This is a genomic window from Streptomyces sp. NPDC002669, from assembly GCF_042889165.1.
Classification (GTDB): domain Bacteria; phylum Actinomycetota; class Actinomycetes; order Streptomycetales; family Streptomycetaceae; genus Streptomyces.
Window position 1 is genome coordinate 1 of sequence record NZ_JBIAQQ010000027.1, and the last position, 113966, is coordinate 113966.

Here is a 113966-nt window from a genome sequence, read left to right on the forward strand (position 1 = left end):
AACGTCCTCCAGCAAGGCGCCCAGACCGGCCAAGGCAACGGCAACGTCCTCCAACAGGGCGCCCAGACCGGCCAAGGCAACGGCAACGTCCTCCAACAGGGCGCCCAGACCGGCGGCAACGGCAACGTCCTCCAGCAAGGCGCCCAGACCGGCCAAGGCAACGGCAACGTCCTCCAGCAAGGCGCCCAGACCGGCCAAGGCAACGGCAACGTCCTCCAGCAAGGCGCCCAGACCGGCCAAGGCAACGGCAACGTCCTCCAACAGGGCGCACAGACCGGACTCGGCAGCGGTGATGTCCTCCAGCAGGGCGCACAGACGTGACTTCTGTCGTGTGCTGACCGCGCCAGACTCACCGACCGACCCCGTGGGTCCGAACCCGCCACTGTCCAGTGGCGGGTTCACCGACTCCGGCGACTACCGGGTCCGATCCTTGCCCGGGCACTTGTCGGGGCGCGACCGCTGGAGTTCGGACACCAGTCGGCACAGCCGCGGTGTGGGGCGGAGTCCCAGCTCGTCGCGGAGGTGCTGCTCGTAGCGTTCGAAGTCGCACAGCGCCTCGGACCGGTTGTCCTCCGCCAGGTGGGCGCGGATCAGCGAAGCCTGGCTGCTCTCCCGCAGCGGGTCCGCCTGCACGGCCGCGTGGGCGGCCGTCACGGCCCAGGCGAACTCCTTCAGACCGATGAAGGCCCCCGTGAGCGCTTCGAGCGCATGGAGCCGGAGCTGCCGCCACTGCTCCGCCTCCGGCAGCACCCACTCGTCGTACCAGCCGGGCAGCAGATCGGCGGACAACTGGTCGACGGCCGCCACGTCGAGGTCCAGATCCTTGACCGGGACGTGGGGATCGAGCACGCGCCGGGCCAATGACCGGGCCCCGAACAGGTCGACCGTGACCTCCCGCGCGAGGCGCAACTCGGCGGGGCAGATGTTCAGCGCCTGCTTCCCGAGGCCCTGGAGGCGGGCCAGCGCCGACCGCAGGTTCGTGTTCGCGCCCTGATCGGACGCCTCGGGCCAGAGGCTCCCCGCGACCAGGGCCCGGGGAACGGCAGCGCGGTATTGTAGCACGATAAATGCCAACAATCGCTTTGAACCGACCGGAACGGATACCGGTTCATCGCCGACCACGATGTCGAAACCGCCGAGAAGAGAAATGCTCACGGCCGGTCCGGACCTGGGGGGCGACGGAGAGAAAGCGAGATCATATGAGCTCATGGCTTTGTGATCGCGTAGGGGTCGGTCCACCCGGCGCCCGTCGACCGGCTGCGCCGCCATTGCTGGGAGCCAGCGATCTGTACACCTCCCGCAAAGCCATGCTGCTCTACCCGCCGAGAGATGTCGAATTGTTCTGATCCGGGCCGATGAGCGGCGTTTTCCGGCCCGGCGTCCGCGAATACGGTGCACCGTCCGGGCCGGCGGGCGGCGGTCGCGGCCGCCCTGCCGGGGCGGCGACGGCCCGGGGCGCGGGGCCGTGCGGGCGCGGCGGCCGGCCGGGGCGGTCCGCGCGGCACGGCCGGGGCCGACGGGCGGCAACTGCGGTGGAACGGCGGCCTGTTGGGGCATCCACGAGCGGTCCGGGGTGACCATCGCACGATTCGCTCGTTCTGTTGAACGTGCGTCCACTGCCAGAAGTACCTTCCGTAGCCGCCCCGGCCGACGGGGAGCAGGCCGGAGCGGCGCTCGTCGAGCACTATCCGCGGCTGGTCCGGCTCGGCTATCTCGTCCTGCCGCCGTCGCCGGGCAGTCACCGCCGGGTGCTGAGGGCGCACGCCCTGGCCCAGCGGTGCCTGCTGGCCGGGCACGCGGCGGGGCCCGGGGCCCCGGGTGGCGTCCCGGCGCCGCGCAGGTCCGGTGGCGCGGCGGCGGTGGACCCGGCCTACGCGGAGGCCCGCAGGCGGGTGCTGCGCGCGGCGCTGGAGGCGGGCCGGTCACGGCGCCGGTCCGTCGGCCTCCGGCTGCCCCCGCTCCTGCCGGCCGTGTGGGGGCTGCGGCTGTTCCCGCACTCGGGCGGGGCCGACGGGCTCGCCCTGGAGAGCGCCCTGACCTCGCTCTCCGGCCCCGGCCGCGCCGCCCTCGCCCTGCGCGGCCTGGAGCGGCTGGCCGATGCGGAGGTGCGGCGGGTGCTCGCCGGTGCCGGGGTGACCGACCCGCACGCGGCGCTCGCGGAGGCGGACGGCGTGCCCGGGCCGGGCGCGCTCCTCGACTCCCCCGAGTTCGACCCCTGTTCGCTCCAGGCCAGGCCGCCGGACCTGCTGCGCCGTCGGCGGCGTGTGCGGGCCGTACTGACGGCCCTCGCGGCGCTGCTGGTGTGCGGGGCGCTGCTGGGGCCGGCGGACGGGGGCTGGGGCCGTGCCGCCACGGCCGGACCGGAGCACTTCCCCGGCGACGCCGGGCAGTTGCTGGACCCCGCCGGACTGCGGCGGGTGTCCGGGACGTTCTGGCGGCGCTCGTCCCGTACCGACTTCACCTCCTGGCCCACCCGCGGCGACCGTGCCGGGGACACCGCCCTGCTGCGCCGCGCGCTCGCCGCGTGGGCCCGGCCCGGCGCCGGGGTGCACACGTCGGCGACCCCCGGCACCTCCGTCGGGCCTCCGGCGGGGCCGCCGCAACTGCTGTACGCGGGCGGGACGGACCGGGCGGTGGTGGTGCTGTTCCACGACGGGCTGCGTGTCGTGCGGTACGCGGAGTCCCGCCGCGGCGGTCCGGGCGGGGGCGTCATGCTCGACTTCGCCCGGGTGGACGGCGCGGACGCCGCCGCGGCCGATGCCGTGGTCGTGGAGCGCGCGGGCGACCGAGTCCGTTACCTCGTCGCGCCCTGGGCGTCCGGGGTCCGGGGGCGGGACCTGCTGGCGCCGGGCGGCGTGCCGCGCCCGCTGCCCCGTGCCGCGGACGGCACGGTCATCGCACCGGCCGGTCCGGCGAGCACCCGCGCCTGCCGTGCCTGGAGCGCCGTCGAGATCCGGGACGGTTCCGCGGTCCGGCTGCTGACGGACCTCGGTGAACTGGTACCCGCCCGGCTGACCTCGGGCCCGCCGGCCGCGCCGCACGACGTCTCCGGGCGGGCCGAGCGGGATGCCTGGGCGCGGACCGCCTGTCTGCTGCCCGCGCTGCGCTCGCACGGGGTGCGGTCGGTGAACTCCTGGCAGTACGCCGAGCAGCCGCTGCCCGAGGGCGGCGGTTCCGCGCGCTGGCTCTGCACCAGGGCGGAGACCTGGCGGGGCACCGGCAGCCGGGTGCTCGCCCAGTTCCAGGCCCCGTCGGCGCCGTCCGTCGCGACGGGCGGGCCGCCGGGGGCGGTCGCGGCCAGGGCCGAGGACTCGCCGGCCTGCGGGGCGCGCGATCCCCGGGTGCTGGCCGGGGTGTTGTGGAAGTCGCAGGCCGGTCACTGGTACGTACTGGCCGCGGGCAGCGGGCAGTTCACCTCGCTGGCCACGTCGGGCGGGGTGACGGGGCGGTCCCGGGGCCGGCTGCTCGCCGTGCCCGCCGGGGCCGGTGACCGGGCCCGGCTGACCGGGACGCTGGCCGACGGCAGCCGGGTGGGAGCCCTGTGACCGCGCCCCGGTCCGGCGGGACCCCGGGAGCCGGCCGGTCCGCACGCCGGGCACCGGCCGGGGTGGTGCCAGGAAAACGCCGCACACCCCTGTTCTCCCGGCTTACCCCTCAGTACATTGACGCCATGTCTAACACGCAGCCGGCGCCGGTCGCTTCGGAGCGGACGCCGCTCAAGGCCCGCAAGGTCTCCTTCGCCTGGGAGAAGACACCGCTGCACTGGGTGCCGGGCGATCCCTTCACCACGCACACCATCAACGTGCTCCACCTCCTGCTCCCCGCCGGGGAACGTTGGTTCATCCACGTGTACCGGCAGGTGCTGCCGTACATCCACGACGAGCGGCTGCGTCAGGACGTGATCGGGTTCATCGGCCAGGAGGCCGTGCACTCCCAGGCGCACGACGACGTCCTGCCCCGGCTGAAGGAGCTCGGGCTCGACCCGACGCCGTACACCGCGCAGGTCGACTGGTTCTTCGAGAAGCTGCTCGGCGACCGGACGCTGCCGCCGGGGAAGCCCCGCACGTGGTGGCTGATGGAGCGGGTGGCGCTGATCGCGGCGATCGAGCACTACACCGCCTTCCTCGGCGACTGGGTGCTGAACGCCGACGAGCTGGACCGGCGCGGCGCCGACCCGATGATGCTGGACCTGCTGCGCTGGCACGGCGCGGAGGAGGTAGAACACCGCTCGGTCGCGTTCGAGGTGTTCATGCACGTCGACGGCGGCTACCGGCGGCGGGCCCGCACCTGGGCGGCGGCGTTCAGCGCGCTGGTCTTCCTCTGGCAGCGCGGCATCCGCTTCTTCATGGAGAACGACCCGACGCTGCTGGACGGCAAGGGGTCGTTCAAGGAGTTCTACCTCAGTGGCAGGCGCGGCACCCTGCCCGCCACCGGTGATCTGCTGCGTTCCGTTCCCCGTTATCTGAGCCGCGGTTACCACCCCTCTCAGGAGGGCAGCACGGCCCAGGCCATCGCCTACCTCGCCCAGTCGCCCGCGGCCACGGCCGCCGAGGCCCGTACGACGGGAACCAGCTGACCATGCCGCTCCCCCTGCCTCGCCTGCGCACCGTCGTCCTGGTCACCGGCGCCGCGCTGCTGGCGAAGCGGGCCCTGCGCCGCCGCATCCAGGACTCCCCGCTGTGGCCCCTGCCCGCTCTGGAGGAGCCGATCTCGGGCCGCTCCGAACGGCGTTCCACGGCCGGGCGCCGGGTGCTGGTCACCGAGCGGAGCTCGCCCGCCGAGGGCGTCGTCCAACTGCGCCTGGAGGGTTCCTCGCTGCCCGCCTGGCAGCCCGGCGCACACCTCGACCTCGTGCTGCCCTCCGGCCTGGTCCGCCAGTACTCGCTGTGCGGGGACCCGGCCGAGCCCGACACGTACACCGTCGCGACGCGGCTGGTCGAGGACGGCCGGGGCGGCTCCCGCGAGGTCCACGAGCTGTTGCACGAGGGCGTGGAGGTGGAGATCCACGCCCCGCGCAACCGCTTCCCCCTCGTCGAAGCCCCCGCGTACCTCTTCGTCGTGGGCGGCATCGGCATCACCCCGGTCCTGCCGATGCTGCGGGCCCTGGCCGCCGCGGGCGCCGACTGGCGGCTGCTGTACGGCGGCCGGTCGCGCGCCTCGATGCCGTTCCTGGACGAGGTCGAGAAGCTGGGCGCGGAGGGCGGCCGGGTGACGGTCGTGCCCGAGGACGAGGCGGGCCGCCCGGACACCGCCGCGGCCCTGGCGGACACGGCACGGGGCACGGCGGTCTACTGCTGCGGCCCCGAGCCGCTGATGGACGCGGTCGCCGCCGCCCTCCCGCCCGGCCGGACCCTGCACCTGGAGCGGTTCACGGCGGCGACCCCCTCGTCGGCCGGCTCCGGCCCCTTCGAGGTCGAACTGCGTCGATCCGGCCGCACGGTGCGGGTGGCGGCGGACCAGTCGGTACTGGCGGCGGTGCGCGAGGAGGTGCCGTACGTCTCGTACTCCTGCGAACAGGGCTTCTGCGGGACGTGCCAACAGCGCGTTCTGGAGGGCGAGATCGACCACCGCGACGAGCTCCTGACGGACTCGGAACGGGACGACACGATGCTGATCTGCGTATCGCGGTGCCGGGGCGAGCGGATCGTGCTGGACCTGTAGGAGGGGCCGTGGCCATGGCCCGCCGCCCCTCCCCCGCCGGCCCACTCGGTACCCTGTCCACCATGACGACCGGGGTGCGGCGCAGGATGGGCGTCGAGGAGCGCAGACAGCAGCTGATCGGTGTCGCGCTGGAGTTGTTCAGTCACCGCGCCCCCGACGAGGTCTCGATCGACGAGATCGCGGCCGCCGCGGGCATCTCGCGGCCGCTGGTCTACCACTACTTCCCGGGGAAGCAGAGCCTGTACGAGGCGGCGCTGCGGCGGGCGGCCGACGAGTTGGCGGCGCGGTTCGTGGAGCCGCGCGAAGGCCCGCTCGGGGAGCGGCTGTTGCGGGTGATGGGGCGGTTCTTCGACTTCGTCGACGAGCACGGCCCGGGATTCTCGGCGCTGATGCGGGGCGGGCCCGCGGTGGGTTCCTCGACGGCGAACGCGATGATCGACGGGGTGCGGCAGGCCGCGTGCGAGCAGATCCTGGCCCACCTCGGGGTCGAGGAGCCTCCGGCGCGGCTGGAGCTGGTCGTGCGCTCGTGGGTGTCGCTGGCCGAGTCGACGGCCCTGATCTGGCTGGACGGGCGGCGGATTCCGCGCCGGGAGCTGGAGGTCCAGCTGGTGCACGACTTCGTGGCGCTGGCCGCGGTGAGCGCCGCGTACGACACGGAGACGGCGGGGGTCGTGCTGCGGGTGCTCGGGCAGGAGCCGGCGGACGGGCCGTTCGGGGAGCTGCTGGAGCGGCTCTCCGCCCTGGCCCCCGCCGTGCCGGCCGTTCCCCCGCAGCGCCGCCCGTGACGACCGGCTCCTGAACCAGGAGGTTCCCCGGGCCCGGCGGCCCGCGAACCGGGCCCGAGGCTCAGCCGAGCAGTTCGGCCTGGAGCGCCGCCGCCAGCCCCACCTCCGCGTTGTCCGACCGGCCCCGTTCGAAGGCGCGCTGGTAGGCGGCGTCGCCGACGGCCGCGCGGGCCTGGCGCTCGCACGCCTCGCGCACCGGCGCCAGTTCCGGGGTGCCGCGCTGCGGGTAGCCGACCATGTGCCAGTAGACCTGTCCCGTGCCGTAGACCCGGGCGGCGCGGGCGCCCGCGCCCTGGGCGGCGATCGCCGCGGCCAGGATGTCCAGGCCGAGCGCGATGCCGAAGCGGTCGCGGAGGCGGTGCTTGCCCGCGAGCATGGAGCGGGCGTGGACGGCGGACGTCTCGGCGTCGCCGCGCAGCAGGGCGATCAGGGCGAGCTGGTAGTCGACGTAGCTGCGGGTCCAGCACTCGTCCTGGGCGACGCAGACCGCCCGCAGGTTGGTGGCCGCCCGGGCCGCCTCGTCCAGCCGGCCCAGGCTGGTCAGGGCGAAGACCGTGATGAGGTGGCAGCGCAGCCGGTAGGCGGCTTCGAGCCGGGTGGCGAAGCCGGTGGCGCGCAGCACCCGGTCGATCTGGCGGAGGCTCGCCTCGGGCCGGCCGGTCATCAGGTCGATGAAGCCGCACAGGTAGGCGGCGGCGAGCACGCCCTCGTCGGTGCCGTCGCGGGTGGCCTCCCTGGTGCACTCCTGGCCCAGGCGGCGGGCGGTCGGGTAGTCGCCCTGGAGCATGACGGTCATGCCCAGCACCCACAGGACGCGGGTGCGGTGGGGGCCCTCGGACGGTCCGGTGTCCAGGGCCCGTTGCGCGTATTCGCGGGTCTGCGGCAGGTGGCCGCAGCAGCACCAGAAGAAGCCGATGCGGCCCGCCATCTCCTGGGCGGCCGGGGCGTCGTGGGCGAGCAGGTGGTCCAGGGCGGCGCACAGGTCGGCGTGCGCGTCGGCGATGCGGTGGTACCAGGTGATCTGGTCGTCGCCGGTCCAGCCCGCGTGGGCCTCGCGGGCCAGGCCCAGGAAGCAGGCGGCGTGCCGGTCGGCGGCGGCCCGTTCCTCGCCGAGTTCGGCGAGCCACATCCGGCCGTACTCGCGGATGGAGTCGAGCATCCGGTGGCGGGGGCCGTCCCGTCCGACGACGGACTTGGCGACCAGGCCGGCCAGCGCCTCGCCCACCCCGTCCGGGGTGAGCGGACCGTCGGCGCAGACCCGGCGGGCCGCGGCCTCGTCGAAGTCGCCGCGCAGCACGGTCAGCCGGGCCCAGAGCAGCCGTTCCAGCGGGGTGCACAGTTCGTGGCTCCAGCCGATGGCGGTGCGCAGGGTGCGGTGGCGCGGCGGCTTCAGCGAGGGGTCGGCGGGTACGTCGAAGCGGGTGCCGATCCGGGCGGCGACCTGCTCGACGGTGTCCTTGCCGAGGGCGCCCGCCGCGAGTTCGATGGCGAGCGGGATGCCTTCGAGGCGGCGGCAGATCTCGGTGGCCGCTGCGGCGTTGTTCGGGGTGTCGAGGGCGAGGTGGGGGGCCGCGGCGTTCGCCCGGTCCCGGAACAGGGCCAGGGCGTCGCCGGTGACGGGCAGCGGCTGCACCTCGACGGTCCGTTCGCCCCGCAGGCCCAGCGGCTGCCGGCTGGTGGCCAGCACGGTGAGGCCGGGCGAGGTGGTGAGGATCTCGCCGAGCAGGTGCGCGCAGGCGGGGCGCAGGTGCTCGCACGAGTCGAGGACCAGCAGCATCTCCTTGTCAACCAGCCATTCGCACAGCGCGTCGATGGGCATGCGCAGGGTGTGGTCGGAGAGTCCGACCGCGTCGGAGACGGTCGCGATGAGCAGTCCGTCGTCGTGGAGCGGGGAGAGGTCGGCCCACCACACGCCGTCGCGGTGTCCGGGGCCGGCCGCCGCCTGCCGGGCCGCACGGACCGCGAGCCGGGTCTTGCCGACGCCGCCGCTGCCGGTGAGCGTGGTCAGCCGGTGCGTGGCGAGGGTGTGTTCGAGCCTGGCAAGTTCCGCTTTCCGTCCGACAAAGCTCGTCGTCTCCTCGGGGATGTTGCTCGCCATGGTCACCGTCGCCAAAACAGGTGGACCGGCCGGTTCCGGCCCCTGGTTCCGGTGTGGCACGGGCGTGCGGGGACGCCCGTGCCGTACCGGAGAGGGGCCGGGACCGGCCGGGGGGTGGGAGGGCGCGCCGGGGACGCGGTGCTGCGGCATTCCCCGACGGCTGCTGCCTCCCAACTTAGCCCCGTCGGGGCTCAACTCAGGACGAACACCGCCACAGTGCGTCCCGGTACGGTGAAGGTTCCCGAATTCCCCTCATACGTGGACTTCTTGACAGTAGAATCCGCGCCCTTGGCCTGGACGGGGTGCAGGGCGTACGACTTCCCCGCCAGTTCGGCGACCTGCTGCTCCGTGGTGCCGGGAGCCGCGTTGAGGACGACCACCAGCTTCCCGAGCCGCATGGTGATCACCCCCGGGGTCTCGTCCTTCCCGGAGAGCGGGAAGGACAGGGCGGACTGCACCTGTCCGGTGGTGGCGAGGGAGAAGTCCGGCTCCGTGGTGCGGATGGTGAGCAGGTCCCGGTACGCGGCGGACGCGCCGTCGATCTGCGCGCAGCCGGGCCGCAGCGCCGGGTCGGCCAGCAGCGGCTTCCCGTAGGACCACTTGGACCGGTTGTCGGCGGCCGGGGGCAGGCCGCGGCCGAAGCCGTTGCCGTCGCGGCAGTCCCAGTGCAGGGCGTTGAACCAGTCGCCGCTGTCGTAGGAGTTGCGGTCCAGGGACTTGGAGCGCAGCAGGTCGCTGCCCGCCTGGGAGAGCGCCGGTCCCTGGGAGAGGGTGGCCGTGGCCATCGCCAGGACCTGCATGCGGGCCCGGTCGGCCGCCGAGGTGCCCGCCGGGAGCTTGAAGGCGAGCGCGTCGTACAGCGATTCGTTGTCGTGGGCGTCCGCGTAGGCGAGGGCGTCGCCGGGGGCCGCGGCGTATCCGGCGGGGGCGCCGTTGTAGTCGACCCCGGAGCCCTTGACCGTGCGGCCCGAGGAGTCGGTGAAGGTGTAGTCGGCGAGGTTGCCGGTGAGTCCGACCTTGATCAGGTCCTGGTAGTGCAGCAGCCGGGCCTTCTGTTCGGCCTTCGTGCCGTTGGCGGGCGAGGTGTTGGGGTCGGTGTAGAGGCCGCTGGCGAAGCCCTGCACGCCGGGGTCCTCGTCGAACGGGCCGCCGCCGCGCACCGCGTCGCGGGCCCGGTCGGAGAAGGTGGCGACGCCGGTGCCGGCCATGTTCTTCTGGGTGGCCTGGACGAAGCGGGCGTCGTCGGCGATCTCACCGAAGTTCCAGCCCTCCCCGTACAGGACGATCTTCTTGCCGTCGACGCCGTCCTTCGCCACGGTCAGGGCGTCGAGCGCCTTGCGCACGGCGAGGATGTTGTCCTTGGGGTGGTGGCCCATCAGGTCGAAGCGGAAGCCGTCGACCTTGTACTGCCTGGCCCAGGTGACGACCGAGTCCACGACGAGCTTGCCCATCATGGTGTTCTCGGGCGCGGTGTTGGCGCAGCAGGTGGAGGTGGCGACGGTGCCGTCCTCCAGGAGCCGCTGGTAGTAGCCGGGCACGATCCGGTCGAGGACGGACTTGTCGTCCTGGCCGGCGGCGACGGTGTGGTTGTAGACGACGTCCATGACGGTCCGCAGTCCCGCGCCGTTCAGGCCCTGCACCATCTGCCGGAACTCGACGGTGCGCCGGGTGCCGTTCGGGTCGGAGGCGTAGGAGCCCTCCGGGACGGTGTAGTGCAGCGGGTCGTAGCCCCAGTTGAACCCGTCCTTCGCGGCGCCCTTCGCCACGCACGCCTGCTGCTCCTCGGAGTCGGGGGCGTACACGGACAGGTCGCAGGCGGGCTCGTGCTGTGCGGACTTCTTCTCGGGGATGGTGCCGATGTCGAAGGCGGGCAGCAGGTGGACGTAGCTCGTGCCGGAGTCGGCGAGCTTCTTGAGGTGCTTCATCCCGTCGGAGCGGGTGTCGGTGAAGGCGAGGTACTCGCCGGGGTGCTTCGAGGTGCGGTCCGCGATCGAGAAGTCGCGGATGTGCAGTTCCTGGATCTGGGCGTCGCGCAGCGGGGTGGCGGCGGGCTTCCGCAGCCCGGTCCAGCCCTTCGGGGCGAGCTTCGGGTCGTCGAGGTCGACGACGAGGCTGCGCGCGGAGTCGGTGGTCAGCGCGGTGGAGTAGGGGTCGGTGACCTTGTTGGTGACGAACTTCTGGACGGTGGGCGCCCAGACGTCCACCAGGTAGCGGTAGGACTTGCCGGTCCAGCCCTTCGTGCCGGTGACCGACCAGACGCCGGTGCGGTCGTCGCGGCGCATCGGCAGGGTGCGGCCGTCGAGTTCGAGGGCGACGGTGCGGGCGGTGGGGGCCCACACGGACAGGGTGGGGCGGCCCTTGCGGTCGAAGACCGGGCCGAGTGCGGCGTCGGCCGCGTTCTTCCCGTACAGGTCGTCGAGGATCCCGGCGGTCTGCACCCCGGTGGCGGCGAGCAGGGCGCCGTTGGCGGCGCGCTGGGTGGCGATCAGCTGGCCGCGCAGCGCCTCGCGGACGCGCCGCCGGTCCCGGGCGTCGACGGTGAACGCCGGGTAGTCCTTGAGGTGCGGGTACTTCGCCTTCTGCGCGTCGGTGAGCGCGGACGGGGTGAGCCGCAGCCACTGCCCCTCGTCGGTCAGCGCCCCGTCGGCGACGGAGACGGCGCCGTCCTCGGCGTGCACGAGCTGCTGGCTGGTGGCGCCGGTGGCCTTGACCTTCCACACGACGGTGTCGGCGTCGATCCACTGCGCCTCGGCCTTGGAGAGGTCGGGCGTGGGGACGCCGCCGGCCTGCGGCAGCAGGTAGCCGGGGGTGGCGCCGAGCAGCCAGACCTCGTGGCCGTGGGTGGCGAGGTCGAGGGACTGGTCGCCGGGGAGGTCCTTCTCGTCGCCCTTGTGCAGGATGTAGCTGAGCGAGGTGGCGCCCTCGGCGAGCGGGACCTCGAAGGTGGCGCCGGAGGCGTCCTGCTTCACCGGCAGGAGCGGCTTGGCCCAGTCGGTGGGGTTCTTCGCGCCGGTCCAGGTGTGCAGTCCCCAGCCGTCGTAGTCGCCGTCGGCCCGGTAGTAGTGCAGGACGGCCTTGGTGGTGTCCTGCGGCGGGTAGGCGCCGTCGGGGGCCTTGTCGGCCTGGCCCTCCCCGCCCTGTTCGATCCAGACCTCTCCGGTCCTGGAGAGTTCGACGGTGCGCTGCGGCCCGTCGGCGGTGCCGTCCTTCTCGACGGTGTACGGGAGGGTGGACGCGCCCTCTTCGAGCTTGATCCAGGCGAACGCGCCGTAGGCGTCGCGCCCGGTGAACTCGGCCGCGGTGTCGCCGGAGCGGAGCTTCCAGCCGGCGTAGTCGCCGTCGGCGCGCTTGTAGTGGACGACGGCGTGGTCGCGTTCGACGGCCACGGGCTTCGGCTCGGGGGGCGCCTCTCCGGCGGTGCTGGAGGCCAGGGCGCTCGCGGTGCGTCCGGTGCGGTCGACGACGACCGCCTTGTAGCGCAGCGGCGTGCCGGCCCTCACCTTGTCGTCGAGGTGCTGGGTGACCTTGTAGGGGGCGTGGTCGGCGGAGCCGAGCGTGACCCACTTGCCGTTGCCGGTCTGCGCGGCGAACACGACGCGGTTGAGCTGTCCGCCGTCCACGTCGGCGGAGAGTTCGACGGTGCCGGTGGCTCCGGCGGCCGGGGCCTTCAGGGTGATCGAGGGCGCGGTGGCCGGGTCGCCCATCGCCTTCCGCGCGCGCAGCACGACGCTGGACAGGGCGGGCACGGTGACGGTGATCTTCTTGTCGGCGCCGCTGCGGACGGTGCCCGAACCGCCGTACAGGGTGCGGAAGTCCGTGTTCGCCATGCCGGTGGGCAGTTCGACGGTGCGCGGGGCGGTGCCGTTGTTGGCGGCGACGAGGTACTCGTACGGCTTGTGGGGGTCCGTTCGGGAGAAGGCGTACACGGAGCCCTCGGCGTACCGCTCGGTCTGGACGCCGTCGCGCAGGGCCGGGTGCTCGCGGGTGAGTCCGGAGAGCGCGGCGATGTTCCGGTACAGCGGGTGCTTCGGGTCGTACGCGTCGGTGGCGTGGGTGCGGTCGGTGCCCAGTTCGTCGTCGTCGAGGTAGTCGGCGGTCTTCGAGGCGAACATGGTCTGCCGGGCGTCCTTGTCGCCGCCCGCGCCGGTGAAGCCCTGTTCGTCGCCGTAGTAGACGACGGGGTTGCCCCGACCGAGGAACATCAGTTCGTTGGCGAGGCGGGCCCGGTCGAGGAGTTCGGCGTCGTCGGCCTTCGGGTTGTCCTGCTTCAGGAACGTCCCGATGCGGCCCATGTCGTGGTTGCCGAGGAAGGTCACCTGCTCGTAGGCGTTGGCCTTGTCGGTGGTGTACCGGTAGTCGTCGCCGAGGACGGCGGCGAGCTTCGAGGCCGGGGCGCCCTGCGAGGCGTACTGGCGTGCCGCTTCCTGGAACGGGAAGTCGAGCGTGGCGTCGAGCCGGCCCCGGGTGACGTAGGGCGAGGTGACGGCGGTGTCGGAGGAGTAGACCTCGCCGAACATGAAGAAGTCGTCCCGGCCCCGCTTTGCCGCGTAGGTGTCCAGGGCGGTGGCCCACTGGGTCCAGAAGTCCAGGTCGACGTGTTTGACGGTGTCGATGCGGAAGCCGTCGATGTCGAAGTCGCGGACCCACTTCTCGTAGATCTTCTCCATGCCGGAGACGACCTCGGGGCGTTCGGTCCACAGGTCGTCGAGGCCGGAGAAGTCGCCGTACGTGGTGGACTCGCCGGCGTAGGTGGAGTCGCCCCGGTTGTGGTACATCGTCGGGTCGTTGAGCCAGGCGGGAACCTTCCGCCCGGTGTTCTTCGGGGTGTACGGGAACGAGTCCGCGTCCACCTTCGCCATGCCCTCGGCGTCGTCGAAGGGGCGGCCGTCCCGGTCCAGGTACGGGTAGGCGCCCTTGGGGCGGTAGCCGTATGCCTTCTCGGCGTAGTCGACGGTGTCGGCGGTGTGGTTGGTGATGACGTCGAAGAAGACCTTCATGCCCTTGGCGTGGGCCTTGTCTATCAGCTTCGACAGGTCGGCGTTGGTGCCGAAGTGCGGGTCGACCTGGGTGAAGTCGGTGATCCAGTAGCCGTGGTAGCCGGCCGAGGCGTCCTTGCCGGTGCCCTGGACGGGGCGGTTCTTGAAGATCGGGGCGAGCCAGATGGCGGTGGTGCCCAGGCCCTTGATGTAGTCGAGCCGGTCGGTCAGGCCCTTGAGGTCGCCGCCCTGGTAGAAGCCCTTGTCCGTGGGGTCGTAGCCGGTGTCCAGGCGCGAGCCGGTGAGCCCGCCGCGGTTGTTGGACGCGTCGCCGTCGGCGAACCGGTCGGGCAGGACGAAGTAGAACTGCTCGCGCGTCAGGTCGTGGCGGGCCGGTTCCCCGGCGAGTCTCGCGTCCGAGGGCGGGGAGGGGGGTCCGGGCGCGGCGGACGCGGAGGCCGCCGGCACGACGGGCAGCAGTGCCGCGCACAGCGCGGCGACGGCTCCCCGTCTCAGAGCCTGTCGGGTGGTTCGGGACACGGGAGGGTTCTCCTCGGGCTTTCAGGGGTGGGTGGTTCGGCGGTACGGGCCGGGGCCGTGTGTCTCGTGGCCCCGGCCCGTACCGGTCGGTGGGATGAGGGGGTGTCAGCCGCGCCAGACGTCGGCGGTCAGGGCGACGCTGCCGGAGGCGGGCACGGTGGCCGTGCGGTTGGCGCCGCTCTCCCAGGTGACGTTGCCGTTCGCGTCCTTGCGGACGTACTTGTACTCGAACGCCGTTCCGGCGGGCAGGGCGACGTCGAGCTTCCAGACGGGGTACGTCGCCGGGTCGAGCTTGGGCGCGGAGGCGGGGTTCCAGTTGCCGAGGGCGGGCTGGTTGCCGGTCACGTAGATGTTCTGGCCGGGCTGGGTGGTGGCGGTGACGCCGAAGGACGCCCCGGTCCGTCCGGTGCCGCCACCGTTGTCACCGCCCCCGTTGTCGCCGCCGCCGGTGCAGGTGCGGGCGCCGGCGTGCAGGGCGAGGGCGGTGTTCGCGCCGAGGGTGGCGGTGAACTGTCCGGAGCCGTTCACCGTGACGCCCTTGCCGGACTGGACGTCGCAGTAGTCGCCGGCGGGCAGCGAGGTCTGGAAGGTGCGGGTCAGCGCGGAGCCCTCGTGGTTGATCGCCACGTACGCCTTGGTGCCGCGGCCGAAGGCGATCCGGTCGCCGCCGTCGTCCCACCAGTCCGTGACGGCCTGGCCGCGCGCGGCGTTGCGGAAGCCGACCATGGAGGAGATCTCGCGCCAGGCGTGCTGGCACTTCCAGCCGTCGCTGTAACAGGCGTTCACGGTGCCGCCGTTGGGCGGGCCCGCGTCCTTGTCGGACCACTCGTAGCCGGAGTGGACGTCGGGCGAGCCGTACGGCCAGGCCAGCATGAAGACGTTGGCGAGGGTGTAGTTGGCGCCGTCCTTGTAGTTCAGGGTGTCGCCGCCGCGCTCGGTGTCGTGGTTGTCGACGAAGACCGCCGACTTGCCCGACTCCATGAAGCCCCAGCCCTCGCCGAAGTTCTTCAGGTGGGCGAGGTTCTCGTTGTTGAAGACCTGCTTGAGGCTGCGGGCGTAGCGGAACTCCTGGACGTCCCCGGTGCCGAGGTACTCGGAGGGCGAGACGGCCTCGCCCGCGCCGTATATCGCCTCCTGCTTCCAGTAGACGTTCGGGTCGGCCAGCCGCGACTTGATGTTCGCCAGGTCGGCGGCGGGCATGTGCTTGGCGGCGTCGATGCGGAAGCCGTCCACGCCCAGGGAGCGCAGGTCGTCGAGGTAGGCGGCGATCCGGCCGCGGACGTGGTCCTCGCCGGTGTCCAGGTCGGCCAGGCCGACGAGTTCGCAGTTCTGGACGTTGGCCCGGTCGCCGTAGTTGCCGATCTGCGACTGGCAGTCGTTCATGTCGCTGACCGAGTACAGGCCCGGGTAGTCGTACTTGGTGTACGAGGAGCCGCCGGTGCCGGTGCCGGAGCCGGCCGACATGTGGTTGATGACCGAGTCGGCGATGACCTTGACGCCCGCGCCGTGGCAGGTGTTCACCATGTTCGCGAAGGACGCGCGGTCGCCGAGCCGCCCGGCGATCCGGTAGCTGACCGGCTGGTACGAGGTCCACCACTGACTGCCCTGGATGTGTTCCTGGGGCGGCGAGACCTGGACGTAGCCGTAGCCGGCCGGGCCGAGGGTGTCGGTGCACGCCTTGGTGACGGAGTCGAACTTCCACTCGAAGAGAACGGCGGTGACGTCCTTGTCGCCCGGGGTGGCCGCCTGGGCGTTCGTGGTGGGGATCACGAGAGCGGCGGCGCCTGCGGACAGGGCGAGCGCTGCGAACAGTGCTCTGCGTGCCATCTTTCCTCCTGCTGTGGGGGGAAATGCGGGTGACGGTGCAGCCTCACGTGGCAACGCGCCCTGCCCTCAAGGCTCTGAATGTTCTTGCTGCAAGAATGCAAACCTTGCCGCGACGCAGACCGTACGAGCCCACTCGCCCCCGGTCAACCCTTTGGACACCGTCCGATCACATCCAGGAAATACAGCAGTTTTCTTCCTGCAAGGACTTACGCAAGACATTGCAGCGCTGTTACATTTCCCCCAGCTCCGGTCCGGCCGGTCGGGGGCTCCGGCGATCCCGGGGCCCCACGCGCCCGGCCGGCCGGATCGGTCAGGGCCAAGAGAGGCACCCGGAGTCGCACTCCCCGCCGGCCCAATCCTGGGCCGACTCCTGGTGCCTCTTCTCGGCCCGCGGGCCGCTCCGCCGTCCGCGGGCCGCCGACGGCCCCGCGCCTCGCGGCCCGTGCCCCGAGGGCCTCGGGTCCCGCCGTCCGGTCCGCCCGCGACGGCGGTCCCGTCCCGTGTACCGGAGCCGGGCGCTCAGGCGTCCCGGACCGCCGCGGTCGACCCGCGCACCACCAGCTCCGGCTGGAACACGTACTCCGTGCGCTGCACCGGGCTGCCCCCTATCTCCTCCAGCAGGGCCCCCACCGCCGCCGCGGCCATCGCCTGCACGGGCTGGCGCACCGTCGTCAGCGGCGGGTCGGTGAACGCGATCAGCTGCGAGTCGTCGAAGCCCACCACCGACACGTCGCGCGGCACGTGGAGCCCGCGCGCCCGGGCCGCGCGCACCACGCCCAGCGCCATCAGGTCGCTGCCGCAGACGATGCCCGTGCATCCCCGGTCGAGCAGCGCCCCGGCCGCGACCTGGCCGCCCTCGACGCTGAACAGCGTCGGGCAGACCAGGAGTTCGGCCTCCGCGCAGTCCATGCCCAGCAGCTTCACGGCGGCCTCGACGAAGCCCTCGCGCTTGCGGCGGGAGGGCACGTAGCGCTGCGGGCCGATCGCCAGCCCGACCCTGCTGTGGCCGAGGTCGGCGAGGTGCCCGACGGCCATCCGCACGGCGGCGGCGTCGTCGGGCGAGACGAACGGCGCGCTGATCCGCTCGTTGTAGCCGTTGATCAGGACGAACGGTACGCCGCGCTCGGTGAGCGCGGCGTACCTGGCCGGGTCGGCCGACAGATCGGCGTGCAGCCCGGAGAGGAAGACGATCCCGCCGACCCCGCGCTCGACGAGCTGCTCGACGAGTTCGTCCTCGGTGGCTCCGCCGGGCAGCTGGGTGCAGAGCACCGGGGTGTAGCCGTGCCCGGCCAGTACCTGCTCGACGGACTGCGCGAACGCCGGGAAGATCGGGTTGATCAGCTCGGGCGTCACCAGTCCGATCAGCCCGGCGCTGCGCTGCCGCAGCCGTACCGGACGTTCGTAGCCCAGGATGTCCAGCGCCGCGAGCACCCGCTGCCGGGTGGTCTCCGAGACGCCCGGTTTCCCGTTCAGCACCCGGCTGACGGTCGCCTCGCTGACCGCTGCCTGGCCGGCGATGTCCGAGAGCCTCGGCGCACCGCCGGCCGCGGGGCCGCTTCTGGGCAGGGGGACCGTCACACCGTCCACCACACCGTGGTGTCCGCGGGCAGCTCGGCCTCGTCGCCGTCGATGACGACCGGGGCGCTGGACAGCAGGACGGTGCCGCGCACCGGGACGCGCACCGGGCGGTCCGTCGTGTTGACGGTGCAGACGAAACCGGGGCGGGCGAGGACCAGCACACCCTCGGGGGCCGCCTCCCACTCCACCGAGGTTCCGGCGCCGAGCCCGGGGTGCTCCCGGCGGGCGGCGATCGCGGCCCGGTACAGCTCCAGCGTGGAGCCGGGCACGCCGGTCTGCGCCTCGACGCTCAGCTCGCCCCAGCCGTCGGGCTGGGGCAGCCAGCTGCCGCCGTCGCCGAAGCCGTACGAACTGCCGCCGCGGGTCCACGGGATCGGCACCCGGCAGCCGTCGCGGAAGCCGTCCTGGCCCTCGGCCCGGAAGAACGACGGGTCCTGGCGGACCTCGTCGGGCAGGTCGGTGACGTCGGGCAGGCCGAGTTCCTCGCCCTGGTAGATGTAGGCGGAGCCGGGCAGGGCCAGCATCAGCAGGGTGGCGGCGCGGGCCCGGCGCAGGCCCAGCTCGCGGTCGCCGGGGGTGCGGATCTGGGTGCCGAGGCCGGGCGGGTTGGCGAACCGGGTGGCGTGCCGGGTCACGTCGTGGTTGGAGAGCACCCAGGTGGTGGGGGCGCCGACCGGGCGCATCGCGTCGAGCGAGGAGTCGATGACCTTGCGGAGCTCGGCGGCGTCCCAGGCGGTGGAGAGGTACTGGAAGTTGAACGCCTGGTGCATCTCGTCGGGGCGCACGTAGTTGGCGGTGCGCTCGACGGTGGGGGTCCACGCCTCGGCGACCAGGATCCTGGCGCCGGGGTACTCGTCGAGGATGGTGCGCCAGGAGCGGTAGATCTCGTGCACCCCGTCCTGGTCGAAGAACGGCATGACGTCGTTGCCGAGCAGCCTGAGCTGATCGCGGCTGCCGAGGTCGGGCAGGCCCTCGGCCTTGACCAGGCCGTGGGCGACGTCGACCCGGAAGCCGTCGACGCCCATGTCGAGCCAGAAGCGCAGGATGGAGCGGAACTCGTCGGCGACGGCCGGGTGCTCCCAGTTGAAGTCGGGCTGCTCGGGCGCGAAGAGGTGGAGGTACCAGTCGCCGGGAGTGCCGTCCGGGTCGGTGGTCCGGGTCCAGGCGGGTCCGCCGAAGACGGACTCCCAGTCGTTGGGCGGCAGTTCGCCGTTCTCGCCCTTGCCGGGACGGAAGTGGTAGCGCTCGCGCAGGGCGGAGCCGGGGCCCTCGGCGAGGGCGCGCCGGAACCACTCGTGCCGGTCCGAGGAGTGGTTGGGCACCAGGTCCACGATGATCCGCAGGCCCAGTTCGTGGGCGTCCCGGATCAGCCCGTCGGCGTCCATCAGGGTGCCGAACATCGGGTCGATGTCACGGTAGTCGGCGACGTCGTAGCCCGCGTCGGCCTGCGGGGACGCGTAGAACGGGCTGAGCCAGACCGCGTCCACACCGAGGTCCTCGAGGTACGGGAGTCTGGCCCGGACGCCGGCGAGATCGCCCATGCCGTCGCCGTTGCCGTCGGCGAAGCTCCGTGGGTAGACCTGGTAGATCACCGCGTCCTGCCACCAGCCGGTCTGGTGGGCCGGAGCGTCGGCGGACGTGCCGGTGGAGGGGGCAGCGAGGTGCTGGGTCATGTCGTCCCTGGGGTGTCTGGGTGGGGAGCGGCGCCGGGGTCCGGGGTCGGACCCCGGCGGCCGCCGTGACTTGGTGCGTGCGGGGCGTACGGGCTTGCCGGGTGGGGTCAGCCCTTGACGGCTCCGGCGGACATGCCGGTGACCAGGTGGCGCTGGGCGAAGAGGAAGACGAGGGCCGCGGGTATCGCGATCAGCACGGACGCCGCGGTCATGGGGCCCCACTGGGCTCCGTACTGGTTGACGAACTTCTGCAGTCCGCCGGCGAGCGTCAGGTTCTCGTCGCCGACCATGAAGGCGGAGGCGTACGCCACCTCGCCCCAGGCGGTGATGAAGGAGTAGAAGGCGGTGACCGCGAGGCCGGGCTTGGCGAGCGGCAGGATCAGCCGCCAGAACGTGCCGAACGGGGTCAGGCCGTCGACCTGTCCGGACTCGTCGATCTCGCGCGGGATGGTGTCGAAGAAGCCCTTCATCATCCAGGCGCAGAACGGCACCGAGATGGTGAGGTAGGTGATGACGAGGCCGGCGGGCTGGTTGATCAGGCCCATGGTCGACATGATGTTGTAGATCGGCACGATGAGGACGGCGACCGGGAACATCTGGGTGACCAGCAGGGTCCACATCAGCCCGCGCTTGCCGGGGAAGCGGAAGCGGCTGACGGCGTAGCCGGTGGTCGCGGAGACGAAGACGCCGAGGACGGTGGTGAGTCCCGCGATGACCACGGAGTTGCCGAACCAGGTCAGGAACTCGGTGTCCCGGATCAGGTTCGTGTAGTTCTCGAACGTCGTCTCTTTGAAGAAGTCGGTCGTCGTGGCGTACTTCGCCGGCTTCAGCGAGGTCAGCAGGACCCAGAGCACGGGGAAGACCGCGATGACGGACGCGGCGATCAGCGTGAGGTGCAGGGCCACGGAGGCGGCGGGCGAACGCTCCCCGCGGCGCCGGGGCCTGCGGGCGGAGTGCCGGGCCGTGGTGGTCGGTGCGGCGGTGGTGGTCGGTGCGGCGGTGGTCACCAGTTGTCTCCCTGCGTGCGGAGCACTCGCCGGTAGACCACGGCGAAGAGCATCAGGAGGACGAGGATCAGCACGCCCCAGGTGGAGGACTGCGCGAAGTCGCGCGGGCTGATCTCGAAGGAGAACTTGTACGCCTGGGTCACCAGGATCTGGGTGGACTCGCCCGGCCCTCCCCTGGTCAGCAGGAAGATCACCGGGAACATGTTGAACGTCCAGATGGTGGAGAGCAGGGTCACCGTGGCGGAGACCGGGCGCAGACCGGGCAGGGTGACGTGGCGGAAGCGCTGCCACGCGGTCGCGCCGTCCATCTCGGCGGCCTCGTACTGCTCGGTGGGTATGGACTGCAGGCCGCCCAGCAGGGCCACCATGATGAAGGGGACGCCGAGCCAGACGTTGACGGCGATGACGGAGAACTTGGCCCAGGTGGGGTCGTTCAGCCACGGGATGCCGTCGATCCCGGCGCCGCCGAGGATCTTGTTGAGCAGGCCGCGCTCCTCGTTGTAGAGGAAGCGCCAGGCGAAGACGGAGACGAAGCCGGGGATCGCCCAGGGCAGGATCAGGGCCATCCGGTAGGCGGAGCGGCCGGCGATCTTGCGGTTGAGGATGTTGGCGAGGGCCATGCCCAGGCAGAAGGTGATGCCCACGCAGGAGACCGTCCACACCAGCGTCCAGCCGAGCGTGCCGAGGAACTGGTCACCGGTCAGGGCGTCGGCGTAGTTGTCCAGCCCCACGAACTCGTAGGTGGCGGGCAACTCGTTGACACCGATGGACCGGGCGACGTTGCGTTCGTTGGCGTCGGTCAGCGACAGCCAGATACCGCGACCCAGGGGGTAGCCGATGATCACGCCGATGACGACGACGACCGGGGCGACCATGGTCCAGGCGTACCAGTGGACCGACAGGGCCCGCCGGAGCCTGCTCGGCGGCGGCGGAGGGGTGCCAGTACCGCGGCCCCGGCCGCGGGCGACGTCGTCGCCCGCGGCCTTCGCCACCGACTGGCCGGTGTGGACAGCCATCAGTCGGCCTGCCTTCCTGGGTTACTTCCAGCCCTTGAGGAGCTTGCGGTAGGAGTCACCGGTCGCCTTGGCGGCCTTCTCCGGCGTGGTCTGGCCGGTGAGGACCTTGGTGTACTCGGTGTTCAGCGGGGCGAAGAGGCTGCCGGTCTCCGGGATCCAGGGACGCTCGACGGCGGTCTCCACGACCGGCTTGAAGAACTGGACGATGTCGCTGTCCACGGCCTGCTGCCTGCCGTACGCGGAGGTGCGGGTCGGGAGCAGGTTCAGCTCGCCGGCGACCTGCGCCTGGGCCTCGACCGAGGTCATGTACTCGACGAAGGCGTAGGAGGCGTCCAGGTTCTTGGAGCCCGCGTAGACGGCCAGGTTGTGACCGCCCTGGGGGGCACCCTGCGCGGCGGAGCCGGCCGGGACCGGGGCGATGCCCAGGTTCGCCTTGTCGGTGAACTGCTTGCCGGTCAGCGTGTCGGTCACGGCCCAGGGGCCGTTGATCATCATCGCGACGTCGCCGTTCTTGAACGACTGCATCATGTTCTCCCAGCCGTCCGTGGCGTCCGTCTTGGCCGTCCCGGAGTCGACGAGGTCCTTCACGACGCCGAACGCCTTGACGCCCGCCTCGTTGTCGACGGTGATCGCCTTGTCGGCCGGGGCGACCAGGTCGCCGCCCTCGCCGTACAGGAAGGACAGGAAGTAGTACGAGTCGTCGCCGCGCAGGTAGAGACCGGTCTTGCCGGTCTTGTCCTTGATCTTCTTGGCGACGGACTTCAGGTCGGCGATGTTCGCGGGCGGCTCGACGCCGGCGTCCTTGAACATCTTCTTGTTGTAGAAGATGCCCATGGAGTCGATGACCTGCGGCACCGCGTACGTCTTGCCCTTGTACTTGGTGGACGCGGCGGCCTGCTTCAGGAAGTCGTCCGGGTTCTTCAGCGCGACGGTGCCGTCGAGCGGGGCCAGGTAGCCGAGGTCGGCGAACTCGGGGGTCCAGGCGACCTCGGAACGGATGACGTCCGGGGCGCCGGAGCCGGCCTGCGCCGCGTTCTTGAACTTGTTCTGCGCGTCACCGAACGGAACGTTGACGTACTTCACGTCAACCTTCGGGTGCTTCTTCTCGAAGCCCTCGGCGAGCTTCTTGAAGACCTTGTCCTCACTGCCGACGTTCGAGGTGTCCCACCACGTCACAGTGCCGGAGAGCTCGCCCGAGCTCTTCGTGCCGCCGGACTCGTCGTCGCTGCCGCAGGCGGTCGCCGCGAGCGCCAGGGCCGCGACCAGGGCGGTGGCCGTTATGCCACGTCGCATCTGAACTCCTTCAACTGCCGTACCGCTCCGTCGCGGCGCCGGGTCGACGAGAACGTAACAAGGATGAAAGAACGCCGAAAGAGTTTGCGGAAGATTTCTGCAAGCCTCGACGATCGTTACATTCGCGTGTCCTCACGGTTGCCGTCAAGACCCTTGACTGCGGCAGTCCGATCCTGGCATCCCCTGGCCACGGGCCACTGGATCGCGGTGTGACGATCCGATCACCGGCTGCAAAACGGGGCTGCAAGGTCTTGCAACGCGTTGCCGGGGGTGCCGCCCGGCCCGTGGCACGGACGCGGCGCTCCGGCCGACCCGACGCACGGGCCCCGGGGCGCCGGAGGGGCGCGACCGCCCGTTCCATGGCCCTGGTGGGCAATCCGACACGCGCCCGGTACAGTCCACTTCCATGACCGCACGGCTTGCCGATATCGCAACTCAGGCGGGGGTCAGCGAAGCGACGGTCAGCCGTGTACTGAACGGCAAGCCCGGTGTTGCAGCGGCCACCCGTGAATCCGTCCTCGCCGCGCTCGACGTCCTCGGTTACGAGCGGCCCGTACGTCTGCGCAGGCGCAGCGCGGGGCTCGTCGGACTGATCACGCCCGAGCTGGAGAACCCGATCTTCCCGGCGCTGGCCCAGGTCATCGGCCAGGCCCTGACCCGGCAGGGCTACACCCCGGTGCTGGCGACCCAGACCCCCGGCGGCTCCACCGAGGACGAGCTGACCGAGATGCTGGTCGACCGCGGCGTGGCGGGCATCATCTTCGTCTCCGGGCTGCACGCCGACACCTCGGCCGACATGCAGCGCTACGAGCAACTGCGCGCCAAGGGCGTCCCGTTCGTGCTGGTCAACGGCTTCTCGCCGAAGGTGCAGGCCCCGTTCATCTCGCCGGACGACCGGGCCGCGATGCGGCTCGCGGTGACGCACCTGGTGTCGCTGGGCCACCAGCGGATCGGCCTGGCGGTCGGGCCCAAGCGCTTCGTGCCGGTGCTGCGCAAGATCGAGGGCTTCCGCTCCACCGTGCACGAGCAGTTGGGCATCGGGCCGGACGAGGCGGAGGAGCTGATCCAGCACTCGCTGTTCACCCTGGAGGGTGGCCAGGCCGCGGCGACGGCACTGATGGAGCGGGGCTGCACGGCGGTGGTGTGCGCGAGCGACATGATGGCGCTCGGCGCGATCCGGGCCGCCCGCCGGATGTCGCTGGAGGTGCCGCGCGACCTGTCGGTGGTCGGCTACGACGACTCGCCGCTCATAGCGTTCACCGATCCGCCGCTGACCACGATCCGGCAGCCGGTGACGGCGATGGGCCAGGCCGCCGTGCGCACCCTCCTGGAGGAGATCGGCGGCACTCCCGCCCCGCACAGCGAGTTCGTCTTCATGCCCGAACTCGTCGTCCGGGGTTCGACGGCGGCCGGTCCCGGGGCCGCCCCGGGTTCGTCCGCCGGACCCGTTCCAGGGTCGCACGCCCGCTCCTGAGCCGCAGCCCCACCGCCCGCCGCCCGGAAACGCCCCCGCCGCCGGGAACGGAGCCATGCCCTCCGCCCCGGCCCGGCAGATGTGACGTGCGGCCCGGACCCGGCCGGAGGATCAACGGGCGAAGAAGCGTTTTCTGGCAGACTCTGTGCCTATGGGTGAATCGAGAGTGACGTCACAGGAAGGCCGGACCGAGGCCACCCCGTCACCCATCGCGGACGAGGCGGCCCCCGCGGCGAACGCGGAACGAGTCACCGGACGGCGCAACAGCGGCCCGGTGCGACTGCGGTTCCTGCGCTCCCCCCGCCGGCCACGCATCTGGTTCGAAATCCTGCTGATCGCGGCCAGTTACTGGGTGTACTCACTGGTGCGCAACGCCGTCCCGGAGCAGAAGGCCGAGGCCCTGCGCAACGCCGACTGGATCTGGGCGGCCGAGCAGTACCTGGGCATCGCGGTGGAGGAGACGGTCAACCACGCGGTGAACTCCGTGACATGGCTGATCATCTCGATGAACTACTACTACGCGACACTGCACTTCGTCGTCACCGTCGGTGTGCTGGTGTGGCTGTTCCGCCGTCACCCCGGCCGGTACGCGGCGGCCCGGCTGGCCCTGTTCATGACCACGGGGGTGGCCCTGCTCGGCTACTACCTGTACCCGTTGGCCCCGCCGCGCCTGATGAACGGCGGCGGGTTCGTCGACACCGTCCTCGTGCACCACACCTGGGGTTCGATGGCCTCGGGCAACTTCAAGAACATGTCGAACCAGTACGCGGCGATGCCGTCGATGCACATCGGCTGGTCGCTCTGGTGCGGTCTGACGATCTTCGCGCTGGCCTCCGCGCCCTGGGGCCGCGTCCTGGGGCTGCTCTACCCGGCGGTCACCCTGGTCGTGATCGTGGCGACCGCCAACCACTTCTGGCTGGACGCGCTGGGCGGCATGGCGTGCCTGGCCGCCGGCTTCCTGATCTCGTACGCCTGGTACGACTCGCTGCCGCACCACCTCCCGAAACGGGTGCAGCCATCGGGCGCGGAGGTGCGGGCGGCCGGTCCGTCCCTCGGCACGCAGGCCGGGGCGCGGCGCCTCGCGGTGGACGCGGCGGCGCGCGACTCGGGCCCGCGGGGCGAGTGACCACGCCCCGCGAGGGACCCGTCACGCCCCGTAGAACCGCTCCTCCATCACCGCCCGGGCCCGTCGGGTGACCCGCCGGTAGTCGTCCAGCATGTCCCCGACGTGCCCCGGCTCGTATCCCAGGTACCGCCCCACCGCGGTGAGTTCACGGGGCACCGTCGGGAACGTGTCGCCCGGCCTGCCTCGTACCAGCATCACCGCGTTGCGGACCCGGGTCGCCAGCACCCATGCCTCGTCCAGCGTCTGTGCGTCCTCGCCGGAGATCAGCTCCGCCGCGCAGGCCGCGGCCAGGGCCTCGCGGGTACGGGTGGTCCGCAGCCCCGGCTCCGCCCAGCCGTGATGCATCTGCATCAGCTGGACCGTCCATTCGACGTCGCTCAGGCCGCCGCGCCCCAGCTTGGTGTGGAGCGTCGGGTCGGCGCCGCGCGGCAGCCGTTCGGACTCCATGCGGGCCTTCAGCCGGCGGATCTCGCGGACCGCGTCCTCCCCCAGGCCCTCCATCGGGTAGCGCAGCGGATCGATCAGGTCGACGAACTCGCGTCCGAGGTCCGCGTCGCCCGCGACCGGTTCGGCGCGCAGCAGGGCCTGGCTCTCCCAGACCAGCGACCAGCGCCGGTAGTACGCCCCGTAGGACCCCAGCGTGCGGACCATCGGCCCGTTCTTGCCCTCCGGCCGCAGGTCCGCGTCGATGATCAACGGCGGGTCGGCGGTGGGCAGCTGGAGCAGCCGGCGCATCTCGGACACCACCGCGTTCGCGGCGCGGGCCGCCTCCTGCTCGTCGACGCCCTCGCGCGGGGAGTGGACGAACAGCACGTCGGCGTCGGAGCCGTAGCCGAGTTCGTGGCCGCCGAAGCGGCCCATGCCGATGACCGCGAACCGGGTGGGCAGGGTGTCCCCCCACTGCTCGCGCACGGCGGCGCGCAGGGCGCCCGCGATCGTGACGGCGTTCAGGTCGGTGACCGCGCTGCCGACCCGGTCGACGAGGGGGCCCGGGTCCTCCTCGGCGGGATTGTCCTCGGTGCCGTACGAACCGATCAGGTCCGCGGCCGTGGTCCGGAACAGCTCGCGCCGCCGCACCCCGCGCACCACCGCGACCGCGGTCTCGGCGTCGTCCGCGCGCCCCACCGCGGCCAGCACCTCCTGCTCCAGGTGCTCCCGGGTACGTGGCTTCAGCCCCTGCGGGTCGCCGAGCAGCGCCACCGCCTCCGGGGCCCGCAGCAGCAGGTCGGGGGCGAGCCGGCCGGCCGACAGCACCCGGGCGAGGTTCTCCGCCGCCGCGCCCTCGTCCCGCAGCAGCCGCAGGTACCAGGGGGTCTTGCCCAGCGCGTCGGACACCTTGCGGAAGCCGAGCAGCCCGGCGTCCGGGTCGGCGGAGTCCGCGAACCAGCCGAGCAGCACCGGCAGCAGGGTGCGCTGGATGGCGGCCTTGCGGGACACCCCGGAGGACAGCGCCTCCAGGTGCCGCAGCGCGGCGGCCGGGTCGGCGTAGCCGAGGGCTTCGAGCCGGTGCCCGGCCGCCTTCGCGCTGAGCCGGGACTCGCCGGGGGCGAGCTGGGCGACGGCGTCGAGCAGCGGCCGGTAGAACAGCTTCTCGTGCAGCCGCCGCACCACGGAGGCATGCCGCTTCCACGCCTGGTTGAGCTCGGTGATCGGGTCGGTGCGCATCCCCAGGGAGCGGCCGAGCCGGCGCAGGTCCGGGGCGTCCTCGGGGACCAGGTGGGTGCGGCGCAGCCGGTAGAGCTGGATGCGGTGCTCCATGGCGCGCAGGAAGCGGTAGGCGTCGTCGAGCTGCGCGGCGTCCACCCGGCCCACGTAGCCGCCCGCGGCGAGCGCGCGCAGGGCCTCCAGCGTGGTGCCGCTGCGCAGCGTGGTGTCGCTGCGGCCGTGCACCAACTGGAGGAGCTGTACGGCGAATTCGACGTCCCGCAGGCCGCCGGGGCCGAGCTTGAGCTCGCGGTCGACGCGGTCGGCGGGGATGTTGTCGACGACGCGGCGGCGCATCTTCTGCACGTCGGGGACGAAGTTCTCGCGGTCCGCGGCCTGCCACACGAGCGGGGAGACGGCCTCGACGTACTCCGCGCCGAGCTCGGGGTCGCCGGCCACCGGGCGGGCCTTGAGCAGGGCCTGGAACTCCCAGGTCTTGGCCCAGCGCTGGTAGTACGCGAGGTGCGAGGAGAGCGTGCGGACGAGGGGGCCGTTGCGGCCCTCGGGGCGGAGGTTGGCGTCGACCGGCCAGATGGTGCCCTCGACGGTCGTGTCGGAGCAGATCCGCATCATGTGCGCGGCCAGCCGGGTGGCGGCCCGCACCGCCTCGCTCTCCTCGTGGCCGTCCACCGGTTCCGCGACGAAGATGACGTCGACGTCGGAGACGTAGTTCAGTTCGTGCCCGCCGCACTTGCCCATAGCGATGACGGCGAGCCGGCACTGCGCGGCGTCGGCGGGCGCCGCCGTCCGGGCGATGGCGAGGGCCGCCCGCAGGGTCGCGGTGGCCAGGTCGGCGAGTTCGGCGGCGGCCTCGGCGACGTCGGTGGTGCCGCACACGTCACGGGCCGCTATGGCCAGCAGGCACCGCCGGTAGGCGACGCGCAGCGAGTCCGGGTCGTCGGCCCCGGCGAGTCCCAGCTCGAACTCGGCCACGCCGGGGTGCAGGTCGGCGGCCTCGTAGGTGACGAGCGCCTGCCAGTCGCGGGGGTGGCGGGCGAGGTGGTCGCCGAGCGCCTCGGACGCGCCGAGCACCCCGAGCAGCCGGTCCCGCAGCGGTTTGGCGGTGACGAGCGTGTCCAGGAGGATCTGCCGCTCGTCCGGCTCCTCGGCCTCCACCAGCCGGACCAGGCCCCGCAGGGCCAGGTCGGGGTCGGCGGTCGCGCCGAGGGCTTCGAGCAGGACCGAGTCGGAGCGCACGGAGGACAGGTCCGGCAGGTCGAGGAGCCGCTCGGCGGCGGAGGGGTCGGTGAAGCCGTGTCGCAGCAGTCGGGTGAACGTGCTGCTCCTGCGCCCCGGCACCGTCGTCATCGCGTGCTCTCCTGCTCGCCGTCCACACCATTCAGCGTTCCGAGCCTAGCCCGACCCGGCGGATCCAGAGCGGGTGCGGGGTCCGCGCTTCGCGGGCACGATCACTATGTGGACCAGACCGGGAGGACCGCATGTCCGGATTCGAACCCTTCGCCGAGCTGGATGCCGAGTTCAGCGACGAGAACGCGACGGCCTGCCCGTGGTCCGTGGCGAAGGAGTTGCTGACCGGGGCGGAGCTGTACTGGCTGTCCACGGTCCGGCCCGACGGCCGCCCGCACGTCACTCCGCTGATCGGGGTGTGGTCGGACAACGCGCTGTACTTCGCCACGGGCGCGGCCGAGCGCAAGGCCCTGAACCTGGCCACCAACCCCGCCGTGGTGGTGACGACGGGCGTCAACACCCTGTCGGAGGGGGTCGACGTGGTGGTCGAGGGGCGGGCGGAGCGGGTGCGGGAGACGGACCGGCTGAGCGGGCTGGCCGGGCGGTGGGAGGCGAAGTACGGCCCCCGGTGGCACTTCGACGTCGAGAACGGCACGTTCGTGAACGCAGGGCACTACGCACTGGTGTTCGAGGTGCGGCCCGACAAGGCGTTCGGTTTCGGCAGGGGCGACCACTACAGCCAGACCCGGTGGCGGTTCAGCTGACCCGCGCCGGGCCCGGGCCCGCGGACGGGAGCCGCAGGCCCGGGCCCGAACGGAACCGCGGAGCCGGCGGCCCCGTGCCGGACCCGGTGACCGGATCGGGCCCGTCAGTGCCCGGTGGAGGACGGGAGGGCCGGGCGGGTCGCGACGACGACGGTCGCGTACCACTCCTCGGAGGTGACCACGCGCGGGATCAGGCCGCTGCGGGCCACGGTCTCCTCGGCCCGCGCCGCCTGCCGTTCACTCGTCTCGACCAGCAGGTGCCCGCCCGGGGCCAGCCAGCGCGGGGCCTCGGCGGCGACCCGGCGCAGGACGTCGAGGCCGTCCGCGCCGCCGTCGAGCGCCACCCGCGGTTCGTGGATGCGGGCCTCGGGGGGCAGCAGTTCGACGTCCTGGGTCGGTACGTAGGGCACGTTGGCCAGCAGGATCTCCACCCGGCCGCGCAGCGGGGCGGGCAGCGGGGCGAAGAGGTCGCCCTCGTGGACGCGGCCCGCGGCGCCGATGTTGCGGCGGGCGCAGCGCACGGCGGCGGGCTCGACGTCGCAGGCGTGCAGTTCGACCCGGCCCAGCTTCGCGGCGAGCGCGGCGCCGAGGGCTCCCGACCCGCAGCAGAGGTCGACGACGACCGCCCCGGGGGCGGCGAGCGCGGCGGCTTGTTCCACCAGGAACTCGGTGCGGCGGCGGGGTACGAAGACGCCGGGGTCCACGGCGATCCGCAGACCGCTGAACTCGGCCCAGCCGAGGACGTGTTCCAGGGGAAGCCCGGCGACCCGTCGTTCGACCATGGCCACGAGGCCCGCGGGGTCGGGGGCCGTGGAGATGATCAACTCCGCCTCGTCCTCGGCGAATACGCAGCCGGCGGCGCGGAGCGCGGTGACGACGGCGGGGAGGGAGAGCGGTGGAGCGGGTGTCGACATGGGAGCGGAGCCTTTCGGGGAAGCCGAGGGGCGCTCCGCGGTCGACTACCTGGGGTCGACGCGACCCTGTGGGGTGAGCACCCGATCTGATCCAGCGGTAATGGGTCCCACCTCCTCGGTCGCGGCCCCCCGTTGTGGGGACGCGTCACCCTACCCCATGCCCCGGTCCGTTCCCCGCCGTGCACGGCGGTGCCCCGCGCGGTCGCTTCGAGCGCCGGGCGGGGCACCGGGGGCATGCCGGTCACACGTGCGTCTACAGATCCACGCTGTCGCGCAGCTTCGTCGGCGTCAGGAACAGGGCGGCGACCACGCCGACCACCGCGATGGCGGCCGAGATCAGGAAGATGGCGCCGGTGGCGTCGCCGTACGCGGCGCGCACCACCTCCTGGATCTGCGGCGGCATCGCGGCGAGGTCGAGGGTGGAGCCGCCCGAGGACGAGGCCGCCGGGTCGATGCCGAGCTTCGCCAGACCGTCGGCGATCTTCGTGGCGACCTGGTTGGCGAGCACCGCGCCCAGCACCGAGACGCCGATGGTGCCGCCGAGCGAGCGGAAGAAGGTGATCGCGCCGCTGGCCGCGCCGAGTTCGCCGAGCGGGACGGTGTTCTGGAGGACCAGGACCAGGTTCTGCATCGACATGCCAACCCCGATGCCGACGGCGAGCATGCCGGCCGAGACGAGGACCAGCGAGGTCTCGTGGTCGATGGTGGACAGGCCCAGGAAGCCGAGGGTCAGGACGACGACGCCGACGATGATGTACGGCTTGACCTTGCCGGTCCTGGAGACCAGGCGGCCGGCGACGGTGGAGGAGACCAGCACGCCGAACATCAGCGGGATGGTGAGGAGTCCGGCCTCGGTCGGCGAGTAGCCGCGGCCGATCTGGAAGTACTGGCCGAGGAAGACCGCGCCGCCGAACATGGCCATGCCGACCGCGAGGCTGGCGACGATGGCGAGGGCGGGGTCGCGGCGGCGTACGACGTGCAGCGGGACGACCGGCTCCGCGACCCGGTTCTCGACCACGACGGCCGCGACCAGGATCAGGGCGCCGGCGCCGACCATGGCGAGGGTCTGCCAGGAGATCCAGTCGAAGTCGTTGCCGACGAAGGTGACCCAGAGCAGCAGCAGGCTGACCCCGGCGGCGATCAGCGAGGCGCCCAGGTAGTCGACCTTCGCCTCCGGCCGCCGGACCTCGTCCAGGTGCAGGGTACGGGTGAGCAGTACGAGGGCGATCAGGGTGAACGGCACGGCGATGAAGAAGCACCAGCGCCAGCCGAGCCACGAGGTGTCGGTGATGAAGCCGCCCAGCAGCGGCCCGCCGACGGTGGCGACGGCCATGACCCCGCCCAGGTAACCGTTGTACCGGCCGCGCTCCTTGGGGCTGATCATCGCGGCGATGATGACCTGGACGAGCACCTGGAGCGCGCCCATGCCGAGGCCCTGCACGGCCCGGAAGGCGATCAACTGCTCGGTCGATTGGGCGAATCCGCAGGCGATCGACGAGACGACGAAGATGCCGATGGATATCTGGAGCAGCAGCTTCTTGCTGAACAGGTCGGCGAGCTTGCCCCAGATGGGCGTGGAGGCCGTGGAGGCCAGCAGGGTCGCGGTGACGACCCAGGTGTACTGCGACTGCGTGCCGTTCAGCGAGCCGATGATCTTCGGCAGTGCCACCGAGACCACGGTGCTGCTGATCATCGCCACGAACAGCACGATCAGCAGGCCGCTCAGGGCCCTCAGCACATGGCGGTGGTCCATCGGCGCGGCGTCGGTCGGCGCGGCCGTTCGTGCGCTCACGCGCAACCTCCGGAGGGTTCGTACGGGGTGGGAAAGGGTTCACCATACATGCTCATTGGGAAATTTTGCGCACTGAGCAATTATGCCCGGCGGGGAGATAATGAGCCCATGGAGAGCGCTGCGGGACTGCGGGAACGCAAGAAGGAAGCCACCAGGCAGGCCGTGCACGAGGCGACGCTGCGGCTGACCGTCGAGCACGGCTTCGACCAGGTCACGGTCGAGGCCGTCGCGGACGCGGCCGGGATCTCCCGCAGGACGTTCTCCAACTACTTCGCGGGCAAGGAGGACGCCCTCCTGTACGGGGAGGAGCGGCAGACCAGGGACCTCGTCCGGGCCGTGCGCGACCGGCCCGCCGAGGAGAGCGCCTGGACGGCGCTGCGGGCGGCCATGGCCCAGTTCGCCGAGCGGGTCTCGCCGCCGGAGCGCGCGTGGGCGGTACGGACCAGGCTGGCGATGCGGCACCCCTCGCTGCTGGCCCGGCAGCTCGCCAACCACGCCGCCCTGGAACGGGATCTGGCCGAGGCGGTGGCGGGGCGCCGGGGCCCGTCGGGGCGGCCGGTCGAGCCGTTGGTGCTGGCCGCGGCGTTCCTGTCCTCGCTGCGGATCGCGATGCGGATGTGGATCGAGGAGGACCTGGCCCGGGAGCCCTCCGAACTGATCGACGAGATCCTCGACCAGATGTCCTGCCGGTTCGACTGAGCGGTACGACGGGGACTGCGGCGGGGCGGGACGACGGTGGGGCGGCACCGCCCGGTGCCGCCCCGCCGTCCGTGAGTCCGTGCCTCCGCGGGTCCGGAGCTCAGCGCGTCGTCGTCGCGGCTGCCACTGCCACCGGCGACGAGCCGTCCTTCACCGCCACGCGGGGCTTCCCCGTCCCGTCCGCCGGTACGGTCCAGACGTCGCTCTTGCGGCCCGATTCGCCCGGCAGCCCGTAGGCGAGCGTGTCGTCGTCCAGCCAGGCCGCCTGGTCGTCGACGCTGCGCTCCTCCGCGAGCGGCGTCTCGCGCATGGTCCGCAGGTCGAGCACGTACAGCCGCCAGGGCGCGGCCGCGTCGTCGGAGACCTTCTTCTTGAAGGCGAGCCGGGTGTTGTCGGGTGACAGCGAGGGGCACTCGACGTTCTGCCGCAGGGCCTTCGCCGACCAGTCCCGCATGTTCCCCTCGACGAGGTACGTGCGGCCCTTGGTGGAGACGGTCGCGTAGAAGCGGTTGTCGTCGCGGGCGAAGGTCACCCCCCAGTAGTTGACGTCGGGGGCGTGGTAGCGGGCGCCGTCGAGGGTGAGCGGGATGGTCTCGATGGACTTGATGAGATAGCCGGTGCGCAGGTCGAGGATGGCCGTGCGGGTCGAGAAGGACGTGGTGGCGTACGAGTCGCCGGTCGCGAACACCGTCCAGGACAGCATCCGCCCGGAGGCGGAGACCCGGGCCCGGGTGGGGATGCCGGGCACGGTGATCCGGCGCTTCTCGCGCAACTGCCGGTCGAGGACGATCGCCTGGGTCTTCGGCAGCACCCCGGGCCTGGCCCGCAGGCAGAGCGCGCCGTCGCCGGAGGCGTGGAACCGGTCGCAGGCGGGTCCGCCGGGGGTGCGGGCCGCGGTGGCGGGGGCCATCGGCCGGCGCGCGACCCGGCCGGTGCCGGTGTCGCGGAAGTACAGCGCGGGCCCGTCGAGCACGAACGAGGCGTCGGCCTCGGCCCGTTCGCCGCCCGTCCGGTGTTCCGCGTGCATCACGTACCCGACGGAGCCGCCCGTGAGGAGCAGCACCGCGGCCACCACGACGGCGATGCGGGCCCGGGGCCCCAGCGGGGCCGCGGGGCGCGGGAACCTGATTCTCATGCGGTCCGCCTCTCGGGGGTTGTGTCCCCCGGCTCCGCGGGAGCCGGGGGGTCGTACGGGGTGCGCGGGGTGCGCGGCAGCAGCGCCCAGCCGGCGGCGAGCGCGGCGAGCAGGACCGTCGTCGCCGTCCACAGCGCGGGCCCCTCCCCCCACAGCGTCCACGCGGCGCCGAAGCCCGCCGCGGCGAGCATCCGCGCCAGGGCCTGGCCGGTCTGGAGCAGCGCGAGTCCGCCCGCCCTGCCGTCGGCGGGCAGGACGGGCCCGGCGAGGGCCATCAGCACCCCGTCGGTGGTGGCGTAGAAGACGCCCAGCAGGATCAGGACGGGGGCCAGGAGCAGCAGGGCCGGTCCGCCGAAGGGGGCGAGGAGGGTGGCGTACACACCGAGCAGCGCGAGGTGCCCGTACAGGAACGGCAGCCGCCGTCCGACCCGGTCCGCGATCCGGCCCGCCGGGATCGCGAGCAGCAGGTAGCACGCCGCCGCGCCGAGCGGCAGCAGCGGGAACCAGCCGACGGGCAGGTCGAGGCGGCGCTGGAGCAGCAGGTAGACGAAGGAGTCCCCGATGGTCGCGGCGCCGAGCAGGGCGGCGGCCGCGAGGATGCGCCGGAAGGCGGGGTCGCGGAGCGCCTCGAACACCTTGCGGCTGCGCCGGGCCGGTCTCACCGGCGGCGCCGGGGGCCGGCCGGGCACGTACAGGACCAGGAGCAGCACCCCGAGCAGGCCGATGCAGAAGCTGACGACGAACACCGCGTCATAGGCGTCCGCGGTCACCCAGAGCAGGGCGAACGCGGCGAGCGGGCCGAGCAGCGCGCCGGTGGTGTCCATCGCCCGGTGCACGCCGAAGGACCGGCCGAGCGTCTCGGGCGGGCTGCTCAGGGTGATCAGCGCGTCGCGGGGTGCCGTGCGGATGCCCTTGCCGACCCGGTCGGTGGCCAGCGCCGCCGCGATGCCCGCGGTGGCGCCGCCGGCGAGCAGCAGGCCGAGCCGGGAGAGGGCGGAGAGGGCGTAGCCGAGGCCGGCGACCCGTTTGTGTCCGCGGCCGCGGTCGGCGGCGTGCCCGCCGAGCAGCCGCACGATGGCCGCCGCGCCGTTGAACAGGCCGTCCAGGAAGCCGAATTGGAGGGGGGAGAGACCCAGTCCGAGGACCAGGTAGAGCGGCAGCACCGCGGTGACCATCTCGGAGGAGATGTCGGTGACGAGGCTGACCGCGCCGAGTGCGAGGACGGTGCCGGGGACGCGTCGGCCCGCTCCGCCGGTGCGGGGCGGGGCCGGCGCGTCCCGGCGCCCTGTGGTCGCCAGGTACATCAGTGGCAGGAGTACTTCGGTCCGGCGTCCTTGACCTTGCCGTCGGTGCCGACGTAGCTCCAGGTGTAGTCGGTGTCGGTGAAGTCCAGTTTCAGGACGCCGTATTCACCGCTGATCCGCTTCTGGCTGTTGGACTGGACCTCCTCGATGGGGTACGGCTCGGCGCCGCCCATCCCGCCGACGATCTCGGTGATGCCGTCCGCGACGGCCTTGCCGTCGGGGTTCTGCGGGGCGAAGCGCTCGTAGTGGTGGTCGTGCCCGTTGAGCACGAGGTCGGCCTTGGCGCCGTACAGGAGCTTCCAGACCGGCCGGCTGACCGGGTCGTTGCCGTGTCCGCCCGAGGAGTACAGCGGGTGGTGCCAGATCGCGGCGACGCACGCCTTGCTGTTCTTGGCGAGGTCGGCCTTGAGCCAGTCGATCTGGGCGCTCTGGTCGAAGGAGTTGGAGTCGAGGGCGATGAAGTGCCAGTTGCCCTCGTCGAAGCTGTAGTAGCTCTTGCCCTGGGGGTAGGCGATCGATCCGTAGTACGCCTTGTAGCCGGCCAGCGACCCGGCCGGGTCGTACGTCTCGTGGTTGCCGGGCACCGGGTGCGTCTTGCTCTTGAAGACGCCCCAGGTCTTGTCGTAGTAGGCGCGGTAGTCGGAGATCCGGGCGTCGTCGTACTGGTTGTCGCCCATCGTCAGGTAGAACTTCGGGTTGAGCTTCTGGGCGAGCGCGGCGGTCTTGGGGTGGGCGCAGTCGCTGTCGGACGCGGTGCACTGGGCGGCGATGTCACCGGCGGCGACCACGGTGAAGGCACCGGTGGGCTGGGGCGTTTCGCCGAGGGTGCCGTACACCTCGACCTCGTACAGCGAGTAACCGTAGGAGGTGCCGCGCGCGGTGCCGTACACGCGCAGGTAGCGGCCCTTGCCGGAGAGCCCGGACCACTCGTCGGTGCCGCCGTCACCGGCCGTCTCGTCGGCGAGCCGGGTCCAGGTGGTGCCGTCGGCGGAGACCTCGATCCGGTACGCCTTGGCGTAGGCGTCCTCCCAGTTCAGCCGCACCCGCGTGATGTCGGCGGTGGCACCGAGGTCGACCCCCAGCCACTGCGGGTCCTTGCCCTCGGCGCTGGCCCAGCGGGTGGCGGGATCCCCGTCGAAGGCGTTCTGCGGGCCGTACTGGGAGTCCTCCTCGGAGGACGAGGTGGCGGTCTTGCCGCGCGAGATGAGCGGGTCCTCGGCGGCGCCGGCCCGGTCGGGGTGGGCGAATGTCAGGCTGCCGGCGAGCAGCAGCACGGCGGCGACGACCATGCCGACCGTACGGCGCTTCGCGGGTGGGGTGAGGGGAACTGAGCCGTTCGGGTGCATCCCTGGACTCCTGGCCTTGTGGGGGTGGCGAGAGCTGGGCATCAGTGCGTGACCCCGTCCCGGCCCGCGTACGGACAGGGGGCGGAATCGTGGTGGCCGGGCCAGAGCTCTCACTGAGCGCGTCATGCCCGGGTGCGGGGCACCGCGCCAGGCCACCGCCGGGAATGCTAGCGAACAGTAAACTTTCCTACCAGTCCCTCAACTCCCTTTGTCCCGCATCGGATTCAGCCCTCGCACACCCGTTTGCACCCGGCCGCACGAGGGCATGAAAAACGGCTCCGGCCCGACGGTCTCACCACCGCCGGCCCGAAGCCGTTCACGCCCGCCGGGTCGAACCGGCCCCGGTCACAGCACCGGCAGCAGGTTCTTCAGCTCGAAGGCGGTGACCTCGCTGCGGTACTCCTCCCACTCCTGCTTCTTGTTGCGCAGGAAGAAGTCGAAGACGTGTTCGCCCAGTGTCTCGGCGACCAGTTCGCTCTTCTCCATCAGCGAGATCGCCTCGCCCAGGTTCTGCGGCAGCGGCTCGATGCCCATCGCACGGCGTTCCGCGTCGGACAGCGCCCAGACGTCGTCGTCGGCGCCGGCCGGGAGTTCGTAGCTCTCCTCGATGCCCTTGAGGCCCGCGGCCAGGAGCACCGCGTACGTCAGGTAGGGGTTGGCGCCGGAGTCGATGGAGCGGACCTCGACGCGGGAGGAGCCGGTCTTGCCGGGCTTGTACATCGGGACGCGGATGAGGGCGGAGCGGTTGTTGTGACCCCAGCAGATGTACGAGGGGGCCTCGCCGCCGGCGCCCGCGGCGCGGGAGGAGCCGCCCCAGATGCGCTTGTAGGAGTTGACCCACTGGTTGGTGACGGCGGAGATCTCCGCGGCGTGGGTGAGCAGTCCGGCGATGAAGGAGCGGCCGACCTTGGACAGTTGGTACTCGGCGCCCGACTCGTAGAAGGCGTTGCGGTCGCCCTCGAAGAGGGAGAGGTGGGTGTGCATGCCCGAACCGGGGTACTCGGAGAACGGCTTCGGCATGAACGTCGCCTGCACGCCCTGCTCCAGCGCGACCTGCTTCATCACCAGGCGGAAGGTCATGATGTTGTCGGCGGTGGAGAGCGCGTCCGCGTAGCGCAGGTCGATCTCCTGCTGGCCGGGGGCGCCCTCGTGGTGGCTGAACTCGACCGAGATGCCCATGGATTCGAGCATGGTGATCGCCTGGCGGCGGAAGTCCATGCCGACGTTCTGCGGGGTGTGGTCGAAGTAGCCGGAGCTGTCGGCGGGGGTGGGGCGGCTGCCGTCGACCGGCTTGTCCTTGAGCAGGAAGAACTCGATCTCCGGGTGGGTGTAGAAGGTGAAGCCCAGGTCGGAGGTCTTGGCGAGGATGCGCTTGAGGACGTAGCGCGGGTCGGCGAAGGACGGCGAGCCGTCCGGCATGAGGATGTCGCAGAACATCCGGGCCGTGCCGGGGGCCTCCGCGCGCCAGGGCAGGATCTGGAACGTTCCCGGGTCCGGCTTGGCGATCATGTCGGACTCGTACACCCGGGCGAAGCCCTCGATGGCCGAGCCGTCGAAACCGATTCCCTCGTCGAACGCCTGCTCCAGCTCGGCGGGGGCGACGGCGACGGACTTGAGGTAGCCGAGGACATCGGTGAACCACAGCCGTACGAAGCGGATGTCGCGCTCCTCAAGCGTCCTGAGGACGAATTCCTGCTGCTTGTCCATAGCCACATCCTTGCAGTTCAGACGGTCCGTGCACCACCGCCCGGGGTAGGGGAGGAACTCCAGTATCACGACCCGGGATTTCACCCAGATTACGCACACGACGTGAGATGGAGCACCCGGCCACCCACTACGATCGGCGGCCGTGGCACGCGTGGGGCGAAGCGGCTTCACAACGGCCCCGCACGCGTCCGTTCCCATGATCGACGGCCGCCCCCGCCCCCTTCCCAGAAGGACCTGACGCCATGAGCTTCGTTCCCGGGCCCCACCCGCAGCAGCCGCACGACGCCCACCGCGCGCGGCAGCGCCGCGACCGCTCCCTGGCCATAGGACTGAGCGTGCTCGTCGTCGCGGGTCTGGTCGGTTTCGGCTCGTACCTGGTGCTGAACACGTCCGAGGCGTCGGAGCAGAAGCAGGAGCGGGCGCAGGACGCCGGGTCCGCGTCCGGGGCCGGCTCCGAGGACGGCAAGGCGCCCGCGGAGGACCAGCGGGGGAAGTCGGACGGCGGCCCGATCGAGGGGCTGCGGACGTGGGACGCGGAGAAGCTGACCCGCAACCACGTCACCACCCCCGTCACGTACCCGATGAAGCCCCCGGTCGGGGGTGACCACAACCCCGTTTGGATGAACTGCGACGGCGAGGTGTACGAGAAGGCGATCCCCGACGTGAACGCCGTGCACTCGCTGGAGCACGGCTCCGTCTGGGTGACGTACACCGGCGAGGCGCCGGCCGCCGACGTGGCGAAGCTCGCCGAACGGGTCGGCAGGACGCCGTACTCGCTGATGAGCCCGTACGAGGGCCAGAGCGGGACGATCATGCTGAGTGCCTGGGGCAACCAGGTGACGGTGGACGGTGCCGACGACCCGCGGGTCGGCCGGTTCTTCGAGAAGTTCGTGCAGGGGCCGCAGACGCCCGAGCCCGGTGCGACGTGCTCGGGCGGACTGGGGACGCCGTGACCGCCGCACCGCGCGTCCGGCGCGTCCGATGGGCGGTGGGCTCCGTCGCGGCGCTCGCCCTGTTGTGCGCGGGGGCGGCGACGGTCGCCGCCGCGCGGGACGACGGGGCGCGGCCCCCGGCGCACCACCCCGCCGGTGCTCCGGGCACGCCCGCGGCGGACTCGGCGGACGCCGGTTTCGCCCGCGACATGGCGGTCCACCACCAGCAGGCCGTGGAGATGTCCTTCGTCGTGCGCGACCGCACGCGGGACGAGGAGGTGCGCCGGCTCGCGTACGACATCGCCAACACGCAGGCCAACCAGCGCGGCATGCTGCTCGGCTGGCTGGATCTGTGGGAGCTGCCGAAGACGACGGCCGGACAGGAGCCGATGGACTGGATGGCGGACGGGCACGAGGGCCACGCGATGAACGGTGCGGACGGGGCCGGGGGCTCGGGGAGCGGTCACCGGACCCACGACGGACCGCTCATGCCCGGCATGGCCACCAGGGCCGAACTCGCCCGGCTCCGCACGGCGAGCGGCAGGTCGGCCGAGGTCCTGTACCTCCGGCTGATGACCGACCACCACAAGGGCGGCGTCGACATGGCCCGCGGCTGCGCCCGACTGTGCGCGGTGAAGGCGGAGAAGCGGCTCGCCCGCGGAATGGTCGCCGCCCAGCAGTCCGAGCTGGACGCGATGGCCGACATGCTGAAGGCGCGAGGGGCGAGGCCCCGGTCCTGAGGGACTCCCCGCCGCCGGACCCCGCCCGGCTCCGGCGGCGGTCGCGTGCCCGGCCCGGCGGTGCGGTCGCGTGCCCGGGCCCGGCGGTGCGGTCGCGTGCCCGGGCCCGGCTCCGGCCCCGTTCCCGGCTCCGTGTCCTTCGCGCACTCGAACAGGCGTGAGCGGTCGCGTACTCCGAACGGGCGTATGACGATGGAATCACTCGGGGTCGTACAGCATGCCCACGGCACTCAGGAGGCAGCCCTCATGACCACCGCCAAGGACATCATGCACACCGGGGCCACATGGATCCCCGCGCACGAGACGCTCGACCGGGCCGCGCAGCTGATGCGCGACCACAAGGTCGGTGCGCTGCCCATCTCGGCCAACGGCGAGCAGGACCGGATGATCGGCATCCTCACGGATCGCGACATCGTGGTCGGCTGTGTGGCGATGGGCCACGATCCGTCGAAGATGACCGCGGGCGACCTCGCCCACGGCACCCCCCGCTGGATCGACGCGGAGGCCCAGGTGGAAGAGGTCCTGGACGAGATGCAGACCCATCGGATCCGCCGGCTCCCGGTCGTCGAGAACAAGAAGCTGATCGGCATGATCAGCGAGGCGGACCTGGCGCAGCACCTCAGCGAGGAGCAGATCGCCGGCTGGGCGGAGAAGGTCTACGCGCGCGGCTGACCGCACCTGCGGACACCGGCCCGACGACGGCCCGTCGCCCCTCTCGTCCGAGGGAGTGACGGGCCGCTTCGCGCCCGCGCGAACACCGTTCCGGCACCCACCCCATCAGGCCCGGAACCATTGGGGCGATACGTTTCCGCGCCCCTCCGCGTTCCTCCGCGCGCGAGTGATACCCGGCGGGGGTAGGGTGCTCGACATGACCCTGAGTGGATGTGCGACGTACGGACAGTTGTCCCTGTTCGTCTCGCTGCTCATCGGGATCGCCCACCTCCTCGGGTGCGTCCCGGCGCGGTTCACTCCGGTGGCCGGTCCGGTGCCCCGTCCGGCCCCGGTCCGTCCCGCCCCGTTGTCGGTGCTGCGCATATAGAGGGGCGCCTCCCCCTCTGCCCCGTGGCAAGGGGATGCCGCCCCTCCCCCAGCAGACCGGAATACCGACAACACCCCGAGGTGCACTCTCGTCATGCGCACTCCCCCCACCCGACGCGCCGTGCTCGGCGCCGCTGTCGCCACCGTCGGCACAGCAGTGCTGACCTCCTGTTCCGGCGACGGCGACACCGCCGCCGGCAAGAAGACCGCCGGCGCGAACGCCGGTGGCACGAGCCACGGCAGCGTGAACCACGGGGCCTCCCCCGGCAGGAAGCCCAAGGGCGAGTACGTCTCCCCCGACGGGGAGGAGGTCGCGCGGGCCGAGGCCCGGCGGGGCTCCGGCCCCGTGCGGAAGGTCGATCTCGTCGCCACTCCGTCCCGGCTCGACCTGGGCGGCCTCACCGTCGGCTCCTGGGCGTACGAGGCCCGGCTGCCCGGCAAGGAACTCCGGGTCACGAAGGGCGACACCCTGGCCCTCACCCTCGCCAACCACCTCCCGCACGACACCTCGCTGCACTGGCACGGCCTCAACGTGCGCAACGACATGGACGGCGTGCCCGACCTGACCCAGCCGCCCATCAAGGCCGGTGCGGAGTTCCCCTACCGGTTCACCGTGCCGCACGCGGGCACGTACTGGTTCCACCCGCACACGGGCGTCCAGCAGGACCGCGGGCTGTACGCGCCGCTGATCGTCGAGGACCCGAAGGAGCCCCTCGAGTACGACAAGGAGTGGGTCGTCGTCCTCGACGACTGGGTCGACGGGGTTGACGGTTCGACCCCGGACTCGGTGCTCGACGAACTGAGCGGCGGCAGGGGCGGCATGGACCACGGCGGCGGCAGCCACGGAGCGCCCGCCGCCTCCTCCAAGTCCGCCGGGTCCGGCAAGGGCCCCGAGTCCGCCCGGCGCCGTTCCGGCCCCTCCCGGCTGAAGCGGGGCTCGTACAGCGAACTGCTGAACAGCCACGGGGGCGACGTCGCCTACCCGCACTACCTGATCAACGGCCGCATCCCGAAGTCCCCGACCTCCTTCACCGCCAAGCCCGGCGACCGGATCCGGCTGCGCATCATCAACGCGGGCGGCGACACCGCGTTCCGCGTCGCGCTCGGCGGCCACCGGATGACGATCACCCACACCGACGGCTACCCGGTCCGGCACACCACGACGGACGCCCTGCTGCTGGGCATGGGCGAGCGCTACGACGTGCTGGTCACCGCCAAGGCCGGGGTGTTCCCGCTGACCGCGCTCGCCGAGGGCAAGGGCGCTTCGGCACTGGCCCTGCTCCGCACCGGGAAGGGCACCGCGCCCACCGCGTCCGTACGGCCCGACGAGCTGTACGGGAAGCTGGTGCAGGCGTACGACCTGGACCCGGACGAGTCGGTCACCCTGTCCCGGCGCGAGCCCGACCGGATCATCCGGTTCAGGCTGACCGGCAGCATGGAGGAGTACGACTGGGCCTTCGACCACGAGCCGTACGACCCGAAGCAGCGCCACCCGGTGCGGGAGGGCGAACGGGTCAGGCTGGAGTTCTTCAACGTCACGGAGATGTGGCACCCCATCCATCTGCACGGGCACTCCTTCGGCCTCGTGGGACCGGCGGGGCCCGCGCACCGGGCCACCCGGCGCGGCCGGACCACCTGGGCGCGCAAGGACACCGCGATCATCCGGCCGAACAACTCGCTGGCCGTGGAGTTCGACGCGGACAACCCGGGGCTGTGGATGCTCCACTGCCACAACATCTACCACTCGGACGTGGGCATGATGACGGTCCTCGGCTACCGCCGCTGACCGGCCCGCCACCCCGTTCCCGGTGGGCCCGCGGCCCCTGTTCCGCGGCCCACCGGGACATCGCGTCAATCAGACGATTACACTGGTGCGCGTGCCTCAACTACGCCTCGCACTGAATCAGATCGACTCGACCGTCGGTGACCTCGCCACGAACGCCGAGGCGGTCGTCCGCTGGACCCGGCACTCCGCCGAACAGGGCGCCCACCTGGTGGCGTTCCCCGAGATGATGCTGACCGGGTACCCCGTCGAGGACCTGGCCCTGCGCCCGTCCTTCGTCGAGGCCTCGCGCCGGGCGCTGCGGGCGCTCGCCGTCCGGCTCGACGAGGAGGGGTTCGGGGAGCTGCCGGTCGTCGTCGGTTACCTGGACCGTTCCGAGACGGCCCAGCCCCGGTACGGCCAGCCCGCCGGCTCCCCGCAGAACGCGGCCGCGGTGCTGCACCGCGGGCAGGTCGCGCTGACCTTCGCCAAGCACCACCTCCCCAACTACGGCGTCTTCGACGAGTTCCGGTACTTCGTGCCGGGCGACTCGATGCCGGTCGTACGGGTCCACGGCGTCGACGTGGCGCTCGCGATCTGCGAGGACCTCTGGCAGGACGGCGGCCGGGTGCCGGCCGCGCGCGCCGCCGGCGCCGGACTGCTGCTGTCGATCAACGCCTCGCCGTACGAGCGGGACAAGGACGACACCCGGCTGGAGCTGGTCCGCAAGCGGGCCCAGGAGGCCGGCTGCACCACCGCGTACCTGGCGATGATCGGCGGTCAGGACGAGCTGGTCTTCGACGGCGACTCGATCGTCGTCGACCGGGACGGCGAGGTGATCGCCCGCGCCCCGCAGTTCGCCGAGGGCAGCGTGGTCCTCGACCTGGACCTGCCGGCCGCCTCCGCCGAGCCGCCGTCCGGCGTGGTGAACGACGGGCTGCGGATCGACCACGTGGTGCTCTCCGAGGAGCCCCTCCCGGCGTACCCGGCGGAGCTGACCGGAGGGTACGCCGAGCGGCTGGACGACGACGAGGAGCTGTACTCGGCGCTGGTCGTGGGCCTGCGCGCGTACGCCGCGAAGAACGGTTTCAGCAGCGTGCTGATCGGGCTCTCCGGCGGCATCGACTCGGCGCTGGTCGCCGCGATCGCCTGCGACGCGCTGGGGGCGCAGAACGTGTACGGCATCTCGATGCCGTCGAAGTACTCCTCGGACCACTCCAAGGGCGACGCGGCCGAACTGGCCCGCCGCACCGGGCTGAACTTCCGCACCGTGCCGATCGAGCCGATGTTCGACGCGTACATGGGTGCGCTGGGACTCACCGGCCTGGCCGAGGAGAACCTCCAGTCCCGGCTGCGCGGCACGATGCTGATGGCCGTCTCCAATCAGGAGGGGCAGATCGTCCTCGCGCCGGGCAACAAGTCCGAGCTGGCGGTCGGCTACTCGACGCTGTACGGCGACTCGGTCGGGGCGTACGGCCCGATCAAGGACGTCTACAAGACGGCGATCTTCCGCCTCGCGAAGTGGCGCAACCGGGCCGCGGAGGAGCGCGGGCAGGTCCCGCCGATCCCGGAGGCGTCCATCACCAAGCCGCCCAGCGCCGAACTGCGCCCGGACCAGGTGGACACGGACTCGCTGCCCGACTACGACGTGCTGGACCGGATCCTGGAGCTGTACGTCGACCGGGACCGGGGCCTGGACGAGATCGTCGCGGCCGGGTTCGACGAGGAGCTGGTGGCGAAGACCCTGCGGATGGTGGACACCGCGGAGTACAAGCGACGCCAGTACCCGCCGGGCACGAAGATCTCCCCGAAGGGCTTCGGCAAGGACCGCCGCCTCCCGATCACCAACCGGTGGCGCGAGACGCGCTGACCGGGGCGGAGACGGACGGCCGGGGCCGGGGCGCTTGCGAGCGCCCCGGCCCCGGCCGTGCGCGTCGGCCCGCGCCCCGGGTCACAGCCGGACTCGGGCCGCGATCGGCAGGTGGTCGCTGGCCGTCCTGTCGAGCGTCCACGACGACACCGGTTCGACGTCCTTCACCAGGATCTGGTCGATCCGCGCCATCGGGAACGAGGCCGGCCAGCTGAAGCCGAAGCCGTCGCCGGCGGCGCCCTGGGTGGAGCGCATCCGGGCGGTGACCGCGTTCAGCGCGCGGTCGTTCATCGTGCCGTTGAGGTCGCCGAGCAGGATCACCTTGTCGAGCGATTCGCGGGAGATGGCCTCGCCCAGGGCGTCCACGCTGTTGTCGCGCTGGTTGGCGGTGAATCCGGCGTGCAGTTTGACCCGTACGGACGGCAGGTGGGCCACGTAGACGGCGACCTCGCCCTTCGGGGTCGTGATGGTGGAGCGCATCGCCCGGGTCCAGCCCATCTTGATGTCGACGGGGCGGGTGGCGCTCATCGGGTACTTGCTCCACAGGCCGACGGTCCCCTGCACCGCGTGGTACGGGAAGCGTTCGGCGAGTGCCGCCTCGTACGCGGACACCTTGCCGCTCGGCAGTTCCTCCAGGGCGATGACGTCGGCTCCGGAGTCCGCGACGTGCCGGGCGGTGCCCGCGGGGTCGGGGTTGTCGGCGTTGACGTTGTGGGTGGCCACGGTGAGGTCGCCGCCGGTGCCCGACTTGTCGGTGAGCAGGCCGCCGAAGGCGTTGAGCCAGACCACGACCGGCAGCAGGAGGGCGATCAGCGCGGTCGCCGAGCGGCGCACCAGGGCCAGGACCAGCAGCAGCGGGATGAAGACGGCGCACCAGGGCAGGAACGTCTCGGAGAGGCTGCCCAGGTTGCCGATGGTGTTCGGGATCTCGGAGTGGAGGGCCATCACGAGGGTGAGCAGGACCGAGCACAGGGCGAGGACGATGCCGCGCCGCCAGATGCCCCGGTCGTCGGCCAGCCTGTCGCGCAGGGCCCGCAGCCGCGCTGCCGGGCCGCCGCGTTCCGGCTGGGGCCCCGGCGCGTGCTCCGGTCCCTGCTCCGGTTCCGGTTCCGCACGGTCGTTCCCGGTGTCCGCTCCGTACGCCTGCACCATCGCGCTGTCCTCACTGCCTTGCCGTGCATGTCGCCGCGCCCACGACCCTAGGCGATGGACGACGTGTTTCCTGCCGTTCGCGACGGCCGTACTGCCACGAGGACGAAAGGCGGGGTCCGGCGGGTTCCGGCCGGGCGGATTCCGTCCGGGCTTGTGACACAACGATCGCATTCGGGCAGGTCGGCCCGGGGCCGGGCGCTCTCAGTCGGCGGCGGGCGGGCGGGGGGCCAGTCCCTCCATCAGGAGCCGGACGATGCGATCGGTGAGGTCCTCGGGCAACGACGCCTCGGGCCGGTGGACGGTGCGTACGAGCATGGGCCCCAGGAACAGGTCGTTCATCAGCTCCACGTCCAGGTCCGCGCGGAGCTCACCGGCGTCGACCGCGCGCCGCACCGCGGCCAGCATGGCGGCGCGGCGCGGCGCGATGACGGTGCAGTGGTACTCCGCCCACAGCTTGGGGTGGCTCTTCATCTGTGCGAAGACGTTGTGCAGCAGGGCCGAGGAGCGCTGGGCCAGGCCGCGGCGGCGGATCGACTCCAGCAGCAGCCGCAGGTCGGCGAGACCGGCGGTGCCGGAGACGACGGGTTCCGGCGGCTCGATGTCGCGCAGGACGTCGACGAAGAGCTCCTCCTTGTCGCTCCACCGCCGGTAGATCGTCGCCTTGCCGACCCCCGCGGTCCGGGCTATCCGCTCGATGGACAGGCTGCCGAGCGGTTCGCCCGCCTCCAGCAGCCCGGCGACGGCGTCCAGGATCGCCCGTTCGACCGCCGCGCTGCGCGGCCGGCCCCGTCGGGGTTCCGGGTCCTTCCGGGACGGACGGTCCCGTTCCTCTTCCTGTGTCCGCACGTCGTTCCACCTCTCACCACACCGTCCGACCGCCGTTCCGATTCTCGCCGACGGTGGTGGCGGCGCTGTCGGCCGCCCTCGGGCCCCGGGGCCAGCCCGGGCCCCGAGGGCGGGTGTCTCAGCCTCTCGGGGTCGTCCCTGCCGCGCGCACCGGCCGGCCGCCCTTCCCTGAGCCGCCGGGCTCCTGCCCCGCGGCCGGCTTCCCCGGCAGGAACAGGGCCACCACGAGGGCGCCCACCAGTGCGATGGTGGCCGAGCCGATGGCGGTGACGTGCATGGCCTTCAGGAACGCGTCGTTCGCCGCGTCGATCAGCGGGGCGCCCGCCGCGCCCATCCGGTCCGCGATGCCGAGGGTCGCCTCGATCGACTCCCCCGCCGTCTCCCGGAGACCGGCCGGGAGCGCGCCGAGGTGCCCCTCGATGTCGCCCCGGTAGACGGTGGAGAGCACCGAGCCGAGCACGGCGACCCCGAGCGCCCCGCCGACCTGCCGGAACGTGTTGTTCACCGCCGAGCCGGAACCGGCCTTCTCGCGGGGCAGCGCCTGCATCACGGAGACCGTGACCGGCGTCATGACGTGCGCCATGCCCGTGCCCTGCACGAAGAGGAGCAGACACAGCACCCAGACCGGCGTGGTGCCGTCGAACAGCGCGAACGCCGCGAGGCCGATCGCCACCAGCAGCATGCCGACGGTGCACACGGCACGGGCGCCGAAGCGGTCGACGAGCAGCCGGGCCCGGGGTGCGAAGATCATCTGGGCGGCGGCCAGCGGCAGGAGCATCAGGCCCGACTCCAGCGCGCTCCAGCCGCGCACACTCTGCATGTAGAAGGCGGAGAAGAAGGTCACCCCCATCAGCGCGAAGAAGACCAGCGCTATGGCGGCCACGGCCGCGGAGAACGCCGGCTCCTTGAAGTACGAGATGTCGATGGCCGGGTGGGTGCTGCGCTTCTCGTGCCAGACGAACCCGATCAGGACCAGCAGACCGCCGGCGATCGACAGGAGCACGATGGCGTCGGTGAAGTCGGCGAGTTCGCCGCCGCGGATGATGCCGTACACCAGCAGCACCAGGCCGACGATGGAGAGCAGCACGCCGATCGGGTCGATCCGGCCGGGCCTGGGGTCCTTGGAGTCCGGCACCAGCAGCACCATCGCGATCAGCGCCACGATCACCACGGGCACGTTGACCAGGAAGATCGAGCCCCACCAGAAGTGTTCGAGCAGCAGTCCGCCGGTGATCGGGCCGATCGCGATGGCGAGCCCCACGCTGCCGGCCCATATTCCGATGGCCCGGGGCTGCTCGTCGCGCTCGAAGACGTTCATCAGCACCGCGAGCGTGGCGGGCATGACGAAGGCGGCGCCGAAGCCCATCAGGGCGCGCCAGGTGATCAGCTCGCCCGGCGAGCCCGACATGGCGGCCAGGGCGGAGCCGACGCCGAAGAGCAGGATGCCGAAGAGCAGCACCTTCTTGCGGCCGATGCGGTCGCCGAGCAGGCCGGCGGTGAAGAGGAGCCCGGCGAACACGAGCGTGTAGGAGTTGATCGCCCACTCCAACTCGCTCTGGGTGGCGCCCAGTCCGGTGGGTGCGGGGCTGGCGATGGTCTTGACCGCGACGTTCAGGATCGAGTTGTCCAGCACCACGATGAGCAGGCTGAACATCAGAACGACGAGGATCGCCCAACGGCGGCGGTGGATCGCCTCCGGGACCTGGGGCACGGCGGTGCGAGCGCCGGACGGTATTGACATGCCAGGAGCCTAGCCGGTTTCGATACGAGACCGTCTCGTATTGGAAAGACTTTTACGACAAGAGTTCTTTCGACCGGGCCTTGAGCCCTCGTCCGGTGCCCCACTTCCCGCGAAGGGGCACGGGATGCCACCATGGAACCGGTCCGGGGACGCCGTGAGGGCGCCTCGAGATGACGAAGGAGCCCACAGCAATGTCGCTTCAGGCTGCGCGGAACCAGTCCGCGAACACCTCCGCGGGAACCCCCGCGAACACCCCTGCGGGAGCTCCCGCCGACAGCAGCAAGGCGCTGTACGGAGGGAAGAGCACCCGCCGCGTCTCCGTCCACGACATCGCCGCCGCCACCGGGCGCGGCGAGAAGTGGCCGATGCTCACCGCCTACGACGCGATGACCGCGTCCGTCTTCGACGAGGCCGGCATCCCGGTCATGCTCGTCGGCGACTCCATGGGCAACTGCCACCTCGGCTACGAGACCACCGTGCCCGTCACGATGGACGAGATCGCGATCCTCTCCGCCGCCGTCGTCCGGGGCACCAGGCGCGCCCTGATCGTGGCGGACCTGCCCTTCGGCTCGTACCAGGAGGGCCCCGTCCAGGCGCTGCGCAACGCGACCCGGCTGATCAAGGACTCCGGGGTCGGCGCGGTCAAGCTGGAGGGCGGTGAGCGCAGCCACGAGCAGATCAAGCTGCTCGTCGACGCCGGGATCCCGGTCATGGCCCACATCGGCCTGACCCCGCAGTCCGTCAACGCGATGGGCTACCGGGTGCAGGGCCGCGGCGAGGAGGCCGCCCAGCAGCTGCTGCGCGACGCCAAGGCCGTGCAGGACGCGGGCGCCTTCGCCGTCGTCCTGGAGCTGGTGCCGGCCGAGCTGGCCGCCGAGGTCACCCGCATCCTGCACATCCCGACCATCGGCATCGGGGCCGGTCCCGACACGGACGCCCAGGTGCTGGTCTACACCGACATGGTCGGGCTGACCGGTGGCAAGGTGCCGCGCTTCACCAAGCAGTACGCGAACCTGCGCAAGGTGCTGGGCGACGCGGCGAAGGAGTTCGCCGAGGAGGTCGTGGGCGGCGCCTTCCCGGCCGCCGAGCACACCTTCCACTAGGGCCTTTCGTTTGGCTCCGGCCTGATCCACGAGAGGCCCCGGGGCGCACCGCCCACAGCGGGGCCGCTGCCCCACGAAAGCGCCCCCGACCTGCGAGAAGGGCCGGGAACCAGACCATTTCCCGCACCACCGACAGCCCGCCGACATCCCCCATCGGCGGGCTGTCGGCCTGCTGTCGGCGGCCTGTCGGTGAGGGCTGGTGCCATGGTCGGCATGACGCGAATCGACAAGAACCCCAGGAGCGGCCCGAACGCCGTCGAGGTCCGGGGACTGGTCAAGCACTACGGCTCGACCAGGGCGCTGGACGGTGTGGACCTCGACGTGCGCGAGGGCACCGTGCTCGGCGTGCTCGGCCCCAACGGCGCCGGCAAGACCACGCTCGTGCGCTGCCTGTCCACCCTGGTCCGGCCCGACGCCGGGCACGCCGTCGTGGCGGGCTTCGACGTGGTGCGCCAGCCCCGGCAGCTGCGCCGCACCATCGGCCTGACCGGTCAGTACGCCTCGGTCGACGAGAAGCTGTCCGGCCGGGAGAACCTCTACATGATCGGGCGGCTGCTCGACCTGTCGCGCAAGGACGCCCGGTCCCGGGCCGACGAACTGCTCGAACGGTTCTCGCTCACCGACGCGGCCGGGCGCGCCGCGATGGACTACTCCGGCGGCATGCGGCGCCGGCTCGACCTGGCCGCCTCGATGATCGGCCGCCCGGCCGTCCTGTATCTGGACGAGCCGACGACGGGGCTCGACCCCCGTACCCGCAACGAGGTCTGGGACGAGGTGCAGCGGATGGTCGCGGAGGGAACGACCGTGCTGCTCACCACCCAGTACATGGAGGAGGCCGAGCAGCTCGCCGGCGAGCTGACCGTCATCGACCGGGGCAGGGTCATCGCCCACGGCGGGGTGGAGGAGCTGAAGACCCGGGTCGGCGGGCGCACCCTGCAGATCCGGCCCTCGGACCCGGCACACCTGCCCGCCATGACCCGGGCGGTCCGGGAAGCGGGCCTGGACGGGCCCGGAGGCGTGCAGACCGTCCCGGACGAGGGGCTGCTGTGCGTACCGGTCCTCAGCGACGAGCAGCTGACCTCGGTCATCGGCCTGCTCGGTGCCCGGGGTTTCCCGCTGACGCGCGTCACCACCGTGCTGCCCAGCCTGGACGAGGTGTTCCTGGCCATCACCGGCGAGAGGACGAACCCTTCCGCCGTCGACACGATCCCCGAGGAGGTCGCGGCATGAGCACGACGACCCTGTCCCCCGTTCCCGTCGGCCCGGCCCCGGCGGCGCCGGTCCACGACGAGGGCCGGATCGGGCTGCGCGGCAGCCTGCGCCACATCGGCGCGCTGGCCCGGCGCAATCTGCTCCAGATCAAGAAGGATCCGGAGTCGATGTTCGACGCCCTCCTGATGCCCGTCGTCTTCGTCCTGCTGTTCGTATACGTGTTCGGCGGCTCGGTGGGCGGCAGCATGGGCGGCGGCCGGCAGGAGTACCTGAACTACCTCGTGCCCGGGCTGATGTCGATGATGGGCGTGAGCATCGCCTCGGCGGTCGGCACGGGGGTCAACGACGACTTCCGCAAGGGCGTCATGGACCGGTTCCGGACGATGCCGATCGCCCGCTCCTCGGTCCTCGTCGCGAAGATCGTGGTCGAGCTGGGCCGGGTGATGGTCGCCACCCTGATCCTGCTGGGCATGGGCTTCGCGCTCGGCATGGAGCTCCGGAACCCGGTGCTCGGGCTGATCGGGGCGGTCGCGCTGTCGGCGGTGTTCAGCGCCGCCATCATGTGGATCTTCATCCTGCTGGGGCTGGTCATGAAGACGGCCCAGGCGGTGCAGGGGACGGGGATGCTCGTGCTGATGCCGCTCCAGTTCGGTTCCTCGATCTTCGCCCCGACCGAGACGATGCCGGGCTGGCTGCGGACCTTCACCGAGTACAACCCGCTGTCCAACCTGGCGGACGCGATGCGCGGCCTGATGATGGGCGGGCCGGTCTCCCACTCGGTGTGGGTGACGCTCGGCTGGGCTGCGGCGATCACCGCGGTGGCGGCGCCGCTCGCGGTGGCCCGGTTCCGCGGGAAGGGCTGACGGACAGCCCCGGCCGGGCCTTTTCCGGCCGGGGCGGTCCCTTCGTGGCCGGGCGTACGGCTCACCGTTCCCGGTACGTGGACTCCCGGTACGTTTCCCCGAGGGCGGCGGCCTCCTCCATGGAGAGGCCGCTGCCCTCCGCGTGCGCGGCCTCGTAGGCGGTCCGGCCGAGTACGGCGACGGCGCCGCGTTCCGTCCGGTCCCGGTCGTCCCGCTCCGCCCAGGTCGGCACGTGGCCCGGGGGGAGCAGTGCCCGGCCGGCGCCGAGCAGCCGGGCCGCGTCCGCGGCCCGCCGCTCACCGCCGAGCCCGACCAGGGCCCGGGCCAGGACCACGAGGAGCATGACGGGCATCTGGGGCGCCATCATCCGCGTCACCGGGTCGTGGGACCGCTCCAGCGCCGTCAGGGCCCGGTGCAGGGCGTCGGCGTACCGCCCGTCCCCGTTGTCCAGCCGGGCCAGTCCGCCCAGGAAGAACCCGTCGAAGGCCGCCGCCGTCTCGGCGCGGAACTCCTCGCGCGCCGTGTTCATCTGCTCGCGCGCCTCGTCGGTCCGGCCGCTGCGGCCCAGCCACATGGCGAGGTTGAGGCGGGCGGCGGGCACCACCTCGTGGGCGGTGCCCCCTTCCTCGGCGAGCACCTCCCGCAGGATCGCCTCGCCCTCCGCGCCGCGGCCCAGTTCGACGAGCGCGGCCGCGTACCGGGTGCGCAGCACCGCCACCTGGGACCGGGCGCCGAGCCTGCGCGCGTGGCCGACGGCGGACCGGAAGTCCTCGGCCGCCTGCGCGTACTCGCCCAGCCGCTCACTGGCCTCGCCCCGGGAGGAGAGCGCCTCGGCCACGCCCCAGTCGTCGCCGATCCGGCGGAAGATCCCCAGGCTCTCGTCGGCGTCCGCCTGCGCCTCGGCCGCCCATTCGGGCCGGTTGGCCAGGACGTTGGCCCGCATGTGGAGCGCCGCGGCCAGCTCCCACTCGTAGCCGAGGTCGCGGCAGGCCCGGACCGCCTCGCCCAGCAGGCCCCGCAGGTCCTCCAGCTCGCCGGTGAGCATGACCGCGAAGAACCAGAGCGCCGCCGGGACGCGGCAGGTCTGCGGCTGGCCCGCCCGGTAGGTCTGCGCGATGACGCCCAGCCGGGCCCGGCCCTTCTCGTCGTGCCAGGTCTCCCTGGTGTGGTCCGCGCTGAGCAGGTGCACCAGGGCCGCCTGGCGCCGCGCCTCCTGGAGCAGTTCGGGGTTCATGGGCGGCGGCGCGTCGGTGCAGCGCTCGTACAGGGAGGGCGCGGGCTCGGCGGGCGGGGCGAAGGGGTCGGGCCCCAGCGCGGCGGCCTCGGCGGCCCAGTGCAGCGCGTCGGCGCGCAGGTCGCGTATCTGCCAGTACCAGGTCAGCGAGAGCAGCAGGCAGAGCACCTCCTGCTCGTCGCGGGCGGCGACGGCGTGGCGCAGGGCGGTGCGGAGGTTCTCCTGCTCGCGCTGGAGGAGGTCGATGGCGGCCTGCTGCCCGGGGCCGCGCAGCGCGGGATCGGTGGTACGGGCCAGCTCCCGGAAGTGCACCAGGTGGCGCCGCTCCACGGCGTCCCGTTCGCCCGCCTCGTCGAGCCGTTCGGTGGCGTACTCGCCCACGGTCTCCAGCAGCCGGTAGCGCATGGCGCCGTCCGCGGCGGGCGTGGCGACGACGAGGGACTTGTCGACCAGCGAGCCGAGCAGCCCGGCGACCTCGCGCGCGGCCCCGGGCCCGTCCGCGCAGACCTCCTCGGCCGCGGCCAGGGTGCAGCCGCCGGCGAAGACCGACAGCCGGCGCAGCACGGCGCGCTCGGGTGCGTCCAGGAGGTCCCAGGACCAGTCGACGACGGCGCGCAGGGTCTGCTGCCGGGGCAGCGCGGTGCGGGCCCCGTTGGTGAGCAGCCGGAACCGGTCGTCGAGCCGGTCGGCGATCTGGCGCGGGGTGAGCATCCGCAGCCGGGCCGCGGCGAGTTCGATGGCGAGCGGCAGCCCGTCGAGGCGCCGGCAGATCTCGGCCGCGGCGGCCGCGGTGTCCGGGTCCGCGTCGGTCCGGAAGCCGGGCCGGGCCGACGCGCCGCGGTCGGCGAGCAGGCGCAGCGCCACCGGGTCGGGCAACGGGTCGACGGGGCGGACCAGTTCGCCCGGGACTCCCAGGGGTTCCCGGCTGGTCGCGAGCACCGTCAGCCGGGGGCAGTGGGCGAGCAGGTGGTCGGCGAGGGCGGCGGCGGCCCCGACGAGGTGTTCGCAGTTGTCCAGGAGCAGCAGCATGCGGCGCCGGGAGCAGTGCTCGGTGAGGCGTACGAGGGGGTTTCCCGGGTTCCGTTCGGCGGCCCGCAGCCCCTCGGCGCCCGCGCCGCGCAGCACGGTCTCGCGGGCGCCGAGCGCGCTCAGCACGGCTTCCGGTACGGCCTCGGGGTCGTCGACGGGGGCGAGTTCGGCCAGCCAGATCCCGTCCGGCCAGGCGTCCGCGACGGTTTCGGCGGCCTCCTGGGAGAGCCGGGTCTTGCCCGCGCCGCCGGGGCCCAGGAGGGTGACCAGTCTGGCGTGCGAGAGGTCGTGGCGCAGGGCCCCGATGTCGTCCTCGCGCCCGACGAAACTGGTGAGCCTGGCCCGAAGGTTCCCCCGCGGTGCGGCGGGGGCCCCGGTGGGGGCGGGCGGTGCCAGGGGCTGCGGCGCGGACCGGGGCGCCGGTTCCTGGTGGAGCAACTCGGCGTGCAGCGACCGCAGTCCGGGGCCGGGGTCGGTGCCGAGCCGGTCGGCGAGCAGGGTGCGCACCTCGTCGTAGGCGGCCAGTGCCTGGGCCGTGCGCCCGGCGTCGCGCAGGGCCCGCAGCCGCAGCGTCTGGAGCGGTTCGTCCAGGGGGTGCTCGGCGCACAGGGCGACGAGTTCGGGCAGGGCCTCCTCGGCCCGGCCGAGCGCGAGGGCCGCGCCGAGGCCGCCGCGCCGGGCGTCCAGGCGGCGGGCCTCCCAGCGGGCCTCGGCGGCGCGCCGGTCGGGCAGGTCGGCCAGGACCGGGCCGCGCCACAGGGCGAGTGCCTCGTCCAGGGTGCTCAGGGCCTTCGCCGCGTCCCCCTCGGCCAGGGCCCGGGTGCCCTCCGTCGTGAGCCGTTCGAAGCGGTGCAGGTCGATCGCGTCCGGCTCGGCGGCCAGCCGGTAGCCGTTGTCCGCGGAGGTGACCGCCGCGTGGCCGATGGTCCGCCGGAGCCGTCCGACGAGTGCCTGGAGGGCACCCGTCGCGTCGGCGGGCGGGTCGCCGTCCCACACCTCGTCGACGAGCACGGCGGCCGGGACGGTGCGGCCGGGGCGCAGCGCGAGGGCGGCGAGCAGGGCGCGCAGCCGTGCCCCGCCGATGGCGACGGCCGTGCCGTCGTCGCGGAATGCCCGAGTGGTCCCGAGGATGCAGTAGCGCACCCGCCCATTCTCCGCGACCGGGGCGCGGAGCCCCCGGGGTGCGGCATCACCGGCCCGGCGCGGGGCGTTCACGAGACGTCCGTGCCGCCCCGCCGGTACGGTCGACCGGACCCGCCGCCCGCCTCCCCTCCCCCGCGCGTCCGTCAGGAGTCCGCCGATGAACACCGCAGCAGCCCGCAGCGACCGGCGGATCAGCCCGGTCTTCCTCGGCATCGCCGCCGTGGCGGCGGTCGCGGGCTGGGCGGTGTGGACGGGCGCCGGGTACCCCTACGGGCTCGCGGTCTTCGTCTTCGTCACGGCGGCGTGGGTGGTCTCGCTCTGCCTGCACGAGTACGCGCACGCCCGCACCGCGCTGCACGCCGGGGACACCTCCGTCGCCGCGAAGGGCTACCTCACGCTCGATCCGCTCCGCTACACCCATGCGCTGCTGAGCATCGTGCTGCCGGTGCTGTTCGTGATCATGGGCGGTTTCGGGCTGCCCGGCGGGGCGGTCTTCATCGAGCGGGGCCGGATCCGCGGCCGCTGGAGGCACAGCCTGGTCTCGGCGGCGGGCCCGCTGACCAATGTGCTGTTCGCGCTCGTGTGCACGGCGCCGTTCTGGCTGCACGCGCTGGACGGTGTCCCGAGGGAGTTCCGGTACGCGCTGGCGTTCCTGGCCCTGCTCCAGGTCACCGCGGCGATCCTGAACTTCCTGCCGGTCCCGGGCCTGGACGGGTACGGGGTGGTCGAGCCCTGGCTGCCGTACCGGATCCGTCGCCAGGTGGAGCCGTTCGCGCAGTTCGGGCTGCTCGCGGTGTTCGGCCTGCTGTGGATCCCGGAGGTCAACGGGGTCTTCTTCGGCGCGGTCCACGGCCTGCTGGAGGCGCTGGGCGTGGACCGGCTCGGCGCGGAGTGCGGCCGTGCCGCCTACCAGTTCTGGGAGAACTGGAACGAGGAGTACCCGGTCTGCGCGACGGCCCCCTGAGCGGGGCCGGGGCTCAGCCGGCGGACCGGGCGGCCTGCTCGGCCCGTACGCGCTGCCGGCGCAGGTAGAACCACGTCATGTTGGACGAGAGCCCGACCAGCAGCACCCAGACGATCCCGAGCAGGAGGCTGCCCCGGACGAACGAGATCACCGCCGCGGCGAGGGCCAGGAGACAGACGACGGCGGAGTAGAGGGCGAGTCGGGGCATGGGGAGCGGCTCCTGTCCGGAGTGGTGCACGGGTCCCGTCCAGTGTCCCCCATGCCCCGTTCCGCCCGTCGTCGGGCCGGGCCGGGGCGGCGCGGCTCAGACGTCGGTGATGCGGAGCCCGGCGTGCGCCTTGTAGCGGCGGTTGACCGAGATCAGGTTGGCGACCAGCGACTCGACCTGGTGGGCGTTGCGCAGCCGCCCGGCGTAGATGCCGCGCATGCCGGGGATGCGGCCCGCCAGTGCCTGGACGGTCTCGACGTCGGCGCGGACCTCGCCCAGCACCAGCACGTCGGTGTCGATCTCCTCGATGGCCTCGTCCTGGAGCAGCACCGCCGAGAGGTGGTGGAAGGCGGCGGTCACCCGGGACTCCGGCAGCAGGGCGGCGGCCTGCTCGGCGGCGCTGCCCTCCTCGGGCTTCAGGGCGTAGGCGCCCTTCTTGTCGAAGCCGAGCGGGTTGACGCAGTCGACGACGATCTTGCCCGCGAGTTCGTCGCGCAGCGACTCCAGGGTCTTGGCGTGGCCGTCCCACGGCACGGCGACGATCACGACGTCGCTGCGGCGGGCGCACTCCGCGTTGTCCGCGCCCTCGACGCCGTGGCCCAGTTCCCCGGCGGCGGCCCGGGCCCGGTCGGCGGCCCGGGATCCGATGATCACCTTTTGTCCGGCACGGGCGAACCGGTAGGCCAGTCCGCGGCCCTGCGGCCCGGTTCCGCCGAGCACGCCGACGGTCAGCCCGGAGACGTCGGGGAGGTCCCAGGGGTCCTTGGCGGGGGGCTTGGCCGCGCCACCGTTGTCATTCGTAGTCATGGCTCCGACATTAGCCGGACCGGCGACCGGTGACCCGTCGTCGCCCGGTGCCCCCGTTCGGCTGGTCCGGCGCCGTTCTCCGGTGCGGGGCACGGGTGGCGGGGCATGATGCCGGGCCATGGATGCCGTACGTGTCGCCCTGCTGCGCGAAGTGCTCGCCGGGACCGAGTGGCCCGCCGCGACCCGGAGGTTCGCCGGGGTACTGAGGTCGTCCGTCGTCCCGCACGGCGGCGGGCTGCTGCTGGTGGGGACGGCGGAGTACGAGCCGTGGCACCTGGCGGCCCATCTGGTCGACGAGTCCGCATGGTCCGGGCTGCCGGAACTGGTGCCCACCCTGGTGCGCCACCGGGTGGAGCCGGGCAGCCCGGCGCACCTCGCGGTGGGCCTGGGCCGGATCGAGGCGGCCGGGCGGGGCGAGACGCTGCTCGTGGTGGCCCCGCGGCGGCCCGGGGAGGGGCTGCTGGAGCGGGTGCACGACGCGCGGCGCGCCGGGGCCACGGTGCTCTCGCTGGACGGCGGTGACCCGGAGGTCCGGGGGCTGGCCCACGAGACGCTCGCGGTGACCGGTGCCGACGACATCGACCTGGACACCGTGCAGCATCTGGTGAGCGCGGCCGCCGGGGAGAACAGCGCGCCCGCGCCGCGCGGCCGTCGCGGCTTCCGGGACCGGCTGTCCCGTCTCGTCGACCAGCTGACGGCGCCTCCCCCGCCCCGCTGGTGAGCCACGGGCCGGGGCCCGCCCGCAGCGGCCACCGCGACAGCACCGCAGCCGCAGCCGCGAAAAGTTGTTGCACCGTGCGAGCGCCACGTCGGAGCATGGCCCCTCGTGACCTCCGCACCGCCGCCGGCCGCCGCGTCCCCGGGCGCCCGGCTCCTCGCCCTGCTGCCCGACCTCACTCCCCTGCGCTCCCACGCCGACTTCCGGCTGCTGTGGATCCAGGGCCTGGTGACGTACTTCGGCAGCTTCATGGCGCTGATCGCGCTGCCGCTCCAGATCAAGGAGCTGACGGGTTCCCCGCTGGCCGTCGGCGCGATGGGGGCGGTGGAGCTGGTGCCCCTGGTGGTCTTCGGCCTGTACGGCGGGGCGCTCGCGGATGCCGTGGACCGCCGCAAGGTGATCCTGGCGACGGAGGCGGGGCTGGGGGTGCTCGCCCTGGTGCTCCTGGTCAACGCGGCGCTGCCGAGCCCGCTGCTCTGGCCGCTGTACGTGGTCGCGGCCGGGGTCTCCGCGCTCTCCGGGCTCCAGCGGCCGGCGCTGGACTCCCTGATGGCCCGGATCGTGCCGCACGAGCAGCTGACCGCGGCCGCCGCGCTGAACTCGCTGCGCTGGCAGTTCGGCGCGATCACCGGCCCGGCGGTGGCGGGGCTGGTGGTCGCCTACGCCGGGCACGCCACGGCGTACACGGTCACGGTGGCCACCTTCGCCGTCTCCGTGCTCCTGTGCCTGCGCCTGGCGCCCGCGCCGCCCGCCCGGGACAACACGAAGCCGTCGCTGCGCGGGATCGTGGAGGGCGCGCGGTACGCCTGGAGCCGGCCGGTGCTGCTGGGGACGTACGCGGTGGACATGGCCGCGATGTTCTTCGCCTTCCCGAACGCGATCTTCCCGTTCCTGGCGGACGACCTGGACGCCGACTGGTCGCTGGGGCTGATGTACGCCGCGGACTCGGTCGGGTCACTGGTGCTGGGGCTGACCAGCGGCTGGACGTCGCGGGTGCGGCGGCACGGGCTGTTCGTGGTGTTCGGGGCCGCGGTCTGGGGGCTGGCGATCGCGGGGGCCGGGTGGTTCGGCAACGTGTGGCTGGTGCTGGTCTGCCTGGCGGTGGCGGGCGCGGGCGACATGCTCAGCGGGCTCGGCCGCTCCACGATCTGGAACCAGACCATTCCGGAGGAGCTGCGGGGCCGGCTGGCGGGCATCGAGGTGCTCTCGTACAGCGTCGGGCCGCAGCTGGGTCAGGTGCGGGCCGGTGCGATGGCGGGCTGGACGGGGACCAGGGCGGCGATCTGGAGCGGGGGCGTGGCCTGTGTCGCCTCGGTCGCGCTGCTCGCCGCGACCCTCCCCAAGCTGCTCACGTACGACTCCGAGACCGACGAGGACGCGGTGCGCAGGCGGGCGCAGCGCGAGGCGGAAGGGCCCGGACCGGCCACGGGCGGCGCGGGGGCCGGTGTCCTGGGCGCCTGAGCGGCCGGAAGCCCGGGACCGGCCCCGAAGGGCCCGGCCCCGGGCTTCTTGAGCGGCTCCGGACCGGGTCCCCTCACGCCTCCGGGTCCGTGGGGGTGTCCCGGTCGTGCCACTTGGGGTCGTTCTCCCACTCCAGATTCCGTTCCCGCGCGGTGTCCATCGCGTGCTGGGCCTCCTGGCGGGTGGCGTACGGCCCGAAACGGTCCTTGGCCGGGCACTCGGGGCCCTCCTCGACCTTCTGGTGCTGCAGGCAGTAGAACCACTCGCCGGGCTTGCCCACGGTGCGCTTCTTGAACAGGGCCATCACGGCTCCTTCCCTCGGGGCCATGCTGCCCCAAGCACGCTGGTTAGACTCGCTGGCATGTCTGGCCAGTCGCTGCTCGTACCCGGGGAGATCACTCCCATCCGCACCGTTCCCGGAAACATCCGGCGCCCCGAGTACGTGGGCAAGCCGGCCCCGACGCCGTACACCGGCCCGGAGGTCCAGGACGCCGACACCGTCGAGCGCATGCGCATCGCGGGCCGGATCGCCGCGCAGGCGATGGAGGAGGCCGCCAAGCACATCGCACCGGGCGTCACGACGGACGAACTCGACCGGGTCGCCCACGAGTTCATGTGCGACCACGGGGCCTACCCGTCGACGCTCGGCTACCGGGGCTTCCCCAAGTCGCTCTGCTCCTCGCTGAACGAGGTGATCTGCCACGGCATCCCGGACTCCACGGTGCTGCGCGACGGCGACATCGTGAACCTCGACGTGACGGCGTACATCAACGGCGTGCACGGCGACAACAACGCCACGTACCTCTGCGGCGACGTGGACGAGGAGTCGCGGCTGCTGGTGGAGCGCACCCGGGAGGCGCTGAACCGGGCCATCAAGGCGGTCCGGCCGGGGCGGCAGGTCAATGTGATCGGGCGGGTCATCGAGTCGTACGCCAAGCGCTTCGGCTACGGGGTGGTGCGGGACTTCACCGGGCACGGGATCAATTCCTCGTTCCACTCCGGCCTGATCATCCCGCACTACGACAGCCCGCACGCGACCACGGTGATGAAGCCGGGGATGACGTTCACCATCGAGCCGATGCTGACGCTGGGCACCCACGACTACGACATGTGGGACGACGGCTGGACCGTCGTGACGAAGGACCGCAAGCGCACCGCCCAGTTCGAGCACACGCTGGTGGTGACGGACACGGGTGCCGAGATCCTGACGCTCCCGTAGCCGTGCCGTAGCAGTCCCGCCGAAGCGGCCGCCCTCCCCGGGGGCGGCCGCTTCCGCGTGTCCGCCCCCGGGACCGCCCCCTCCCCCGGGCGCGGAATCAGGCGTATCGTTTTTACCGACAGACTGTCGGAAACTTTCCCGACAGGGCGTCGGGAAGCTGTTGACTCAGGTAAGCCTGAGCAGCAGGATCGGGGAGGTCGACGGCAGTCTCCGCACGGGGGCCGCCGTCGGTGCTCCCGTCCCTTCCCGGACCGCCCGTCCCTCTCGGCCCCGGAGGCCCGCCTTGGACGCAACCGCCGCCACACCCTTCTCGACGCTCATCCGCACCGCCTCGCACGAGCAGCACACCGAGGCGGAGACCTCGTCCTTCATGAGTGACCTGCTGGGCGGACGGCTCGGGGTGGACGCCTACACGCGCTACACCGAACAGCTGTGGTTCGTGTACCGGGCACTGGAGGAGGGCGCGCGGGAGCTGAGCAGCGATCCGGTGGCCGGGCCCTTCATACGGCCCGAGCTGATGCGCACCGCCGAGCTGGAGCGGGACCTGGCCCATCTGCGGGGCGCCGACTGGCGGGCGGGCCTGGAGCCGCTGCCCGCCACCGCCGCGTACGCCGCCCGGGTCGCCGAGTGCGCCCGTTCCTGGCCCGCGGGATACGTCGCGCACCACTACACCCGCTACCTCGGCGACCTCTCGGGCGGCCAGATCATCCGCGACCGGGCGGAGCGCGCCTGGGGCTTCGCGCGCAAGGGCGACGGCGTGCGGTTCTACGTCTTCGAGCAGATCCCCAACCCCGCCTCGTTCAAGCGGGACTACCGCGAACTGCTGGACGGGCTGGACGCGGACGACCTGGAGAAGCAGCGCGTCATCGACGAGTGCAAGCGCGCGTTCGCGCTGAACACGGCGGTGTTCCGGGAGCTGGGCGAGGTGTTCCCGCTCAGCGCGTAGGGTCCGGACGGCGCGGTGGGCGGGGGCGACCGCCGTACTCCGGTCGCCCCCGCCCGCCGCGCCGTCACACGTGCAGCAGGTGCTCGGCCGCGCCGGCCAGTGCGACGCGGCCCCCGATCTCCACCGTGCCGTCGGGGGCGGGCGCGGTGAGGAGCTGGGAGCCGCGCCCCTGGATGATGTTGAGGGCGCGCCCCAGTCGCGCGCTGAGCAGCAGGGCCGCCGCCCCCGTCGCCTCGTCCTCCACAATGCCCCCGGTGCAAGCCCCGGCTCCACCGGAGCGGCCGGCGCCGCGCTCATCGATGCGCCTCGGGAACGCCCGCGCCCTCACCCGGCCCGCCGCCTCGTCCTCCCAGGCCCACGCGTACAGCCAGCCCTCGCCCGGCGGGGGCCCGGTCAGCGCCTCGACCTCGGCGACGGACTCGTACCGCTCCAGCAGGCGCGGCGGCGCCCACTCGGGGCGGGCGGTGATCCAGGTGAACTCCCCGTCCTGGCGGGCGAACACGTCCCCGACCGGCAGCTCCAGGATCTCCAGGTCGAGCAGCCAGGCGGCGCCGACGAGCGGATGCCCGGCGAAGGGGAGGCGGAGTCCGGGGGTGTAGATGTCCACGTGCCCGCGCTCGGGGTCGTCGACGAACACGGTCTCGCTGAACCCGAGCCGGCGGGCCAGCTCCTGCCGGGACGTCTCGTCGGGGTACGCGCGGCCGTCGCGCACGACCCCGAGGGCGTTGCCGTGCCTGCCGTCGGGTCCGCAGAACACCCGCAGTACGTCGATGCCCGCGGGCATGTCGAAGTCGCTGTCGTTCACGTGCGCATTCAAGCATCCGACGGGACACCTGCCGCACGACCTGGGGCCGGCCGCGGCCCACGCGTACCGACCGGACGGAACCCACGGCGACTTGACCACCGCTTGACCATTCCGTGGCCCCCTCATGGGGCACTCGTGATCGCCCCGTTCCCGGGCCCCGGGGATGAGAGCTGAATCACTGCACGGCTGGGTACCGGTCAAGTAAGCCTCGGTTAAGTTAGGTCCGCCTCACTTACCTTTGTCCGCTCTTCTCCTCCCTCTCCCTCAGCCTTGTGGAGCCCGCATGCGAGCCGTTCGTTTCTCCGTCGTCACCGCCGCCGCGACCGTGGCCGCCCTGACCGCCGTCACGGGCTGCGCGGAGAAGAGCGACGGCAAGGGCGACGGCGCCGTCCAGGTCGTCGCGAAGGACGACGCCTGCGAGGTGTCGAAGAAGGAACTGCCGGCCGGTCACATCGAACTGGCCGTGGAGAACAAGGGTTCCAAGGTCACCGAGGTCTACATTCTCTTCCCGGACGACCGCATCGTCGCCGAGCGCGAGAACATCGGTCCCGGCACCAGGGCGAACATCACCGCCGAGATCAAGGCCGGTTCGTACGAGATCGCCTGCAAGCCCGGCATGAAGGGCCACGGCATCCGGCAGAAGCTGAAGGTCACCGGCGGCACCGCGGTCAAGCGCAGCCCCGAGATGGACAAGGCGGTCGCGGAGTACCGCACCTACGTCCAGGACCAGGCCGACGAGACGCTGCCGAAGGCCAAGAAGTTCACGGACGCCGTCGCCGCCGGGGACATCGAGACCGCCAAGAAGCTCTACGCCGATTCCCGGCTCGGCTGGGAACGCACCGAGCCGGTCGCCGAGTCCTTCGGCGACATCGACCCCAAGGTCGACATCCGCGAGGACGGCCTGGAGGACGGCCAGAAGTGGACCGGCTGGCACCGCCTGGAGAAGGCGCTGTGGCAGGACAAGAAGCTGGGCGCCGAGGAGAAGGCCCTCGCCCCGCTCCTGTACAAGGACCTGCTCGACTGGCAGAAGCGGGTCGGCACCGCGGAGATCACGCCGACCTCGATGGCCAACGGCGCCAAGGAGCTCCTCGACGAGGTCGCCACCGGCAAGGTCACCGGTGAGGAGGAGCGCTACAGCCACACCGACCTGGTCGACTTCAAGGGCAACGTCGAGGGCGCCCAGAAGTCCTACGAGCTGCTGAAGCCGATCGCCGCCAAGAACGACTCGGCCCTGACCGCCGACCTGGACAAGCGGTTCGCCGAGCTGAACACACTGCTGGACAAGTACCGCGCGGACAAGGGTTCCTACGACTTCACCTCGTACGACAAGGTCGGCAAGGCGGACCGCAAGGAGCTGTCGGACGCGGTCAACGCCCTGGCCGAGCCGCTGTCCCGGCTCGCCGCCGCGGTCACGAAGTAACGAGCGGGAGGGCTCTGGTCATGTCCGGACAGACACCGGCCGACGAAACCCCGGAGCGTGCCTCCGGACCCGCCCCGTCCCGCCGGGCGCTGCTGGGCTGGGGCGGTGCCGGGCTCGCGCTCGGCGCGGTCGCGGCCGGCGGCACGGTCGCCGCGGTGCGCTCCGGCGACACGGCGGTACCGGCCGCGGACAGCGGTGCGGCGGTGCCGTTCCACGGCGCGCACCAGGCCGGCATCGCCACCGCCGTGCAGGACCGGCTGCACTTCGCCGCGTTCGACGTGAAGACGAAGGACCGTGCCGAACTGGTCGCGCTGCTCAAGGAGTGGACGCGGGCGGCCGAGCGGATGACGGCCGGTCACGCGGTCGGCGACGGGGCGTACGGCGGCCTCGCCGAGGCGCCGCCGGACGACACCGGCGAGGCGCTGGGGCTCAAGCCGTCCCGGCTCACGCTCACTGTCGGCTTCGGCCCCTCGCTCTTCGCCAAGGGCCGGTTCGGCCTGAAGGACAGGCGGCCCGACGCGCTGGTGGACCTGCCGAAGTTCCCCGGCGACAACCTCGACGCGGCCCGCAGCGGCGGCGACATCTGCGTCCAGGCGTGCGCGGACGACCCGCAGGTCGCGGTGCACGCCATCCGCAACCTGGCCAGGATCGGCATGGGCCGCGCCGCGATCCGCTGGTCCCAGCTGGGCTTCGGCAAGACGTCCTCGACGACGCCGGACGCCCAGACCCCGCGCAACATGTTCGGCTTCAAGGACGGCACCCGGAACGTCTCCGGCACCGACACCGCCGCCCTGGACAAGCACGTCTGGGTCGGCGCGAAGGACCGGGCGGACTGGATGACCGGGGGTTCCTACCTGGTGGCCCGGCGCATCCGGATGCACATCGAGACCTGGGACCGCACCTCGCTCCAGGAGCAGGAGGACGTCTTCGGCCGCGACAAGGGAGAGGGCGCCCCGGTCGGCAAGCCCTCCGAGCACGACGAGCCGTTCCTGAAGGCGATGCTGCCGACCGCGCACGTGCGACTGGCCCACCCGGACAGCAACGACGGCGCGACGATCCTGCGCCGCGGCTACTCCTTCACCGACGGCACCGACGGCCTGGGCCGGCTCGACGCCGGGCTGTTCTTCATCGCCTACCAGCGCGACACCCGCAAGGCGTTCATCCCGCTCCAGCGGCGTCTCGCGGCGCACGACGCGCTCAACGAGTACATCCAGCACGTGGGTTCGGCGCACTTCGCCGTCCCGCCGGGCGTCCGCGACAAGGACGACTGGTGGGGCCGGGCGCTGTTCTCGTAACGGGTCGAAACGGAAAGGAGAACCAGGACGTGTTCAGCAACTTCCTGATCGGCCTGCGCGAGGGGCTGGAAGCCAGCCTCGTCGTCTGCATCCTCATCGCCTACCTGGTGAAGACCGGCAACCGGAACAAGCTGGTGCCGATCTGGACCGGGGTCGGCATCGCCGTCGTCATCAGCCTGGCGTTCGGCGCCGGGCTCGAATTCGGCTCGCAGGAGATGACGTTCAAGGCCCAGGAGGCGCTCGGCGGTTCGCTGTCGATCGTCTCCGTCGGCCTGGTCACCTGGATGGTCTTCTGGATGCGGCGCACCGCGCGGCACCTGAAGTCGGAGCTGCACGGCAAGCTCGACGCGGCGCTCGCCATGGGCACCGGCGCGCTGGTCGCCACGGCGCTGCTCGCGGTGGGCCGGGAGGGCCTGGAGACCTCGCTGTTCGTGTGGCGCGCGGTGCACGCGGCGGACGACGGCTGGCACCCGATGATCGGCGCGTTCCTCGGGATCGCGGCCGCCGTCGTGCTGGGCTGGCTGTTCTACCGGGGCGCGTTGCGGATCAACCTGTCGAAGTTCTTCACCTGGACCGGCGGCATGCTGGTGGTCGTGGCCGCGGGCGTGCTCGCGTACGGCGTCCACGACCTGCAGGAGGCCGAGTTCGTCGGCGGTCTGCACAACCGGGCGTTCGACATCAGCTCCACGATCCCGCCGGACAGCTGGTACGGCACGCTGCTGAAGGGCACGTTCAACTTCCAGCCCGACCCGACCGTCCTCCAGGTCACGGTGTGGGCGCTGTATCTGATACCCACGCTCGCGCTGTTCCTCGCCCCGGTAGGGTTCGGACGGTCAGGGGCCCCCTCCGGAGGGGCGACGGATCAGAAGGCGCGGAAAGCAACGGATGAGAAGCCTGAGGCCGATTCGGCTGGCGACGGGGCTCGCGACGGCGACGGTGCTGTCCTTGACGGCGAGCGGGTGCGTGACGGTGCACGGCGAGCTGGAAGTGGTGCCGACGGCAACCAGGTCTGAGGCCGCGCGGGCACTGAAGGACTTCACCGCCGCGTACAACGCGGCGGACAAGGCGTACGACCCGGCCCTGGACGCGGACCGGGTCACCGGCCCGCTCGGCGCGATCAACCAGGCCGGTCTGAAGGCGCGGCAGAAGAACAGCCCGGACGGCAACCCGAAGCACATGCCGCTGGAGCTGACCGACGCCACGTACGTCATCCCGAAGAAGGCGGGCTGGCCCCGGTGGTTCCTCGCGGACACCGACTCCAACCGTGACCGCGACAGCGGGAAGCTGGACACCCGCTGGCTGATCGTCTTCACCAAGGCCGGGCCCGACGCCGGGTGGAAGGCCGCCTATCTGGCGGTCGTCGCCCCCTCCCGGATGCCCGAGTTCGTGAAGGACGGCGAGGGCCGGGCCACCCCGGTGGCCGCGGACGACGCCGGGCTGGCGGTGGCCCCGAAGGATCTGGGCAAGCAGTACACGGACTACCTCCAGCAGGGCGCCCCGGACGTCTTCGCGCCCGGGGGCACCACCTCGGGCTGGCGGGAGACCCGCCGGAACACGCGACGGGCGGGCTTCTCGTACCAGTACATCGACCAGCCGCTGAACCGCGACACGTTCGCCCCGTTGGGGCTGCGGACGAAGGACGGCGGGGCACTGGTCTTCTTCAGCAGCAAGCACTTCGAGCGGCAGACCGCGGCGAAGGGGCTGCGTCCGGTGGTCAGCGACGACGTGTCCGCGCTGCTGACCGGTGAGGTGAAGTCCACCCTCACCAAGGAGCGGATCTCCAGCCAGCTGGTGTACGTCCCGAAGAAGGGCGCGACGGGGGACGACGGCAAGGTGGTCGTGCTGAACCGGCTGCCCGGCCTGACGGCGGCGAAGGGCTCGTGACGGTGCCGGGACGGCCGTGATCCGGCGGCTGCGGCCCGTACGGGACGGCCCGCCCGGCCGCCGGCCCGGCGCCTCGGTGCCTCAACGGCTCAACGGCTCAACGGCTCAACGGCTCAACGGCTCAACGGCTCAACGGCCAGCTCACCGCGTCGTGGTCGAGTTCGCTCTGGTCGGCGGTGTCGGCGTACTGCGCGCACGCGTCGGTGAGCGTCTCCAGCAGCGTCAACGGGTCGGGCAGCGGGTTCTCCGGCCCGCGCACCCATCGCACGTCCAGCTCGCCCGGCAGCCTGGCCGGCGGCAGGAGCACGTAGCTGCCCCGGCAGTGCCACCGCATGCCGGGGTGCTCGTCCATGGTCTCGGGGTGGCAGTCCAGCTCGCACGGCCACCATTCGTCCTCGTCCTCGGGCGTGCCCCGGGTGGCGGTGAAGAAGAGCATCCGGTCGTCGCCGGACCGGGCGACGGGGCCGACGTCGATGCCCGCGGCCAGGAGCCGCTCCAGCGCCTGCTCGCCCGCGGCCAGCGGCACGTCGAGGACGTCGTGGATCATGCCCGTCGCGGTGATGAAGTTGGCCTGCGGCTGGCTGCGGGCCCAGCGCTCGATCTGCGCCCGGTCGGTGGTGGACTGGGTCTGCCAGGCGAACGAGAGGGGATGGCGGGCGGGCGTGGGACAGCCGATGCGTTCGCACGAACATCGGTACCCGACCGGGTGAGCGGCCGGCGCGATCGGCATTCCGGCTTCGGCGACAGCCAGGAGCAGCGCCTCCCGGGCGGTGTCGTCGACCTCGCTCTGCTGCGGTTTGGGTCGGCGGCGAAGCCATTGGGAAAACTTGCTCTCTGAGCCGCGATTACGGCCGAAATCGGCGCCCATCTATCCCCTTACCTGAATGTTGCCCCTGCCCATGGTCCCACCATCCTGCGCCTCGGGTGGCCGGACTTCCGAAGCGGGGTACGGACGACGACACCGAGGGTCGGGAACAATGCACCCCCTTGTCATGAAATGACGGGTGCACCTCGGGGCGGCCTCAGGGGTTCAGCAGCCCCCGCAGGACGTGGTCGACGATCGCGTCCGCGTAGTCGTGGGTGAGCGGACCGGTGCGCAGCAGCCAACGGTGGGTGACCGGGCCGACGAGGAGTTCCAGGGCGACCCGCGGGTCGGCGTCGGCGCGCACCTGCCCGGCCCCCTGGGCGGCCCGCAGCCGGGCGGCGTACAGCTCGAACGAGGGGGTGAGCAGCTTCTCGACGAATTCGGCGCCGAGCCCCGGGTCGACGATCCCCTCGGCGGCCAGCGCCCTGGTGGGCGCCTCGAAGGCGGGGTCGTTCAGCTCGTCGACGGTGGCCCGCAGGACGGCCTTGAGGTCGGCGGCGAGGTCACCGGTGTCCGGGAGCGCGGGGGCGGGCTCCCCCTCGGCCCCTCCGGCGTTCCGTTCGCCGAGGGCGATGAAGGCGTCCAGGAGGACGGCCGCCTTGGACGGCCACCAGCGGTAGATCGTCTGCTTGCCGACACCGGCCCGGGCGGCGATGGCCTCGATGGTGGTCCTCGGGTAGCCCACCTCGCCGACCAGGCCGAGCGCCGCGTCGTGGATCGCGCGGCGCGAACGTTCGCTGCGGCGGCTGGAGTCGGGCGTCCGGTTCTCTGTCATGGCGGCCAATCTAGCAACGCCACGAGTCGATACGTATCGTCTCTCCTCGCCTCCCCTCTCCCTCCCGGTCCGCCTCCCCCGGGCCCTTCTCCCGCGTCGTTACGGAACCACCCGATCGGATCACTGTGCGCCGGGCCCCGGAGAGCGGACCATGGGCTCACCCACGCACACACCCGTGCGCTGTCCCCGGCAGGTGACCCCTGCCTTTCGTGAGGAGCATGCATGCCTCGTGAAGCCACACCCCGCCGTTACCTGATGTGTGCGCCCACGCACTTCAGGGTGACGTACTCCATCAATCCCTGGATGGATCCCAGCAAGCCCGTGGACCTCCCCCTGGCCCAGACCCAGTGGGAGGACCTGCGCGACCGGTACCGCGCCCTCGGGCACACCGTGGAGCTGCTCACGCCCCGCCCCGACCTGCCCGACATGGTGTTCGCCGCCAACGGCGCCACCGTCGTCGACGGCCGGGTGCTGGGCGCCCGGTTCGCCTACCGGGAGCGGTACGAGGAGGCGGGGGCCCACCGCGAGTGGTTCCGGGCCAACGGCTTCACCGAGATCCACGAGCCGGACCACGTCAACGAGGGCGAGGGCGACTTCGCGGTCACCTCGTCGTACGTCCTGGCCGGGCGGGGCTTCCGGTCCAGCCCGCTCTCGCACGGCGAGGCGCAGGAGTTCTTCGGGCGCCCGGTGATCGGGCTCGATCTGGTCGACCCGCGCTACTACCACCTGGACACGGCCCTGTCCGTGCTCGACGACGCGGGCGACGAGGTCATGTACTACCCGGAGGCGTTCTCGCCGGGCAGCCGCGCGGTGCTCGCCCGGCTCTTCCCCGACGCGTTGATCGCCCGGGAGGCGGACGCCGCGGCGTTCGGCCTGAACGCGGTGAGCGACGGGCTCCACGTGCTGCTGCCGCAGGGCGCGACGGGGCTCTTCGACCCGTTGCGGGCGCGGGGCTTCGAGCCGGTGCCGATGGATCTGGGCGAGCTGCTGAAGGGCGGCGGCAGCGTGAAGTGCTGCACGCAGGAGCTGCGGGCGTGAATGGTCGGGCCGCCCGCGGACGGGCGGCCCCCGGAGCCTGCCGGGCGGCCTGCCCGGCAGGCTCTCAGTCCTGCTCGCCCGGCGGCGGCCAGGCGTCGCCCCACGCGACGTCCCGGGCGGCCCGGTAGAGCCCGCCGTGCCGCTTGGTGACCGTGGAGCGCCGCAGGGCCTCGTCGCGGGTGCACAGGTCCAGCAGCACCTGCCCCTTGCGGATCTGCGGCTTGCGGACGACCCGTTCCCGGACCGGCCCCGCCTCGAAGCGGGTCGCCACGACGTAGCTGAACTTCTCGTCCTCGTACGGCAGCGAGCCGCCCTTGACCTGCCGGTGCAGCGAGGAGCGGCTGACCCGGGCCGAGAAATGGCACCAGTCCGTGCCCGGTTCGATGGGGCAGGCGGCGCTGTGCGGGCAGGGCGCGGCGATCGTCAGGCCGGCGGCGATCAGCCGGTCGCGGGCCTCGATGACGCGGGCGTAGCCGTCGGGGGTGCCCGGTTCGACGACCACGACCGCCTGCGCCGCCGCGGCGGCGGCGTCCACGAGGGCGGCGCGGGTGTCCGCCGTGAGTTCCTTGAGCACGTAGGAGACGGTGACCAGGTCCGCGGCGGCGAGGCCGGGGCCCTCGCCGATCCGGGCCCGGCGCCACTCGACGGCGCGCAGGGCGGGGGTGCCGGAGAGCTCCGCCAGTTCGCGGCCGAGGGCGAGCGCGGGCTCGGACCAGTCCAGCACCGTCGTCCGGGTCCCTTCCCAGACCCCCGCCACCGCCCAGCCGGCCGCTCCGGTGCCGCCGCCCACGTCGGTGTGGGTGGCGGGGGCCCAGTCGGGGGCCGCCTCCCGCAGGGCGTCGAGGGCGGACCGTACCGCCTCGAAGGTCGCGGGCATCCGGTACGCGGCGTACGCGGCGACGTCGGAGCGGTCGCGGAGCACCGGCGCGTCGGTGGGGGTGGTGCCGCGGTAGTTGGCGATGAGCCGGTCCACGGCCCGGGCCGCCTGCCGGGGCGGCAGGCCGTCGAGCAGTCCGGCCAGTGCCGCACGCAGTGTTTCCGCATTGGGGAGGGTGGCGTTCACCGACGAATTGTAGGCAAAGACGACGCACCCGGCGCCGCCGCGCTATCCGCGTAGAACTGCGCGGAATCCGAACTGCCGCGATGCCTGCCCAAGTTGCTACGCTGACCGCCGCGAGGTCGGGATTACCCATCGAGGGGAACCATGAGACAGAAGATCGTGCGCCTGGTTCTGGTCGGCGGAGCACTCGTGCTCGTCATGCTTCTTCTGTTGGCCACGTGCGGAAGTGGCGAGAAGAGCAACGACGAGCCGAAGAAGCAGACCAAGAAGGGCCCGGCCGAGGTGACCCAGCTCACCGTTCCCTCCGCGTACGCGCCGGAGAACGGCTGGGAACTCATCGGCACCTCCCCCGACTACGCGCTGTCCCGGACGACGGGCCGTCTCGCCTATCTGGTGCGGGAGTCGGACACCAAGTACCAGCTGCGGACCATCGATTCGAAGACCGGGCAGCCCGGCTGGCACGGGGAGAGCTGGCGGCCCCCGTCCCCGAAGCACTTCCCGCGGCTCCTCCAGGTCACCGTCGACGACCACGAGTACTTCGTGACGTGGGCGTACGGAAAGGTCGGCGAGAACGCGCTGACCCCCGCCGACACGATCGTCTCGCTGGACGTCTACGACGTGGAGGACGGCTCCCGGCGGCGCGTCGAGGTGCCGTGGAACTCCGTACCGACGGTCTCCACCACCGGCCCCGGCATCCTCATCAGCGACGGCCGGACCAACAGCACGGTGGTCGACCCGGTGACCGGCCGGGTGGCGGACGTGGCGCCCTCCGCGCTCAAGTACCCGAAGGGCTGCAAGACCTGCAAGCAGCTCACCGAGGTGCGCGGGCTGACGCAGAAGGGGCTGCTGGTCAGCGGGTCCAGGGAGTTCTGGGTGCAGGGCGGCTGGTTCAGCCGCAACGTCGCGCCCAAGGGGACGGACAAGGTCAGCGGGATCCCGACCTCGGTGCTCCCCGGTCTGATCCTGGCGAAGTGGCAGCTCGACAAGAAGGCCAAGCGCGCCGCCACCCACGACCTGTGGGCGGTGCACGACGCGGAGTCGGGCAAGACGCTGGCCTCGGTGCAGTGCAGCAAGCCGGCGATAAAGCCGGGCCAGTACCCGCAGCTGGTCGCCGCCCCGTCGGGCAGCTACCTGGTGGCCGGGCCGCTCGCCTTCGACCTGGCCACCAAGCGCGGGTTCTGCTTCGAGGGGGCGGACGGCACCAAGCCGCTGACGCTGGCGTCCGTGAACGACGAGGGCGTCGCGTACGGCGCGACGAGCGCGCGCAACGCGGCCGACGTCCTGGCCGGCGGCGGCTCCCCCGTCGCGGTCGCGGTCCGCAGCGGTTCGACGGGCGCCCTGCCGTCCAACGTGCGGCTGCCGGGCGGGGAGACGGCGGACGGGGTCGGGCTGTTCCGCTGGACGGACGAGAAGGACCGCCCGCATCTGATCGGCTACCCGAGGTCGGCCTCGTAGGGCCGCCCACCGGACCGTGACGGGCCGGACGGACCGGGTGCACCGCCCGGGTCCGTCCGGCCCGTCCGGTTTTCCGGAACTCCTCCGGCCGCCCGAAAACGCGGTCGCGCCGGGCCGTGCCCCGTTGCCACAAGGGGACACGGGGATCTGGACCGACGCCTTCGTCGCGCCCCCGGAACCGGCTCCGCTGCGGCCGGAGGCGTTCGGCCGGCTCGCGGTCGAGCCGGCGCGCGAGCGCGTGGTCCGGACCTCGTGGGCGCTCCTCGCGGGCAGGCTGTGCGTCAACGCGAGCCTCGACCGGGGCAGCGTCAGCGGGCAGGCCCGCCGGGACCGGCCTCCCGTCGGTACGGTGCTGCGGACCGAGGAGTACCCGGGTGAGGTGCCGGAGGACGATCCCCCGCCCTGGGGGCCCTCGTCAGGAGGCCGTCGACGTCCGCTGCCAGGGCCGGCACATCCCGAGGAAGCAGGCCAGCGCGCCCACCCCGCACACCAGCTGCACCAGGGCCATCGGAACGGCCGTGTCCTCGCCCGCGATCCCGACCAGCGGGGAGGCCACGGCACCGATCAGGAACGACGAGGTGCCGAGCAGCGCGGAGGCGGACCCGGCGGCGTGCTTCGTGCGCATCAGGGCCTGCGCGTTGGTGTTCGGCGCCGCGAGCCCCATCGCCGACATCAGCACGAACAGCCCGGTCGCGACCGGTACCAGGCCCACGTCCCCGAAGACCCCGGACGTCATCAGCAGCAGCGCGGTGGCGGCCAGCACGATGGCCGAGAGCCCGAAGGTCAGCACCTTGTCCAGGCTGACCCGGCCGACCAGCAGCTTGCCGTTGATCTGGCCCACGGCGACCAGCCCGATCGAGTTGACGCCGAAGAGCAGGCTGAACGTCTGCGGCGAGGCCCCGTAGATCTCCTGCATGACGAACGGCGAGGCGCTCACGTACGCGAAGAGGGCGGCGAAGGCGAGGCTGCCCGCGATCATGTAGCCGGTGAAGACCCGGTCGGCGAGCAGTCCGCGCATGGTGCGCAGGGTGTCCCCGATCCCGCCGGTGTGCCGGTCCTGCGGCGGCAGGGTCTCGTGCAGCCACTTCCAGACGACCAGGGTGAGGACCAGGCCGACGAGGGTGAGGACGGCGAAGACGCCCCGCCAGTCGGTGAACCGCAGCACCTGTCCGCCGATGAGCGGCGCGATGATCGGGGCGACGCCGGAGATCAGCATCAGGGTGGAGAAGAACCTGGCCATCTCCACGCCGTCGTACATGTCGCGCACCACGGCGCGGGCGATGACGATGCCCGCCGCACCGGCCAGGCCCTGGAGCAGGCGGAAGCCGATGAGGAGTTCGACGGTGGGGGCGAAGACGCAGAGCGCGGTGGCGACGACGTAGACGATCATGCCGAGGAGCAGCGGCCCGCGCCTGCCCCACCGGTCGCTCATCGGTCCGACGACGAGCTGTCCGAGCGCCATGCCGGTGAGGCAGGCGGTGAGGGTGAGCTGGATGGTCGCGGCGGGGGCCCGCAGGGACTCGGTGACCGCGGGCAGGGCCGGGAGGTACATGTCCATGGAGAGCGGCGGCAGTGCGGTGAGGCCGCCGAGGACGAGGGTGACCAGGAGTCCGGTGCGGCTGGCCGCCCGGGTGGCGACCGGCCCGCCCGGGGGCGTTTCGGCGGCGGTCCCGTCCGCCCTGCCGGGCCGGTCGGTCTTCCGGTCCGTGGTTCCGGTGCCGGGGGCGGTCACCGGCTCCGCCGTCCCGGTTCCGGTGGTCGATATGTGGGTGCGTTCCTGCTGGGCCCGGCTTGCGCCGCTCTCCGGCATTGTCATCTCCATGTCGTTGAATCCGCATCTATGCTCTCAGCTCAGCTGGACTGGTCGAGACCTTCCTGGGGAGCAGTCATGACGGGCATGGACAGGGTCGTGCGGTGGGGCGTGCTGGCCACCGGCGGCATCGCCGCGACATTCGCCGGGGACCTCCGGTCGTTGCCGGGTTCGGAGGTGGTGGCGGTCGCGTCCCGCACGGAGACCTCCGCGCGGGCGTTCGCCGAGCGGTTCGGAATACCCCGGGCGTACGGCGACTGGGCCTCGCTCGCCGCCGACGACGAGGTCGACGTGGTGTACGTGGCGACACCGCACTCGGCGCACCGGGAGGCGGCCGCGCTCTGTCTGGAGGCCGGGAAGCACGTGCTGTGCGAGAAGGCGTTCACGCTCAACGCCCGGGAGGCCGAGGAGTTGGTGAAGCTCGCCCGGGACCGGGGGCTCTTCCTGATGGAGGCCATGTGGACGTACTGCGATCCGGTCGTCCGGCGCATGACGGAGCTGGTGCGGGACGGCGCCATCGGCGACATCCGCACGGTGCAGGCCGACTTCGGGATCACGGGTCCTTTCGGGGCCGGGCACCGGCTGCGCGACCCGGCGCTGGGCGGTGGCGCGCTGCTGGACCTCGGGGTCTACCCGGTCTCGTTCGCGCAGTTGCTGCTGGGCGAGCCGGACCGGGTGCAGGCGGACGCGCTGCTCTCCCCCGAGGGCGTCGATCTGCACACCGCGATGCTGCTGGGCTGGTCGGAGGCGGGCGCCTCGGCGCTGCTGAACTGCTCGATCGTGGCGGACACCCCGCGGACCGCCTCGATCACCGGCACGAAGGGGCGGATCGACTTCCCGCCCGGCTTCTTCCACCCGGAGCGGTTCGTGCTGCACCGGCCGGGACACGATCCCGAGGAGTTCACCGCCGAGGGCTCCGGAGCCGCCGGCGAGGGGCTGCGCGGCCTTCAGTTCGAGCAGGCCGAGGTGGCGCGGGCACTGCGGGCGGGCGAGACGGAGTCGCCGCTGGTGCCGCTGGACGGTTCGCTCGCCGTGATGCGGACGCTCGACGCGGTACGGGACCGCATCGGCGTCCGCTACCCGGCCGACGGCTGAATCAGGCGGGCACGAGGCCCTGGTTGCCCACCTCCGTGACGAAGGAGGCGGCGGTCGAGAGCGGCGCGCCGGGGGTGGTGACGGCCGACACCGTGCGGTAGTCGGCGCGCGCCTGCTTCTGGTCCAGCGTGACGACGGCGTAGCCGCGCCGGCCGTTGAAGAACTTCAGGTGCGGGTTGGCCCGCATCTGGTTGTTCCAGCTGCCGGGCCGGTCCGAGCCGTCCTTGCCGCTGGTGATGGACGTGGCGACGATCTCCGTGCCGACGGTGCGCGAGGACGGGTCGCCGAAGTCCTTCTTCAGGTCGAAGCCGTAGCCGACGTGCACGTCGCCGGTCAGCACCATCAGGTTGTCGATGCCCGCCGCCTCGGCGCCCCGGATGATCCGCTCCCGGGACGCGGGGTAGCCGTCCCACGCGTCCATGGACACCTTGAACGCGTCGGTGGGGACGTCGTGCCGCTGGGCGAAGACGACCTGCTGGGGCACGACGTTCCAGATGGCCCGCGAGGCGTGCCAGCCGTCGAGCAGCCAGCGTTCCTGGGCGGCGCCGGTCATGGTGCGCGACGGGTCCTCGGACTCCGGTCCGGGCTTCTGCCAGCCGTCGCCGTACGCCTGGTCGCTGCGGTACTGGCGGGTGTCGAGGATGTCGAACTGGGCGAGCCGGCCGAACTGGAGGCGCCGGTAGAGCTTCATGTCGGGGCCGGCCGGCCGCTGCGGGGTGCGCAGCGGCTGGTTCTCCCAGTACGCGCGGTAGGCGGCGGCCCGGCGCAGCAGGAACTCCTCCGGCGGGACGTCGTTCTCGGGGGTGCCGCCCGCGTAGTTGTTCTCGGTCTCGTGGTCGTCCCAGGTGACGACGAAGGGGTGCGCGGCGTGGGCGGCGCGCAGGTCGGGGTCGGACTTGTAGAGGGCGTACCGCAGCCGGTAGTCCTCCAGCGTGACCGTCTCCCGGTTGAAGTGGGCGGGGAGCCTGCGGTCGGTGTGGTTGCGGGCCCCGCCGGTGGCGTTGACGGCGTACTCGTAGAGGTAGTCGCCGAGGTGGAACACGACGTCCACGTCCTCCTGGGCGAGGTGCTTGTACGCGGTGAAGTAACCGTCGTGGTACGCCTGGCAGGAGACGGCGGCCAGGCTCAGCTCGCTGTTGCGGGCGCCGCGGGCGGGGGCGGTGCGGGTCCGGCCGACGGGGCTGGTCCAGGTACCGGCGCGGAAGCGGTAGTAGAGGACGCGGTCGGCGTCGAGGCCCTTGACCTCGACGTGGACGCTGTGGTCGAACTCCGGGTGGGCGGTGACCGATCCGCGCCGGACGATGCGGGAGAAGCGCTCGTCGCGGGCGAGTTCCCAGCGCACCCGCACCCGGGCCCGGGGCAGTCCGCTGTCGGCCTCGTACGGGCGCGGCGCGAGTCTCGTCCACAGCAGGACCGAGTCGGGCAGCGGGTCGCCGGAGGCGACGCCGAGGGTGAACGGATCGTCGGTGATCTTCCGGGCGTCCAGCTCGGCGGCGCTCGCGGTGCCCGCGGTCGGCAGGTTGACCGAGAAGGCGAGCGCGGCGGCGGCACCGGTGACCGTGAGGAAACGGCGGCGGCCGATGCTCCTGGCGGCGTCGCGCATCTCCTGCTGGTGCGATGAGTGCGTCATCTGTCCCTCCCCTTACTGGTGGTGTACTCGGCCAGTCCACCGGTCCGGCACATCGAGCGGCTGTCGTGTTCGCGTCGATCGGGCGTCGGGGGGATGAGTAATGCGGCAGGAACGGGTTCACGGGACAAAGCGCCCACGCGTGGCCGGGAGCGGGGCCCGCCCCCGGCGACCGGCCGTGGGGCGAACCGCCTGCCCCGCGCGCCTTCTTGACCCCCTATGACCCCATGCGTCCCGGGTGCTTCGGGACGGGAAGGGCGTACGCTGCGGCCCCATGAGCGACAAAGCGTTGAACTCGGATGCGAAGACGGCGGTCGTGACGGGCGCGGGTTCCGGGATCGGCCGGGCGGTGGCGCTCGCCCTGACCGGCGCCGGCTGGTCGGTGGCGCTCGCGGGCCGGCGTCCCGGGCCCCTCGCCGAGACCGCGATGCTGGCCGGGGCGGACGCCCGGGTGATCACCGTTCCCGCCGACGTGTCCCGCCCCGAGGACGTGACGGCGCTCTTCTCCTCGGTCCGGGAGTGCTTCGGCCGTCTCGACCTGCTCTTCAACAACGCGGGGACGTTCGGCCCGGGCGCCGTGCCGGTCGAGGACCTCTCGGTGGAGGACTGGCGGGCGGTGGTGGACGTGAACGTGACGGGCGCGTTCCTGTGCGCGCAGGCCGCGTACCGGCTGATGAAGGAGCAGCACCCGCAGGGCGGCCGGATCATCAACAACGGCTCGATCTCCGCCCACGCGCCGCGCCCCCACTCGGTCGCCTACACCACGACCAAGCACGCCATGACCGGGCTGACGAAGTCGCTGTCGCTGGACGGCCGTCCGTACCGGATCGCCTGCGGTCAGATCGACATCGGCAACGCGGCCACGGACATGACCGAACGGATGCGGACCGGCACCCTCCAGGCCAACGGCGAACTCGCGGTCGAGCCGGTGATGGCGGCGGCGGACGTGGCCCGGACGGTGCTCCACATGGCGGAACTGCCGCTGGAGGCGAACATGCAGTTCGCCACGGTCCTGGCGACGACGATGCCGTACGTGGGACGCGGCTGAGGAAGCGCGCCGCACGCGGGACGTCCGTCACGTGCCGGACGCGGCCGGCGGCCCCCGCCCGAACCGGGCCCCGGGCGGGGGCCGTTGCCGTCCACCGGAAGGCGCACCCCCCGGCCGGGCCGCCCCCGCCGCCCTCTATGCTCACAGTTCTTCACGAAAGCTCCACGGAAGGACCACAGCATGCGCATACGCGTCGCGGCGCCCCTCGCCCTGGCCGCCGCCACCGCCCTGGCCGGCCCCCTGTTCGTCACGGCCCCGGCGTCGGCCGCCCCGCACCAGGCCGGACTGCACCTCGGGAAGATCCAGTACGACAGCCCCGGCAAGGACAACCGCAGCAACACGTCCCTCAACGCCGAGTGGGTGGACATCCACAACAACGGCAAGTCCAAGCTCCAGCTCAAGGGCTACAAGCTCAAGGACAACACCGGCTACACGTACACCTTCGGCAGCTACACCATCGGCGCCGGCAAGACCGTCAAGGTCCACACGGGCCGGGGCAAGAACGCGTCGGGCCACGTCTACTGGAACCGCGGTTCGTACGTCTGGAACAACACCGGCGACAAGGCCCGGCTGATCAAGCCGAACGGCAAGCTCCAGGACTCCTGCTCCTGGACGAGGTCGAGCAAGGGCACCAAGAACTGCCACTGACCCCGGTCCGGCCCCCGTCGCGGCCCGCACCGGCCCCGCACCGCCCTTCGGGGCGGCCCGGACGACCGGCCGGGGCCGGTCCGGGCGGCCGGGGAATGCCCCGGGCCGCGACGGGGTTGATCAGCGGTATGCCCCAGAATCCAGCCACCGAGGTCCTGCGCTACACCGCGTTCTCCGCCGACCCCCGGGGCGGCAATCCGGCAGGAGTCGTCCTGGACGCGTCCGGTCTCGACGCGCCCGCGATGCTCGCGGTCGCCGCGGAACTGGGCTACAGCGAGTCCGCGTTCCTGACGGGACGGTACGAGCCGGACGGCGCGGCCCCGGCGACCGGCCGGGGGTACGCCATCCGCTACTTCAGCCCGAAGGCCGAGGTCCCGTTCTGCGGCCACGCCACCGTGGCGACGGCCCTCGCGCTGGCCGAGCGCGACGGCCCCGGCGAGCTGGTGTTCAGCACCTCCGCGGGGCCGGTGCCGGTCACCGTCGTCCGGGAGGGCGGCGAGCTCCGCGCCACGCTCACCAGCGTCGAACCGCACGTCGCGCGGATCGCGCCCGACGACCTGGCCGAGGCGCTCGCCGCCCTGGACTGGCCGGCCGCCGACCTCGACCCGGCCCTGCCGCCCCGGATCGCCTACGCGGGCGCCCGCCACCTGGTGCTGGCCGCCGCGACCCGCGAACGCCTCGCCGACCTCTCCTACGACTTCGCACGCCTCGAAACCCTCATGCACCGGCTGGATCTGACGACGGTTCAGCTGGTGTGGCGGGCGGCGCCGGACGTCTTCCACGTCCGTGACCCGTTCCCGGTCGGCGGTGTGGTCGAGGACCCCGCCACCGGCGCGGCTGCCGCGGCCTTCGGCGCCTATCTGCGCGCGGAGGGCCTCGCCCCGGACAGCGCGGTCCTCACCCTCCACCAGGGCGAGGACATGGGCCGCCCCGGCACCCTCACCGTCGAGCTGCGCGCGGGCGACCCCCGGGTGCGGGTGAGCGGGACGGGAACCCGGATCGACGCCTGACGGCCCCGGCCGGGGCGGGCCGCCCGGGGACGGCTCCGGGCGGCGTTCCCGTCACGCGTCCCGGCCACCGATCAGCGACATCAGCAGCGCGTGGGTGCCGGCGTCCGCGGCGGCCACGAGTCCGCGACCGCCCCGTTCGACCGGGACGCCGTCCACGCCGGTGACCACACAGCCCGCGGCCCTGCACAGGGCGATGCCGGCCGCGAAGTGGACGCTCCCGGACAGGTCGCCGCCGTCGGTGACGTACGCGGCGCGCCGGCCGGCCGCGACCCAGGCCAGGGCCAGCGTCGTGGACCCCACCCGCGGCCGGAACCGTTCGACGAACCCGGGGCGGGCCAGCAGGTCCGTGGCCCGGAACGCGGGCGCGCCCGGGAACGGCGGGTCCAGGTTGACGTCCACCAGCCGGGTGTCGGAGGTGGGCACCAGGGGCGCGTCGGCCCCGTCCCGCCGCACCCGGGCGGTCCTCCCGTCGGTGAGGAAGACCTCGCCGCCGAAGGGGTCGGCCACGGCCGCCGCCCCGCCGCGCAGCGCCACGTTGACGGCCACCAGCATGGTGCCGGCCGCGTAGTTGAGCGTGCCGCACAGGGGGTCGACCAGCCACTGGCGCACGGAGTCGGCCGCGCCCCGCTGTCCGCCCTCCTCGCCGAGCACCGCGTCCTCGGGCCGGGCCGCGCGGATGACGTCGAGGATCGCCCGCTCGGCCGCCACGTCGGCGGCGGTGGCGAAGTCCCCGGCGCCCTTGTCGATGCGGTCGAGCCGTCGGCCGTACATGCCGCGCACCACGTCCGCACCGGCCCGTGCCGCGGCTGCCGCGACCTCGGAATCATCGGTGTCCACACAGGAGTTGACCATGCCGTGCAGGGTAACGGCGCCGCCCGCCGGGGGTCCGGACCGCCCTCGGAGCCGCTTCTCCAGCAGGGTGACCCCGTAGACGTGGCCGAGGCCGCCGTCCTTCAGGTGCTCGCGGACGGTCTCGTAGCCCGCCGCTTCGTAGTACTCCCGGAGCCGGGCGTTGTCGGCCAGGCAGTCGAGCCGGCAGAGCGCGCGGCCCGCTTCGGCGATCCGGGCCTCCGCCCGTGCCAGCATCCGGCGCCCGGCGCCCGGGGGCGCGACGCGGCGGTCCGTCATGAGCCGGTGGACGTAACCCGCGTCCGGGGCCTGCGGGCCCCAGGCCGCCGGGTCGTCCCACCACAGCTCCCAGGCCCCGGCGAGGGGCCCGTCCGCCCCGAGGGCGGCGAGCCAGACCTCGCCCTCGTCCAGCCGTTCCCGGAAGTGCTGGAGACCGAGTTCGCCCGGCTTCCACTGGTCGATGCCGTGCGCGATCTGCCACCGCGCCGCGTCGTCCCGCAGCCGGACCAGCTCCGGCAGATCGGGCTCGCCCGCGCGGCGGAAGCTCAGGGGCACGTGCTCCGCCGTGCCGGACCGGGAAAGAAACTGGCCATCGGATATCTCGTTGCTCACATGCGGGCACCCTATGCCTGCCGACGGATGGTACGAAGTCCGTCCCGAGTGCCGGGGCCCGGCCCCCCGGACCCCATGACCGGTCCTCACCACAGGAGTTGTCGATGTCCGTCCGCAGAGTCGTCCCCAACCTCCGCACCACCGGCGTCCCCACCACCGAGGGAATGCGGCGGAGCAAGGAGTTCTACGGCCGGCTGGGGCTCCAGGAGGTCATGAACCACGGCTGGATCGTGACGCTCGCCTCGCCGTCGGAACCCTCGGTGCAGCTGAGCCTCATGGGCTCCGACGCGACCGCCCCGGTCTCGCCGGACATGAGCGTGGAGGTGGAGGACGTGGACGCGGTCCACGCCGCCATGAAGGAGAGCGGAGCGGAGATCGTGTACCCCCTGAGCGACGAGGAGTGGGGCGTGCGCCGCTTCTTCGTGCGCGACCCGGACGGCCGGGTCGTCAACGTCCTGGAGCACCGCTGACGGCCTCCGGCACGGCGACGGAGTCGTCCTCGTACGGGAGGATCCGCCGCAGCAACCCCTTGGGATGACCTCGTTTGCGCCATTCCCTCGGGTAGCCGATGGAGACCTCCTCGAAGCGGACGCCGTCGTACCGGGTCGTGCGGGGGATGTGCAGATGGCCGTAGACCATCGCCGCCACGTTGAAGCGCCGGTGCCAGTCGGCGGTGAGTTCCGTCCCGCACCACTGGGCGAACTCGGGGTACCACAGCACGGCCATCGGGTCGCGCACGAGGGGCCAGTGCCCGGCGATGACCAGCGGGATCTGCGGGTCGTGCGCCGCGAGCCGCCGTTCCGTCTCCGCGACCCGGGCCCGGCACCAGGCGTCCCGGCTCGGGTACGGGTCGGGGTGCAGCAGGAACTCGTCGGTGCACACCACCCCCGTCCGGTGCGCGTACTCCAGGGACTCCTCCTTGGTCGTGGTGCCCGGCGCCCGGAAGCTGTAGTCGTACAGCAGGAACACGGGCGCGACTGCCACCGGTCCGCCCGGCCCCCGCCACAGCGGATACGGGTCCTCCGGCGTGGTCACCCCGAGGCTCCGGCACAGCTCGACCAGGTGCTCGTACCGTCGCCGGCCCCGCAGCTGGACGGGGTCGTTCTTGGGCGTCCACAGCTCGTGGTTCCCCGGCGTCCAGATGACCCGCGCGTACCGGTCCGCGAGCAGCCGCAGCGCCCACTCCACATCGGCCACCCGCTCCGCGACGTCACCGGCGACGATCAGCCAGTCCTCGTCCGATTCCGGCCGCAGGGACTCGACGAGGGGGCGGTTGTCCGCCATTCCCACGTGGAGGTCGCTCACCGCCAGCAGAGAGCCACGGCTTCCAACGGCACGATCGGACATGCGGAACCTTCCCGGGGAACGGCTGGAACAGATGATCCAGCACCTGGCGGGCATGAATCCTCCTACGGTCACTCAGCTTGGCAGGAGAGGCGCATGGGGTTCGACGTGGGGGCGCGTGTTCTGACGGCGCCTCGCCCGGTCCGCTCGGCGGAATCGACGCCTCCGGGCGGATCGGCCCCGCCGGTACGGCCGCCCGGAGGGCTCCGCCACTCCCCCGGGGCCGGTGAGGGGGCCGATCGGTGGCTTTCGGGACTGGCGGCCGGAACGAGCGGGGGCATGATGGAGAAGTCCGTGGCCACGGGTACGGACGCGGACGCACGGGCCTTCCGGGAAGGACGCGGGCATGCGACGACCGGGGCACGCGGTGCGGAGAGCGGCGCCCGGCGCGGAATCATGGACGGCGCCGGGAAAGGGAGCTGAGTACGTGGTGGACGGAAAGACCCTCCCGGGCGCGGCCGTGCACAGCGGACTCCCGTTCGCGGACGGCGCGGCCGGGGCCCTGCTCGACGCCGGGGGACGAGTCATCGGCTGGACCCCGGCGGCGGCGGAGCTGCTCGCCCTGCCCGCCGAAGCCGTCTGCGGCCGTCCGGTGCGGGAACTGCTCGCGGATCCCGGCGCACGGTCCGGGCTGTGGGTCGACCGGTCGCAGGGCGGCCGGTCCGGGGCCGTCCGGTCCGGCGAGGCGGTGGTGCGTACCGGCCGGGGCGAGAAGCTGGGCATCGTCTTCCAGGTCCTGCCCCTGGCATGCGAGGAGCCCGTCCCCGGTACCGGGACTTCCGCGGAACCGGCGCGGTACTTCGTGCTGGGGGCTCCCGCCGGGATGGTCTCCCGGTGGCGGCAGGACCGGGCGTTCACCCGGGAGCTCTTCCTCCAGGACCGGCTGGGCCTCGCCGTCTTCGACGAGGAGCTGCGGCTGGTCAGGACCAACACCCATCTGTTCCCGTACACCGGTCTCCCGCCGGACCTGCGCGGCCGGCGCCTCGGCGACTTCCTGGAGGCCGACGGCGCGGCGGCGGTCGAGCGGCGGCTGCGGGAGGTCCTGCGGACGGGCCGGCCGCTGATCCTGGCGGAGGAGCGGGTGCGGACCATCGAGGATCCCGCCGGCGGGGCGGTGATGGCGGTCTCGGCGTTCCGGCTCCAGGCGCCGGACGGGCAGGTCTTCGGCGTCACCGCGCTGTTCACGGACGTCACCGAGCAGCGCCGTTCCGACGAGCGCCTGGCGATCCTGCACCACGCCACCGCGGCCGTCGGCGGGTCGCTGTCCGTCACGGGCACCGGCGAGGAGCTGGCCGCCGTGCTGGTGCCCGCCCTGGCCGACGCCGCCGTGGTGGAGATCGCGGAGGCGGTGTTCACGGGCGAGGAACCGGTCCCGGGCAAGGACGGACGGCTGCCGCTGCGCCGGACCGCCGTGGCGGGGGAACCCGCGACGGCGGTACCGGCCGACACCGCGGTCCCGGCCGACACGGGGCCGTCCGTCACCGGCTCCCCCGCGTCGATGACCGCCCCGCTGCGGGCCCGGGGCAGCTTCCTCGGCCGGGTGACCGTGCGGCGCGCGCCCGACCGCCCCGACTACGAACCGGCCGACCTGGACCTGTTGTGCGAGATCGCCGCACGCGCGGCCCTCGCCCTGGACAACGCCCGCCGCTACACCCGGGAGCACCGGTCGGCCGTCGGCTTGCAGCGCAGTCTGCTGCCGCCCGCGCAGGCCGAGACGGTCGCCGTGACCACGACCGGTTTCTATCTGCCGGCCGATCCCGCCACCGGGGTCGGCGGCGACTGGTTCGACGTGATCCCGCTCTCCTCCGCCCGGGTCGCCCTGGTCGCCGGGGACGTCGTCGGCCACGGGCTGGGGGCCACCGCCACCATGGGGCGGCTGCGCACCGCCGTCCGCACCCTCGCCGACCTCGAACTGGAACCGGACGAGCTGATGGTGCACCTGGACGATCTGGTCTCCCAGCTCCGCGACGAACCCCACGACCTCACCCGACCGGACGACGACGGGGCGCCGCCCGAGGGCTGGACCGACCCGATCGGCGCCACCTGCCTGTACGCCGTCTACGACCCGGTCTCCCGGCGCTGCGCGATGGTCTCGGCCGGGCACCCCCCGCCCGCCGTCGTGGCCCCGGACGGGACCGTCTCGTACGTGGAGCTGAACCCCGGGCCGCCGCTGGGCGTCAGCGGTCTGCCCTTCGAGACGGCCGAGGTCGAACTGGCCCCCGGCAGCATCCTCGCGCTCTACACGGACGGGTTGATCGAGGGACGCGACAGCGACCTGGACGAGGGCATGGCCGAACTGCGCCGCCGCCTGGCCCGCCCCGGCGCCATCACCGCACCGTTGCGGGAGCTCGGCCAGGAGATCATCTCCGGCCGGCCCGAGCACCACCTCGCCGACGACGTCACGCTGCTGCTCGCCCGTACCCACGCGGTACCGCCCGGGAACACGGCTGTCTGGCCGGTGGACCCGGACCCGGCCGCCGTCGCCCGGGTCCGGCAGGAGGCGGCCCGGCAACTGCGCACCTGGGGCCTGGAGGAGCTGGTCTTCACCACCGAACTGGTGCTGAGCGAGCTGGTCACCAACGCCATCCGCTACACCGGCGGCCCGGTCGAGGTGCGGCTGATCCGGGCGGCCCAGCTGACCTGCGAGGTCTCCGACCCCAGCGCCACCCAGCCCCGCATGCGGCGGGCCCGGCTCACCGACGAGGGGGGCCGCGGCCTGTATCTGGTCGCGCAGCTCACCACGCGCTGGGGCAGCCGCTACACCCGGCGCGGCAAGACGATCTGGGCCGAACAGCCGCTCCCGTCCGCGAACGGTCCGCGAGCGGACGGGGACGTTCCGGTCCTGGAAATCCCGGGGTTCCTGGACGGGGAGGTCCTGGAGCCGTGACCGGCACGGGGCCGGGCCCGCGCGCCGCCCTCGCGGACACGGCTCCCCCGCCCCATGCCGACCACGGCCGCGTCGGGGCGGCACCGGCCACGGCCCCCGCCGCCTCACGCACGGGCGAACTCCGGGAACTCCGGGGATCGTTGTGGCGTCGGTCCCGGTGTGGCCGAACCCTCACCGAACCCCGCCCCGCCCGAGTGGCCCCACTGCGGCCACGGCGCCGCCCCCGCGACGGACCCGATCGGCTGCCGCGGTGTCCGCGCCCCGGGCCGCACCGCGTGCCTGCCCCATCTGGAGGAACGTGATCGCGACCGCTTCCTCACCGGCCTCGGCCCCGGCGACGACATCGACCTCCGGGGCTGCACGCTCACGGAGAGCCTCTGGGACGACATCTGCTCATCGCTGGAGAACGAGGCGGGCCCCGAGTTCGGGCATGCCCGGCTGGACGAGGTGGTTTTCGAGGGCGACACCGTATTCGATCACGTCACGTTCGGCAGAGCCGATTTCACGGGAGCCGTGTTCACCGGTGCCCCGTCCTTCGTGAACTCCCACTTCACGGAGGCCGCTAAATTCGAGGGTGCGGAGTTCGGCGGCACCGTGAACTTCGAGGGCGGCCGATACGAGGGACCCATGTTCTTCGATCGGGCCGCATTCCTCGGAGACGCGATATTCAGCAATCTCGAATTCCGCTTCGGAAGCTGGCTCAACCACACCCGATTCGAACGCGATGTCTCTTTTCTGGGCTGCAAGCTCTACGGCGGATTCTGGCTCGGCGAGTCACATGTCGCGGGATCGACGCACTTCCTGGACTGCGCCCTGGGCCCCACCGCGCTCAACGGAACGGTCTTCTCCGGGGAGACCGACTTCGACCGCGTGTCCGTCGCGGGCGGCTGCAACCTCGAACGGGCCCGCATCCACCCGGCACCGCTCTTCGGCCCCATCGTCTGCGAAGGGCCCGTGAGCCTGGTCGACGCACAGATCACGGCATCGACCGTGATGGACATCTCGGCCACCGAAATATGGCTGAACGGCGCCACCTTGCAGGAGTCGGTGACCCTCCGGGCGAGATACGCGTCGGTCGACCTGGCCAGGGCCCGTCTCTTCTTTCCCTGCACCGTCACGACGGACCACGCCCCCAGCGAACGGCCGGATGAATCCGCCCTCGCCTCCCACGCGCTGTCGGCCGTCACGTCCGATCAGCCGATTCGGCACTGGACGCACGACCTGGTCACCGCATCGATCGTTTCCCTCAAGGGCGTCGACGCCTCCTTCCTCCTCCTCTCCGATGTCGATCTGACCCGATGTGAGTTTTCCGGCGCGCACCATCTCGACCAGCTCCGCCTCGAAGGGTACTGGCATCTCGGCAACTCACCCCATTTCGATACCTGGCGCGGCGTTCTTCCGTTCCAGCCGGCCCGACGCCTGGTGCTGGAGGAGGAACGGAAATGGCGGGCGCTGCGCAACCGGCGCGACTACGAGGCACAGGGGTGGGGGCGACGCCCCGACCGGGAACAGGACGTCCCGGGGCTCGCGACCCTCACCACCACCTACCGCCAGCTCCGCAAGGCCCGCGAGGACGCCAAGGACGAGCCGGGCGCCACGGACTTCTACTACGGCGAGATGGAGATGCGCAGGCACAGCCGGAGGTGGAACCAGGCGGAACGGTGGCTGCTCCAGGCGTACTGGCTGCTGTCCGGCTACGGTCTGCGTGCCTCACGCGCTCTCGGCTGGCTCTCCGCCTCGATGTTCGTCACCATCCTGCTGATGATGGGTTTCGGACTCCCCCAGTCCGCACCGAAGCAGGAGGCGACGGGGGTCGTCCCGGCGGGCGGGGGCAGGGTCTCCTTCGAGATCGACAAGGAGGACCCGAAGAACCCCACCGGCGACCGGTTCACGGCGAAGCGCTTCGAGAAGGCACTCGACATCACGCTCAACTCGGTGGTGTTCCGTTCGAGCGGCCAGGACCTGACCACGGCCGGCAAGTACATCGAGATGGTGTCCCGGTTCTCCGAGCCGGTCCTGCTCGGTCTCGCGGCGCTCGCCGTCCGGGGGCGTGTGAAACGGTGAACGGGAAAGGGGTGTCCCTTGAACGGACGGGGCGGTGCGGCCGGCGGGGAGGGCGGGTGGCATGAGGGATGCCTGGAAGCGCGCGGGGGGCGCCGTGGCGCGCGCGGTCCGGTCGGCGCAGCGGTGGACACCGCGCCGATCGCGCCTGACGGGGGCGCTGTTGGGCCTCGGAGCGGCGCTGGTGCTGGTGGGGTCCGGGCTGGCGGGCGGCGTCCTGGGCCACGACTGGGAGCTCGCGAAACTGCCGCTGACCGTGGCGTCGGTCGTCGTGATACTCGGTCTGCCGCTGATCCTCGTACCGACGGAGAAGCAACTGCTGGTGATCCTGCCCTGCCTGATAGTCCTGCTGATCTCGACGCTGGCCGGCTTCCGCGACGCCGTGCTGAGCCTGCGCGGCGAACGGACGCCCGCGACGGTCACCGAGGTCACCCGCGGCCGGAAGCCGAACACCGGGGGCGACGAGTACACGTGCGGGATCCGGCTCCCGGACGGCCGCAGGACGTCCGTCACGGGCACGAAGGTCTGCACCGCGTACACCCGCGTCGGTGACCGCATCGATGTGTACGCCGACCCGCACGACCTGGTCCCCCCGAAGGGAACGGCCCCCGTGATCACGTTTCCCGTCCTCGGGACGGTCGTCGGAGCGGCCACGCTGGTGCTGGTCGTGGCGGCGTCCCGGACGATGGGCCACCGGCGCCGCACGCCCGGCTAGCCGGCATTCCGCGTCGAACACCATCGCCGGGTGGACGAGGCGCGATTCCTGGACCTGCTCGACAACCTGTGCCGTCGGCCCGCGATGTTCACCGGCGAGCGGACGGTCTCCTCCGTCGCCGCCTTCCTGACCGGCTACTACATCGGCGTCTCCCATGCCGGGCCCGGATCCGGGCCCCCGGGGCGTTCTCCGCACGGGCAGTGGGGAAGGTGGGTCGAGATGCGCTACGACGTCTTCGACCCCGCGTGGTCCTGGAGCCGGATCCTGCTGCACCACCACGGCGACGACCAGAGGGTCTTCGAGGTCCTTCCGGCCCTGTTCCGTCAGTTCCTGGCGGATCGGGACGCCCATGGCGCCGAAGGGCTCGCGGCGCGGCACCACGAGCAGTTCGCCGACCGGTGTCCGGCACCCGGACGGACGCACACCGCGCCCCCCCTGCTGAGCCCGGCCCGGTCGGTAGGGTCGCCCACGTGGTGAAGCGTGGCAGGAGCGCGGTGACGAAGGCGGAAGCGGGCACGGGCGCGGGCACGGATGCGGATGTGCCGTCCGGGGTGCCGGGCCCGTCACCGGTGTCCGGGAAGGCGTGGTGGTTCGACGCGGCGCTGTGGGTGGTGCTGGCCGGTGCCGGGATGTGGGGGTTCCGGTCCGCGTCGCAGCCCTCGGTGACCCGGGACGTGGTCCTGCCCTTCCTCGTACTGGCGGTGGCCGTTCCGGCGAGCCGCCGGTGGCCGGGCGCCGCGGTGTTCGCCGCCAACGGGCTGTGCGCGCTGGGCCTCGCGGACGAGTCGACCCCGGCCAACGCCCACCTCCTGGCCCTGGCCGCGATGACGTACCTGATGGGGGTCAGGGTGAGGGCGGGCCGCGTTCCCCTGGTGGTGCTCACCTCCTGCCTGGCCTTCGACCTCGCGCTGTGCGCGGTGCTCGGGCGGGGCGCGATCTGGTGGTTCTACGCGGTCACCATGCTGCCCGTCGCCCTGCTGGTGCCGTGGCTCGTCGGCCGTTACCAACAGGCGCGGCGGGCCCTGGTGTCGGGCGGCTGGCGACTGGCGCGGACCCTGGAGGAGCGGCAGCGGTTCGTCGCCGAGCAGGCCCGGCTGCGGGAGCGGACCCGCATCGCGGCCGACATGCACGACTCCCTCGGGCACGTACTGAGTCTCATCGCGCTGCGGGCGGGCGCGCTGGAGTTGTCGCCGACCCTGGGCGAGCAGGACCGTGACGACGTGGCGGAGCTGCGCAGGACCGTGTCCGAGGCCGTCGACCATCTGCGGGAGACGGTGACGGTGCTGCGCGACGGCCCCGGCGCGGGCCCCGAGGACTCCTCCGTCGAGTCCGTCGAGGAACTCCTGGAGCGGGCGGCCGCGTCCGGGGTCGTGGTGGACCTGGTCCGGGAGGGCGACAGCCCCTCCCCGTCCCCGCTCGTCGGGCACGCCGTGTACCGGGTGGTGCAGGAGTCGCTGACCAACGCGACGAAGCACGCCCCCGGCAGCGCCGTGCGCGTCCGGATCGTCCACGAGGGCGGCCGTACCGAGATCGGGGTGACCAACTCGGCCACCCCGACGGGTCCGTTGCCCGGACCGGTGCCGGGAAACCGGGGTCTCGCCGGGCTGCGGGAACGGGTGGGCGCGCTCGGCGGCGTCCTGCACGCCGGGCCGTTCGAGCGGGGGTTCCGGGTGACCGCCGTGCTGCCGGACCGGGTGGGCAGCACCCGGCCGGACCCCGTTCCGCAGCCCCCGCCCGACGACGGGGCGGAGTCGGCGCGCCGGATGGGCGACGCGCGGCGCAGGGTCCGGCTGCGGTTCGCGGTGGCGTTCGTCGCACCGGCCGCGCTCGCCCTGACGGTCCTGCCGTCCGCCGGGTACCTCGCCTACCAACTGGCGACGTGCATACTGCCCCCGACGTCCTACGCCGCCGTCCAAGTGGGGCAGGAACGGGCGGAGTTCGCCCATCTCCTGCCGGTACGGAGCTACCCCTACCCGCCCGACACCGCACGGTCCGCTCCCCGGCCGGACGGCAGCGCGTGCGAGTTCTACCGCTCGAACGGCAATCTCCTGGACCAGGTGGACCTGTACCGGCTGTGCTTCTCCGGCGATCGTCTGGTCGCCAAGGACGTCGTGCCGGGCGGCGGCCCCGGCAGCTCCTGAGATCCGGCCCCGGACGCGCGTTTCCCGGGAAGGGACGTGCGTCCGGGGCCGGGCCACCGGGGCGTCACCGGTCTCAGGCGTCCCTGCGCCGGAGCACCCAGGCACCGGCCGCGTGGGCGGCGACGGCCCACGCCACCAGGATCAGCAGGCCCACCGCGGCCGGGTAGGGGGCGCTGCCGTCGCCCAGCATGAGGTGGCCGCCCGCGGTCTGCGGCATGGCGTCGTTGACGGCCAACAGCACCGGGCCGCCCAGCCCGATCAGCATGCTGGGCAGGGCGGAGATCAGGAAGAACAGCACGGCCACCGCTCCCGCCGCGGTCCGCAGCGCGAACGACACCCCCACCGTCATCACCCCGGTCAGGGCGCAGTAGACGGCCATGGCGAGGATCTGGGAGACGGCCTCGGACAGTTCGAAGTCGGCGTGCCCCCGGAAGGGGACCCAGGCCGCGGCGATGCCCAGCACCCCGAACACCACTCCCGCGACGAGGCCCACCACGGCGCTCAGCAACGCCTTGGCGAGTTGCACGCGATGCCTGACCGGTACCCACAGCAGCGAGGTGCGCACGCTGCTGGTCGAGTACTCGCTCGTCACCACGGTCACTGCGAGGACCACCAGGGCGAACTGGGTGAGGATGACCGAGGACACCGAGGCGTTGCCCACCGGCTGGACCGGCTTGTCGTTGATCCGGGCGATCGACCCGTAGTAGAAGGTGAAGATCCCGGTGACGACCAGGCCCGCCACCAGGCAGACGTAGGGCGTGCGGATGGACCACAGCTTGGTCCACTCCGAGGCGAACGCACCGGGGAATCCGCCCCCGGTGCGGTGGGTTCCCGGCCGTTCGCGCCGGTCGGCGCCCGTGGCAGTGGATACGGCGCTCATGCCCCGGCCTCCCGCGTCTCCCCGAAACCCGCTTCCTCGGACACCGCACCACCCGTCCCGTACTCCACGCTCTGCGCGGTCAGTTCCATGTATGCCTGCTCCAACGAGGCGGACACCGCGCGCAGTTCGTGCAGCCGTACGCCCAGGCCGTGGGCCAGGTCGCCGATCTCCTCCACGCCGCGGCCCCTCACGACGATCTCGTCGGCGGACGGCACCTCCACCCCTACGCCGTCGTCCCGCCGCAGCCGGTCGGCCAGCGTGCGCAGGTCGTCCGGGTCGGGGGAGCGCACCCGTACCGACGCCGACGAGCTGCCCGCCAGCAGGTCGGCCATCGGGGTGTCGGCCAGGGGCCTGCCCCGGCCGATGATCACCAACTGGTCGGCGGTCAGCTGCATTTCGCTCATCAGGTGGCTGGACAGGAAGACCGTCCGGCCCTCCGCGGCCAGGGACCGCACGAGTTCACGGACCCAGCGGACGCCGTCGGGGTCGAGCCCGTTGACCGGCTCGTCGAGGACGAGCACCTTCGGGTCGCCGAGCAGCGCACCCGCCACGCCCAGCCGCTGGTACATGCCGAGGGAGAACGCCCCGGCCCGGCGTCGCGCCACCTCGGCCAGACCGACCGTCTCCAGCACCTCGTCCACCCGGCTCGTCGGAATGCCGTTGCTGCGGGCCTGCGCCACCAGGTGGGCCCGCGCGGAACGGGCGGGGTGCAGGGCCTTGGCGTCCAGCAGCGCGCCGACCTCGCGGATCGGGTGGCGGAAGGAGGAGTACGGCCTGCCGTCGATGAGCGCCTCGCCCCCGGACGGGCGGTCCAGGCCGAGGATCATGCGCATGGTGGTCGACTTGCCGGCGCCGTTGGGCCCCAGGAAGCCGGTCACCCGTCCTTCCCCGATGTCCAGCGTCAAGCCGTCCACGGCGACGGTATCGCCGTAACGCTTGGTCAGTCCTCGCAGGGTGATCACAGCTCTTCCCTTCGGATCGCTCTCACTGCCGCCACGCTAGGAAGCGGGAGGACCGCGCACATCGGCCGTTCGCCAGGGCCACCACTCACTTTCGTCAGGGGTGTCCGCCGCGCGCCCGACGCGGGAACCCGCCCGCCGGAGCCGGCCGGGCCGACGGAGCCGGACCGGGCCCCGGCGGAGCGGGCCGGTCCCTCCTCCCCCGTCGACCGGGGCGTCCACGGCGTTAGGCTCCTCCCGTGCAAGGGACGCGGGAGACTCCTCAGGACGAACCACCGGTGCGGATCCTCCTCGCCGACGACGAGGCGATGATCCGCTCGGGGATACGCGCGATCCTGGCGCGGCAGCCGGGAATGGAAGTGGTCGCCGAGGCCGCCGACGGCACGGCCGCCGTCGAACTGGCCCGCCTGCACCGCCCCGACGTGGTCCTGCTGGACATCCAGATGCCTCGCCTGGACGGCCTGGCCGCGGCCGCCCGGATGTACCGCGACCGCCCCGGCACGGCCGTGATCATGCTGACCACGTTCGGCGAGGACGACTTCATCACCCGCGCCCTTCGCGAGGGAGCCAGCGGCTTCCTGCTGAAGGCGGACGACCCCCGCGAACTCCTCAACGGCGTACGGGCGGTGGCCGCCGGGGGCGCCTACCTCTCGCCGAAGGTGGCGGCCCGGGTGATCGGCGTGCTGCGCGCCGGCCGTCCCCCGCACGAGCCGCCGTCACGGCACGTCGTGGAACGGCTCACGAAGCGGGAGCACGACGTACTGGCACTCCTCGGAGCGGGACTGTCCAACGCCGAGATCGGGGCGAAGCTGTTCCTGGTGGAGGGCACCGTCAAGGCCCACGTGAGCGCGATCCTCAGCAAGCTCGGGGTGCGCAACCGGGTGGAGGCGGCCATCGCCGCCCACGAGGCGGGCGTGGTCGAACGCCCGTAGCGACCGGCCTCCGCCGGCCACGAGCGCCATCCGCTCCTGCACACCTACGTCCACGCCCCTCGGCGAACGCGTGACGGATGACCGCCCGAACCGTCCCGTCCGCGATTGTGACCGCCGGGCGCGACACGTCCACCGCATGCCGAAGCCGCCCGCACGGCCCAGCCGCAGGCGCCGGGCGGGGGCGGCGGCAGACGAGTCGGGCTGTACGCCGGGTTCTGTCACCCGGTCGCCTCGCGGCGGCCGGGGAGACGGCCATCCATCTAGGACCGGCATTGCTGCCGGTCTCGTGCGGTCTACCCGCGAACTCGGGCGGGCCGCCCTCGATCATTCGCGCAGGACCGTCTTGCGACGGCCCCTCTTGACCTTGCTCCGGGTGGGGTTTACCTAGCCGCCCGGGTCACCCCGGGCGCTGGTGGTCTCTTACACCACCGTTTCACCCTTACCGAGGACCGAGGTCCCCGGCGGTCTGTTTTCTGTGGCACTGTCCCGCGGGTCACCCCGGGTGGCCGTTAGCCATCACCCTGCCCTGTGGAGCCCGGACGTTCCTCGGGGAGATCCGAGGATCCCCACGCGGCCGTCCGCCCGGCTCGTCTGCCGTGCCGACCATGCTACCCGCCCGGCGGGGGCGGCCGGACGGGGCCGGGACCGGATCCGGGTCAGATGAGTTCCTCGGTCTCCAGGTCGAAGGCGAAGGGCTCCGGGAGGGTGAGCCGCCTGCCGAACGGGATCGTGCAGTGCTGGCGGTAGTCGTCGCCCTCCGGGTCGCTGAACAGCGTCAGCGAGGACTGCTCCCGGTCCACCAGGAGGTGGAGCGGGATGGGGCCGCGGGCGTAACAGTGCCGCTTGTCCGTGCGGTCCGCCCGGGGCTTGGTCGAGGTCACCTCGACGACGAGGGCCACTCCCTCGCACGGCATCCAGGGGTCGGCTCCCCGGTACAGGCGCAGTTCTGTGGGAGCGAAGGTGCCGTCGGGAATGACGTGGTTCTTGGGACAGCGTCCGCCGCTCGCCAGTTTCAGTCCTTTGTTCCCGGAGAATCGCATCTTGGTGCGAGAGCGGGTGATCACCTGCTCCAGGATCACGCCGATGTAGTCCTCGTGGTCCCCGTCCGGCGGCGGCGTCACGACAATTTCCCCCTCGATCAGCTCGGCCCGGAAGCCCTCCGGCGTATCCAGCGCCAGGAAGCCCTCCAGCAGGACGTCCGCCTGCGTGAGCGGTTCGTACGGCATGGCAGTCATGTCACGCCCCTTCCTCGGTCGCTCGCCAGATTGGGACATCGTCGGGCCCGCCGTCCGTGAGATGGGAACAGATCGCTCGATCGTGGCACAGGCAGGGGCGGCGTTGCCGGAGGCCGGTGAGGTCGGGCGTGCTTGACCTTGTCGTGGCGTCAAGGTTTCTACTGGCCCCATGCGCATCGGAGAGATCGCCGCGCTCGTCGGGGTCACCTCGCGGGCGATCCGGCACTACCACCACATCGGTCTGCTTCCCGAGCCCGCTCGCCGGGCCAACGGCTACCGCTCGTACGGCGTGCGGGACGCCGTGGTGCTGGCCCGGATCCGGCGGCTCACCGAGCTGGGGCTCGGGCTGGACGAGGTGCGGGACGTCCTCGCCGACACGGCGGGGTACGAGCTCATGGACGTGCTCGCCGGGCTGGACGCGGATCTGGCCCGGCAGGAGGGCGAGATCCGGGAGCGGCGGCGCCGACTGGCGAAGCTGCTGGAGACGCCGGTCTCCGCCGAGGGGCCCGTGCCGCCCGCGCTCGCCGAGTTGCTGGGCACGGGGCCGGCCGTCGCCTCCCCCTCGGCCGCCAGGGACCGCGAGCATCTGACGCTGCTGGACCCGGCGGGGCTCGGCGGCGGGGTCCGTGCCGCGCTGGCGACGATGGCCGAGGACCCGGACCTGCCCCTCCTGTACGAGCGGCTGGACGCGCTGGCCGGGGCGGCCGTGGACGATCCGCGGATCGGGCCGCTCGCCGACGACGTGCTGGCCGCCGTGCCGGACGAGGTGCTGGCGGAGATCCCTTCGGGCGGGCCGGCCGTCCCGGGCTTCGGCGAGGCCCTGCTCGACGACTGGGCGCCCGCCCAGGCCGAGGTGGTGCGCCGGGTGATGACCGGGCTGGCGGTCCGGATGGCGGAGACGGGTGCGAGGACAGGGGCGGCCACGGACACGGATGCGAAGGAGGGGGCGGGATGAGGGTGCGGGTTCCGGGGTGGGTGATCGGGGGCGTGGTGGCGGCCGAGGCGGCTCTGGCGGGCTGCCTCCTGGCCGGGGTCCGGATACCGGGGGCGGTGCTGCTCGCGGCCGAGGCCCTGGTGGTGACCGTGTTCGGGTTCGAGTGCGCGGTCCTGTGGCGGCTCCTGCGCGCGGGGCGGCGGGCCGGGCTCGGGTGGCCGGAGGCGCTGCGGGCGGCGCTGCGCGACGCCGTACCGGCGCCGGTGCGCCGGCTCCTCGGGCACGAGGTGCGGGCCCTGCACAGTCTCGGGCTGTGGCTGCTGCGCCGGCGGCACGCCGTGCCCGAGGGTGCCGTCGCCGCCCCGTACACGGGGCCGCAGACGGCGATGATGTACGGCCTGCTCTTCGTCTCCGTGGTCGAGACGGTGATGCTGGCGCTGCTGGTCCCGTGGCCGCTCGTGCACGGGGTGCTGCTCGTGGTCGACGTGTACGGGGTGGTGTTCGTCCTGGCGCTGCACGCCTCGTGCGTGACCCGGCCGCACGTGGTGGGCGCCGACGGGGCGCTGCGCCTCCGTTACGGCGGGCTGTTCGACCTGCGGGTTCCCGCCGGGGCGGTTGCCGGGGCGCGGGTCGAGCGGCGCTTCCCGGACGGGGGCCCGGTCCGGCCGGGGCCGGACGGGTCGCTCGATCTCGTCGTGGGCGGGCAGACGACCGTGTGCGTGGAGCTGACCGCTCCGGTGGAGTACGTACGGCCGCTGGGCGGACGCGGGTCGGCGCGGACGATCCGGTTCCACGCGGACGACCCGGGCGCCGTCGTGGTCGCGCTCACGCGGGGACGAACAGCACCTTCGCCGATCCCGGGTCCGCCCGGTCCAGTCTGACCCGCAGCCGCTCCCCCAGCGGGAGCTTGGTGTCGCCGCCGTCGATCCGGGCGACGACCGCCGGGGCGACGACGTGGACGGTGCCGGTGGTGGGCTCCTGGTCCTTCACGTCGACCACGTACCCGTCGAAGATCTCGCCGACCCGGTCCTTGAGCAGGGCCGCCTCGACCAGGTCCACGCACTCGCGCTCCACGGTGTTGGCCCGCGCCGTCCCGCCCGCCATCTCCTTCGGCAGGCCGGCCAGCGCGGCGAGGACCCACTCGGGCGGGTTCCGGTCCGCGACGGCGGCGAGGCACAGCTCGGCCGCGTACCGGTCGACGAGGCGGCGCAGCGGGGCGGTGCAGTGCGTGTAGAGGTCGGCGACGGCGGCGTGGACGGCGGGGACGGGGAGTTCGCCGTGCTCGAAGACGGTGTACCCGGCGCCGCGCAGCAGGGTGGTGCACTCCTGGAGGAACGCGGCGTGGTCGCCCCTGCGCGGGTCGAGGGAGCGGACGAGCCGCGCGTACGGGACGTGGTGCGGCCAGTCGATGTGCAGTGCCTCGGCCGAGCGGCGGAGCCGGGCCACGGCGCCGTCCGGGGCGACCGGCAGGGTCCGCAGGATGCCGGTGCCGGTCTCCGCCATGAGGTGGGCGGCGGCCATGCCGGTCAGCAGGGAGATCTGGGCGTTCCAGGACTCGGTGGGCAGCGGGGCGCGGTAGGCGAGGCCGTACGTGCCGTGGCGCTCGACGACCTCCTGTTCGGGCACGTCGAGGGAGATGCCGCCGCGGGCGGTCTCCTGCTCCTGGCGGAGCCGTCCGACGTCCCGGAGCAGGGCCAGGGATTCCTCGGCGGTGCCGGTGTCGATCTGCCGCTGGACACCGGCGTAGTCGAGCCGGGCGCGGCTGCGGACGAGGGCCCGGCGCACCGAGGTGGTGACGGCGGCGCCCTCGGCGTCGAGGTCGATCCGCCAGAGCACGGCTGGGCGGGTGCCTCCCGGCAGGAGGCTGGCGGCGCCCTCGGAGAGCGATGCGGGGTGGAGCGGCACCTTGCCGTCGGGGAAGTAGAGGGTCGTCACCCGGCGGTGGGCCTCGGTGTCGAGCGCGCCGCCGGGGCGCACGAAGGCGGCGACGTCGGCGATGGCGTAGTGCACCCGGTAGCCGTGCCTGCGGCGTTCGAGGTGCATGGCCTGGTCGAGGTCGGTCGACCCGGGCGGATCGATGGTGAGGAACGGGAGGTCCGTCGCGTCCTCGTGGGCCCGGACCGCCGGGTCCCCGGCCGCCCGGTCCGCTTCGGCGAGGACGTCGGGCGGGAAGCCGTCGGGCAGGTCCAGTTCGGCGCGCAGTCCGCGCAGGGCCGCCCCCAGCGAGGTGTCGGCCGGTCCGGTCATGCGGAGGTGGCGGCGGGGCATGGACCGAGCGTAGGCCGGGGCCGGACGGGCGGCATCCCGGAACCCGGACGGGAGGTGTCCGCGGCCGGTCGGGCGGGCGGCATCCGGGCGGGTGACGGCCTCGGCGGCCGGTCGCGGGCCCCGTGCGGTCCGGGTCCGGTCGAAGCCCCCGGCCCCGTGGTCCCCGTACGCTGGCGCGGGGGCCCGACCCGCTCCCGCCCCTGCGTACGAAGGAGAACCGCCGTGCTCGTGCTGTTGCCGCCCTCCGAAGGAAAGGCCGCCTCGGGGCGCGGTGCGCCCCTGAAGCCGGAGTCGCTGTCGCTGCCGGGCCTGGCGGCGGCGCGGGCCGCGGTCCTCGACGAGCTGGTCGAACTGTGCGCGGCGGACGAGGAGAAGGCCCGCGAGGTGCTCGGGCTGAGCGAGGGGCTGCGCGGCGAGGTCGCGAAGAACGTGGAGCTGCGCACGGCCGGGACGCGTCCGGCCGGGGAGATCTACACGGGGGTGCTGTACGACGCGCTGGACCTGGCCTCCCTGGACCCGGCGGCCAAGCGGCGGGCGAGCGGCTCGCTGCTGGTCTTCTCCGGGCTGTGGGGCGCGGTGCGGGTGGGCGACCGGATCCCCTCGTACCGCTGCTCGATGGGGGTGAAGCTGCCCGGGCTGGGCGCGCTCGGGGCGTACTGGCGCGGCCCGATGGCGCGGGCGATGCCGGAGGCGGCCGGGGACGGACTCGTCCTGGACCTGCGGTCCTCCGCCTACACCGCGGCCTGGAAGCCGAAGGGGGAGGTCGCGGAGCGCACGGCGAGCGTGCGGGTGCTGCACTCCCAGCTGGTGGACGGGGTGGAGAAGCGGTCGGTGGTCAGCCACTTCAACAAGGCGACGAAGGGGCGGATCGTCCGTGACCTGCTGATCGCGGGCGCGCGTCCGAAGGGGCCCGCCGAGCTGGTGGAGGTGCTGCGCGACCTGGGGTACGTCGTGGAGGCCGATGCCCCCGCACGGGCCGGGCGGGCGTGGTCGATCGATGTCGTGGTGACGGAGATCCACTGATCCGTCGCTCCGTCGGCCCCGTGCCCGAGGTCACCGCAGTTGCAACATGCGCAACGCTCGTTGCGTACAGTGCGGGTCTCGCGGCAGGATGGCCGCATGACCTCCTCTGCCTCTGCCTCCACCGTCCCTGCCGCCTCCGTGCTGGATCTGGCCCCCGTCGTCCCCGTGGTCGTCCTGGAGGACGCCGCCGACGCGGTGCCGCTCGCCCGCGCCCTGGTCGCGGGCGGGCTCCCGGCCATCGAGGTGACGTTGCGGACCGCGGCGGCCCTGGCCGCGATCGAGGCGATCGCGGCCGAGGTGCCGGACGCGGTGGTCGGCGCCGGCACGGTGATCTCCGTGCGGAACGTCGCCGACACGGTCGCCGCGGGGGCGCGGTTCCTGGTCAGCCCCGGCTGGACGGAGCGGCTGCTGGACGCGATGAAGGCGTCGGGGGTGCCGTTCCTGCCGGGCGTCTCGACGACGTCCGAGGTGGTCGCGCTGCTGGAGCGCGGGGTCACCGAGATGAAGTTCTTCCCGGCCGAGGCGGCGGGCGGCACGGCGTATCTGAAGTCGCTCGCCTCACCGCTGCCGCAGGCCCGGTTCTGCCCGACGGGCGGCATCTCGGCCGCCTCCGCGCCGTCGTACCTGGCACTGCCCAACGTCGGCTGCGTGGGCGGAAGTTGGATGGTCCCGGCGGACGCGGTGGCGGCGAAGGACTGGGCGCGGGTGGAGCGGCTGGCGAGCGAGGCGGCGGCCCTGCGCGGCTGACCGCCGCGCCCCGGGAGCCGACGGCCCGGAGGCTACGACCCGAAGGTCACGGCCCGGAGGCTACGGCCCGGGGCGAGTGATGCTTCGGGACCGCGGACCACCGGACACGCAGCACCTCACGGGCCGCCGGTCACCTCAGGTGCGAGGTGTCGTTCAGCAGTCGGACCGACGCGTTCCCGTCCGCGTAGTAGGCCACCGCGGAGACCGAGGCCGCCGAGAGCTCCATGCGGAACATGGCCTCCGGCGGGGCACCGAGGGCCAGCCGGACCAGGGTCTTGATCGGCGTCACGTGGGTGACCAGGAGGACCGTGCGGCCCGCGTAGCGGGTGGTGAGGCGGTCCCGGGTCGCCGCGACGCGGCGGGCCACCTCGGCGAAGCTCTCCCCGCCGCCGGTGGGGGCCGCCTTCGCGGAGCCGAGCCAGGCGTCCAGGTCGGCGCCGTGACGTTCGCGCACCTCGGCGAAGGTCAGCCCCTCCCAGGCGCCGAAGTCCGTCTCGCGCAGACCGTCCTCGATCCGGACCTCCAGACCGAGCCGTGCCGCGACCGCGCCCGCCGTCTCGCGGCAGCGGCGCAGCGGGGAACTGACGATCTCCTCGATCGTGCCGCGGGCGGCCAGCGCGCCCGCGATGAGCTCGGCCTGCCGACGTCCGGTCGCCGAGAGCTCGGGATCGCTGCCGCCGCTGCCCGAGAACCGCTTCTCGGGGGTGAGCGCCGTCTCGCCGTGCCGGAGCAGTACGAAGGTGGCGGGCGCGCCGAGGTCGGGTGCCGCCCAGCCCACCTGGGGCGCGGCGGTGGCGGCTGCCACCGGAGCGGTACCCGCCGGAGCAGCGCTCGTCGGAACCGGAGCGGCCTGCGCCGTGCCCTCCGGAGCCGTACGGCCGGCGAGGGCGGCGCGGGCCCTGGCCGCGCCCGCCGCCGCGTCGCCGGGCGGGCCGGAGACCGGCGGCAGGTCCATCGCCGACGCGGACCCACGGGTGTCGAGGGAGGCCGTCGAGGCCGACGGCTCCCACTGCTTGCCGCGCCTGCCCGCGTCCATCGCCTCGTTGGCGAGCCGGTCCGCGTGCTTGTTCTTCTCGCGCGGGATCCACTCGTACGTGACGGCGGAGGGCGGCAGGATCCTGGCGGCCTCCGCCGCGAGCGGCTTCATGTCGGGGTGCTTGATCTTCCAGCGGCCCGACATCTGTTCCACGACCAGTTTGGAGTCCATCCGGACCCGCACCAGGAGGGCGCCGTCCGCCGAGGCGTCCGGCACCAGCGCCTTCGCCGCCCGCAGGCCCGCGATGAGGCCCTTGTACTCGGCGACGTTGTTCGTCGCGACGCCGATGTACTCGGCGGCCTCGGCAAGGGTCTCCCCCGTCGCCGGGTCGATGACGACCGCTCCGTAACCGGCGGGCCCCGGGTTGCCCCGGGAGCCCCCGTCGGCCTCGACGACGAACTGGCGCGGCTGGGTCATTACAGGCCCGACTCCGCCGTGCGGACCAGGATGCGACGGCAGTTCTCGCAGCGCAGCACGGCGTCCGGGGCCGCCGCCTTCACCTCGTTGATCTCGGTGATGTTCAGTTCGAGGCGGCAGCCCTCGCAGCGGCGCTGGTAGAGGCGGGCCGCACCGACGCCGCCCTGCTGCTCGCGGAGCTTGTCGTACAGCTTCAGCAGGTCCGCGGGGACCGAACCGGCGACGACCTCGCGTTCCTTGGTGACCGTCGCGACCTCGGCATCGAGCTCCCTGGTCGCGGCGTCGCGGCGGGTGGTCGCGTCGTCGACCTTGGCCTGGACGGCGGAGACCCGGTCGGACAGCTCGGTGACGCGCTCCTGGGCGGACTCGCGGCGCTCCATCACTTCGAGGACGACGTCCTCCAGGTCGCCCTGGCGCTTGGCCAGCGAGGCGATCTCGCGCTGGAGGCTCTCCAGGTCCTTCGGCGAGGTGATCGCGCCGGAGTCGAGGCGCTGCTGGTCGCGGGCGGCGCGCTGGCGCACCTGGTCCACGTCCTGCTCCGCCTTGGTCTGCTCGCGGGCGGTGTCGCTCTCCTCGGTCTGCGAGGCGACCAGCAGGTCGCGCAGCTGCGCGAGGTCGCTGGTGAGCGACTCGATCTCGGCGTGCTCGGGCAGCGACTTGCGCCGGTGCGCGAGCTGGGACAGGCGTACGTCGAGGGCCTGGACGTCGAGGAGTCGGATCTGGTCGGCGGGCGCGGCGTTCAGTTGGGGGCTCCAGAAGAGTGGTGGGTGGTGGTCCAGGGGTCGGTGACCTGCTTCGAGACGTGGACCCGCAGGCCCCATCCGTGGCGGTCGGAAATCGCGTCGAGCTGCGCTGCGGCCTGCTCGCACCAGGGCCATTCGGTGGCCCAGTGGGCGGCGTCGACCAGGCCGAGCCCGGAGTGCTGGACGGCCTCGGAGGCCGGGTGGTGGCGCAGGTCGGCGGTGAGGAAGGCGTCCACGCCCGCGGCGCGCACCGCGTCGAAGAGGCTGTCGCCGGAGCCGCCGCTGACCGCGACGGTGCGCACCGTCGCCGCCGGGTCGCCCGCGAGCCGGATGCCCTGCGCGGTGGCGGGCAGCCGGGCCGCGGCGCGGGCGGCGAACTCCGTCAGGGTCTCGGGGTGGTCGAGCACACAGATCCGGCCGAGGCCGCGACGGCCCTTCGGGTCGGACGGGTCCGGCACGAGCGGGCCCTCGACGCGGAGGTCGAGCGCACCGGCCAGCGCGTCGGAGACGCCCGGGTCGGCGGTGTCGGCGTTGGTGTGCGCGACGTGCAGCGCGATGTCGTGCTTGATGAGGGTGTGCACGACCCGGCCCTTGAAGGTGTCGGCCGCGACCGTCGTCGTACCCCGCAGGTAGAGCGGGTGGTGGGCGACGATCAGCTGGGCGCCGAGCCGGATCGCCTCGTCGGCGATCTCCTGGACGGGGTCGACGGCGAACAGCACCCGGTCGACCTCGGCACCGGGGTCTCCGCACACGGTGCCGACCGCGTCCCAGCTCTCGGCCCTCCCGGGCGGCCAGAGGGCGTCGAGTTCGGCGAGGACATCAGACAGACGGGGCACAGGCAAAGGCTACCTGCCCTCCGTGGCCCGCCGTCCATGGCTCCGGCGACCCCCTCGGCCGGCGGCGGCCCGCACGGCACCGCCCGCCGCGCCGGTGCCGCGCCCCGGAACGCGGTCCGGGGCCCGCCCCGGCGCACGGACCGGGGCGGGCAGGTGGCGGGCCGACGGGCGGGCGACCGGTAAATCGTCACTTCATGAGGGCCGGCGCGAAGGCCCCGCCTCGCGAGGACCGACGCGGAGGTCCTACTTCACGAGGTCGGCGCGGAGGTCGTCGAGGACCAGGTTCGCGGCCGTGACACCGAGGCCGAGGTACCAGGTCTCGTCGGGGACGTCCTTGGCCCGGCCCTCCTTGACCGCCTTGAGGTTCTTCCACAGCGGGTTGGACTGGGTGGTGTCGCGCTCGGTGGCCTTCACGTCGCCGTAGACGCCGGTGAAGATCCAGTCGGCGTCGGCGTCGTCGATCTTCTCCGGGCTGATCTCCGCGGCGAGGTCGTCGATCTGCTGGTTCTCGGGGCGCGGCAGGCCGACGTCCTCGAGGATGGTGCCGATGAAGGACGCCTTGGCGTAGAGGCGGATCCGGTCCGGCATGTAGCGGACCATCGAGATGGTCGGCTTCTTCGGGCCGATGTCCTCGCCGAGCTTCGCGGCCTTCTTCTCGTAGTCGTCCAGTTCGCTCTTCGCCTCGGCGGTCCTGTCCAGCGCGGCGGCGTTGAGGAGGTAGTTCTCCTTCCAGGTGAAGCCCGGACGGATGGAGAACACGGTCGGCGCGATCTCGGAGAGCGCCTTGTACTTGTCGGCGGCGCGCAGCTGGCTGCCGAGGATCAGGTCGGGCTTCAGGCCGGCGATCGCCTCCAGGTTGAGGTTGTTGATCGTGCCGACGTTCTTGGGGCTGCCCGCGTCCTTCTTCAGGTACGAGGGAAGGGCCGCGTCGCCCTCGGAGGGCGCGTAGCCGACCGGCTTCACTCCCAGGGACACGACGTTGTCGAACTCGCCGACGTCCAGCACGACGACCCGCTTGGGCGCGGACTTGATCTCCGTCTTGCCCATGGCGTGGGTGAGGGTGCGGGGGTACTGACCGGCCTTGGCGTCCGTCCCGAACTCCGCGGTCTTCTTCGCGGCGTCGGCGAAGTCCTTGCCCCCGGTGGCGACGGCCGCCTTCTTGTCACCGCCGTTCCCGGAGCCGGCCTCGCCGTCCGTTTTCCCGTCGCCGCTCCCGCAGGCCGAAAGGGAAAGGGCGGCGGCCACCACCAGGCCGACTGCGGCGATACCGCGGCGACGAAGGGACATCACTTGCTCCAGTCGAGGGTCACACAGGCACTACTTAGGACTGCCTAACCTTAATCCCTCCGGCTCTCGCCCAGCACAGGCACCCCCTCGATCTCAGGCAAACCCGGGCACCGCCACCCTTATGTGTGAAGTGGCAGGTCTCGTGTTGTTCGGCAGGAAGTGCGAAAACTAGCTTCGGTCGCCGGAGGTGACCATTCCATGACTGCCTGTGCCATCGAGAACGGGGCCGCGAGGGCGACCGGAGCTGCCGGGGGCGCCGCGGACCCGGTCCTGGAGAGCGGCGGATCCGGCCGGTCCGGGGAGACGGCTCCCGGGGCCCGGGCCGGATCGGGAGCAGAAGCGGGGGCGGGAGCCGTGGCGACGGAAACCGCCGGGGCCGGCTCGCCCGGGGCCGGTCCGCCCCCCGCCACCGCGCGCCCCGCCGCCTCCCGGGCCCTCGCGCCCCGGGGTGCCGCCCGTCGAACCGGCACCGCCAAGGCCGCCGCCCTCGGGGCCGCCTCCGGCCTCCCCGCGCCGTTCGCCTCCAGCGTGTCCGTCCCCGTACGCCCCGCTCCGGCACTCCCGCCCGGAACATCCGGGACGCCAGGGACGCCAAAGACACCCAGGACGTCCGAAGCCTTCCGGGCACCCGGAGCCGCCCGAGCGGCCGGGGAGCGCGCGCAGGCCCCGGCCGCGCTCCCCGCCGCGCCCGCACCGGAGCCCGCGCCCGCGCCCGCTCCGGTGCTCATGCCCGCGCTCGCACCCGCGTTCACGATCTCCGCGGACGGCGCGTACGCGGCCCGGCTCGCCCTCGCGGACGGGGCCGACCGGAACGGCGGGCAGGCGTGGTTCGTGGAGCGCTGGACGCTCGACGGGCCCGAGCCGTACGCCGTGCCGCTCCCCCTCGACCAGCCGGAGGAGCCCGATTCCGAGGTGCTGCCGCTGGCCGACGGGCGGGTGCTGATCCGGCGCCGGGTCGCGGACCGGCACGCGGTGTCGCTGCTCTACCCCACCGGTCCCGGTACGGGCGAACTCCCGCTCGGTACCGTCGCGTGCGCGGAGCTGACCCTGCTGCCGCCGTGCCCGGACGGGGCGAGCGCGTACGCCCTGTCGGTCGGCGCGCACTCCACCTCCGTGTGGCTGGTGGCGGGCGGCGCCTTCGGTCCGGAGCACGTCGCGGAGGTACCGGGGCGCTGTTCCGGCGGCGTCTGGCTGGACCGGACCGGGCGGATGCTCGCCCTGGACCGCGAGATGCCGGGCGGCGGGCCGGTCAAGGCCGTCGCCGTGGACCTGGAACGGGGCGGCGAGGTGACGCCGCTGCTCCAGATCGCCCCCGGCAGCGACGACCGGCTGCTGCTCGCCGACCCGGACAGCGGGCTGCTGCTGATCCGCTCGAACGCGCCGGGGCACGAGCGGCTCGGGTGGGGCGTGCTGGGCAGCAGTCTGCCGGTGCGGTTCCCCGAGTGCCTGCGCCTGCCCGACGCGGCGGTCACCCCGTTCGCCGTGCAGCCGGGGCAGATGCTGATGCCGGAGAGCTGCGCGGTGGCCCTGCGGATCGACGGGGCGGCGGGCAGCTGGGTCGGGGTGTGGCGCCCGGCCGGGCGGCGACTGCACCAACTCGCCGCTCCCGAGGGGTGGCAGGCGGGTCACGGGAGGTGGAGCCGGGACGGCGTGCTCGGGCTGCCCTACTCCGACGGGGACGTGCCGTGCGGCGTGGCGCTGCTGGAGGCACCGGCGGACGCGGAGCACCACGCGCCGCCATCGGCGTCTCCCTCGCCGTCGGCGTCTCCCTCGCCGTCGGCGCCTGCGTCGGCACCGGCACCGGCACCGGCACCGGCGGCGGTGTGCGCGGAAAGCGGTATGCAACCGTCCGCCGCCGCATCGCCTCTATCGACATGCAAGCCGGTTCCATTGGGCCAGGCGCCTCTCGTGGGGCGTGAGATTCCTGGTTAAATCTCTGGGCCCGGGCAGCGCGGTCGTGCCGCGCGGTCGCCGATGGCGGCCGTGCCGTGCGCGGTGGTGCGCTCGACCCTGGTGACACATGTAAGCGACCACAACGGGGTGACTTCCCACATGTCTGAAGCCCGAACCGACACGACCCAGATGCGTCCCCAGGCCGCGGACCGGGCCGAAGCCGGCGGCTCCGGAAAGCACCGAGGGGGCGAGTCGGTGGACGAGACGGCGGCACAGCCGCACGGCCGCCACCGGCGCCCCTCCGAGGGGGACGGCAAAGCGGCCTGACCGCACCGACACATCAACGAGGGACGGGTGGGCCCCGGCAGCCGCGCGGCTGCCGGGGCCCACCCGTCTCCCGGCCCATCTCCCGTTCCGGTTCCGCCGAAGCCTCCCCGGTCGACCGGTCCCGTTGCCGGCCCCGTCATCAGCCCCGTTTCAGGCCGAGCACCTCCGCCGCGGCGAAGGTCTCGTTCGGTGGGCGGTCCTCGTAGTACGGGGAGATCAGCTCGTCCAGTTCGTCGAAGGTAAACGTCTCCTTCGCCGAGTCGAACTTCGCCGCGACCCTGGGCCGTTCGACGATCGCGACCATCCCGCCGTGCACGACCAGCAGTTGCCCGTTGACCTTGGCGGCGGCCGGTGAGGCCAGATAGCCGACCAGGGGCGCGACGTGCTCGGGGGCGAGCGCGTCGAGCCGGCCGTCCCCGGGCACCTCGAAGCCCGCGAAGACGTCCTCGGTCATCCGGGTGCGGGCCCGCGGGCAGATGGCGTTGGCGGTGACGCCGTACCTGGCCAGGGCCAGGGCCGTGGAGGTGGTGAGGCCGACGATGCCGCCCTTGGCCGCCGCGTAGTTCGGCTGGCCCGCCGAACCGGCCAGGAACGCCTCCGAGGAGGTGTTGACGATCCGTCCGTGGACCGGGCCGCCGGACTCCTTGGCACGGGCCCGCCAGTGCGCGGCGGCGAAGTGCGTGGTGTTGAAGTGGCCCCTGAGGTGGACCCTGATGACGGAGTCCCACTCGTCCTCGGTCATCGAGAAGATCATCCGGTCGCGCAGGATGCCCGCGTTGTTGACCAGGACGTCGAGCTTTCCGTAGGTGTCGACGGCCAGTTGCACGAGTGCCCCGGCCTGCTGGTGGTCGGAGACGTCCCCGACGTGCGCGACCGCCCGGCCGCCCGCCGCCCGGATCTCCTCGGCAACCTCCTCGGCGGGGGTCGCGGACGCCTCGCCGGAGCCGTCGCGGCCCGGCTGCCCGTAGTCGTTGACGACGACGGACGCGCCCAGCCCCGCCAGTTCCAGCGCTTCGGCGCGTCCGAGGCCGCGGCCCGCACCCGTGACGATCGCGGACATGCCGTCCAGGGGAAGTGACATCGGAATCTCGGGGTCCTCTCAGGAGGGGGCAGGGTGGGGAGGTCAGAGTTCGATGCAGGTGCGCAGCGACTCGCCGGTCCGCATCTGGTCGAGGGCGTCGTTGACCCCGTCGAGCCGCACCCGGTGGGTGATCATCGATTCGAGGTCGATCCGGCCGGCCCGCCAGAGCGCGATGGCCCGTTCGTACGAGCGGAGCACGTCCCCTCCGCCGTACATGGAGGGCAGGATGCGCTTCTCGTCGAAGAACAGCTCGAACATGTTGACCTGGAAGTTGTCGTCCATCGCGCCCGCGCCGACGATGCAGAGGGTGCCGCCGCGCCGGGTGTTCTCGTACGCGGTGCGCGCGGTGACCGACTTGCCGACGACCTCGAAGACGTAGTCGAAGCCCTCGCCGGAGGTGATCCGCTGCTTGGCGTCGGCGAGTTCGTCGGGGGCCAGGGCCTCCGTCGCGCCGAACCGCAGGGCCGCCTCGCGCCGGGAGGCCACCGGGTCCACGGCGACGATCTGGGCGGCACCGTTCACCCGCGCGCCCTGGATCGTGGAGATGCCGACGCCGCCGCAGCCGATCACGGCGACCGACGAACCGGCCTCCACCTTCGCGGTGTTGATGGCCGCGCCCAGTCCGGTGGTCACCCCGCAGCCGATCAGCGCGGCGATCTCGAACGGCACGTCGTCGGGGATCGGTACGGCGCAGCCCGCGCCGACGACGACCTCCTCGGTGAAGGTGCCGGTGCCCGCGAAGCCGAAGACGTCCTTGCCGGGGCGCTTGAAGTTGGGCGTGCCCGCGTTCATGAAACCGGCCAGGCAGAGCTGGGTCTGTCCCCGCCGGCACGACGGGCACTCCCCGCAGGCGGGCAGCCAGCAGACCAGCACCCGGTCCCCCGCACTCAGCCCGGTGACGCCGTCGCCGACATCGAGGACCTCGCCCGCGCCCTCGTGGCCGGGGATGAACGGGGCGGGCTGCGGCAGCACTCCGTTCATCGCCGACACGTCGGAGTGGCACAGTCCGGTGGCCCGGATACGGAGCCTGACCTTGCCGGGGCCGAAGCCCACCGCCTCGACGTCGTCGAAGACCTCCAGTTTGTCCTGGCCTATCTCGTGCAGCAGTGCGGCGCGCATGGTGCGGCTCCTCTCGTGGGCCCGCGTCCCGGACCTCCGGAACGTGTGGAGTGGGTTCAGGAGTGTTCGACGAAGGTGTCCCCGAGGACCACGGCGTTGTCCCGTTCCACGGCCCTCACCTCGACCCGTACCTGGTTCCGGGCGGTCCACATCTCGATGCGGAGGGTCTCGCCGGGGTAGACGACGCCGGTGAACCGGGTGCGGTAGGAGCGAATGCGGGTCACGTCGCCGCCGAGCACCGTGTCGGTGACGGCCTTGAGCGTCATGCCGTAGGTGCACAGTCCGTGCAGGATCGGCCGGGCGAACCCGGCGCGCGCGGCGAACTCCGGGTCGGCGTGCAGCGGGTTCCAGTCGCCGGACAGCCGGTACAGCAGCGCCTGGTCCGGGCGGATCGGCCGTTCCACGACGCGGTTCGGGGCGACGGCGGGATACGCGGCCCGTTCGGAGGGGCCGCGGTCGCCGCCGAACCCGCCCTCGCCCCGGACGTAGATCTGGGCGTCGTTGGTCCACAACGGGCCCTCCTCGTCGGCGGCCTCGGAGCGCAGTACCAGCACGGCCGCCTTGCCCTTGTCGTACACCGCGGCGATCTTCGAGGTCTGCACGGCGCTGCCGCGCACCGGGATCGGCCGGTGCACCCGCACGCTCTGCCCGCCGTGCAGAACGGCGGCGAGGTCGATGTCGATGCCGGGCGAGGAGAGCCCGCCGAGGGAACCCATGCCTCCGCCCGCGACGGTGGCGAAGGAGGGCAGCACCTGGAGCCGGGATTCCAGGGTGTAGCGCAGTTCGCCGGGGTCGACGGCGGGGTCGGCCGGTTCGGGTCCGGCACCCGCGCCGATCCCGAGGTGGTAGAGCTGCACGTCCTTGTGGTCCCAGTCGATGTGGGCGGACCGGGGTTCGGCGGCGAGGGCCTTTTCGACGTCGATGGGCATGGGAGCCGCTCCTTGATGGTGGGAAGACCCCGGCGCGGCCGTCCGCACCGTCGGCCGCACCGAGGTCGCGCGGGACCGGCCGCGACGCCCGTTCTAGAACGCGTTCTAGCCGGTGAACCCATGTATAACGCAGCGCCCGGCAGTTGTGAACACCTTTGCTGACGTATCGTCAGATCCATTGTCGGGCAAGGACGGTGGCCCCGCACCGGGCCGGTGGCAGTGACATATGTACTGCCGGAGTCCGTACACCCGCCTCTGCCCGGCGCCCCCATGTCCTCCGTAGCGTCTTCGTCATGACAACGACAACGGGGAACGGAACCGCGGTGGACCTCGCCGGGGTGGGCAAGAGCTTCGGCCGGGCGGGGCGGACGGTGCGGGCGGTGGACGGTATCGACCTGTCCATCGGCCGCGGCGAGACCGTCGCCCTGCTCGGCCGCAACGGCGCGGGCAAGTCCACCACCATCGGCCTCCTGCTGGGGCTGGACGAGCCGGACACCGGCCGGGTGCGGGTGCTGGGCCGCAGCGCGCAACAGGCGGTACGGGCCGGACTGGTCGGCGCGATGCTCCAGGACGGGCAGCCGATCCAGCGGGTCACCGTCCGCGAACTGGTCGCCTTCGTCGCCTCGACGTACCCGAAGCCGATGCCGGTGGCCGAGGCACTCTCCCTGGCGGGGCTGAGCGAGTACGCGGACCGGCGCGTCGACAAGCTCTCCGGCGGCCAGGTCCAGCGCGTCCGCTTCGCCGTCGCACTGGCCGGCAACCCGGAACTGATCGTCCTGGACGAGCCGACCGCCGCCCTGGACGTGGAGGCGCGCCGCGCCTTCTGGGACTCGATGCGGGCCTACGCGCGGCGCGGCAACACCGTCCTGTTCTCCACCCACTACCTGGAGGAGGCCGACGGGAACGCCGACCGGATCGTCGTCGTGGACCGGGGGCGGATCGTCGCGGACGGCACCGGCGACGCGCTCAGGAGCTCGGTCGGCAGCGGCCTCGTCTCCTTCGACCTGGCGGGCGGCCCGACCGGGGGCCTGGAGCTGCTGCCCGGCGTCGTCGCCGTCGAGGTGGCCGGGACCGGGCGCTGCTGCGCACGGACGACTCGGACGCCACCGTCGTGGAGCTGGCCCGCCGCGGCATGATCCGCGACCTCCGGGTCTCCCGGGCCACGCTGGAGGACGCGTTCCTCGCCCTGACCTCCCCGGCGGCCCCGTCCACCTCGTCCGATTCCGAAGCAGAGGCCGTGTGATGTACCGCTACATCGTGCTCGAAATCCGCCGGACCCTGCGCGACGGCTTCTTCCTGATCTTCGGGACCGGGATGCCGGTGATGATGTACCTGATCTTCACCAACATCGGCGGGAGCGGCGAAGCCGACGGCTGGAAGACCATGTCCATGGTCGGCATGGCCGCGTACGGGGCGCTGGGCTCCGCCATGTCGATCGGTACGGGGGTCGCCTCCGACAAGTCGATCGGCTGGCTCCAGCAGTTGCGGGTCACCCCGCTCTCCCCGGCGCGGGCGGTCGTGGGCCGGGCGATCAGCGGTTCGGTGACCGTGCTGCCGACGATCCTCACGGTGCTGCTGGCCGGCGGGCTGCTCAACGGGGTGCGGCTGGACGTCCGGCAGTGGGCCGCGCTGGTCCTGCTGCTGTGGCTCGGCGCCCTGCCGTTCACCCTGCTCGGCCTGGGCAACGGGTACCGGCTCACGCCGCAGGGCACCGGGGTGGCCAACATGACCTGTCTGATGGGCTTCGCGGTCGTCGGCGGGCTGTGGTTCCCGCTGGAGCTGCTGCCCGAATGGCTGCGCTCCCTCGGCAGGTTCACCCCCGCCAACCGCTTCGCCGACCTGGGCTGGGCCATCACCGAAGGCCACGCGCCGGGCGCCGGTACGATCGCGGTCCTGGGTGCATGGCTGCTGCTGTTCGGTACGTACGCCGTGATCTCGTACCGTCGGTCCGCGCGGACCGTGTGACAGGAGCGGACATGGCCGGGTATCCGATGGACGAGTGCGAGGGCGGGCGCCCGCGCCCGTGGCGGCGCCGGCGCGGGGAGCGGCGGTCCGGGCCGCCCGGACCGTACGCCCTGCTGCCGTGGCTGCTGCTGGGGCTGGGGTCCTTCTCCAACCTCTTCCAGGGGGAGGCGGACAACCCGTGGCTCGGCGGGCTCGGACTGCTGGCCTTCAACTCCCTCTACGTCTCCGTGGTGTTCCGCGGTTTCGACCGCAGGAAGCGCGAGAGCCCGGTCACGTACGGGCTGCTCGCCGCGATGGCCGGGGTGACGCTCGCGCTGGCGATCGGCTACGGCGGCAGCTGGCTGCTGTTCTTCCCGTTGCTCTCGCTGGCCTGCGGCACCGTCCTGCGCAGCCGGATGCTGGGGGTCGGCCTCTTCTCCCTCGCCGCGGTCGCCACCGCCGTCGCGGTGTGGCGCGGCCAGGGCAGCTCGGACCCGTGGACGATCGGGTACGGCACCTTCATCTCCGGGGCGGTGACCGCCGCGATACTCACCCTCGCGGAAACGGTGACGGAACTGCGCGCCACCCGGCAGGAACTGGCCCGTTCCGCCGTCGAGAAGGAGCGGCTGAGGTTCTCCCGCGACCTGCACGACCTGCTGGGCCACACGCTCTCGGTGATCGTGGTCAAGTCGGAGGCCGCGCGCCGGCTCGCGCCGCGCGACATGGACGCCGCGCTCGCCCAGGTCACCGACATCGAGTCGGTGGGCCGCCAGGCCCTCACCGAGATCCGCGAGGCCGTCACGGGCTACCGGGAGGGGAGCCTGGCGACCGAACTGGACCGGGCCCGGTCCGCCCTGACCGCCGCCGGCATCGAACCGGTGCTCCGCCGCTCGGGGCCGCCGCTCGCCCCGCAGGCGGAGGCGCTGCTGGGCTGGGTGGTGCGGGAGGCGGTCACCAACGTGGTGCGCCACTCCCACGCCACCACCTGCTCGTTCACGGTCGCCGGCGACGCCGACCGGGTCCGTCTGACGGTCACGGACGACGGCTCCGGCCCGGACGCCCCGCCCGTCCCCGGCATCGGCGGCACCGGCCTGACCGGCCTCACCGAACGCCTCGCCGCGGCGGGCGGCTCACTCCGGGCGGGCCCGGAGCCGGGCGGCGGCTTCACCGTCACGGCGGAACTGCCGTTGGGCGAGCCCGGGTCGAGCGGAACGGACGGATCGGACGGAACGGAACCGTCGGGCAGGCTCGGCGCGGACGCCTGAGCGCTGCCGGACACCGTGCCACCGATGTGTCCGGCGGGGGGCGCGGGAAGCGGCCCGCCTCCGGAGAGACGGGCCGCCGAGCGGTCAGCCCATGAACTTGCTGCAGGCGGACCCCTTCACCCACGCGTGGGCGGAGATGGAGTCGTCGACCACCTGGCCGGTGGTGAAGCGCTCGTTGGCGAGGTCGACGACCCAGTCCCCGCGGTCCATGCAGACGTAGCCGCTGGACCAGGTGTTGGCCGGGTTTCCCGGCAGTCGGTAGAACGCGACGTAGTTGTAGCCGTTGGTGTCGTTCCTGCCGGAGTTCATCACCGAGCTGGCGCGGTTGTCGTCGTCCCCCTGGAACGGCCCCGTGCTGTCCCCCCAGTTCCAGTCGTCGCCCTCGGCCTGGCCCAGGTGGTCGCCGGTGCAGTTCGCGTACCGCCAGGCGTGGACCATTCCGTCCTCTTTGTAGGTGCAGGTGCTGGCCGGCGTCGCCTGGGCGACCGCTCCGGGCAGGGCCAGGCCGATGACCGCCAGACCCGCGACCGTGACGGCCGACATCATCTTCCGCATTTCCGTTCTCCCCTCGTTTGCCCGCCCCGGCGGGGCGGGAGTCCATGTCGGACAGGTCAGCCGGCCTGCCCGGTGATCTTCTCGGCCCGGACCAGCGCCGTCCGCCGGATCCGGTCGTAGGCGTCGAGCTCGCGGCCGTAGGTGCGGGGGAGGCGGGCGCGGTACTCCTGCTCCAGCGCCCTTCCCGTCGCCCCGAACCCGGTCTCCTTCGCGCACCCGGCCTCCGCCCGCGCGAGCCGTACCTCCACCGCGAACGCCCCGTCCGGCGACAGCCCCTCGGTCAGGCGGGGCAGGTCCTCCCGGGCCTGGACGGGGCTCCGGTAGTGGTGACCGGCCTTGTTCATGCACCGGGACCACTCCGCCTGCGCCGTGGTGAAACGCTTGTCGCGCGCCAGCTTCGGCAGGTACAGCGGGGTCAGGTTGCTCACCACCCTCGTGGTGCGGAACCACGTCGCGCGCTCCCCGTACAACTGCTCCTGTGCGGTGGCCCGGCATCCCCCGACCTGGTTGTGGGCGGTTCCCCCGCCGGGCAGCGCCACGGTGAGCTCCGGCGTACCCGGCCCGCCGCTGAGCGCCTTGTCGTACGCGGCCCGGGACTTGCCGGAGAGCTTGCGGGTGTACACGAGGTTGGGGTCGCTGCGCCGGTTGCGTTCGGACTCCTGCCGGATCCGGCTGCCGTACCCGAACTTCCCCGCCCAGGCCGGGTCGTCCAGCACGTACCCCATCGACCGGTTCTCCCCACCGGTGGACGGGGGCCGCACCGTGTAGGTGAACCCCTTCCGGGCCATGCACCTGCTCACCAGCAGTTCCTCGGCGTGGCCGAGTCGTGTCTGCTCGTCGTCCGACAGTCCGCGGGCCGACGCGGACCGCGTCGGAGCCGCGGCCCCCCGTACCGGGCTCGTGTCCGTGCCCACCCCCGTGCATCCGGTGACCAGCAATCCGTATGCGACGACCACGGCCGTTCCCAGGCCCACCGTCCGACGTCCCATTGCGCCTTCTCCCCCTTCCGTCCTCACGTCCGGCGAGTCCCGCGGACCGGACTGACGGCAACGATGCCAGCGGACGGGCGGGCACGGACCCTCAGAGGTGTGAGGTTGCTCCACCGCCCGCAACCCGCTACCGACCAGGGGTTCCGTCCTCGGTCCTGCGGGCTCTTCCCGGGCGGCGGGGCCGGTCCCCGCAGGTGCCCCGCGACACGGAAAAAACGCCGGAGAAATCGACCCCGGCCCGTGCGTCCCCGTCCCCTAGCCTGTCCGGGCAGTGGACCTAGGGGGGAACATGCACAGCATCGTTGTGGTACCGCCCGGGCGGACACGCCCAGGAGACCACCTCTCGCTCGCCTCCGGCGACCGGCTCGTCTTCGGCCGCGACCCGGCCGGGACGGAAGCGTCCGGACGGCACCTGGTGATCGCGCACGAGGGGGTCTCGCGCATCGCCGGGGAGATCTCCGCACAGGGCACGTTCTGGACATTGAGCAACCTGAACCGGCGTCAGACCTACGTGGTGGAGAACCCGGAGGGGGCCGGGGAGCACATCAAGGTGGCCCCGGGCCGGCTGGAGGCCCCCGTGCCGTTCGAGTTCGCGCGGATCGTGCTGCCCGCCGCGGGCGAACTGCTCGGCTTCGACGTGTGGGCGCCGCAGCACGACTACCTGGGCGAGGAGTCCTGGGTTCCCGACGGTGCCACCACCGTGGCCGCCTTCTCCCTGGACCGCACCAAGAGGTACTTCGCGGTCCTGGTCGCCCTGTGCGAGCCCCGGCTGCGCGACGCGCCACCGCACACCGCCCTGCCCACCGCGGAGGAACTCGCCGAGCGGTTACGTCCGGTGTGGCCCGCGGCCAGCCGGACGGCGGTGCAGTGGAACATCAACTACCTGGCGGTGAAGCTGCGGCTCAAACCCGCCCCGGAGGAGGCGGAGTCCGGCCCGCGGCGCAACGGTACGAAGGAGGCCCTGGTCTCCCTCGCCCTGCGCTTCGACCTCGTCCACGAGGACGACCTGATCGTCCTGGCCTCTTCGGTCTCCGCCGCCTCCACTGCCGCTTCGGCCGTCGGGGCGCTGCGGTGACCGAACGCCCCGGAGATCTCTACGCCGTTTCCGTTCCGGAGTCGTATCGGGTCGGCGACTGGATCGTGGGCGCGCCCCTCGGCGCGGGCGGCTTCGGCAGTGTGTACGCCGCACGGCGCGTCGGCGCGGGCAGTCCCCCGACCGCCGCCCTCAAGTTCCTGCCGACCGGCACCCACACCCCGCGCCGGCTCCGGCACCTGCGCGACCTGGTCGAGCGCGAGGTCGAGTTGCTGAGCCGGGTGCGGGCGCCCCGGCTGATCCGGATGCACGAAGTGCTCACGGTGGACGACCCCGGCCGCCCGGACCTGGACGGTGCCACCGTGCTCGTCCTGGACCGCGCCGAGAGCTCCCTCGACGTCGTGCTGCGTGCCCCGGCGCCGCCCGCGTCCGGCCCCCGCCTGCTGCTCCAGATCTGCGAGGGGCTGCGGCAACTGCACGAGGCGGGCTGGGTCC

Annotated in this window: 93 protein-coding genes, 1 other RNA gene and 3 pseudogenes (1 of these 97 running past the window's edge); 51 read left to right on the forward strand and 46 right to left on the reverse strand. The window is 72.7% G+C overall.

All coding sequences use genetic code 11. From position 1 onward, the window contains the following. Positions 1–321: pseudogene (locus tag ACFYW1_RS30815) on the forward strand (hypothetical protein); the annotation flags it as partial. A gap of 93 nt (positions 322–414) precedes the next feature. Here the strand turns inward: ACFYW1_RS30815 and ACFYW1_RS30820 are convergent. Continuing rightward, the gene (locus tag ACFYW1_RS30820) at positions 415–1062 is read right to left on the reverse strand and encodes a BTAD domain-containing putative transcriptional regulator (RefSeq protein ID WP_389000452.1); all 648 of its coding nucleotides are present in this window, start codon (positions 1060–1062) and stop codon (positions 415–417) included. A 545-nt stretch (positions 1063–1607) separates the two neighbouring features. Here ACFYW1_RS30820 and ACFYW1_RS30825 point away from each other — a divergent pair. The 4 genes from ACFYW1_RS30825 (at position 1608) to ACFYW1_RS30840 (ending at position 6446) form a co-directional block, all read left to right on the forward strand. Continuing rightward, positions 1608–3545, forward strand: a complete 1938-nt coding sequence (locus ACFYW1_RS30825; RefSeq protein WP_389000697.1) for a hypothetical protein — start codon at positions 1608–1610, stop codon at positions 3543–3545. Between the two features lie 125 nt (positions 3546–3670). Then, positions 3671–4576, forward strand: coding sequence for a metal-dependent hydrolase (locus ACFYW1_RS30830; RefSeq protein WP_389000455.1), 906 nt, complete (start codon positions 3671–3673; stop codon positions 4574–4576). Positions 4577–4578: 2 nt separating this feature from the next. Further along, positions 4579–5661, forward strand: coding sequence for a PDR/VanB family oxidoreductase (locus tag ACFYW1_RS30835; RefSeq protein ID WP_389000457.1), 1083 nt, complete (start codon positions 4579–4581; stop codon positions 5659–5661). 62 nt (positions 5662–5723) lie between these two features. Further along, positions 5724–6446: a TetR/AcrR family transcriptional regulator gene (locus ACFYW1_RS30840; protein ID WP_389000460.1), complete on the forward strand. Its 723-nt coding sequence runs from the start codon at positions 5724–5726 to the stop codon at positions 6444–6446. A 61-nt stretch (positions 6447–6507) separates the two neighbouring features. Here the strand turns inward: ACFYW1_RS30840 and ACFYW1_RS30845 are convergent, their stop codons facing one another. From ACFYW1_RS30845 to ACFYW1_RS30880, 8 genes are all read right to left on the reverse strand, one after another. Then, positions 6508–8544: an ATP-binding protein gene (locus ACFYW1_RS30845; RefSeq protein ID WP_389000463.1), complete on the reverse strand. Its 2037-nt coding sequence runs from the start codon at positions 8542–8544 to the stop codon at positions 6508–6510. A gap of 191 nt (positions 8545–8735) precedes the next feature. Further along, on the reverse strand, positions 8736–14060 hold the full coding sequence (gene pulA, locus ACFYW1_RS30850; protein ID WP_389000466.1) for a pullulanase-type alpha-1,6-glucosidase: 5325 nt from the start codon (positions 14058–14060) through the stop codon (positions 8736–8738). Between the two features lie 105 nt (positions 14061–14165). Then, positions 14166–15887, reverse strand: a complete 1722-nt coding sequence (locus tag ACFYW1_RS30855; RefSeq protein ID WP_389000469.1) for a carbohydrate-binding module family 20 domain-containing protein — start codon at positions 15885–15887, stop codon at positions 14166–14168. A 519-nt stretch (positions 15888–16406) separates the two neighbouring features. Continuing rightward, on the reverse strand, positions 16407–17477 hold the full coding sequence (locus ACFYW1_RS30860) for a LacI family DNA-binding transcriptional regulator (protein WP_389000472.1): 1071 nt from the start codon (positions 17475–17477) through the stop codon (positions 16407–16409). Continuing rightward, the gene (locus ACFYW1_RS30865) at positions 17462–19138 is read right to left on the reverse strand and encodes a glycoside hydrolase family 13 protein (RefSeq protein WP_389000475.1); all 1677 of its coding nucleotides are present in this window, start codon (positions 19136–19138) and stop codon (positions 17462–17464) included. The genes ACFYW1_RS30860 and ACFYW1_RS30865 overlap by 16 nt, the downstream gene beginning before the upstream one ends. Positions 19139–19245: 107 nt before the next feature. Continuing rightward, entirely contained in the window at positions 19246–20145 is a 900-nt protein-coding gene (locus ACFYW1_RS30870; RefSeq protein ID WP_389000478.1) for a sugar ABC transporter permease, read from the reverse strand. Continuing rightward, positions 20142–21161 (reverse strand): carbohydrate ABC transporter permease, encoded by a 1020-nt coding sequence (locus ACFYW1_RS30875; RefSeq protein WP_389000481.1) that lies wholly within the window; start codon positions 21159–21161, stop codon positions 20142–20144. The genes ACFYW1_RS30870 and ACFYW1_RS30875 overlap by 4 nt, the downstream gene beginning before the upstream one ends. Positions 21162–21182: 21 nt before the next feature. Continuing rightward, positions 21183–22454 (reverse strand): extracellular solute-binding protein, encoded by a 1272-nt coding sequence (locus ACFYW1_RS30880; RefSeq protein ID WP_389000484.1) that lies wholly within the window; start codon positions 22452–22454, stop codon positions 21183–21185. 406 nt (positions 22455–22860) lie between these two features. On the opposite strand from ACFYW1_RS30880, the gene ACFYW1_RS30885 reads away from it, so the two are divergent. Both ACFYW1_RS30885 and ACFYW1_RS30890 read left to right on the forward strand, forming a co-directional pair. Next, on the forward strand, positions 22861–23928 hold the full coding sequence (locus tag ACFYW1_RS30885) for a LacI family DNA-binding transcriptional regulator (protein ID WP_389000487.1): 1068 nt from the start codon (positions 22861–22863) through the stop codon (positions 23926–23928). 151 nt (positions 23929–24079) lie between these two features. Further along, the gene (locus ACFYW1_RS30890; protein WP_389000490.1) at positions 24080–25054 is read left to right on the forward strand and encodes a phosphatase PAP2 family protein; all 975 of its coding nucleotides are present in this window, start codon (positions 24080–24082) and stop codon (positions 25052–25054) included. 21 nt (positions 25055–25075) lie between these two features. On the opposite strand, the gene ACFYW1_RS30895 is transcribed toward ACFYW1_RS30890, so the two are convergent. Then, positions 25076–28066 carry a bifunctional [glutamine synthetase] adenylyltransferase/[glutamine synthetase]-adenylyl-L-tyrosine phosphorylase gene (locus tag ACFYW1_RS30895; protein WP_389000493.1) on the reverse strand — a complete coding sequence of 997 codons (2991 nt, stop codon included), beginning with the start codon at positions 28064–28066 and terminating at the stop codon, positions 25076–25078. 131 nt (positions 28067–28197) lie between these two features. Between ACFYW1_RS30895 and ACFYW1_RS30900 the strand changes: the two genes are divergently transcribed. Beyond that, the gene (locus tag ACFYW1_RS30900; RefSeq protein WP_389000496.1) at positions 28198–28710 is read left to right on the forward strand and encodes a pyridoxamine 5'-phosphate oxidase family protein; all 513 of its coding nucleotides are present in this window, start codon (positions 28198–28200) and stop codon (positions 28708–28710) included. 104 nt (positions 28711–28814) lie between these two features. On the opposite strand, the gene ACFYW1_RS30905 is transcribed toward ACFYW1_RS30900, so the two are convergent. Together ACFYW1_RS30905 and ACFYW1_RS30910 are read right to left on the reverse strand one after the other, a co-directional pair. Next, positions 28815–29624, reverse strand: coding sequence for a putative protein N(5)-glutamine methyltransferase (locus ACFYW1_RS30905; protein ID WP_389000499.1), 810 nt, complete (start codon positions 29622–29624; stop codon positions 28815–28817). Positions 29625–29877: 253 nt separating this feature from the next. Beyond that, positions 29878–31377, reverse strand: a complete 1500-nt coding sequence (locus tag ACFYW1_RS30910) for an MDR family MFS transporter (protein WP_389000700.1) — start codon at positions 31375–31377, stop codon at positions 29878–29880. A 147-nt stretch (positions 31378–31524) separates the two neighbouring features. On the opposite strand from ACFYW1_RS30910, the gene ACFYW1_RS30915 reads away from it, so the two are divergent. Continuing rightward, a complete protein-coding gene (locus ACFYW1_RS30915) occupies positions 31525–32115 on the forward strand; it encodes a TetR family transcriptional regulator (RefSeq protein WP_389000502.1) in 591 nt (196 codons plus the stop codon). A gap of 100 nt (positions 32116–32215) precedes the next feature. Here the strand turns inward: ACFYW1_RS30915 and ACFYW1_RS30920 are convergent, their stop codons facing one another. The 4 genes from ACFYW1_RS30920 to glnA all read right to left on the reverse strand — a co-directional run bounded on the left by ACFYW1_RS30920 (position 32216) and on the right by glnA (position 37607). Beyond that, positions 32216–33250, reverse strand: coding sequence for a hypothetical protein (locus ACFYW1_RS30920; RefSeq protein ID WP_389000505.1), 1035 nt, complete (start codon positions 33248–33250; stop codon positions 32216–32218). Next, positions 33247–34554 carry an MFS transporter gene (locus tag ACFYW1_RS30925; RefSeq protein WP_389000508.1) on the reverse strand — a complete coding sequence of 436 codons (1308 nt, stop codon included), beginning with the start codon at positions 34552–34554 and terminating at the stop codon, positions 33247–33249. The genes ACFYW1_RS30920 and ACFYW1_RS30925 overlap by 4 nt, the downstream gene beginning before the upstream one ends. After that, positions 34554–35900 carry a discoidin domain-containing protein gene (locus ACFYW1_RS30930; protein WP_389000511.1) on the reverse strand — a complete coding sequence of 449 codons (1347 nt, stop codon included), beginning with the start codon at positions 35898–35900 and terminating at the stop codon, positions 34554–34556. Before ACFYW1_RS30930 ends, ACFYW1_RS30925 begins: the two co-directional genes overlap by 1 nt. 345 nt (positions 35901–36245) lie before the next feature. Beyond that, positions 36246–37607, reverse strand: a complete 1362-nt coding sequence (gene glnA, locus ACFYW1_RS30935; RefSeq protein ID WP_148834680.1) for a type I glutamate--ammonia ligase — start codon at positions 37605–37607, stop codon at positions 36246–36248. Between the two features lie 242 nt (positions 37608–37849). Here glnA and ACFYW1_RS30940 point away from each other — a divergent pair, with 242 nt between their 5' ends. The 6 genes from ACFYW1_RS30940 (at position 37850) to ACFYW1_RS30965 (ending at position 43949) form a co-directional block, all read left to right on the forward strand. Beyond that, a complete protein-coding gene (locus ACFYW1_RS30940) occupies positions 37850–38560 on the forward strand; it encodes a DUF3105 domain-containing protein (RefSeq protein ID WP_389000514.1) in 711 nt (236 codons plus the stop codon). Beyond that, positions 38557–39279 carry a DUF305 domain-containing protein gene (locus ACFYW1_RS30945; RefSeq protein WP_389000517.1) on the forward strand — a complete coding sequence of 241 codons (723 nt, stop codon included), beginning with the start codon at positions 38557–38559 and terminating at the stop codon, positions 39277–39279. The genes ACFYW1_RS30940 and ACFYW1_RS30945 overlap by 4 nt, the downstream gene beginning before the upstream one ends. A 246-nt stretch (positions 39280–39525) precedes the next feature. Then, positions 39526–39951 (forward strand): CBS domain-containing protein, encoded by a 426-nt coding sequence (locus ACFYW1_RS30950; protein ID WP_389000520.1) that lies wholly within the window; start codon positions 39526–39528, stop codon positions 39949–39951. Between the two features lie 196 nt (positions 39952–40147). Beyond that, positions 40148–40318: a hypothetical protein gene (locus tag ACFYW1_RS30955; protein ID WP_187438496.1), complete on the forward strand. Its 171-nt coding sequence runs from the start codon at positions 40148–40150 to the stop codon at positions 40316–40318. A 93-nt stretch (positions 40319–40411) separates the two neighbouring features. Further along, positions 40412–42103: a multicopper oxidase family protein gene (locus ACFYW1_RS30960; RefSeq protein WP_389000523.1), complete on the forward strand. Its 1692-nt coding sequence runs from the start codon at positions 40412–40414 to the stop codon at positions 42101–42103. Between the two features lie 91 nt (positions 42104–42194). Then, positions 42195–43949 (forward strand): NAD+ synthase, encoded by a 1755-nt coding sequence (locus ACFYW1_RS30965; RefSeq protein ID WP_389000526.1) that lies wholly within the window; start codon positions 42195–42197, stop codon positions 43947–43949. 81 nt (positions 43950–44030) lie between these two features. Here ACFYW1_RS30965 and ACFYW1_RS30970 read toward each other — a convergent pair whose 3' ends face one another. The 3 genes from ACFYW1_RS30970 to ACFYW1_RS30980 form a co-directional block, all read right to left on the reverse strand. Beyond that, positions 44031–45101, reverse strand: coding sequence for an endonuclease/exonuclease/phosphatase family protein (locus tag ACFYW1_RS30970; RefSeq protein WP_389000529.1), 1071 nt, complete (start codon positions 45099–45101; stop codon positions 44031–44033). A gap of 201 nt (positions 45102–45302) precedes the next feature. Continuing rightward, positions 45303–45947, reverse strand: a complete 645-nt coding sequence (locus ACFYW1_RS30975) for a TetR/AcrR family transcriptional regulator (RefSeq protein WP_389000532.1) — start codon at positions 45945–45947, stop codon at positions 45303–45305. A gap of 118 nt (positions 45948–46065) precedes the next feature. Further along, positions 46066–47688: a DHA2 family efflux MFS transporter permease subunit gene (locus tag ACFYW1_RS30980; RefSeq protein WP_389000535.1), complete on the reverse strand. Its 1623-nt coding sequence runs from the start codon at positions 47686–47688 to the stop codon at positions 46066–46068. A 191-nt stretch (positions 47689–47879) separates the two neighbouring features. Between ACFYW1_RS30980 and panB the strand changes: the two genes are divergently transcribed. The 3 genes from panB to ACFYW1_RS30995 all read left to right on the forward strand — a co-directional run bounded on the left by panB (position 47880) and on the right by ACFYW1_RS30995 (position 50866). Beyond that, entirely contained in the window at positions 47880–48791 is a 912-nt protein-coding gene (gene panB, locus ACFYW1_RS30985; RefSeq protein ID WP_389000538.1) for a 3-methyl-2-oxobutanoate hydroxymethyltransferase, read from the forward strand. Between the two features lie 204 nt (positions 48792–48995). Then, a complete protein-coding gene (locus ACFYW1_RS30990) occupies positions 48996–50021 on the forward strand; it encodes an ATP-binding cassette domain-containing protein (RefSeq protein WP_389000541.1) in 1026 nt (341 codons plus the stop codon). Further along, a complete protein-coding gene (locus ACFYW1_RS30995; protein ID WP_389000544.1) occupies positions 50018–50866 on the forward strand; it encodes an ABC transporter permease in 849 nt (282 codons plus the stop codon). The genes ACFYW1_RS30990 and ACFYW1_RS30995 overlap by 4 nt, the downstream gene beginning before the upstream one ends. 61 nt (positions 50867–50927) lie before the next feature. Here ACFYW1_RS30995 and ACFYW1_RS31000 read toward each other — a convergent pair whose 3' ends face one another. Next, positions 50928–54272, reverse strand: a complete 3345-nt coding sequence (locus ACFYW1_RS31000; RefSeq protein WP_389000547.1) for a BTAD domain-containing putative transcriptional regulator — start codon at positions 54270–54272, stop codon at positions 50928–50930. Positions 54273–54429: 157 nt separating this feature from the next. Between ACFYW1_RS31000 and ACFYW1_RS31005 the strand changes: the two genes are divergently transcribed. Then, positions 54430–55236, forward strand: a complete 807-nt coding sequence (locus tag ACFYW1_RS31005; protein ID WP_389000550.1) for a site-2 protease family protein — start codon at positions 54430–54432, stop codon at positions 55234–55236. 13 nt (positions 55237–55249) lie between these two features. Here the strand turns inward: ACFYW1_RS31005 and ACFYW1_RS31010 are convergent, their stop codons facing one another. Beyond that, the gene (locus ACFYW1_RS31010; RefSeq protein WP_389000553.1) at positions 55250–55444 is read right to left on the reverse strand and encodes a hypothetical protein; all 195 of its coding nucleotides are present in this window, start codon (positions 55442–55444) and stop codon (positions 55250–55252) included. Positions 55445–55540: 96 nt separating this feature from the next. Further along, a complete protein-coding gene (gene npdG, locus ACFYW1_RS31015; protein WP_389000557.1) occupies positions 55541–56251 on the reverse strand; it encodes an NADPH-dependent F420 reductase in 711 nt (236 codons plus the stop codon). A 118-nt stretch (positions 56252–56369) separates the two neighbouring features. Here npdG and ACFYW1_RS31020 point away from each other — a divergent pair, with 118 nt between their 5' ends. Further along, positions 56370–56972 carry a hypothetical protein gene (locus ACFYW1_RS31020; protein ID WP_389000560.1) on the forward strand — a complete coding sequence of 201 codons (603 nt, stop codon included), beginning with the start codon at positions 56370–56372 and terminating at the stop codon, positions 56970–56972. Positions 56973–57077: 105 nt separating this feature from the next. Next, positions 57078–58430 carry an MFS transporter gene (locus tag ACFYW1_RS31025; protein ID WP_389000563.1) on the forward strand — a complete coding sequence of 451 codons (1353 nt, stop codon included), beginning with the start codon at positions 57078–57080 and terminating at the stop codon, positions 58428–58430. A 73-nt stretch (positions 58431–58503) separates the two neighbouring features. On the opposite strand, the gene ACFYW1_RS31030 is transcribed toward ACFYW1_RS31025, so the two are convergent. Beyond that, positions 58504–58734: a hypothetical protein gene (locus ACFYW1_RS31030; RefSeq protein ID WP_148834717.1), complete on the reverse strand. Its 231-nt coding sequence runs from the start codon at positions 58732–58734 to the stop codon at positions 58504–58506. 57 nt (positions 58735–58791) lie between these two features. Between ACFYW1_RS31030 and map the strand changes: the two genes are divergently transcribed. Both map and ACFYW1_RS31040 read left to right on the forward strand, forming a co-directional pair. Then, a complete protein-coding gene (gene map, locus ACFYW1_RS31035; RefSeq protein WP_389000566.1) occupies positions 58792–59649 on the forward strand; it encodes a type I methionyl aminopeptidase in 858 nt (285 codons plus the stop codon). Between the two features lie 283 nt (positions 59650–59932). Continuing rightward, entirely contained in the window at positions 59933–60595 is a 663-nt protein-coding gene (locus ACFYW1_RS31040; protein WP_389000569.1) for a heme oxygenase (biliverdin-producing), read from the forward strand. Between the two features lie 64 nt (positions 60596–60659). On the opposite strand, the gene ACFYW1_RS31045 is transcribed toward ACFYW1_RS31040, so the two are convergent. Next, positions 60660–61379: a PhzF family phenazine biosynthesis protein gene (locus tag ACFYW1_RS31045; RefSeq protein WP_389000703.1), complete on the reverse strand. Its 720-nt coding sequence runs from the start codon at positions 61377–61379 to the stop codon at positions 60660–60662. 304 nt (positions 61380–61683) lie between these two features. Between ACFYW1_RS31045 and efeO the strand changes: the two genes are divergently transcribed. The 4 genes from efeO to ACFYW1_RS31065 are packed head-to-tail and all read left to right on the forward strand — an operon-like array spanning position 61684 to position 65999. Then, positions 61684–62820, forward strand: a complete 1137-nt coding sequence (gene efeO, locus ACFYW1_RS31050) for an iron uptake system protein EfeO (protein ID WP_389000572.1) — start codon at positions 61684–61686, stop codon at positions 62818–62820. A gap of 20 nt (positions 62821–62840) precedes the next feature. Further along, positions 62841–64115, forward strand: a complete 1275-nt coding sequence (efeB, locus tag ACFYW1_RS31055; RefSeq protein WP_389000575.1) for an iron uptake transporter deferrochelatase/peroxidase subunit — start codon at positions 62841–62843, stop codon at positions 64113–64115. Positions 64116–64144: 29 nt separating this feature from the next. Next, complete coding sequence (gene efeU, locus ACFYW1_RS31060) at positions 64145–65128, forward strand: iron uptake transporter permease EfeU (protein WP_389000578.1); 984 nt, start codon at positions 64145–64147, stop codon at positions 65126–65128. Further along, a complete protein-coding gene (locus ACFYW1_RS31065; protein ID WP_389000581.1) occupies positions 65061–65999 on the forward strand; it encodes a hypothetical protein in 939 nt (312 codons plus the stop codon). Before efeU ends, ACFYW1_RS31065 begins: the two co-directional genes overlap by 68 nt. A 121-nt stretch (positions 66000–66120) precedes the next feature. Here ACFYW1_RS31065 and ACFYW1_RS31070 read toward each other — a convergent pair whose 3' ends face one another. Beyond that, positions 66121–66867, reverse strand: coding sequence for a bifunctional DNA primase/polymerase (locus ACFYW1_RS31070; protein ID WP_389000584.1), 747 nt, complete (start codon positions 66865–66867; stop codon positions 66121–66123). Positions 66868–67021: 154 nt separating this feature from the next. Further along, entirely contained in the window at positions 67022–67639 is a 618-nt protein-coding gene (locus ACFYW1_RS31075; RefSeq protein ID WP_389000587.1) for a TetR/AcrR family transcriptional regulator, read from the reverse strand. A gap of 222 nt (positions 67640–67861) precedes the next feature. On the opposite strand from ACFYW1_RS31075, the gene ddaH reads away from it, so the two are divergent. After that, complete coding sequence (gene ddaH, locus ACFYW1_RS31080; RefSeq protein ID WP_389000590.1) at positions 67862–68677, forward strand: dimethylargininase; 816 nt, start codon at positions 67862–67864, stop codon at positions 68675–68677. 64 nt (positions 68678–68741) lie between these two features. On the opposite strand, the gene ACFYW1_RS31085 is transcribed toward ddaH, so the two are convergent. Next, positions 68742–69740 (reverse strand): small ribosomal subunit Rsm22 family protein, encoded by a 999-nt coding sequence (locus ACFYW1_RS31085; protein WP_389000593.1) that lies wholly within the window; start codon positions 69738–69740, stop codon positions 68742–68744. Between the two features lie 141 nt (positions 69741–69881). On the opposite strand from ACFYW1_RS31085, the gene ACFYW1_RS31090 reads away from it, so the two are divergent. Next, positions 69882–71192, forward strand: a complete 1311-nt coding sequence (locus tag ACFYW1_RS31090; protein ID WP_389000596.1) for a hypothetical protein — start codon at positions 69882–69884, stop codon at positions 71190–71192. 415 nt (positions 71193–71607) lie between these two features. Here the strand turns inward: ACFYW1_RS31090 and ACFYW1_RS31095 are convergent, their stop codons facing one another. Further along, the gene (locus tag ACFYW1_RS31095; RefSeq protein WP_389000706.1) at positions 71608–73002 is read right to left on the reverse strand and encodes a multidrug effflux MFS transporter; all 1395 of its coding nucleotides are present in this window, start codon (positions 73000–73002) and stop codon (positions 71608–71610) included. An 87-nt stretch (positions 73003–73089) separates the two neighbouring features. On the opposite strand from ACFYW1_RS31095, the gene ACFYW1_RS31100 reads away from it, so the two are divergent. Beyond that, positions 73090–74097: a Gfo/Idh/MocA family protein gene (locus ACFYW1_RS31100; protein WP_389000709.1), complete on the forward strand. Its 1008-nt coding sequence runs from the start codon at positions 73090–73092 to the stop codon at positions 74095–74097. Between the two features lies 1 nt (position 74098). Here the strand turns inward: ACFYW1_RS31100 and ACFYW1_RS31105 are convergent, their stop codons facing one another. Beyond that, complete coding sequence (locus ACFYW1_RS31105; RefSeq protein WP_389000599.1) at positions 74099–75727, reverse strand: alkaline phosphatase D family protein; 1629 nt, start codon at positions 75725–75727, stop codon at positions 74099–74101. A gap of 271 nt (positions 75728–75998) precedes the next feature. Between ACFYW1_RS31105 and ACFYW1_RS31110 the strand changes: the two genes are divergently transcribed. From ACFYW1_RS31110 to ACFYW1_RS31120, 3 genes are all read left to right on the forward strand, one after another. Continuing rightward, positions 75999–76772, forward strand: a complete 774-nt coding sequence (locus tag ACFYW1_RS31110) for an SDR family oxidoreductase (RefSeq protein ID WP_389000602.1) — start codon at positions 75999–76001, stop codon at positions 76770–76772. A 180-nt stretch (positions 76773–76952) separates the two neighbouring features. Continuing rightward, complete coding sequence (locus tag ACFYW1_RS31115) at positions 76953–77420, forward strand: lamin tail domain-containing protein (RefSeq protein ID WP_389000605.1); 468 nt, start codon at positions 76953–76955, stop codon at positions 77418–77420. 128 nt (positions 77421–77548) lie between these two features. Then, on the forward strand, positions 77549–78430 hold the full coding sequence (locus ACFYW1_RS31120) for a PhzF family phenazine biosynthesis protein (RefSeq protein ID WP_389000608.1): 882 nt from the start codon (positions 77549–77551) through the stop codon (positions 78428–78430). A 51-nt stretch (positions 78431–78481) separates the two neighbouring features. Here ACFYW1_RS31120 and ACFYW1_RS31125 read toward each other — a convergent pair whose 3' ends face one another. Together ACFYW1_RS31125 and ACFYW1_RS31130 are read right to left on the reverse strand one after the other, a co-directional pair. Further along, positions 78482–79282, reverse strand: coding sequence for an inositol monophosphatase family protein (locus ACFYW1_RS31125; RefSeq protein WP_389000712.1), 801 nt, complete (start codon positions 79280–79282; stop codon positions 78482–78484). Between the two features lie 90 nt (positions 79283–79372). After that, positions 79373–79984: pseudogene (locus ACFYW1_RS31130) on the reverse strand (GNAT family N-acetyltransferase); the annotation flags it as partial. A gap of 11 nt (positions 79985–79995) precedes the next feature. Here ACFYW1_RS31130 and ACFYW1_RS31135 point away from each other — a divergent pair. Beyond that, positions 79996–80361 carry a VOC family protein gene (locus ACFYW1_RS31135; protein ID WP_389000611.1) on the forward strand — a complete coding sequence of 122 codons (366 nt, stop codon included), beginning with the start codon at positions 79996–79998 and terminating at the stop codon, positions 80359–80361. Here the strand turns inward: ACFYW1_RS31135 and ACFYW1_RS31140 are convergent. Next, positions 80339–81196, reverse strand: coding sequence for a metallophosphoesterase family protein (locus tag ACFYW1_RS31140; RefSeq protein WP_389000614.1), 858 nt, complete (start codon positions 81194–81196; stop codon positions 80339–80341). The two genes, ACFYW1_RS31135 and ACFYW1_RS31140, sit on opposite strands and share 23 nt — an antisense overlap. A 466-nt stretch (positions 81197–81662) precedes the next feature. On the opposite strand from ACFYW1_RS31140, the gene ACFYW1_RS31145 reads away from it, so the two are divergent. From ACFYW1_RS31145 to ACFYW1_RS31165, 5 genes are all read left to right on the forward strand, one after another. After that, positions 81663–84122 carry a SpoIIE family protein phosphatase gene (locus ACFYW1_RS31145; protein WP_389000617.1) on the forward strand — a complete coding sequence of 820 codons (2460 nt, stop codon included), beginning with the start codon at positions 81663–81665 and terminating at the stop codon, positions 84120–84122. Between the two features lie 159 nt (positions 84123–84281). Continuing rightward, positions 84282–86186: a pentapeptide repeat-containing protein gene (locus tag ACFYW1_RS31150; protein WP_389000620.1), complete on the forward strand. Its 1905-nt coding sequence runs from the start codon at positions 84282–84284 to the stop codon at positions 86184–86186. Positions 86187–86247: 61 nt separating this feature from the next. Beyond that, positions 86248–86898: a hypothetical protein gene (locus ACFYW1_RS31155; protein ID WP_389000623.1), complete on the forward strand. Its 651-nt coding sequence runs from the start codon at positions 86248–86250 to the stop codon at positions 86896–86898. Between the two features lie 30 nt (positions 86899–86928). Beyond that, the gene (locus ACFYW1_RS31160) at positions 86929–87375 is read left to right on the forward strand and encodes a hypothetical protein (RefSeq protein ID WP_389000626.1); all 447 of its coding nucleotides are present in this window, start codon (positions 86929–86931) and stop codon (positions 87373–87375) included. Beyond that, entirely contained in the window at positions 87369–89039 is a 1671-nt protein-coding gene (locus tag ACFYW1_RS31165) for a sensor histidine kinase (protein ID WP_389000629.1), read from the forward strand. The genes ACFYW1_RS31160 and ACFYW1_RS31165 overlap by 7 nt, the downstream gene beginning before the upstream one ends. A gap of 73 nt (positions 89040–89112) precedes the next feature. On the opposite strand, the gene ACFYW1_RS31170 is transcribed toward ACFYW1_RS31165, so the two are convergent. Together ACFYW1_RS31170 and ACFYW1_RS31175 are read right to left on the reverse strand one after the other, a co-directional pair. Further along, entirely contained in the window at positions 89113–89919 is an 807-nt protein-coding gene (locus tag ACFYW1_RS31170; protein ID WP_389000632.1) for an ABC transporter permease, read from the reverse strand. Then, positions 89916–90881 (reverse strand): ABC transporter ATP-binding protein, encoded by a 966-nt coding sequence (locus tag ACFYW1_RS31175; protein ID WP_389000635.1) that lies wholly within the window; start codon positions 90879–90881, stop codon positions 89916–89918. The genes ACFYW1_RS31170 and ACFYW1_RS31175 overlap by 4 nt, the downstream gene beginning before the upstream one ends. Positions 90882–91162: 281 nt before the next feature. Between ACFYW1_RS31175 and ACFYW1_RS31180 the strand changes: the two genes are divergently transcribed. Then, positions 91163–91810, forward strand: a complete 648-nt coding sequence (locus tag ACFYW1_RS31180; RefSeq protein ID WP_389000715.1) for a response regulator — start codon at positions 91163–91165, stop codon at positions 91808–91810. Between the two features lie 188 nt (positions 91811–91998). Here ACFYW1_RS31180 and rnpB read toward each other — a convergent pair. Together rnpB and ACFYW1_RS31190 are read right to left on the reverse strand one after the other, a co-directional pair. Beyond that, positions 91999–92400, reverse strand: an RNA gene (rnpB, locus tag ACFYW1_RS31185) — RNase P RNA component class A. Positions 92401–92466: 66 nt separating this feature from the next. Beyond that, a complete protein-coding gene (locus ACFYW1_RS31190) occupies positions 92467–93036 on the reverse strand; it encodes a Uma2 family endonuclease (protein ID WP_389000718.1) in 570 nt (189 codons plus the stop codon). Between the two features lie 178 nt (positions 93037–93214). Between ACFYW1_RS31190 and ACFYW1_RS31195 the strand changes: the two genes are divergently transcribed. Both ACFYW1_RS31195 and ACFYW1_RS31200 read left to right on the forward strand, forming a co-directional pair. Further along, complete coding sequence (locus tag ACFYW1_RS31195) at positions 93215–94000, forward strand: MerR family transcriptional regulator (protein ID WP_389000638.1); 786 nt, start codon at positions 93215–93217, stop codon at positions 93998–94000. Then, a complete protein-coding gene (locus tag ACFYW1_RS31200) occupies positions 93997–94860 on the forward strand; it encodes a hypothetical protein (RefSeq protein WP_389000641.1) in 864 nt (287 codons plus the stop codon). Before ACFYW1_RS31195 ends, ACFYW1_RS31200 begins: the two co-directional genes overlap by 4 nt. Here ACFYW1_RS31200 and ACFYW1_RS31205 read toward each other — a convergent pair. Continuing rightward, on the reverse strand, positions 94805–96247 hold the full coding sequence (locus tag ACFYW1_RS31205) for an RNB domain-containing ribonuclease (protein WP_389000644.1): 1443 nt from the start codon (positions 96245–96247) through the stop codon (positions 94805–94807). The genes ACFYW1_RS31200 and ACFYW1_RS31205 overlap by 56 nt on opposite strands. Before the next feature lie 222 nt (positions 96248–96469). On the opposite strand from ACFYW1_RS31205, the gene yaaA reads away from it, so the two are divergent. Together yaaA and eda are read left to right on the forward strand one after the other, a co-directional pair. Beyond that, positions 96470–97270, forward strand: coding sequence for a peroxide stress protein YaaA (gene yaaA / locus ACFYW1_RS31210; RefSeq protein ID WP_389000647.1), 801 nt, complete (start codon positions 96470–96472; stop codon positions 97268–97270). A gap of 96 nt (positions 97271–97366) precedes the next feature. After that, on the forward strand, positions 97367–98017 hold the full coding sequence (gene eda, locus ACFYW1_RS31215; protein ID WP_389000649.1) for a bifunctional 4-hydroxy-2-oxoglutarate aldolase/2-dehydro-3-deoxy-phosphogluconate aldolase: 651 nt from the start codon (positions 97367–97369) through the stop codon (positions 98015–98017). A gap of 130 nt (positions 98018–98147) precedes the next feature. Here the strand turns inward: eda and ACFYW1_RS31220 are convergent, their stop codons facing one another. The 4 genes from ACFYW1_RS31220 to ACFYW1_RS31235 all read right to left on the reverse strand — a co-directional run bounded on the left by ACFYW1_RS31220 (position 98148) and on the right by ACFYW1_RS31235 (position 102336). Then, positions 98148–99470, reverse strand: a complete 1323-nt coding sequence (locus ACFYW1_RS31220) for a bifunctional RNase H/acid phosphatase (protein WP_389000651.1) — start codon at positions 99468–99470, stop codon at positions 98148–98150. After that, positions 99470–100213 carry a zinc ribbon domain-containing protein gene (locus ACFYW1_RS31225; protein WP_389000721.1) on the reverse strand — a complete coding sequence of 248 codons (744 nt, stop codon included), beginning with the start codon at positions 100211–100213 and terminating at the stop codon, positions 99470–99472. The genes ACFYW1_RS31220 and ACFYW1_RS31225 overlap by 1 nt, the downstream gene beginning before the upstream one ends. Then, positions 100210–101049 carry a Nif3-like dinuclear metal center hexameric protein gene (locus ACFYW1_RS31230; RefSeq protein WP_389000654.1) on the reverse strand — a complete coding sequence of 280 codons (840 nt, stop codon included), beginning with the start codon at positions 101047–101049 and terminating at the stop codon, positions 100210–100212. The genes ACFYW1_RS31225 and ACFYW1_RS31230 overlap by 4 nt, the downstream gene beginning before the upstream one ends. A gap of 243 nt (positions 101050–101292) precedes the next feature. Beyond that, positions 101293–102336 carry an ABC transporter substrate-binding protein gene (locus ACFYW1_RS31235; RefSeq protein ID WP_389000657.1) on the reverse strand — a complete coding sequence of 348 codons (1044 nt, stop codon included), beginning with the start codon at positions 102334–102336 and terminating at the stop codon, positions 101293–101295. Positions 102337–102534: 198 nt separating this feature from the next. On the opposite strand from ACFYW1_RS31235, the gene ACFYW1_RS31240 reads away from it, so the two are divergent. After that, complete coding sequence (locus tag ACFYW1_RS31240; RefSeq protein WP_389000665.1) at positions 102535–104268, forward strand: hypothetical protein; 1734 nt, start codon at positions 102535–102537, stop codon at positions 104266–104268. Positions 104269–104388: 120 nt separating this feature from the next. Further along, a complete protein-coding gene (locus ACFYW1_RS31245) occupies positions 104389–104556 on the forward strand; it encodes a hypothetical protein (RefSeq protein WP_389000668.1) in 168 nt (55 codons plus the stop codon). Positions 104557–104695: 139 nt separating this feature from the next. Here the strand turns inward: ACFYW1_RS31245 and ACFYW1_RS31250 are convergent, their stop codons facing one another. Genes ACFYW1_RS31250 through ACFYW1_RS31260 form a run of 3 tightly spaced genes read right to left on the reverse strand, consistent with a single transcriptional unit; the run spans position 104696 to position 107685 of the window. Beyond that, positions 104696–105637 carry a 3-oxoacyl-ACP reductase gene (locus ACFYW1_RS31250; RefSeq protein WP_389000671.1) on the reverse strand — a complete coding sequence of 314 codons (942 nt, stop codon included), beginning with the start codon at positions 105635–105637 and terminating at the stop codon, positions 104696–104698. A gap of 42 nt (positions 105638–105679) precedes the next feature. Continuing rightward, the gene (locus ACFYW1_RS31255; RefSeq protein WP_389000674.1) at positions 105680–106756 is read right to left on the reverse strand and encodes a Zn-dependent alcohol dehydrogenase; all 1077 of its coding nucleotides are present in this window, start codon (positions 106754–106756) and stop codon (positions 105680–105682) included. 56 nt (positions 106757–106812) lie between these two features. Beyond that, complete coding sequence (locus ACFYW1_RS31260) at positions 106813–107685, reverse strand: MaoC/PaaZ C-terminal domain-containing protein (RefSeq protein ID WP_389000676.1); 873 nt, start codon at positions 107683–107685, stop codon at positions 106813–106815. Between the two features lie 293 nt (positions 107686–107978). Here ACFYW1_RS31260 and ACFYW1_RS31265 point away from each other — a divergent pair. The 3 genes and pseudogenes from ACFYW1_RS31265 to ACFYW1_RS31275 all read left to right on the forward strand — a co-directional run bounded on the left by ACFYW1_RS31265 (position 107979) and on the right by ACFYW1_RS31275 (position 110894). After that, positions 107979–108928, forward strand: a pseudogene (locus tag ACFYW1_RS31265) (ABC transporter ATP-binding protein). Beyond that, the gene (locus tag ACFYW1_RS31270; RefSeq protein ID WP_389000679.1) at positions 108928–109650 is read left to right on the forward strand and encodes an ABC transporter permease; all 723 of its coding nucleotides are present in this window, start codon (positions 108928–108930) and stop codon (positions 109648–109650) included. The pseudogene ACFYW1_RS31265 and the gene ACFYW1_RS31270 overlap by 1 nt, the downstream one beginning before the upstream one ends. Before the next feature lie 11 nt (positions 109651–109661). After that, positions 109662–110894 carry a sensor histidine kinase gene (locus tag ACFYW1_RS31275; protein WP_389000682.1) on the forward strand — a complete coding sequence of 411 codons (1233 nt, stop codon included), beginning with the start codon at positions 109662–109664 and terminating at the stop codon, positions 110892–110894. Between the two features lie 84 nt (positions 110895–110978). Here ACFYW1_RS31275 and ACFYW1_RS31280 read toward each other — a convergent pair whose 3' ends face one another. Together ACFYW1_RS31280 and ACFYW1_RS31285 are read right to left on the reverse strand one after the other, a co-directional pair. Further along, entirely contained in the window at positions 110979–111449 is a 471-nt protein-coding gene (locus ACFYW1_RS31280) for a hypothetical protein (protein WP_389000685.1), read from the reverse strand. 56 nt (positions 111450–111505) lie between these two features. Further along, positions 111506–112438, reverse strand: coding sequence for a hypothetical protein (locus ACFYW1_RS31285; protein ID WP_389000688.1), 933 nt, complete (start codon positions 112436–112438; stop codon positions 111506–111508). A 289-nt stretch (positions 112439–112727) separates the two neighbouring features. On the opposite strand from ACFYW1_RS31285, the gene ACFYW1_RS31290 reads away from it, so the two are divergent. Both ACFYW1_RS31290 and ACFYW1_RS31295 read left to right on the forward strand, forming a co-directional pair. After that, complete coding sequence (locus tag ACFYW1_RS31290) at positions 112728–113513, forward strand: FHA domain-containing protein (RefSeq protein ID WP_389000691.1); 786 nt, start codon at positions 112728–112730, stop codon at positions 113511–113513. Further along, positions 113510–113966, forward strand: partial view of a protein kinase gene (locus ACFYW1_RS31295; protein WP_389000694.1) — the 5' end (the start) only. The gene runs 983 nt beyond the window's last position; the window shows 457 of its 1440 coding nt (coding positions 1–457); its start codon is at positions 113510–113512; the stop codon falls past the right edge of the window. Before ACFYW1_RS31290 ends, ACFYW1_RS31295 begins: the two co-directional genes overlap by 4 nt.

Bases quoted from the DNA above. Each gene is read 5' to 3' on its own strand.
- ACFYW1_RS31235 (WP_389000657.1), bottom strand. From the start codon at position 102,336: ATGTCCCTTCGTCGCCGCGGTATCGCCGCAGTCGGCCTGGTGGTGGCC.
- glnA (WP_148834680.1), bottom strand. From the start codon at position 37,607: ATGGACAAGCAGCAGGAATTCGTCCTCAGGACGCTTGAGGAGCGCGAC.
- ACFYW1_RS31010 (WP_389000553.1), bottom strand. From the start codon at position 55,444: ATGCCCCGACTCGCCCTCTACTCCGCCGTCGTCTGTCTCCTGGCCCTC.
- ACFYW1_RS31245 (WP_389000668.1), top strand. From the start codon at position 104,389: ATGTCTGAAGCCCGAACCGACACGACCCAGATGCGTCCCCAGGCCGCG.
- ACFYW1_RS30895 (WP_389000493.1), bottom strand. From the start codon at position 28,066: ATGACGACGGTGCCGGGGCGCAGGAGCAGCACGTTCACCCGACTGCTG.
- ACFYW1_RS31285 (WP_389000688.1), bottom strand. From the start codon at position 112,438: ATGGGACGTCGGACGGTGGGCCTGGGAACGGCCGTGGTCGTCGCATAC.
- ACFYW1_RS31095 (WP_389000706.1), bottom strand. From the start codon at position 73,002: ATGCCGGAGAGCGGCGCAAGCCGGGCCCAGCAGGAACGCACCCACATA.
- ACFYW1_RS31110 (WP_389000602.1), top strand. From the start codon at position 75,999: ATGAGCGACAAAGCGTTGAACTCGGATGCGAAGACGGCGGTCGTGACG.
- ACFYW1_RS30955 (WP_187438496.1), top strand. From the start codon at position 40,148: ATGACCCTGAGTGGATGTGCGACGTACGGACAGTTGTCCCTGTTCGTC.
- eda (WP_389000649.1), top strand. From the start codon at position 97,367: ATGACCTCCTCTGCCTCTGCCTCCACCGTCCCTGCCGCCTCCGTGCTG.
- ACFYW1_RS31270 (WP_389000679.1), top strand. From the start codon at position 108,928: ATGTACCGCTACATCGTGCTCGAAATCCGCCGGACCCTGCGCGACGGC.
- ACFYW1_RS30855 (WP_389000469.1), bottom strand. From the start codon at position 15,887: ATGGCACGCAGAGCACTGTTCGCAGCGCTCGCCCTGTCCGCAGGCGCC.
- ACFYW1_RS31070 (WP_389000584.1), bottom strand. From the start codon at position 66,867: ATGGGCGCCGATTTCGGCCGTAATCGCGGCTCAGAGAGCAAGTTTTCC.
- ACFYW1_RS30875 (WP_389000481.1), bottom strand. From the start codon at position 21,161: ATGGCTGTCCACACCGGCCAGTCGGTGGCGAAGGCCGCGGGCGACGAC.
- ACFYW1_RS31195 (WP_389000638.1), top strand. From the start codon at position 93,215: ATGCGCATCGGAGAGATCGCCGCGCTCGTCGGGGTCACCTCGCGGGCG.
- ACFYW1_RS31005 (WP_389000550.1), top strand. From the start codon at position 54,430: ATGAACACCGCAGCAGCCCGCAGCGACCGGCGGATCAGCCCGGTCTTC.
- ACFYW1_RS31220 (WP_389000651.1), bottom strand. From the start codon at position 99,470: ATGACCCAGCCGCGCCAGTTCGTCGTCGAGGCCGACGGGGGCTCCCGG.
- ACFYW1_RS31200 (WP_389000641.1), top strand. From the start codon at position 93,997: ATGAGGGTGCGGGTTCCGGGGTGGGTGATCGGGGGCGTGGTGGCGGCC.
- ACFYW1_RS30840 (WP_389000460.1), top strand. From the start codon at position 5,724: ATGACGACCGGGGTGCGGCGCAGGATGGGCGTCGAGGAGCGCAGACAG.
- ACFYW1_RS31250 (WP_389000671.1), bottom strand. From the start codon at position 105,637: ATGTCACTTCCCCTGGACGGCATGTCCGCGATCGTCACGGGTGCGGGC.
- ACFYW1_RS31255 (WP_389000674.1), bottom strand. From the start codon at position 106,756: ATGCGCGCCGCACTGCTGCACGAGATAGGCCAGGACAAACTGGAGGTC.
- ACFYW1_RS31155 (WP_389000623.1), top strand. From the start codon at position 86,248: ATGAGGGATGCCTGGAAGCGCGCGGGGGGCGCCGTGGCGCGCGCGGTC.
- ACFYW1_RS31290 (WP_389000691.1), top strand. From the start codon at position 112,728: ATGCACAGCATCGTTGTGGTACCGCCCGGGCGGACACGCCCAGGAGAC.
- panB (WP_389000538.1), top strand. From the start codon at position 47,880: ATGTCGCTTCAGGCTGCGCGGAACCAGTCCGCGAACACCTCCGCGGGA.
- ACFYW1_RS30925 (WP_389000508.1), bottom strand. From the start codon at position 34,554: ATGTACCTGGCGACCACAGGGCGCCGGGACGCGCCGGCCCCGCCCCGC.
- ACFYW1_RS31030 (WP_148834717.1), bottom strand. From the start codon at position 58,734: ATGGCCCTGTTCAAGAAGCGCACCGTGGGCAAGCCCGGCGAGTGGTTC.
- ddaH (WP_389000590.1), top strand. From the start codon at position 67,862: ATGCCTCGTGAAGCCACACCCCGCCGTTACCTGATGTGTGCGCCCACG.
- map (WP_389000566.1), top strand. From the start codon at position 58,792: ATGTCTGGCCAGTCGCTGCTCGTACCCGGGGAGATCACTCCCATCCGC.
- ACFYW1_RS30835 (WP_389000457.1), top strand. From the start codon at position 4,579: ATGCCGCTCCCCCTGCCTCGCCTGCGCACCGTCGTCCTGGTCACCGGC.
- ACFYW1_RS30960 (WP_389000523.1), top strand. From the start codon at position 40,412: ATGCGCACTCCCCCCACCCGACGCGCCGTGCTCGGCGCCGCTGTCGCC.
- ACFYW1_RS30915 (WP_389000502.1), top strand. From the start codon at position 31,525: ATGGAGAGCGCTGCGGGACTGCGGGAACGCAAGAAGGAAGCCACCAGG.
- ACFYW1_RS31115 (WP_389000605.1), top strand. From the start codon at position 76,953: ATGCGCATACGCGTCGCGGCGCCCCTCGCCCTGGCCGCCGCCACCGCC.
- ACFYW1_RS31190 (WP_389000718.1), bottom strand. From the start codon at position 93,036: ATGCCGTACGAACCGCTCACGCAGGCGGACGTCCTGCTGGAGGGCTTC.
- ACFYW1_RS31045 (WP_389000703.1), bottom strand. From the start codon at position 61,379: ATGCCCGCGGGCATCGACGTACTGCGGGTGTTCTGCGGACCCGACGGC.
- ACFYW1_RS30990 (WP_389000541.1), top strand. From the start codon at position 48,996: ATGGTCGGCATGACGCGAATCGACAAGAACCCCAGGAGCGGCCCGAAC.
- ACFYW1_RS31020 (WP_389000560.1), top strand. From the start codon at position 56,370: ATGGATGCCGTACGTGTCGCCCTGCTGCGCGAAGTGCTCGCCGGGACC.
- ACFYW1_RS30900 (WP_389000496.1), top strand. From the start codon at position 28,198: ATGTCCGGATTCGAACCCTTCGCCGAGCTGGATGCCGAGTTCAGCGAC.
- ACFYW1_RS30880 (WP_389000484.1), bottom strand. From the start codon at position 22,454: ATGCGACGTGGCATAACGGCCACCGCCCTGGTCGCGGCCCTGGCGCTC.
- ACFYW1_RS30845 (WP_389000463.1), bottom strand. From the start codon at position 8,544: ATGGCGAGCAACATCCCCGAGGAGACGACGAGCTTTGTCGGACGGAAA.
- ACFYW1_RS30865 (WP_389000475.1), bottom strand. From the start codon at position 19,138: ATGACCCAGCACCTCGCTGCCCCCTCCACCGGCACGTCCGCCGACGCT.
- efeO (WP_389000572.1), top strand. From the start codon at position 61,684: ATGCGAGCCGTTCGTTTCTCCGTCGTCACCGCCGCCGCGACCGTGGCC.
- ACFYW1_RS31090 (WP_389000596.1), top strand. From the start codon at position 69,882: ATGAGACAGAAGATCGTGCGCCTGGTTCTGGTCGGCGGAGCACTCGTG.
- ACFYW1_RS30940 (WP_389000514.1), top strand. From the start codon at position 37,850: ATGAGCTTCGTTCCCGGGCCCCACCCGCAGCAGCCGCACGACGCCCAC.
- ACFYW1_RS30890 (WP_389000490.1), top strand. From the start codon at position 24,080: ATGGGTGAATCGAGAGTGACGTCACAGGAAGGCCGGACCGAGGCCACC.
- ACFYW1_RS30920 (WP_389000505.1), bottom strand. From the start codon at position 33,250: ATGAGAATCAGGTTCCCGCGCCCCGCGGCCCCGCTGGGGCCCCGGGCC.
- ACFYW1_RS31135 (WP_389000611.1), top strand. From the start codon at position 79,996: ATGTCCGTCCGCAGAGTCGTCCCCAACCTCCGCACCACCGGCGTCCCC.
- ACFYW1_RS31240 (WP_389000665.1), top strand. From the start codon at position 102,535: ATGACTGCCTGTGCCATCGAGAACGGGGCCGCGAGGGCGACCGGAGCT.
- ACFYW1_RS30830 (WP_389000455.1), top strand. From the start codon at position 3,671: ATGTCTAACACGCAGCCGGCGCCGGTCGCTTCGGAGCGGACGCCGCTC.
- ACFYW1_RS31105 (WP_389000599.1), bottom strand. From the start codon at position 75,727: ATGACGCACTCATCGCACCAGCAGGAGATGCGCGACGCCGCCAGGAGC.
- ACFYW1_RS30930 (WP_389000511.1), bottom strand. From the start codon at position 35,900: ATGCACCCGAACGGCTCAGTTCCCCTCACCCCACCCGCGAAGCGCCGT.
- ACFYW1_RS30995 (WP_389000544.1), top strand. From the start codon at position 50,018: ATGAGCACGACGACCCTGTCCCCCGTTCCCGTCGGCCCGGCCCCGGCG.
- ACFYW1_RS30910 (WP_389000700.1), bottom strand. From the start codon at position 31,377: ATGGACCACCGCCATGTGCTGAGGGCCCTGAGCGGCCTGCTGATCGTG.
- ACFYW1_RS30970 (WP_389000529.1), bottom strand. From the start codon at position 45,101: ATGGTGCAGGCGTACGGAGCGGACACCGGGAACGACCGTGCGGAACCG.
- ACFYW1_RS30950 (WP_389000520.1), top strand. From the start codon at position 39,526: ATGACCACCGCCAAGGACATCATGCACACCGGGGCCACATGGATCCCC.
- ACFYW1_RS30885 (WP_389000487.1), top strand. From the start codon at position 22,861: ATGACCGCACGGCTTGCCGATATCGCAACTCAGGCGGGGGTCAGCGAA.
- ACFYW1_RS31260 (WP_389000676.1), bottom strand. From the start codon at position 107,685: ATGCCCATCGACGTCGAAAAGGCCCTCGCCGCCGAACCCCGGTCCGCC.
- ACFYW1_RS31170 (WP_389000632.1), bottom strand. From the start codon at position 89,919: ATGAGCGCCGTATCCACTGCCACGGGCGCCGACCGGCGCGAACGGCCG.
- ACFYW1_RS30980 (WP_389000535.1), bottom strand. From the start codon at position 47,688: ATGTCAATACCGTCCGGCGCTCGCACCGCCGTGCCCCAGGTCCCGGAG.
- ACFYW1_RS31275 (WP_389000682.1), top strand. From the start codon at position 109,662: ATGGCCGGGTATCCGATGGACGAGTGCGAGGGCGGGCGCCCGCGCCCG.
- efeB (WP_389000575.1), top strand. From the start codon at position 62,841: ATGTCCGGACAGACACCGGCCGACGAAACCCCGGAGCGTGCCTCCGGA.
- ACFYW1_RS31075 (WP_389000587.1), bottom strand. From the start codon at position 67,639: ATGACAGAGAACCGGACGCCCGACTCCAGCCGCCGCAGCGAACGTTCG.
- ACFYW1_RS31100 (WP_389000709.1), top strand. From the start codon at position 73,090: ATGGACAGGGTCGTGCGGTGGGGCGTGCTGGCCACCGGCGGCATCGCC.
- ACFYW1_RS31205 (WP_389000644.1), bottom strand. From the start codon at position 96,247: ATGCCCCGCCGCCACCTCCGCATGACCGGACCGGCCGACACCTCGCTG.
- ACFYW1_RS31120 (WP_389000608.1), top strand. From the start codon at position 77,549: ATGCCCCAGAATCCAGCCACCGAGGTCCTGCGCTACACCGCGTTCTCC.
- ACFYW1_RS31280 (WP_389000685.1), bottom strand. From the start codon at position 111,449: ATGCGGAAGATGATGTCGGCCGTCACGGTCGCGGGTCTGGCGGTCATC.
- ACFYW1_RS30905 (WP_389000499.1), bottom strand. From the start codon at position 29,624: ATGTCGACACCCGCTCCACCGCTCTCCCTCCCCGCCGTCGTCACCGCG.
- npdG (WP_389000557.1), bottom strand. From the start codon at position 56,251: ATGACTACGAATGACAACGGTGGCGCGGCCAAGCCCCCCGCCAAGGAC.
- ACFYW1_RS31125 (WP_389000712.1), bottom strand. From the start codon at position 79,282: ATGGTCAACTCCTGTGTGGACACCGATGATTCCGAGGTCGCGGCAGCC.